Here is a 112,319-nt window from a genome sequence, read left to right on the forward strand (position 1 = left end):
GCCGCCGGCCCCATCCGATGGTCATATTCCCACTGGCGAGGCCGCACGGACGATGGGCCGGTTCCGGGCAGGCGGCAGGGTCGTCGCCCAACACGGCGTTTATCCCGTCACGCTACGTACGTGTTCGTATGCAATGGAAACCGGACTGGGGGCTTCGGGCGCGAATGGGGGTTACGATGTTTCTGCTGTTTGGCCTGTACATCGTCTTTGCCGGTGGGATTACGCTGTACACGAGCGGCGGCCCGTTCATCTTCATCGTCCTCTTCGGCGGCTTTTCGATCGTCCAGTACTACTTCAGCGACACGCTCACGCTGAAGAGCATGGGTGCGAAGACGGTCTCTGCCGAGGAGTACCCGGACCTCCACCGAATGATCGAGCGCCTCTCTCAGCAGGCGGACCTGCCCAAACCGAAAGTGGCCGTCGTCGACGAAAACGTCCCCAACGCGTTCGCGACGGGTCGCAACCAGAAGAACGCGGCCGTCGCCGTGACGACCGGCTTGCTCCGAACGCTCGATCAGGACGAACTGGAGGGCGTGCTCGCGCATGAACTCGCGCACGTGAAGAATCGCGATATGATGGTGATGACCTTCGCCTCCCTCCTGGGCACGATCGCGTTCATGTTCGTCCGCTGGGGTGCCTTCTTCGGGGGCGGTCGTCGCGGCGGTAATCGTGGTGGCGGTGGCATCGTCGTGGCCATCGTGCTCTCGCTGGTCGTCTGGATCCTGAGCTACATCCTCATGCGCGCGCTCTCGCGCTACCGCGAGTACTCGGCCGACCGGGGCGCGGCGGCGATCACGGGTAAGCCATCGGCTCTCGCCTCCGCGCTCGTCTCCATCTCCGACGGCGTCGCGGACATTCCGGACAGCGATCTTCGCGACGAGGCCGAGATGAACGCGTTTTTCATCATCCCGCTCAAGTCCGGCATCGTCGGGCGACTGTTTGCGACGCACCCACCAACAGAGAAGCGAATCGAACAGTTGCGATCACTCGAACGCGAGATGGAGAGTTTCTGAGCCGACCGCCCACGATGTGGATAACCCCGGGTGGGCCGCGGTTCGCGGCCGTTCGCCTGACCGGCCGACTCGCAGAATCCGCACTCACTGGGTCCCCGACTGAATCACGCGTCCACTACGCCCCAGTCTTCTCGACCTGATACCACTCGCCGTCCCAGCTGAAGACGTACTCGAACGCACACCGGATGGTCACGATCCCGAACCCGGGATAGACCAGCGGCGCGAGCAACGCACTCCAGGAGAGATCCGGGACGTGCCCCTTCCGACTATCGTAATACAGGACAGGAAGAATCGTCACGGCTACGGCTAGCAGGGGCAGTACCGCGTACTTGGTGTAGCCGTAGTACGCGAGGACGGCCACCTTCGAGACCAGCGCGACCATGAAGACGCTCGCGGTGAGACTCGTCGCGAGTCTGAGCGTCGAGGCCGCCCCGCGCAGCCCGCTCGGTTCGAACCCGCCGGTCAGTGCCTTCTGGAAGACCTCGATGTGGCCGAGTCGCCAGCGCTTTCGCTGGCCCCAGAGGTCGCGCATCGTGTGCGGTGCCTCCATCTCGTTCGTGAGGTTCCGCGCCTGGCGGACGTCGAGCCCCTGCCGGAAGCAGGTGTGGGCGAAATCGATGTCTTCGGTGACGACGTCGTTGAGTCCGCCGACGGCGTCGAAGGCCTCGCGGGTAAACGCCGACGACGAACTGCGACAGTAGGTGAAGCCGAGTGGCTCGACGAGTTTGTAACTCGCGTGAAACAGCAGCCGTTCACAGTAGGCGAGGGTCTCGACCGGCCCGTTCGCCCGTGGGACCCGCCGTGCCTGGAAGACGTCTCGATCCTCCTCGACGAGGGCGTACATCGCCGTCGGGACGAAGTCCGGGTCGACCCACTCGTCGGCGTCGAACGCACAGAAGTACTCGGCGTCGAGGCGGGAAACCGCGTCGTTGATCGCGCGCGCTTTCGACCCCGGCTGCCGATTGGTCAGGACCTGGACGTCAGAATGCGACGCGAGCTCTTCGGCGACGGCGATGGTCTCGTCGTCACCAGGTTCCGTGACGATCGCGACGGAGACGTTCCTGTAGTTCGATTTCAGGAGCGACTCGACACTCGTTCGGAGCACGTCGCCGTCTCCGTAGACGGGGACGATCGCCGTGATCGGCGGTCCTTCTGTCAGCCGTTCGTCCGGATCGGGACTGGTGAATACCTCGCGCGTGAGCAGGAGTCCCGAGAGCGTTGCCAGCACGGTGAACACGAGCACAGCTGGGACGGCACTGACGGTCACGATCTCGATGACGAGCCAGGGAAGCGTCGTGATCAGCGTCAACTGCTGGACGCCGTTGTAGACGCCGAATGCGAGACAGAGCCCAGTGCCGAAGAATGACCCGCTGAGCCCAGCAAGTCGGCGTACATCCACGGTCATTGTGATGTCTGACTAACTCTTTCGGTATAAATCCATCCGTTTACTCGCGAGGGATTTTTTCCACATCGATCATCTGGGTGATAACTAATCGCCGTATCCATCCCAGCGCCGGTCGCAATGGATCGACTGTCTGTGTGCCTGTCTGAGTACGTCGCTTCTGGTGTCTGTGAAGCGTCGGTGGGGTTGATCGCGGTCGGTCCCGAGCGGATCGAAACCGGTTATCATCCGGTCGTTTGCGCTCGCTTTGCTGCGTGAGCGGGCTGGTGGATGGGAGCGATGGGACGGGTGAACGGATCCGCGTATCCTTTTGAGTGTCCATCCCCCAGTTGACGTATGGGAGTACTCGACGGATTGCGAGCAGCACTGGGGCTTCGCGCCGAGGCGGACGCCCGTCGTGAGGCCGACCCGGAGGACCTCTTCGGCATGAGCACCGCCTACATGACGATGCAGGCTGATCTGGGCTACGAGTCGGTTGGCGAAGCGGCGCTGTGTTTCTCGGGGGTCGACGCGAGCAGTTTCCACGAGACCGTCGACGACGTCGAGGCGATCCTCGAAGCCGGTCAGGAAGAGACCGGTACCGAGTTCACCGTTACGGCTGACGGCCACGGCTACGAGTGGGTCGTCCTCGCCGACGACGACCCCGAAGATCTGGTGACGAGCATGCACTTCGCCGCGGACACCTTCGTCGAACAGGGGTACGGCTCCCGGCTGCTCGCCGCCGTCTTCGGCTACGAGGCCAACGAGGGTCGGACCGGCGACGTTGACTCGTCACAGCGGGCGTACTGGATCTACTCCTTCCGTCGTGGCTCGTTCTATCCATTTGCGCCCGCGGGCGATCGTGACCGTGATCACAGCGTCGAGTTCAAACTCGAATCCGTCCTCGGCGGCGAACTCGATGTGGAGGCCGACAAGGAGTACTGGTACCCGCTCTGGCCGAGCGAGAACGGGATCCACCCCTGGGAGTGACCCTCGCCGAGCGGGTTAGCCAACCATCGTGAGAGGGTGCGACCGATGAATACATGTTTTTGAACGGTGAATCATACCGATAGAGATGGTCACATCCGTCCGGTCTCGGCTCTTCTCCGAATTCGCGCTCGTTGTTCTCAGCGGGTTGGTCCTCGTCGCGTTTGGATCCGGGCTCGTGATCGAAACGAGCGTGACGGTCAACTCGCTCCCACCGGTGGTCTTCGGACTCTGTGGGGTGTACGGCCTCGCGATTGGCGGTTCGATGCATATCGACGCCCTTCACCACGCGTTCGATCGGGCCCAACCCTTGATCATAGGGCTGACAGTATTTTTCGGCAACCTTCTCCTGTTCGACGTCTTCGCCGACGGTATCCAGTTGCTGCCTGCGGCCTCACTCGCTATCGGACTCGGGGTACTCACCGGTACGCTCGGCGTCGCAACTCTCCGCTCCACGTAGGGAATCCTGTTCCTCCACTCACTGCCGCGCGGGAGCCGTCTCGTGTCTCGCCCTTCTCTTGGCTGTGTTTTCAGCGCCCCGCCTCCGGGCACTTTCACTTTCACTCTCCTGTTAACGAGGGTTTATGCCCCATCCGGCGCAAGCGAGATGTATGGCAACAGACGCAGACCTCGAGACGCTGCCGGGCGTCGGCCCGGCGACGGCGGACAAACTCACAGATGCCGGCTTCGACTCCTTCCAGAGTCTGGCGGTCGCCTCCCCGTCGGAACTGTCGAACACGGCGGACGTCGGCGAGTCGACGGCTGCGGACATCGTCTCGGCTGCCCGCGACGCGGCCGACGTCGGTGGCTTCGAGACCGGCTCTACCGTGCTCGAACGGCGCAACAAGATCGGCAAACTCTCCTGGCACATCGACGAGGTCGACGACCTCCTCGGGGGCGGGATCGAGACCCAGTCGATCACCGAAGTCTACGGCGAGTTCGGTGCCGGGAAGTCCCAGGTCACCCACCAGATGGCCGTCAACGTCCAGCTCCCCAAGGAAGTTGGTGGCCTCCACGGCTCGTGCATCTTCGTCGACTCCGAGGACACGTTCCGCCCGGAACGAATCGACGACATGGTTCGGGGCCTCCCCGACGAGGCCATCGAGGCCGCCCTCGAGGACCGCGAGATCGAGGGCTCGGCCGACGACGAAGCGGCGATCGAGGAACTCGTCGACGCCGTCCTCGAGAAGATCCACGTCGCGAAGGCCTTCAACTCCAACCACCAGATGCTGCTGGCCGAGAAAGCGAAGGAACTCGCCAGCGAACACGAAGACTCCGACTACCCCGTCCGACTGCTCTGTGTCGACTCACTGACCGCTCACTTCCGCGCCGAGTACGTCGGCCGTGGCGAACTCGCCGGCCGCCAGCAGAAACTCAACAAACACCTCCACGACATCGACAAGGTCGGCAACCTCTACAACTGCGCCGTCATCGTGACGAACCAGGTCGCCTCGAACCCAGACTCGTTCTTCGGCGACCCGACCCAGCCCATCGGTGGCAACATCCTCGGCCACAAGTCCACCTTCCGCATGTACCTCCGCAAGTCCAAAGGCACCAAGCGGATCGTCCGCCTCGTCGACGCACCCAACCTCGCCGACGGTGAAGCCGTCATGCGCGTCGAGGACGAAGGTCTCGTTCCGGAATAACAACGAACTTTTTGTGCTGCGGGTTCGCCTCCGGCGAACCGCTTGCACAAAAACTTCGATGAAAAAGGCCGGCGGCTCCGCCGCCGGAGAACCGCTCGCTTCGCTCGCGGATGCTTACCGCTCCACCGCCGTGAGCGCCACCTGTCTGTGCTCGACGACGCGTTCGATCGCTTCCTTCTTGTCTTCGGGATCTTCGAGGCCATCGAGCCATCGGCAGTCAGCGTAGAAGGTGACGAGCGCCGTGACCTCGTCGTCGGAGAGTCGACCGAGGTTCCCCCCGATCGAGGCGTAGACTGTTGGCGGTTCGACGCGTTCCGTAACCGCTTCGTACTGTTCATCGCCGATCATCTCCTCCAGATAGTCGTACGAGCGTAACTCGGCGGCAAGCGCTCCGCGCAGGCGGTCGGTTCGGTCGCGCTCACGCTTCCAGTACAGAATTCCGGACCCGACTGCGGTCGTGATCGAGCCGATGAGTGCCCCGAGCACGAAGCCGGTCGCGGTCGCCGCCATAATCGACGGACGGTTGATTGCCGGGTATGCCTGGGCCTTGCAGAAGGGTGTCTAGCCCATTTTTCGCCGTCTTCGTCGCCGGAGTCGACTTCGGCGCCGTTCTGGGTGCCTTTTCGGTCAGACCGCCCACTCGATGCGCATCGCTGAGCTATCGCCCTCGAATGTATCAGTGCCGTCGTCACGTTCCATCGCCGACGATCTCTCCGGGAGCATGCTCATACGCATCTCTGCTGGTGTCTGGCTGCTTCCACAACCGCCATCACTGCGCTCTGTTCCGCGGTTACGACGGGCGTTCATCGCTGTGCGGTGGCTGTTGCGTCCACGAGGCGCTGTCTCTCGAGTTTCGGGACGATCTCTCGGCTGTCGAACGCGAGTGTATACTCGTAGAGGTCGGTCCGCTTGATCCGAGGCTTGTCCTCGTATTTTGGCCCTTTCCCGAACTGTACGACCTCGCGATAGGTATCACGCTGTTCCTCGGTTGGCGGGACATCGTGGAGGTGTCGGGCGATATACAGTGCACCGACGGTGTCCTCGGGTGATGGTTTTCCGTTCGAGCCGGCGGCGACGAAATATGCGTTCCGATCACTGTTCCGAAGGTAGTCTGCGACGGCTTTGCCGTTGGTCAGTCCACCGACGTAAATATCGACGTCGTCCCCGCCGGCCAGTCGGAGATCGGTGACCGCGTTTCCACCGTTAGTCGACGTCATCGCCGTCGGTCGGCCAGCCACGTCGATATCCTGAACGAAACTCGGCGAGTTGAAGAAGTCGTATCCCGACTCGCCCTCGTAGTTTGGGCCGGACCCACCGCCGATCTTCGCCCGGGGATGACGCTTCTTGAAGTCGAGTTCGTTTCCCCGCTCTTCGGTGACGTAGACGTACTCTGCACCGTTGGCTAACAGCTCCGGTACAGTCGTCGAAAACTGGGCGACATCGACGACCACGTAGTTCCCAGGGGCTGGATCGTCGGGAATTTCCGCACGCGAGGGAATGATCGTCTCTAGTAGCTTCGACTCGAGTGGCGCATCGACACTGGCGCTCATAGCGATAGCTCTCGCGCTATGGATAATAGGATAACTAAGAGTGATATACAGCCGGATAGTCAGCTATACGCGACTATATATGCAACCTCTCCGTACTCAAGTGACCGGACGACTTTCTCTCTCTCTCTCTCTCTCTCTCTCTCTCTCTCTCTCTCTCTCTCGATTCGCCGTATGCCGTCGGTCGTTTACGGTTCGGAGGCTACTTCGACATTTGGGCGTAGTTAACAAGTAGCCCGACCTCCGGTGAACCCCACCCTTCCTACAGCACGACCGCAATGACAGCCACAACGGCCAGTGAACCGCCGACGAACCCGATGTCGACCGGTCGAACCTGGAGGTCAGCGAGTTGCAGTTCCGTACTCGCTGCATCGTTGAGGGAGTGAGAGAAGCCCCTGGTCTCCATCGCTTCGACAGTGACCCGACTTCGCTTGGCAACGTTGAATATCATCGGATAGAACGCCCGCATCGAGAGTTTGAGCAGATACAGATAGTGTCGCCAGCGGAAGCGTCCGGGTGAGTCAGGTGGGGCACTACGCAGTCGATACGAGTTGACGAGGTCGTGGTACTCCTCGAACAGCACCGGGAGCATCCGGTAGCCGTAGGTGATGAGGAACGTAAACTGCCGCGGCAGTCCGAGACTGCGCAACCCGCGAGCGAGTGTCTTCGGTCCCATGCTTGAGAAGACAGCCAGGCTTGAGACTGAGATGATCGTCAGCTTTAGCGTAAACGGGATCAGCGCGCGCACCGCCGCGACTGGATCGCCGGTAAACGCGGTCACGATCGCATACGACACGAGTGTCGAGGCCACGCTGAATGCCATCACCCCAACGAGAAAGAGGCTCACTCGTGAGAGGACTGCGAGTATTGAGACGAACGCCAGTAGCCCTAGCAAGACTTCGGTGTCGTAGAACAACCAGGGGATGAACAGGAAGATACCGTACCAGAGCAACAAGACGCGGGGATCGAGGCGGTGGAGGAACGATCCTTCGTTCTCGTAGGCCGTCCGCAAGAGATCGGTTTTGATCGCGTCGACCGACGTTGCTTCACGGAGCTTGTCGAGTACGCTCATCGGTTTCCCTCCGTGATCGGTGCTGGCGACGGATCGTCCACCCCGAGGCGGTCCGCGAACGCTGTAACCGTCAACGGTGCGGGCTCGAGGCCGAGTGCCTCGGCGAGACGGACGACCTGTGGCGGACGGAGGTTAGCCCGTTTGAGGACAGTGGACTCCGAGAAGACGCGTCCGGGTGGTCCGTCCGCGATGACGTTACCGTCGTCGAGGATGACGACCCGTGTTGCCCACGCTGCCGCGAGTTCGAGGTCGTGCGTCGCGATGACCACCGTTTCGACGCGCTTTCCGGCCCGATCGATCGTCCGACCGACCTCCTCGCGGCTCGCAAGGTCGAGACTGCCGGTCGGTTCGTCGAGCAGAATGATCGACGGATCGGTTGCCAGTCCGACTGCCAGCGAGGCGCGTCGTTGTTGCCCGACGCTGAGGAGGCGGCCGTCGCGATCTTGCAACTCCGTCAGTTCGAGAAACTCGATCACGTCGTCGACGCGGCTGTCCACGTCGGGATAGTTTCTGTCTTCGAGATAATGGGCCACGTCGGCCCGTACCGCGTCGTCGATGAACATCTCCTCTGGATCCTGGTGGACGTAAACGACCTCCGTTGCGAGCTGTTCCGGAAGGACCGACTCCGTGTCGAGTCCATCGACGGTCACTATGCCTGTGTCGGGCGTTTCGAGACCGGTGATCAACTGCAAGAGCGTCGACTTCCCGGCACCGTTTCTCCCGAGGAGGACGACTCGCTCGTCGGGATAGAGATCCAGCGAGACAGAGTCGAGTACCGTTCGAGTCCCGCTCCGGAGGGTCTGGTATGTGTGAGAGACGTCGGCGAACGAGATGACGGGCTCGGACCGCCGGTCGACCGTTGCCGTCTTCGCGACGGCACCGTCGGATCGATCCTCCGTCTCGGAGATTCGGTCGGCGAACTGGTCGATGCCATCTCTCAGCGTCACTGGGAGCTCCCCATCATCGTCGAAGACACGCTCGGCGAGCCGCGTCACCTGTGGTGGGTGAACATCCTGTGCTCGAAGGTCGTCGAGCCTATTTAGCGCCTCGTCGACGGGTAGTTTCCAGCTGATCGCCCCGTCCTCGACGAGGACGACGTGGTCGCAGTACTCGGCGATATACTCCGTCTGGTGCTCGATCGTGACGACCGTCTTTCCCTGGGCCCCGTTGAGCCGGGCGAGGTGGTCGTAGGTCTCGCGAGCGTTGCTTGGATCGAGCTGTGCGGCCGGTTCGTCGACGATGAGGATCTCCGGGTCGAGAGAAAGCGCCGCAGCAAGTGCCACGAGATGTTTCTGGCCGCCCGAAAGCTCCCAGACGAACCGGTCTTCGAGTCCGTCGAGGTCGAGCATGGCGAGCGTCCGGTGCGCTCGCTCACGGTAGTCTGCCTGCCCGTAGTTCAAGGGAGCGAACGCCACCTCCTCGAACACTGTCGGATTGACGAGTTGGTTGTCGAATTCCTGGAATACGTAGCCCACGTGCCGGGACAGTTCAGACACCGAACTCGTCCGCACGTCGAGCCCGGCGACCGTGACCTGTCCTTCGATCGATCCTTCGTAAAAATGTGGGATGATCCCATTGAACGACTTGCACAGTGTCGTCTTCCCGGACCCGTTGCCGCCGACGACTGCGACGAACTCGCCTGGTTCGATCTTCAGATTTGCTCCTGATAGGACAGTCTCGTCGCTCCCCGGGTATCGAAACGAGAGATCTTCCACGACGATCGTTCCGTCGTGAGTGGTTTCCGTCGCCGTCATGCGGATCGGGTCACCCGGTACCAGACGATGATCGCGATGACTGCGGAGACGACGATCGGCACCGCGATGAAGTGCTGGCCGTACACCGCGAGGAATTCGGGCTCCCAGACCACGTTGATCGCCCCGCCGACTTCACTTACGGCCCCTGCAACGAAAGCGAGTGGGAACGCGAGCAGTACCGCTAGTGATGCCTTGATCGAGACTCCACCGGCCATCGATGCGCCGCGTCTGCCCTGGAACGGCTCCATGCCGAGCAGCGGCTCGATTTTGCCGTGGAGCTTGGGGTAGAGATACAGCGCGGGAATCACGCCGAACCCGATGCCGGTGATTGCCATCTGGACGAGGAAGTCTACCCCTTCGAGGACGATGATGCTCTCGGGGAGACCGGCAACCGCTTCGAGCTCCTCGACACCGACGTACACCTTCCCGATGTCGATGATGGTCGCAAGGAATTCTTCGAGGGCCTCCGCGACGAACACGACGATCGCCAACTGGGTGGTGTTTTCGGGATCCTGCAGAAGCTTCGCGGCGAAGTAGTAGCAGACGGGGATCAAGAACAGTCCCTCCATCGCACCCAGTCCATCGAACTCTCCGAGCAGTATCTCGCCGAACACGATCTCACCGACCGGGACTGCCAGTGCAGCCCAGTAGGTCCTAAACAGGAGAATCAGGACGATCGGAATGAAGACGAACTCGCCGACCCCTATTTCGAGCGGACCGAGTGAGAATTCTGGGAGAATTTCCGTGACGGCGTTTTGTAGCCCCGTCAGCGACATGACGAGGATGAACGCCATCATATTGTGCTTGCCGATGGAAAACCGACTCCCCGTCGCTGAGGATGTACTCATGTGTCACTCGATAGTTCTCTGTGTGTTATTTCAAAACTTATAATAATAGTATATAACTGGTGTGAGGGGCGATGTTCCGTCAATAGGCCGATCTAGTGATATGTCGAATATATATCCATCATAGTTGGACTTAATCGTCGACTTCGGTCACACACAGATGATGGTATCAGTCGCCCGTGATGGATACAGAACCGTACAGTTATTACTCCAGGACGACGCACCCACCCGCTCGTTCGTCTCGACAGGCAACGACGTGCTCGTCGACGGATCATCGTCGCCGCCTCGGTTCGGCGATGGGAGCTGCGCTACGGTGGGGAGGGCGGGCGATGCCTGACCCGACACCGCGATTCGGTGCGGCCGTGGACATCCGATTCGAGACAAGTATCGACTCGTTTGTCGCCTTTCTCACCGAGCGGGGGCTGGATCACGTCGAACTCCGCGCCGGTTATCTAGACGCACGAGAGGATACCCCTGAACCGGCGGCCCTCCGGCGAGTCGCCGACGAGCACGGCGTGACGTTCTCCGTCCACGCCCCCCACATCGACCTCGCACCGGGGACCATCAACGACCCTCTCCGGTCTGGCGCGGTCGAAGCGATCAGGGACACGGTTGAGTTCGCCGCCGCCATCGACGCCGTCGGTGTCGTCGTCCACGGCGGCGCCGCACGGACGCGGTACCCGGCTCGTGTCCGTGAGTCCGTCCGGTCCCGAGCCGTCGAGACGATCCGAGCGTGTGCCCAACACGCCGCTGCAGTCGACATCCCGCTCTGTGTGGAAAATCAGCGCAGTAAGGCCGGTGTGAGACGATTCACTGCGACCCCGGATCGGCTGGCTACCTTCCTCGACGATGTCGGCGTCGGATCGGACACGCTCCGCATTACGCTCGACATCGGCCACGCGAAAGCCAGCGGTATCGAGTACGACCGATTCGTCGACCGATTCGACGACCGAATCCACCTCGTCCATCTCCACGATAACGATGGCAAGACGGATGCACACGATCCACTTCCATCGTTTCGGTCGGTCGCCGACGACATCGGCGCGCCGTACAACGTCCTCGAGATGAAGTCCCACGACGACATCGAGCGATCACTCGAGGGGCCCGCCGGTCGGACTGGTCTCGATTCGGCCCGTTGATCGTCCGCGCCGAACGCGAATACGGCGAGCACCCGATCGAAGAAAATGCGATAGCCCCGACCGCCGGTTAGTCTTCGATCGTCGTCTTCTCGCCGTCCGCGTCGCCGCGGTAGATCTCGGCGCCGTCCTGGGCGACCTTCTCGGCTAAGACCGCACACTTGATTCGCATCGGCGAGATGTCGACGCCGAGCATGTCGGTGACGTCGTCGCGTTCCATCGAGAGGAGTTCGTCGACGGTTTTCCCCTGGAGCGTGCTCGTGAGCATGCTCGCCGAGGCCTGGCTGATGGCACAGCCGTCGCCGCTGAACGCGACTTGTTCGATCGTGGCCCCGTCGTCGGTTTCGTCGAGGACGACGTCCATTCGGATCTCGTCGCCACACATCGGGTTCTCGCCGACGTGACTGAACGTTGGATCCTCGAGCTCCCCGTAGTTACGGGGGTTCTTGTAGTGATCGAGGATCTGCTGTCGGTACATATCCGAGCCAGTTCCCATTTGATAGCCGTTCGGCCGGTCCGGCAAAAAGGATTGCGCCGTCGGCGGGCAGTGCCGTCGTCGGTAGGGTTCTTGACACTGTTGCGCTGGCGAGGACCGATCCCGCCGGCGGGGCTGAGTTATCTGCTGGCGACTACTGGTCAGTCGGCCAGAATTCTTACCGTCGAGGATACTCAGGGTTGGGTACTGATGAATACGCGCGGCGTGCTGGTCGGTCTCTTTTTGCTCGGCCTCCTCACCAGCGGCGTCGTGGCGACGACCAACGTCGTCGATATCGACGGGGACGCCACGCCGATCGTCGCGGAACTCGAGCAGGGGACCGACCCGTTTGCCGCGGACACGGACGGCGACGGGCTGGACGACGGCGAGGAGGTCGACGAGTACGGGACTGACCCGCTCGTCGCCGATACGGATGGTGACGGACTGGCCGACGGGGTGGAGGTGACCACCCACGGGACGAATCCCCTCGTCGCTGACACGGATCGTGATGGGCTCACCGACGGTGCGGAGATCGACGAGTACGGAACGGCGCCGACGGATTCCGATTCGGACGACGACGGCCTCCGTGATGGGGCGGAGGTCGACGAGTACGGGACGGATCCGCTCGCCGCCGACACGGACGGTGACGGCCTCGACGACGGCGAGGAGGTCGACGAGTACGGCACGGACCCGCTCGCCGTCGATACCGACGACGATGGCCTCACGGACGAAGCCGAGATCGACGAGTACGGGACCGATCCGACCGTCGCCGATACGGACGACGACGGGCTCGAGGACGGTGCGGAGGTCGAGCGTGGGACGGATCCCCAGCGTCGGGACACCGATGGTGACGGCCTCTGGGACGGCATGGAGGTCCACGCGTCCGATCGACTTCCCGATGCGGATCCGCTCCGGTACGACGTCTACGTCGAGGTCGACGAGATGAGCGGGCAGTCGCTCGGCTGGCTCGAAGCCGGACGTGTGACGAACGAGTTCGCCGATGCGCCGATCGAGAACCCGGACGGGTCGACGGGTGTCGACCTCCACTTCGTGCGGAGCGACGACACGATCCCCCACGCGTCGTCGACCAGCTTCGACGACGACCTCCCGTCGATCAAGTCGACGTACTTCGACAACGAGGGCTACGGCTACCATTACCTCCTGATCGCCGACTCGATCGATTCGGACCAGGGTGGGTACGGTACCGTCGTCCTCGGACAGGCGCGACCCGGAACCATGCTCGTCGCCGACGACTCGCGGAGTGACGCCACTGGGTCGACGGTGATGCACGAACTCGGCCACTCGCTCGGCCTGACGAACCGCGACTTCGGCGGCGTCGACAGCCAAACGTACTCCTTCGCCGAGTACCCGAGCGTCATGAACTACAACGCGCCACTCGACCACTACGGCTTCTCCGACGGCTCGAACGGCCCGCTGGACCACGATGACTGGGCCACGATCGAACGGGACTGGTACACGCCGGGGACGTATCTGTTGGAATGAGTGCGAGTCGCTCTCTGTCGGCCCGCACCAGTCGCCCGCCGTCTATGAGGTGTCTCACTAGCTGCGTTCTCTCAGAATCAACTGGATCGACGAGACGATCGCTCGGCCGGTACTCCCGATTCGCTCAGTAGTCGGTGACTTCCCACTCGATTTCGTAGTCGTCGACACGGTCGGGCTCGTCACCCAGGAACATTGCGTCGAATTCCCAGGTTCGGCCATCGGCGAGTTCGCTCGTGTTGTCGAGGCCCTCTTCGAACTGGGTCCCCTCTTCGTCGAGGAAGTAGACGCTCACTTCGACATAACTGAGCGTATCACCGGAGACGTTTTCGAGCTGGCCGGTAACGCCCGCCTCGTAGGCGCCGCTGTTGTACCACTCGTGATCGACGAACTGGACTGGGCCGTCACCGTCTCCCGACCCGCTATCGTCGCCCGACTGTCGGTCGCTGGACTCGTTCTCAGTACACCCGGCGAGTGTCGCTGGGATCGATGCGCCTGCCAAAGCCAAGAAGGTTCGGCGTTGCATACCAGCTGAGTTGAGAGTAAGCCGAGATGAATATTCTGGCCGGGAAACCAGTTGTCGCTATAGTTCCGAGCATGTTCTTTGGTTCATATGACAGATATCTGTCTACGACGATAGTGGGTGCGCTCGTACTCGGCCATAGCTTATTGACTTCTTCCACTCTACAGAACCCTGGTGAAACGACGATGTTTGCTTAGCCGTTGTCTATCCCAACGCGGCTTCAACCCTACAAGGGTCCTGCTGAAACAATGGCCGATCCCGGGCCATATAACCCTCTCTCGGCGGATTTCACATCAGGGTTTTCGTCGACCCGCAATAGTGTGTCAACCCCTGGGGGTCGACGAAACTTCCCCTCACGATCGCGCTCTGTACATCCCTCTCCTTTCACGAACCCTCCTGATTCACCTCTCTATCCTCATTCCCTCGAACAATCCTGTCTCTGTCTTGCTCCTGCCGTAGACAACACCGCCGCCTCACGTTAGATAATTAATTACGCCACTTCTAGTTAGATATAAGTAACAATAACCCATACTGATGGCTGGAAGCCGATCAGTCTCCACATGCCAGAGGGCAGGCATCAGAAATGCCCCGGGTGATAGAGCACCCGAGACTGTGGCTTCCAATCGCGGCAGATCCGAAGCCATGAACGCGTACCCACCCGCGAGACATAAACCTCTCGCACGACGGTCGTATCGCCCGTTTTCGCCAGCTTCGCGTCCAGGGTCGGTGTCGGAGCCGTCACCGACGATGGGGGTCGTTGTGGGGTGTCCGACGTGACCGATCAGCCGTCGGGTCGCGGCGCTGGTGATCGTGGTGACGGTGACGCGTCGCCTCACGGCGGCCGCGGTCGCGACGATCGCGAGGATCGGCCTCGCGACGACCGGGAGGGCGACGCGGGAGCTTCGAGCCTGTCGCGGTGTCCGCAGTGTGGCACGCCAGTCGTGTCGTTCACGATCCGCGGGCCGATGGACGCGCGGGCCGCCCCGTGTGGCTGTCCGCTCGCCGTGGAAGACGTCAACGAGCTCTCCGGCTCGTCGTCTTCGTAGACGCCGCTCGATCCCAGTTTTCTGTACACTCGTCCGATCCACACTCGTCAGTCGAACGTCGTGAACGGGGACTCGATCGGATGCCATCGCTCGGAGGATACTGATCGGGAGGCCGGGTGGGACGGCTGCCTCGTGTGGGGGCGACGCGTTCGGAATCCGACGGTGTAGTGGAATGCCGCCTCGTCACCCGATACGACTGACTCCCTAATAATATTTGTGCTATATAGGGGCCGTTGAATTATCGTCTGCTAGGAGCGGTAGCGGGCGACAATCCCGCCTACAGGCGCTCGTGGTTCAAATTTTCGCTCGCAGAACGGTCGGCTTCTCAGCGGTGCCGGAGTTCGTTGGCGTCTCACCCAAACAGCGCCTGCGCGTCCTCGATCGCCTCGACGAGCGGGTCGATCTCGTCGACGGAGTTGTAGACGTAGAAGGAGGCCCGCGCCGTCGCCGCGACGCCGAGCGTATCGTGCAGCGGCTGGGTGCAGTGGTCGCCGGCGCGGATGGCGACGGCGTGGTCGTTGCAGATCGACGCCAGATCGTGGGCGTGGACGTTTGCCAGCGTAAAGCTCACGAGGCCCGCCCGATCCGGCCCGGGCTCGGGGCCGTAGATCGTCAGCCCGTCGATGGCCGAGAGGGCGTCGTAGGCCGCTTCCGCGAGGCGCTCCTCGTGGGCCTGGACGCGCTCCATCCCGATCTCCTCCAGGTAGTCGACCGCGGCGTGGAGCCCGACGGCCTCGGCGATCGGCGGCGTGCCGGGTTCGAACTTCCACGGCACTTCGCCCCAGCTCGAGTCGTCGTAGGTTACCTTCCGGATCATACCGCCGCCGTAGAGGTAGGGATCGAGTTCCGCGAGCAGGTCCTCCTTCCCGTAGAGACAGCCGATGCCCGTCGGGCCGGCCATCTTGTGCCCGGAGAAGGCGTAGAAGTCGGCGCCGATTTCCTCCACGTCGACGGGGCGGGTCGGCACGGCCTGCGCGCCGTCGATGAATGTCAGCGCGTCGTGCTCGTGGGCGAGGTCGACCAGCTCGTTCACGGGGTTGACCGTTCCCAGCGTGTTCGAGACGTGGACCGCCGAGAGCATCGCGGTGTCGTCCGTGATGCACTTGCGGGCGTGGTCCATGTCGAGGCGGCCGTCCTCGGTGACCTCGATGTACTTCACGTCGGCGCCGGTGCGCATCGCGATCTGCTGCCAGGTGACCAGCGAGGCGTGGTGTTCCATCTGCGTGAGGACGACCTCGTCGCCGGGGCCCAGTTCGCGCAGGCCCCACGCGTGGGCGATCAGGTTCTCGCTCTCGGTGGTGTTCTTCGTGAAGACGAGTTCCTTCCGGCCGCCGCTGGCGCCGACGAACTCGGCGACGCGGTCGTGGGCCTCCTCGTAGGCGACCGACGCCTGCTGGCTCAGATGGTGGATGCCCCGGTGGACGTTCGCGTTCGACTCGCGGTAGTAGTCGCTCATGGCGTCGACGACCGGGTCCGGGGTCTGGGCCGTCGCCGCGCTATCGAGGTAGACGAGCGGCGTGCCGTCGACCGACTGATCCAAGATCGGGTACTCGGCCCGGATGGCCTCGACGTCGAGCGGCTCGACGCGCTGGTGACTCATTACTCGTCGGTTGGGGCTGCAGGGAAAACACTCCTTCGGTCGCGGCGCGATTCGACGGCGTCGATGACGGCGACCGTCCGTCTCTACGTGCCCTCGCTAGTTGTGACGGTGTGTGGCTGGCTCACGCCGAGACTTCGAGGAGTCGTGCGCCGCAGTCGTCACAGGTGACGGCGTATACCTCGTAGGACCGGCAGCACGATTCGACGGTCTCCTCGTCGATCGAGATGCGCCCGTCGCAGGCCGGGCAGGTCTCGAGGAACGCTCTGAGGCCGCCGACGATCTGCCCGCGTTCGTGCAGCGGTCGGTCGGCCCAGGTCGGGAGGTGCTCGTCCAAGAGCCGAGCGCCGGCCAGATCGGCCACCAGTGCGGCTTCCGACTCCCAGTGGGCGACGGCGCCGCCCTCGTCACCGACGGCGACGATGCGGTCTTCGGACGGGTCGTCGTCCAGCGTGATCGTCTCGGGGTCGCGTTCGACGAAGGCGGCGACCTGTTCGACCCGGTCACCCTGGCGCACGTCGACGACGTGTCCCCGCCACCGGTCGCGGAAGCCGTCGGCGAGACAGAGGTCCTCTTCGTCTTCGCAGGGAACGGTGACGCCGCCGTCGACGAGGATGCGCTCCGGATCGAACTTCGCCGTTTGCTCGTCGTCCTGTGACACCGGTGCTGGTTCCTTGTCGAACCACGCCAGGACGCGATCCGGGAAGTACCGTTTGGTAAACGTCGGCGTGCCCGGGACGAGATAGCCGCGGACGTAGATGGTCAGCAGCGAGACGACGAGGACGGCGGTGGCGGCGAGCGCGCCCGTCGCCGCTCTGCCGACGATTCCCACGACGCCGCCGACGGCGATGGCGAACGCGAGGGCTAGGACGACGTTGACGATCGTACAGGGAATGCAGCGATTCGCGCCGGTGTACTCGGGCTGGCGGACGCGGTCGACCAGTCTGACGAGGGCCGTGCTCATAGCCGGATGCACACGACTAGTCGACAAAAACACACCGGTTTATTACCAATGCTATTTATATGCAGCACTAAATTTATGGCGGCTATAGCGTATTTCGGACAACCGATCTCCGTGAGACACCATCGCTGGGCCGGCTCTGACCGACCGGTCCCCGGCACACTGTCGCCCGCACGGACGACGCGCTCGTTCCGCGTTCGTCTCTACGCTCGGCGACACGCCAGGGACGATGCTGGCGCCGATCGACTGGCTCACGATCGGTCGAAAGGTTTAGTTTCGACGACCGCGGAACGGGGGACATGGACAAAGGACAGAACACGGGCGGGCTGATGTCCAGTGCCGGACTGGTCCGGTACTTTGACTCGGAGGACGAGAAGGGCATCCGTATCGACCCGAAGACCATCATCGTGTTCGGGCTCTTGCTCGGCGTCGTCGTTCAGGTGCTGTCGTTCATCGCCTGATCGGCGAGCGTCGTCGAGGGCTGCCGTCGTTGGCCTGTAGCACCTGCAGTGTGCGTTGTCTGCACACGTAGAGTCCCCCACGGGGACCGTAGATACTATCTTCACGCCTGACCACCGTCCGTCAGTCCACCTGCGTCCGCCTCTCCGCGCCAGCGTCCGCCACCTGCTTTCGCTGCCCGCGCCTGCGTCCGTCTGTCCACGTCTTCGATCGCGCGCTGACGCCGCGTTTTTATCCACCCCATCCGAAGTCCAGCCATGTCACTGACCGCTGGCGTCGTCGCCGTGCAGGGCGACGTCGAGGAACACGTGCGGGCCATCGAACGGGTGTGCGATCGCCGTGGTCGGTCCGTGTCGGTCCACGAGGTACGCGAACCGGGGGTGATTCCCGAGTGTGACGTGCTCGCGCTCCCGGGCGGGGAGTCGACGACCATCTCGCGGACGCTCCACCGGGCGGGGCTCGCTTCCGAAATCCGGGAACACGTCGCGTCCGGGCGGCCACTCTTCGCGACGTGTGCGGGCCTGATCGTCGTCTCGGCCGATGCCGGAGACGACCGCATCGACGAACTCGCCCTCCTCGACGTGACCGTCGAACGCAACGCCTTCGGCCGCCAGCGCGACAGTTTCGAGGCCAGCCTCGACGTCGCGGGACTCGACGAGCCGTTTCCCGCCGTCTTCATCCGCGCCCCGGCGATCGACACCGTCGGTGACGCCACGGTCCTCGCGACCGTCGATGGCCGCCCCGTCGCGGTCAGACAGGGGCCGATTCTCGCGACCGCCTTCCACCCGGAACTGACCCCCGACGATCGGTTACACGAACTCGCCCTCTTCGAGCCCGAGACGGCCGCCAGCTCGCCCGAGTGACTCCGCGGGGTCGCGCCAGTTCGAGCCGGCCCGTGGCGCTCGTCGCTATCCGAGTGACCTCGCGCCGCTCGCCGGTGTCGCAGGGGTTTTTCCCGGTCGGTCCCGTCGCATCCGTATGGACGCGAGTATCGACGGTGTTCGCCTCGCCGGGACGCCATCGGGACCGGTTCCGGTGGTCATCCTCGGCGTGGCGGGCGAGACCGAGGTGCTCCCTATCTTCGTAGGGGCCGAGGAGGCGACCAGCATCGCTCGCGGGCTCGAAGCGACGGATATCGGGCGCCCGCTCACGCACGATCTCTTGCTCGACGTGATGGAGGAACTGGGCGGTCGCGTCGAACGCGTCGTCGTGAGCGATCTCGAGGAACGCGGCGAGGACGGCGGGACGTTCATCGCCGATCTCCACCTGACCACGCCGCGCGAGACCGTCGTGATCGACGCCCGCCCCAGCGATTCGCTGGCGCTCGCCGCGCGGACGAACGTGCCGATCGAGATCTCGGAGTCGGTATTCGAACGGAGCAGCGAGGACCCAGCGCAGTACGACGAACTCACGGACATCCGTGAGCTCGGGGGTGAGGCGGCGTGAGTGTCGCCACCGGCGGGCCCGAAGTGGTGGGTGAGCTCCCATGAGTGACGACACCCCGGTATCGGCCGATGGGTCGAACTCGCCTGCGACGGAGCCGGACGCGCAGGTGCTCGCGGATCTGTTCGCCGTCATCGAGGATCGGAAAGCGACCCGACCGGAGGGGTCGTACACGGCGTCGCTGTTCGACCACGAGAAGGGCGAGAACGCCGTCCTCGAGAAGATCGGCGAGGAATCGACGGAGGTCGTCCTCGCCGCGAAGGACGACGACTCGGACGAACTGGCCGCCGAATCCGCCGACCTCGTCTATCACTTGCTCGTCTTGCTCTCGATGAAGGAGATGGACCTCACGGACCTGCTTTCGGCCCTCGAATCGCGGCGGTAGGAACGAAGGACGGTTCAGGTATCACACGCGCCGGTCGCTGACTCGTTCGGCTCGGTCACTTGCGCCGGCCACTCTCAGCCATCCTGTCTCCCTTTACGAACGCTCACCCGGTCAGTCTCACTCGTCTAGGTACGGCTCGCAGACGCGTTCGACGCCGTCTTCGAAGTCGATCGCGGGTTCCCAGCCGGTCTCCGCCCGGAACTTCGAGCTGTCGGCGCAGGTGTGAAAGACGTAGTTGTCGATCGGGACCGGCTCGTACTCGGGGTCGACGTCGGTGCCGAGCACCTCGTTGATCATGTCTATCATCTCGTTGAACGAGTAGGCCTCGCCTGTCCCGAGGTTGTATACGCCGTCCGCCTCGTGATCGGCGGCAAGTTCGAGCCCGTCGACGATATCCGAGACGTGGGTGAAGTCACGGGTCTGACTGCCGTCGGCCCAGAGGACGGGAGCGCGTCCGTTCGCGATCTCGTCCGTAAACTGCGAGACCGTGTTGGCGTACTCGCCTTTGTGTTCCTCGGCACCGCCGTAGCCCTGGTAGACCGAGAAGAAGCGCATGCCGGCGAGCGTGACGTCGTCGTGGAAGTTGCTGTAGTACTCGGCGTAGCGTTCGCGTCCGAGCATCGAGGCGTCGTAGCCCGTCGCGGCCTCGATGTCTAGATCTTCGGGCGATGGATCGCGTCGGGAGCCGTAGATCGATGACGTCGAGGCGTAGACGAACGTGTCACAGCCGTCGTCGAGTGCCTGTTCGACGACGTTGACGAACCCTTCGACGTTGACCCGGGCGCCCTGGCGCGGGTCGTCCTCTAACATCTGGCGACTCGAGAGGGCGGCGAGGTGGAAGACGGCGTCTACGTCGGTCGGCAGGTCGTCCTCCAGGACGTCTCGCTCGACGTATTCGACGCCGTCGTCGAGATTGTCAGCGGTTCCCAGATAGCCGTTGTCGAGGGCGACGACTGCGTTGTCCGCGGCGAGCGTGTTCGCGAGGTTCGACCCGATAAATCCCGCGCCGCCGGTGACGAGAATGCGAGCGTCCTGCATACCGCCTCCTTCGACTGTGGGTCTTTTACGCGTTACGAGGCGAACACTCATCAGGGCGGTCGTTGGACGCCACCGGTATGAGGCGCGACGCAACGACATTGGGGCGCCCTCTCCTCGATGATGGGTGCGTCACACCGGGGGCTCGACGGGTGATGCGACGTGGCTGATCGATGGCCACTGGCCGACTGGAGTGACCACTCCGGCTTCTCACTCCGTCCGCTCGTCACGCGGAACCGGTTGCGACTCCTGTTCGCGCTCGTCCTCCTCGTCGCGGCCGCGTCCCTCGTCGTCGCGTCGGCCGGGAATCTCTCGACGGCGACGCAGTCGGACGTCCCCCGCGCGCCGCCGACGGAGAATCACACGGTCGTCACCGAATCCGGTCGTGCCGGGACGATCACGGTCTACGAACCGAACGGCGACGTGCTGTACTACGACAACGAGCGGACCAAGTACTTCGACGTCGACCCGGTCCCGGGCGATCCGATGACCATCGAGTACACGGCGTCGGACACCATCCACACCGCGGGCCCGACCTGCCGGGAACCTCCCTGCACCCGGAACGTCTTCGAACGCGTGGATCTCGAGACCGGCGCGGTCGAGACCATCTACGAGCGCTACGACTACAAGGAGAACGCCGGCGAGTGGCACGACGCGGCCCGCATCAACGAGACCCACGTCGCGATCGCCGATATCGTCGCCGATCAGGTGTTCGTGGTGAACACCGAGACGGAACTGGTCGAGTGGCTCTGGGACGCCCAGGCCGACTTCCCCTTAGACGGGGGCGGCCCGTACCCGGGTGACTGGGCGCACATCAACGACGTCGAGTACGTCGACGCGCCGGGGGATCCGAACGACGGCCGCATCGTGGCCAGCCTGCGAAACCAGGATCAGGTCGTCTTCCTCGATCCCCAGGCGGGGCTCGTCGACGACTGGACGCTCGGCGCGGAGGACGACTACGACGTCCAGTACGAGCAGCACAACCCGGATTACATCCCCGAATCGCGCGGCGGGCCGGCGCTCGTCGTCGCCGACTCCGAGAACGGTCGCGTCCAGGAGTTCCAGCGTGAGGACGGCGAGTGGGTCCGCTCCTGGGAGTGGGCGGACGGGACGATCCAGTGGCCAAGGGACGCCGACCGACTCCCGAACGGAAACACCCTCATCGCCGACTCGCACGGCCAGCGGGTGATCGAGGTGAACCCGTCGGGCGAGATCGTCTGGGAGGTTCCCTCGACACTCCCCTACGAGGCCGAGCGTCTGGAAACCGGGTCGGAGAGCGCGGGCGGGCAGAGCGCGGCGGCGCTCGGCCTGGATTCACGGACGGCAACGGCTTCGGCCAACGGCGGGCACATCCTGTCGACACCGGCCCGGATGGCCGAGGACCTCGTCGAGTGGCTCTTGCCCCACCGGGTCTACAACGGACTGCTCTTCGCGACGCCGGCCTGGATGGGCGGGGCCGAGTTCGCGGTCGTGGCGATTGCCCTGCTCGTCGCGGTGGGCTGGATCGGTGCGGAGGTCAAGTGGAAACTTCACGACGCGGGCGTGCGATTCCGCTCGCCGATCTACCGGCGAGAGTGAGCACACCGCTCGTGAGGTGTCATGAGGGAGTACGCGATTCGATTCTGGCAGCCAAGCGACTCACACGAGCAGGTAGCCGCCGAGCAGGTAGAGGCCGGCGAGAACGGACTGGAACGTGAGCGACCCGAGCGCCGAGAGGGTGACGAAGGTTCGCCAGTCGATCCGGGACAGGCCGGCCGGGACGGTCAGCAGGCCGCGCACGAACAGGAGCGTGTTACTCATCGGAATCGCGAGCCGTCCCCACCGATCGAACCACCCGTCGAACCGTTCGAGCCGCGATTCGGTGAGCGGGACCCACCGCTTTCGCAGGACGTACTCGCGGCCCGCGCGACGGGCGACGACGAAGAGCGTTGCCTGTCCGATCGTCGTCCCGACGACCGCGATGGCAACGATCGTCACCGCGTCGTGGATCGTCGACCCGATCAGCGCCAACGCGGCCGGCACGACGAGCTCGGAGGGCATGAACCGGAGTAACATCGCGCCCTCCATGACGCAGAGACAGAAGAGCACGACCAGCGCCCCGTCGGACGTGAGAACCGACTCCAGCCACTGGGGCGTCCTGTCGGCTACGAGGACGATCGTGCTGTGCGTCGCCATCGACGCAGTTCACACCACCACCGAACGTAAGCGTTGTTCGGTAGCCGGTGCCTGTCGCTCGCCGTCGCGTGATTGCTACCGTCCGTCGATCGACACGCCCACGGGCGGAACTCCGTGCAGCCGGTCGTCCCCCGAACGTTGTTAGGCGCTGCGTTCCAACTGATCACGTATGGATCCGGCGCGGGCGGTCTTTCTCGCTATCGCGTTCGCGACCCACGCGTTCGTCGGATACACGCTGGTTCGAGCGTTCACGACGGCCGATCCTCGACTGGGATTGCTGTTCGGCCTGCTCCCTGACGCGGACTTTCTGTTTCCGGCCGCGCTCGAGTGGCCGTTCGTCCATCGTGGGATCAGCCACTCGCCGTTCGCCTGGCTGGTGTTCGTCGCGGCTGCACTCGCCGTTCGCGACCGGACGGTCGGACTCGCGGTCGGGTTCGCGTACGGCTCGCACCTGCTGCTGGACTCGCTGTCTCCGAAGGGCATCCAGTGGCTGTTCCCGCTTCGAACCACTTGGAGCCCCGGACTGCCGATCCACAACGTGATCGACACGCCGTTGCTCTGGATTGGCTGTCTCGTCCTGCTGGCCGTTCGGACCGACGCGCTCGATCCGCTCACCGAACGGCTTCCCTGATGCGCAGGCCGGACACGAAGTGCTCGTCGCGGGTGCGCAGCGCTGCTGTCACCGATTCGTCGACCGACTTCCGTCACCCTCCGACGTACGTGACGACGAGCGCGCCGGTAAAGGCGCCCGATCCGGCGAGCAGGAACGTCCGATTGACTCGCGGATTCTTCGAGGCGAACCACTCGAGCGTGACGTGGGCGCGCCAGAGCGGCGCGAACGGGCTGATCCCCATCGGCGTCACCACGTCGCCGGCGAGGTGTGCGAGGATGCCCGCGAATCCGACGAGGAAGCCGAACTCGAACGCCACTGGGACGCTCGGAGCGACGAGTGCCGTCCCGACACCGGCGATCAGCCCGACGAGGGCGGCGAACCAGACGGTGTGGGTCGGGCCACGGTGGGCGACGAACGGGAGCGGATCGTCGAAGTCGGGGAGGGTGGCGACGCCGATGGCGACGACGGCGCCGACGAGCGCGAGCCAGCGCGAGTACTGGCTGGCGACCACGGGAAGGACCGGCGCGTACAGCAGGGCGTTCAACCCGGCGTGTCCGTCGCGATACACGCAGGAACTGAGGTGTGCGTGTGCATTACGCTGTCGCCTGAACGACGTGGTGGCGTCAGATCGACGTGGTTGCGTCTGACCGACGTGGTGTCGTCTGAACGACCTGCCGTTACTCGAACGATGTGGCCGCCGAATCGCCGATGTGGGACGTCTCGGCCGGCGGTGTCGAGTCCTCAGCTAAGTGAGCGGACGCCGAACGCCGAGACCGAAATCCCGCCGACGACGATGGGCATCCAGTAGACCGCCCCCCGGAAGATGAGCACGGCGGCGGTCACGGTCGAGGCCGGGATGCCGGTCGTCGGGACGAGCAGGGCGACGAAGGCGAGGTCGATCCCGCCGAGGCCGCCGGGGAGGGGCGCCGCGCCGGCGACGTTCGCCAGCGGGATGACGAACAGCGCGACGTAGGCCGGGATGCTGTAGCCGAGGGCGGCGAACGCGACGACGAGCGCGGCCGTCTGGAAGAGCCAACCGGTGAGCGAGAGGCCGACGACGGCGCCGAGGCGCCAGCGACTCGTCGCGATACGTTCGATGTTGTCGAAGAAGTGATCGAGTCGCTCTCGCAGCTCCGTCTCGAAGGCCTCGGCGTCGACGCGGGAGCGGCCAAGTCGGCCGGCGATCGACGAGAGGGCGCCGGGGAGTCGCTCGCCGATCCGTTCTCGGTAGCGCCAGACGGCCCCGATCACGAGCACGACGCCGCCGATGAGCACCACCGCCGAGGTGACCGCTGTCTCGAGGCGCTGGCCGATGGCGGCGGTCGTCGCGTAGTAGCTGACGCCGACGAAGATGAGCGAGATCGACGGCACGACGTTCAGGACGTCGACGCTCGCGATGCCGACGAGCCCGGTCTCGTAGCGCGACTCGGTGATCTTCGAGATGATCAGCGCGGCGACGGGTTCGCCGCCGGCCTGGCCGAACGGCGTCACGTTGTTGGCGAAGACGGCGCCGGCGTAGACGAACAGCGCGGTCACGACCGGAATCCGGACGTCTAACACGCCGAGGACCGTCCGGAGCATCAGGCCCCAGGCGGCGAGCCAGCACAGCGCGAGCCCGAACGTCAGCGCGACGTAGGCCGGTCTGGCGGTACGGAGGGCGTCGACGACGCGGCCGGCGCCCACGACGAACAGCAAAATCGTGATGAGCGCAATCGCCCCGAGCCCCGCGAGGAGAAACGTCGCTCGGGTCCGACCGTTCATACGCCTACTCGTTCGTTCCCCGACTTGAAGCGTCCGATTATCGTCGCCATAGGCCGGGGCGACGATCGTGTACGGAGCGCCGAACGGTACCAACAACCGGAGGGTGCTGAAATCGACAGAGACCGACCACCGACAGGTACCGGCAAGTACCGTTCGCCGGAAGGGGCCGAGTACTGACATATGACGACTATTGACGGGTCCAGAGTGCCGACAGTTGCTATCGTCTTCGTGGTCCGTACCCGGCGCCGATTTAAGGGGCTGGCTGTGGTGGAAGCGACGGATGGTCGCCAGTCCCCAGCGGAACGTCCTCTTCGTGATCTTGGATACGGTCAGGAAGGATCACCTGGGCCCGTACGGCGCCGACAGCCAGCCGACTCCCACACTCACCCGGTTCGCCGAGGACGCGACCGTCTTCGAGTCGGCCGTCGCACCCGCACCGTGGACGCTTCCGGTCCACGCGTCGCTGTTCACCGGCCTGTACCCGAGTCAGCACGGCGCCACGCAGGAGCGGCCGTACCTCGACGACGCGACGACCCTGGCCGCGACGCTCTCGGCGGCCGGCTACGAGACGGGCTGTTTCACGTCGAACGCCTGGATATCGCCCTATACGGGACTTACTGACGGGTTCGACGCACAGCGATCGTTCTTCGAGGTGCTCCCGAGCGACGTCCTCTCGGGCCCGCTCGCTCGGACCTGGCGAACCATCGTCGAGTCGGACCCCCTCCGTGGCGTTGCCTCGCGCCTCGTCAGAGCCGGGGCGACGGCCCACGACTACCTGGCGAGCGGTGACGGCGCGGACTCGAAGACGCCGGCGGTGATCGACCGGACGCGTTCGTTCGTCAGGGCGGCCGAGCGGGAGCGGACGGCCAGCGACCCCGGCTGGTTCGCGTTCGTCAACCTGATGGACGCTCATTTGCCGTACTATCCCCCAGCGGAGTATCGCGAGCGGTTCGCTCCAGACACCGACCCCGACGCAGTCTGCCAGAGTTCCAAGACCTACAACGCCGGGGTGCGTGAGGTCGACGCCGAGGAGTGGGACGCGATCGGCGCCCTCTACGACGCCGAGATCGCCCACATGGACGCCGAACTCGGTCGGCTCTTCGCGTGGCTCCGCGATACTGGTCGGTGGGAGGAGACGACGGTCGTCGTCGCGTCCGATCACGGCGAGCTCCACGGCGAACACGGCCTCTACGGTCACGAGTTCGCCCTCTACGACGAACTCGTGAACGTCCCGCTCCTGGTGAAACACCCCGATCTCGACCAGGGCCGACGGGACGACCTCGTCGAACTCCTCGATCTGTACCACACGATCCTCGACGTGCTGGACGTCGACCCGGCGGCGGTCTGGGACGGACTGGCACGGGGTGCTGGTGAACCGGGCAGTGAATCCGCTTCCGGCCCGTCGCCACCCGCGCTCGTCGCCCGCGACACGACCAGATCCCTGCTCGCCGACGAGTACCGCTCGTTCGACGACGTGTCTCGCCCTGACCCCGGTCAGCGAGCCGTTCATGACGCTCCCGACGATTACGCCTTCGTCGAGTACGCCAGACCACTTATCGAGCGCCACCACCTAGAGGCGAAGGCGTCAGAGGCTGGACGCTCCCTCCCCGACGACCATCGATCGGGCGCGCGCCAGCGGGCGGCGCGCAGCACCGACGCCAAGTACGTTCGCGCCGATCGAATCCCCGACGAGGGGTACCGACTCGATATCGACCCGGCGGAAACGACGCCGGTCGATCCGGAGACGGACGAGGTGGTCGCCGCGGCCGAACGCGCGCTCGCCTGGTTCGAAACCGCGGTCGGCGGCACCTGGGACGACGCGTCCGGACCGACCGACCCGGCCGACGTCCTCTCGGACGTGGACGACCGAACCCGCGACCGGTTGCGCGAGCTCGGATATCTAGAGTGAGTGGTACGTCGGCAGCATGGGGCTGACCGTTCCGGCGCACGTTGACGTCTGCTGGCGATTCGCCGGGCGCGGGTGGTCCGATGCCGTGATTGTCCGATCCCAATACAATTACGTAGGTCCGCTCGAAAGCCCTCGATAATGGAAGACCAGCGGTTTCTCGAATCGGAGTGGGACTACTGTCTGGTACTCGACGCGTGTCGATACGACGTCTTCGCGGACGTCTACGACGAGTATCTGGACGGCTCGCTCGAGAAGCGCCGCAGCGTCGGGTCGTCGACACCCGAGTGGGCCTACCGAACGTTCACGGGCGAGCACGATCTCGCGTACTTCTCCGGCAATCCGTTCATCAACGATCTCGGTATCCCGCTGAACGAACTGAAGTGGGGGGCGAGCTGTGACTACGAGTGGACCGCGACCGACCACATCACCGACCTTTTCGACGTCTGGAAGACCGGGTGGGACGACGACCTCGGGACGGTTCCGCCGGCGGGTATCGAGGACGCGTTCCGCGAGAATCAAGCGGCCGTCGACCGCGCCGAGCGGACGGTGTTGCACTACATGCAACCGCACGCACCATACCTCTCACGGGGGAAGGGGGCGAAGCTCAAACAGATCCAGAAGGGGATCAAGAAACAGGAGGAAGCCGAGGCCGCGGCCGACGGCGGGAGCGACGGTGCGCTCTCTTCGCTCACGGGATCGATCCGGCCGAAGGTCGAGGCAACACTCGAAGGCAGCGAGCTCGCCCAGAAGGCGGGCCTCTGGCTCGAACTCGACAAGGGCGATCTCGTCAAGAACGGCACACGCGACGCCGCACTCGCGCTCTACGAGGAGAACCTCCGGATCGTGCTGGAGAGTATCGCCGACCTCGTCACCGAACTCGACGGCCGCGTGATCGTGACCGCCGATCACGGCGAAGCGTTCGGCGAAGAGGGCGTCTGGGAACACCACATCGAGACGCACATTCCAGCGCTCATGGAGGTGCCGTGGCTCGAAGTCGAGTGAGCGAGGGTCGTGGTCGATCGACCACGGCGACTCGCGAACCCGACTCGACACCGGCCACCTGGAGGCGCTCACGAGATGATCGACACACACCGTAGTCATGCTGGTCAGCCACTATTTCGAACTCGCCGAGCACGTCACCGGCGGGATCAGCGAGTCGGTCGCTCACCAGCGCAAGATGCTCGATCGCCTGGACGTCGCCTACACGACCCGACCGACGCTCGACGCCGACGTTATGCACTTCAACCTCATGGGGCCGCGATCAGTGTGGTACGCCAAACGCGCCCGGTCGAAAGGGATCCCGGTCGTCGCGAACACGCACGTCACCGCGGAAGACTTCGGCGACAGCTTCCGTTTTACGAACGCGCTCGCCAGGCCGCTGAAGCCGTATCTCCGCTGGGCGTACGGGCACGCGGACGCGCTCGTCTGTCCGTCGACGTACAACCAGGGCCTGATCGACACGTACGCGGACGTGCCGACGACCGTCGTCTCGAACGGCGTCGACACCGAGAAACTCGCGGGGTTCGAGTCGCTCGAGGCCGAGTACCGCGAGCGCTACGAGCTCTCGGAACCGACCGTCTTCCTCGTGGGCCACGTCATCAAGCGCAAGGGGCTGGAGACGTTCGTCGAACTGGCCCGGGCGCGTCCCGAGATCGACTTCGCGTGGTTCGGCCCGCTGGACCTCTCGCTGAAAGGTCGGGAGACGACGGCCCTGATCGAGAACGCCCCCGAAAACTGCACGTTCACCGGGTTCGTCGACGACATCCGCGGGGCGTTCGCGGCGGGCGACGTCTTCTGTTTTCCCACTCACGAGGAGAACGAGGGGATCGCCCTGCTGGAGGCGATGGCCGCCGGCAAGCCGGTCGTCGTCCGCGACATCGAGACCTTCTCCTGGCTGGCCGACGGCGAGGACAGCCTGAAGGTCTCGCCCGACCCTGGCGAGTCGGACGTCGAGGCGTTCGCCGCGGCGATCGACGAACTCACGGACGCCTCCCGCCGAGAGATGCTCGGCGAGGCCGGCGCAGCGCGCGTCGAGCCGTTCTCGCTCGCGTCGGTCGCGGACAACTATCGAGCACTCTACGACGAGGTGACCGCTGAATGAAGATCGGCTTCTTTACGGACAGCTACTTCCCCGAGATCGACGGCGTCACGTACACGATCAAGCTCTGGCGCGAGGAACTGGAACGGGCGGGCCACGAGGTCCACGTGATCTACCCGGACGGCGACTACGAACCGGGCGAGCGCGAGCACCCCGTTCGGTCGCTGCCCAACCCCTTCTACTCGGGGTATCGCGTCCCGCTCTACCGCCGGCTCTCGACGCTGCCGGAACTGGACATCGTCCACTGCCACGGCCCGGCCCCGGTGGGTCGGCTCGGCCGTCGGTACGCCAAGAAACACGACGTGCCGTCGATCTACACCCACCACACGCCGCTCGAGGAGTACTTCCACCAGAGTCTCAAGGTCGGCCCGCTCGCGACCGCTCTCGCGAAACTGTACGTTCCGATCGAGAACGCCTTCCTGCGCGGGTTCGACCTCGTCACTGCTTCGACCAAGCGGATCGATCGCAACGTCGAACACGTCCCGCTGCCCGTCGGCATCGACATGGACTTCTTCCAGCCCGCCGACGAGGACTGGTACCCCGATCGGACGGTGATCGGCTACAGCGGCCGACTCAGCATGGAGAAAAACGTCGAAGAGCTCCTCCGGGTTGCCCGCGAACGACCCGAGTACGACTTCGTCGTCGTTGGTGAAGGCCCTCGTCGGGAGCCCCTCGAACGCGAGGCGCCCGACAACGTCGAACTGCGGGACTTCCTGCCTCGCGAGGATCTGCCGACCTTCCTGTCGTCGCTCGACACCTTCGTCACCGCTTCGACTGGCGACACGCTCGGCCTCTCGACGCTCGAGGCGAACGCCTGCGGGACGCCGGTCGCGGCGGCGGACGTCGCCCCCTTCGACCAGACGATCGGGCCGGGCAACGGCGAGCGGTTCGAGCTCCGCGACCTGGATTCGATGGTCACGGCCATCGAGTCCTGTCTGGCGGCCGACCGCGACACGCGTGGGGCCGTCGAGCGCTACGCCATCGATCACACGCTCTCCCACCTCGAACACCTCTACGAGAGTGCCGGCTCCGCGACCGGCGAGACGCCGACGACGGCCACCGATCGCTGGTTTCCCGACGACTCACAGCGTTCGCTCGACTGAGTCGAAATAGCCGATCGGTACAGTCAGCATCGACAGCGCGCGGCGCCCGTTCGTCACGTCCCGGGTGTCCGCCACTTACCAGTCGTCGTCGGTGCCGTCCGTGCGAGTGAGCCGCTCGTACCGATTTTCGAACTCTTCGTCCGTGAGTTCGCCACGCGCGTACGCGGCCCGCAGTTCTTCGATGGCCCGATCCTCGTCGTCACTAGCCAGCACGGTGTACAGCAGGTACCCGACACCGAGCAGGACGAGTAGCGGGAGGAGTCCCGTGGCCATCCAGAGCAGCATTCCGGGGCCGCCGATGCCCATCCCGGCGTGGCCGAACCCGACCAGCGACGGGAGGAACACCGCGCCGAAGAAGAGCGGAAAGAGCACGAATACGGCGAGCAGGACGAGGCCGACTTTCAGGAGGTCGTCGCTATCCATGCAGTCGTGTTGACAGGCCAACTACGTAGTCGCTTCGCCCGGATTGTGTCGATTAGGCGATCGCAGCACCGATCGCACCCGCGATGGCGCTCTCGATGGCCATTACGAACCCGATCACGATGGCGAGAAAGACGATCGTCAGCCCTGCGACGCCGCCGATGACGGCGCCGACCGGGCCGAGTGCCAGTCCGCCGATCCCGACGGCGAGCGCGAGCACGACCCCCGCGATGATGGCGCCGAGGCCGCCCGCGAGCGTCCCGTGCCAGGCGCCGCTCGCCAGCCCGCCGCCAGCCAGATAACCCGCGACGAAGCCGCCGAGGAGCCCGGCGGTGAGCTGGCCGAAGACCGGCACCGCGAGGCCGACGATCGACGCGACGGTCATGACGAGAAAGCCGACGATCACGGCGTGCCAGTCTGTCATGCCCGATCGAAGGGAGTGTGGCGGCAAAAGCGCGTCGCCACCGGGACAGCTTGGCGTGCAGCACGTACACACTCGACAGGACTCGCGCCGGCCAACGGACGCGCTTTTAAGAACGCCGCCCGTAGCGACGGGCATGATTTTCGAGGACCTTCCGACGACGCCGACGTCGGAAGAGCTGATCGACAAAGCGTTTTCGCGCGCGTCACGGGCCGGGCGGGCCCAGCAGGGCCTGGAGGCCCAGCAGTCGATGCTGCAGACGGCGGGCAACATCGTCTCGGACAATCTGGAGAACGTGGTCACGGCGTGGCCGGACTTCGAGTACGACGTCTCGCCGTTCTACATGGAACTCGCGGAGGCGATCCTGGCGGAGGTGACGCTCGGTCCGGAGTCCGTGGCCGACGACGAGGACGATCGGAACGGCGTCGATGGCCTGCGCCAGGCGCTCTCGCGAGTCTCCTGGGCCGCCAGACAGACGGAGGAGATCCAGCGCGAGTACCAGTCGAAGCTGCGAAAGACCGACGTCGACACCGCACGCAAACACCGAAAACAGGCGTTCGCCCGTCTCGCGGACGTCGTCGAGCAGGTCGACGTCGACCTCCGGGCGATCAACGACGCGCGAAACGCGCTGCGGGACCTGCCCGAGATCAACCCCGACGAACCGACGATCGTCGTGGCGGGGTACCCAAACGTCGGCAAATCCTCGTTCGTCAACACCGTGACGCGCGCTCGCGGCGAGACGGCGAGTTACCCCTTCACCACCAAGGGTGTCGGACTGGGTCACCTCGAACGCGATCACATCCGGTACCAGCTCGTCGACACGCCCGGACTGCTCGACCGACCGCCGGCGGAGCGAAACGAGATCGAATCCCAGGCGGCGAGCGCCATCGAGCACCTCGCCGACTGCGTGCTCGTCTTCCTCGACCCCAGTGGCGGCGCCGGCTATCCGATCGAGGCCCAGCTCGAACTCCGTGACGCCATCGCCGCACAGTTCGAATCGATCGAGGTACCCGTCATCACCGTCGCGAACAAGGTCGATCGGTTCGACCCCGACGACGAGTCGCTCCCCGCCCTCGACGCGGACTTCCTGATGAGCGTCGAAACCGGCGAGAACGTCGAGGCCGTCCTCGAGGCCGCTATCGACGCGATCGACTACGAACCGGAACTGCCGTTCGAAGGGTGAGGGAGGGACAGCCGAACCGAGTCCTTCGCCTGCAATCGCGGTGACGACTGGAGCATACGAGTGGGGCTGGGGGGTGCGACGACGCTGGCGAATGCGAGTGAACACCACACTTTTGAGCCTTGCTCCCGTCACTAGGGGCGGTATGGACGAGCTACGGATCGGTCTGTCCTACGGCGACGTGCTGGTGGTCCCCCGGCGATCCGGCGTGGACAGTCGTTCGAACGTCGACCTCTCGACGCGCCTGACCGACGGGATCGAACTCGCGACGCCGCTCCTGTCGGCGCCGATGGACACCGTCACCGAGGCCGAGACGGCGATCGCGATGGACGAGGCCGGCGGCATGGGGACGATCCACCGCTTTCTGACGATCGAGGAGCAGGCCGCCGAGGTGCGCGAGGCAGTCGAAGCCGAGGCGACCGTGGGTGCCGCGGTCGGTATCGCCGGCGACCCGATCGAGCGCACGGATGCGGTCGTCGCCGCCGGCGCGGACTGCGTGATGGTCGACGTCGCACACGGACACCTGGAGCGCTGTCTCGACGCGGTGGCCGCCATCCGCGACGCGTTCCCCGATCTCGACCTGATCGCCGGCAACGTCGCGACGCCCGCCGGCGTCGCCGATCTGGCCGAGGCGGGTGCCGACTGCGTCAAAGTCGGCATCGGCCCCGGCTCGCACTGCACCACGCGTCGCGTCGCCGGTGCGGGCGTTCCCCAGCTCACCGCCGTCGACGACTGCGCCGAGGCGGCCGAGGAGTACGGGGTGCGGACCATCGCCGACGGCGGCATCCGCTGCTCCGGCGACGCCGTCAAGGCGTTGCTCGCCGGGGCCGACGCCGTGATGATGGGCAGTCTCTTCGCCGGGACGGCCGAAGCGCCGCCGGCGACCGTCGAGATCGACGGCACCCGGTACAAGCGTTCGCGGGGTATGGCGACGACCGCGGCGAACGAGGCCCGGACGGACACCGACGAACTTCCTGACGCGGACGAGGGCGTCGAGGGGCTCACGGAATACAGGGGCCCGCTGGTCGACGTGGCGGCCGAGTTCGCCGCTGGAATCCGCTCCGGGCTGAGCTACGCCGGCGGCCACACCATCGCGGACGCACGCGAGTCCGCCGAGTTCATCCGCGTCGCCCAGAGCGCCCGCGACCGGGAGGGTGCCCACGGCGACCACGACTGGGAGAACGTCGTCGTGGAGTGAGCCGACGCGCCCCGCCTCGGCATTGGCCAGGACAGCGACAAGGACACGGTGGTCACTCAGGCGCGCTCGAACGTGAATCGCGCGTCGGCGTCGTGAATCCGCACGAGCACGCGGTGTGAGCCGGCACCCGGGTCGCCCGGAATCGTCACGCGAAGTGTCGCCCCGGGGCGCCAACCGTCCTCGGCGGGTACCGACGCGTTCACCTTGGTCTGGTATTCGCCGTCCAGCAGCACGTCGAGCGAGGCGGGGTCCAGGGTCTCGTCACCGACGTTCTTGACGTAGACGACGACACCCCCGTCGCCGCCGGCCGCGTCGGGGTCGTAGGCGTCCGTCGCCGGATCGTTGATAATAGTCACCTCCGTCTCGAGCGAGGCGACGCGCCGGTCGCTCTCTCCACCGATCGAATCCGCAAGGTGGCCGGACTGTGTGACGATCGTCCCCACGGCGACGGCGGTCACCGAGACGATCGCGACGAACAGTATCAACTGGACGATCGATTCGCGCACTGGTATGCCTCGTCGGTCCCGATTCGCCGGGGAACGTGTATAGGCCTACCGGCCCGCGCAACGGAACCGAGCGAGCATCACCTTCGTCTCTGCCCCGATCGGTGTGGCTGTCGAGCTGGCTATCGAGCCAACGGATCGATGATCGCCGCGGCCGTTTCGTTCGTCGTCTCGTCTGGTGTCCCGGTCGTCGTCTGTGGGTCGGCCTCGGCGATGGCGATGTAGCGGACCTGGACAGAGACGTCGCTGGCCGCCTGTCCGGCGACGCGTTCGCGAATCGCCGCGGCGAGCGTCGGATCGACCTCTCCGGGTGGCGCGCCGACGGTGACGATTACCCTCGAAGGCTCGCGGACGGGGAGGCTCTCGTCGAGTTCGACGCTGAGGTCGAGCAACTGGGCGTTGTCGTCCTCGGCGAGGACGGCCTCCACCTCCTCCCTTGCATCCTGTTCGAACGTCGAGACCTGGTAGGAAGCGTAGGTGATGCCGCCGAGGAAGAGCGCGAAGATTCCGACGATGACGACGAGCCCGATCACCCGACGGCGGACCCGGCTCTCGGTTGGCCCCAGGTTCCACAGCCCCTCAGGCCGATAGCCGGCGTACCACAGCGTCACCAGCCCGGCGAGGTTGACCGAGAGGACGTTCACGAACACGAGCGTCGTCGCTCCAAGGGCCGCTGCCGGTTCGCCCCAGGCGATCGCGATGCCGGCGGCCGCGGCGGGCGGGATGAGGGCGGCGGCGATCATGACGCCGACTAGCGCCGTCGCCAACCCCGTCGAGATACTCACCATCCCGGCGATGCCGGCGCCGAGCGCGATCGCCAGTGCGAGCAGGTCCGGCGCGAGCCGCTCGTTGATCTCCCCGACTTCGGTGAGTTCGAGGCTTGACGGGACGATGTTGGTCACGTTGACGAGGAGTGCGAAGACCGTGGCGGCGGCGATCGCGAGGCCGACGCCCAGCGCCTGGTACACGAGACTCCTCCGGAAGAGCGTCTCGTCGTTCAGGACCGAGCCGACGCTGGCCCCGAGGGCGGGGCCGATCAGCGGCGCGATGACCATCGAGCCGACGACGACCGCCGGAGAGTCGAGGAAGAGGCCGGCGGTGGCGACGACGGCGCTGATGATCGTCATCGCGACGTAGATCGACCGCGTCGGCGTCAGGGACTGTGCCTCGCTCAGCAACTCCTGGCGCGCGATGCGGTCTTCGTCGACGTCGTCACTTTCGTAGGCTTCCTTGAGTCGGTCGAACCGCCGCGACACGACGGTCTCGGCCTCGAGGACGACGGTGTAGGCGTCCTCGGGAACACCCTGCTCGCCGAGTTCGTCGAGCACCGGCTCGACGGCCTGTTTCGGGAGCGGGAAATAGACCACGGCCGTGTAGCGCCGATTGCTCGTCTCCTCGGTCACGACGTAGTCGATCTCGCGGTCGTCGAGGACGCCGGTGATGGCCTCGCGAGAGCCCGTCGGCACGGTCAACTGGACGAGTCGCACGATCGTCCGGACAGACGAAGGGGACCCACATAAGTTGGGGTCCCCAACCGGGGTACCCGGGCGACGAGTGCTTCGATCCGGACCGGGCGTCCAACCGATCGGTTCGGTCCGCGTGCTGGCGTCGGTGATCGGTCGCGTCACTTATGCCTCGCCCCTGCCTGTCCTCCGGTATGTTCGAAGGTCGGCCGGATCGCGACGCCGAGGTGGTTCTCGTCGGGCGATCGAACGTCGGGAAGTCGACGCTCATGCGCGAACTCACCGGCCACGCGGTTGCAACGGGCGGCAAGCCGGGCGTGACGCGCCAGCCCAATCACTACGACTGGGCCGCGGAGGACTTCGTCCTCACCGACCTCCCCGGATTCGGCTTCATGAGTGGCGTCTCCGAGGAGCGACGCGAACAGATCAAGACCGACGTGGTGCGCTACGTCGAGGAGTACGCCGAACACGTTCTCGTCGGCGTGCTCGTCGTCGACGGCAAGAGCGTGATCGACATCATCGACCGTCACTCCGGGCCGGACTCGATCCCCTACGACGTCGAGATGTTCCACTTCCTCCGGGATCTCGGGATTCCGACCGTCGTCGCCGTCAACAAGATGGACAAGGTCGACGACCGCGACGAGCGCCTCGACGACCTTTGCGACCGACTCGGCCTGCACCCGCCATGGAAACAGTGGCAGGACACGATCGCGCCCATCTGTGCCAAACGCGGGTCGATCGACCCGCTCACCGAGGCCGTCCGAGCACACCTCCACGAGGCCCAGCGCGACGACCTGTTCAAATTCTTCTGAGGGCCACGCGGGAGGATCATGTCCGCTCGCGACGGCCGATCCAGTTCCGGTCCTGCGGTTACACTGGTGTTACTTCATTTCATTACTGTCTGGGAGAGCATATATTCGCTCCGTCCCTTTCGGTACTCGCATGATATCCTTCACGACCCGTTCGTCGCTGTTGGCGATGGCCAGGGACGATCCGACTCGACCCATCTCGTCTCGCTCCCCCGACCACGACGGAGCCACCGCGATCACGCCGGAGGTGGCCGCCTGATGTTCGAATCCACACCGATGGAGGTCGCGTTTCTGCTCGCTCGCATCCTCTTCGGCGGGACGCTTGCATTCACGGGGTTGAACCACTTCATGGACGTCGAGGGCATGGCCGGCTACGCCGAGTTCAAGGGCCTCCCGGCGCCGAAACTCTCGGTGCTCGGCAGCGGCGCCTTGCTCGTCCTCGGCGGCCTCTCACTGGTTGTCGGCGTCTTCCCGGCGGTCGGCGCCGCCGCCCTCGCTGTCTTCTTGCTCGTCGCCGCCGTGACGATGCACGACTTCTGGCGGATGGAGGGCGAAGACGCCCAGAACGAGATGACGAGTTTCCTGAAGAACGTCTACGGCGCCGGCGCCGCGCTCGCGTTCCTCGCCGTCGCTTCGGCCACCTGGCCGTACGCGCTGAATATCGGATTCTAACACCGCCGGTCGATCGTTCGACGAGGCAGGCGGACACCTACTACGATTTCGCGGTCGGTGTGTGGTTTTCGTCTTCGAGGCGATCGGTTCGCTCTCCCGGCCGCTGTCGCGCGGTCACGCCGACTCGACGAGTTCGGGGAGCGCCCGCAACGATTCGACCTCGTAGTCTGGGTCGACCGAAAGCGACAGCGCTCGATTGTGTTCGCGCCGGATGAATGCCGAGTCCAGGCCGGCGCGGTCGGCGGCGACCACGTCGCTCTCGCTGTCGCCGACGTACAGCGCCGTCTCAGCGCCGAGGTCCGCCATGGCGCGCTCAACGTAATGCGGGCGCGGTTTCTTCCGTGAGAGGCTCTCGATCGACATCGGGCGACCGTAGTAACACTCGAACAGCGACGCCAGTTCGAAGTGCGAGAGGACGAATTCGAGCGTCGAGTGGTGGTTGTTGCTGACGACGCCGCGCGGGTTCGGTACCGTTCGAACAGCCTCCACGTCGTCGTACACCGACCGTTCCCCGGCGCGAAACGCCTCGAGTTGCGAGTCCTCGTCGTGGCGCTCCCGGGCCCGCCAGAATGATTCCGGGTCGAGGCCGTAGCGAGCACAGCAGTCCTCGAGTTCGGCCTCGGTTGGTCCTGAGAGGATCGCGTCGACGTCGGCTGGATCCGGCTCCGCTACGCCGACCGCGGCGAACGCCGCCTCCGTCGCCGCGGTCTTGGTTTCGATTCCCGGGGGGTCGACGAGCACCCCGTCGTTGTCGAACAGGATCGCGTCGTAGACAGACACGAATTCGAGTGGATAGCCGGTCACCGTGACCGTTTCGATCCGGCCCACTTCGGTACGGGTTCCTCGTCCTCACCCGTCCTTACGCCTGTATCACGGCATCGTTCGTACGTCGTCTGTCCAGTACGGCTTCCACAGTGTCGACGTCCGCTGGGAATGTTCCGTAGACGATCCGATCGCAGTGAGGCTCGACCATCCGGGTCACGTCGTGGAGTCGGTCGACGCCCGTTCCGCCGACCGAAAGCTGAATCGAGACGTCGGTGTCCAGCTCGTCCAGTTCCGCACCGAACCCGCGGGCCAGCGTCTCGACCCAGTACGGCGTCTCGTAGTTTCCGCAGAGGGGTACGACGAACTCGTCGACGTGGGGTTCGAGCGCCGCGGGGTCGAGTCCGGTCCGCGAACGGCTCGCCCCGGGGTAGGGATCCGGAAACAGCGTGACGGACAGGTCACCGCCGACCCGGTCGGCAGCATCGGCGACGAAGTACGTGAGTACGCTCGCTCGCCAGCTCGCCCGGTCGTCGTGATCGCTCGCCGCGAACCGCTCGTCACAGCGCTCGCAGTGACAGAACTCGTGTCCGGGAAAACCGACCGTCGTCAAGCGGGCATCTCCGTTCGCGCCCACGGTCGCGATTCGGTCGAGCAATTGCCCGCGGTAGGCGTCGTCGGTCGGACAGACGGTCCCCCAGTGGTGGCCCTCGGCGGCCGGCGTCGCCCGGGTGCCGTCGGCGTCGACGGCGGCCCGTGTGGGCTCTCGTTCGATTGCAGCGGTGTCGCCCCAGCAGGCGACGACCGCGGTGGTTCCGGGGAGCGGTTCCGATCGCGTCCCGTCGACCTGGTCGACGAAATACGAGACGGACTCCGTCGGCGACTCACGAGCGAGATTGGCGTCGCCGGTCAGGACGGCGTGCATGTGCCCGCCTCCGTTTCCTGAGTACGTAACTGTGGGTGGACCGGCTCTGTCGAACGGTTCGGGTCCGGGTGAACCGTGTGCCATCTCACGCGCCATCTCGACTGTGGTCGCACGCCGTCTCGACTGTGGTATGGTGAGGCGTCTCAACACGATGGTAATATTTTTGATAACTCGACGAGACTCGTAATCGTGTTCCGCGATCGCTACGCGACGGCCGGGCTCTTCGTCCTCCTCGCGACGCTGTGGGGGCTCTCGTTCGTGGCGACGAGAGCGGCGGTCGCCGACGTGCCGCCGGTCCTCCTGGCGGCGCTGCGCTTCGACGTGGCGGGACTCCTCCTGCTCGGGTATGCGGCGTGGTCGACCCAGCACTGGGTCCCGAACTCACGCGCAGACTGGCTCAACGTCGGACTCGGCGGGTTGCTGTTCGTCGCCGCGCATCATGCGTTTCTCTTCGCTGGCCAGCAGTACGTGACCAGCGCAGTCGCGGCCGTCATCGTCAGTCTCGACCCGATTCTCGCCGCGGCGTTCGCCCGCCTCGCCCTCCCCGAGGAAGCTATCTCTCGCCTCGGTGCAGCGGGACTCGTCGTCGGGCTCGTCGGGGCGATCGTCGTCGCCGACCCCGATCCGGCCTCGCTCACGGCGGCGCGCAGCGTCGGCGGCTTCCTGGTCTTTCTCGCAGCCGCTGCGTTCGCCCTCGGGGCCGTCCTCACGCGCCGCACACGGACGACGATGCCCGTCCAGAGCATGCAGGCCTGGATGATGCTCGTCGGCGCGGCGATCTTACACGTCGTCGCGGTCGCCGTTCCCGGACAGGGGCTCGCCGCGGCCGTCTGGACCCAGTCGGCGCTCGTCGGACTCGCCTACCTCGCCGTGGTCGCGGCCGGCGTCGGCTACCTGATTTACTTCGCACTGCTGGACCGAGTCGGCCCCGTCGAGGTCAACCTCGTCGGGTACGCGGCGCCGGTCGCCGCGGCGATCGGTGGGTGGCTACTGCTCGACGAAGCGGTCACGCTCCGGACGATCGTCGGCTTCGGGGTCATCCTCGTCGGTTTCGCCCTGGTCAAACACCGGGCGCTCCGGGCCGAGCTGTCACGCGCTCGGTCGTAAAGCCACCCACCGCTGGCGTTCGACTCGAAGTCGGCCGCGAAGACGGCCGTCGCTCGACAGTTCGAGAACGGGCGGCTCGGGAAAATCCCTCGTCACACGGGGCTCGGTGGGGGTAACTGCTCGTCACGGCCGCCCGTGGGTCCGTTCGCGACCGACTGGTTTCGGTGTGTCGCTTCCGCCGCAGGAAGGATGACGCGATCGGTCCGAGACCGAGCGTCGTCAGTTCCAGGTTTCGTTCTCGCGAAACTCGGCCGCGATACGCTCGACGTCGGCCGGGTCGAGGATTCCCTGGTCGGTGACGAGGCCGGCGAGGCAGTCGGCTGGCGTCACGTCGAACGTCGGATTCGTCACGTCGATCCGTGCGTCGCCGTCGTAGACGGCCGTCCTGTCGCCGGACTCCAGGTTGACCGTCTCGCGCGTCGAGATCTTGTCGCTCGCGGCGACGACGTAGACGGGAACGTCCTCGCGGGCGGCGGCGAGCGCGGCGGGTCGCGTCCCCGTCTTGTTCACCACGCGGCCGTCCGGGAGGATCGTGTCGGCACCGACCAGGACGGTGTCGATCGCCTCCTCGGCGAGGACGTGCGCCACCGCGGCGTCGGGACAGAGCGTGACGGCGGTTGTGTCCGCCAGCGTCTCTGCCGTCGCGACACCTTCCCTCCCGGGCCGGGACTCGGCGACGAAGATCCGATCGGGATCGCTCGCGAGGATGGCGTCGTGGACGGTTCCGGACCACGAGAGCGTCAGGAGTCGCCCGGTCGCGAACTCGCTCGCACGGTCTGCCGCGTCCGCATCCGCGGTGACCGCTCGTTCGATTCCGTCGATGGCGGCCTCGAGTACCGAACTCGCGTCTGGCGTGTCAGTCTCCGCACCGGCTTCGCCATCAGTCGACGCCTCGGCAAGTACGCGGTTCACGCGGTTGCGGAGGACGGCCATGCTGGGGCGACTTTCGAGCAGTCGGTTGGCCACCGCCGCGAGTTCGTCCCATTCGCCGTCCGCGTCCACAGCCGATTCCGAGTCAGGTTCGGCGTCTGCAGTCGCCGTCCGCTCCCTGAGCAGGAGGCCGGCTCGGTCCCTGAGCACCTCCATTGCGCGGATCGAGAGCCAGGCGGCCCCGTGGTCGTCGTCCGCCGCGATCGAGCGGACCGTCGGCGCGACCCGTTCGTAGGTCGCCCAGAGCTTCGGCACGGTCTCGCGCTCGCTCGTTCCTGACGCATCAGCCGCGTCGTCACCCGCGAGCGCCGTCGGCGGGATCCACGCCGCCTCGGTGTGTTCGTCGCTCAGGTCGATCTCGCGCGACGCCGCGTCGAATAGGGACGGGTGGACGACCCACTCGCGATCGATCTCGGGATCCGAGACCGACACCGGTCGCCCGGCGCGAACCAGTGACACCTCGTCGGCGGTCAGTCCGGTCTCCTCGTCGATCGCGCGCCACACCTGCTCGTCCGGCTCCCCCTCGGCGAACCCGGAGACGCCGCCCCAGGCGCCCGGGTAGGTACCCACGGCGTCGCTCCGTTTGCAGACGAGGATTTCCCCGCGATTCCGGAGGAACGCCGTGACGACGTGGTCCGGTTCGTCGTTCGTGGACGATTCAGTCCCTTCGCTCGCACGTCTCTCAGTCATTAGTCAGGGGGTCAGTCACGAGAACCGTATCGCTTGGGAACTGTGTCTCCGGTACACTTGTCCTCAGAGGTGCCGTTCGGGCCCAACTCTTCTCTTCGTTCGAAATCGGGTCTGTGTTGACGATCACGAGTCCACTTCCGTTACGTAGCTATCGAGGCGCTCGCGCGCGTGCTCGTCTCGTTCTGCGATCGCCGCTCGCATGACGTCAGCGTCATCGTCGGGGACGATGCCAGCCAGTTCGAGGATCGATCGCTCTCCGGCGAGTCGCTCGACCGTGTCCGAGAATGACTCCTCGGATTGCTTCCGATCGTTGAGTCGCCGGTACGCCTTTTCAGTGAGTCTGATGGTCCGATACTCCGTCTCGTCCATACACACATATGTGTGCAGCAATCGCGTAACTGTTTTGCCGCCGTTCGATGGCAGCTTCGGTTCGTGCCGTACGTTTCGTGAGCCGATGCACCCTCCGGTGACGGTGGGCTTTTTACGCGGCTGGCCCTCGCATCGGGCATGGAACTACACCCGGTCCCGGACCTGCCCGAAATCGAACCGGGGGACGACCTCGCCGCGATGATCGCCGAGCGCGCCGCGATCGAGCCGGGCGACGTGGTCACCGTCGCGAGCACGGTCGTCTCGAAGGCACAGGGCCGGACGGCGGACCTCGCTGACTTTCCGGCGGGACCGCGGGCCGTCGAACTTGCCGAGCGGTTCGAGGCGCTGACGGGCGAGGAGAAGGATCCGCGACTCGCCCAGGCCGTCCTCGAAGAGAGTACCGAGATCATCGTCGAGACACCCTTCATGCTCACGGAGACGTGCTTCGGGCACACCTGCGTCAACGCGGGGATCGACCGCTCGAACGTCCCGGGACACGATCTACTCTTGCTCCCGAAGCGACCGGCCGACCGCGCCGCCGAGATCCGGGCCGGCTTGCTCGAACGCGCCGACCGACTCGACGCCGAAGCGGCCGACCGAATCGAAACTACGGGCAGCGACGGGGACGTCCCCGACGCCATCGACGAGGTCGGCGTCGTCGTCACCGACACCTGCGGCCGGCCGTTTCGCCACGGCCAGCGCGGCGTCGCCCTCGGCTGGACGGGCATGCCGGCCAGTCGGGACTGGCGCGGCGAGACGGATCGCGACGGGCGCGAACTCGGCGTCACCGTCCAGGCGATCGTCGACGAACTCGCCTCGGCGGCCAACCTCGTCACCGGGGAGGGCGACGACGGCACCCCCGCGGTGGTCGTGCGCGACTTCGACTTTGGCGACCACGCCGGTGGCGACTCCCTCTTCCGCTCGGTCGAAAAGGATCAGGTCCGCCAGGCGCTCCGGGAGTGGTCGTACGAATGACTGAAGACTCCTCCGGCTCCGCCGAAAACGGGGGTTCGTCGTCCGATGGGCCGAGGCTCGGATCCGTCGATCCCGCCGACATCTCGCGGGGGATCGAACTCACGCCCGAACACCCGGTCGACCGGCTCGCCTCGCTGGCCGAACGGGCGGAAGATGCCGAATTCGACGCTGCGTTCACCAGTTCGCACTACTTCAACCGGGACCCGTGGATCACCCTTTCCCGGATGGCCGACGCGACCGACGAGATCGCGCTCGGCCCTGGCGTCGTCAACCCCTACGAGACCCATCCGGCGACGCTCGCATCGGCCGTGGCCACGCTCGACGAAGTGAGCGGCGGCCGGGCGGTCTGTGGCCTGGGCGCGGGTGACCGGTCGACGCTCGCTGCCCTCGGAATCGACCGCGACAGGCCCCTTCGACGCGTCCTCGAGACGATGCACGTCGCTCGGGACCTCTGGACCGGCGAGACGGTCACCCACGATGGCGCGGTCACCGTCGAGGACGCGTCGCTCAACGTCGACCCTGTCGACGTCCCCGTCTTCGTCGGCGCGCAGGGTCCGAGGATGCTCGGGATGAGCGCCGCCCACGGCGACGGCGTGCTGATCAACGCTGCCCACCCGCGCGACCTCGCCTGGGCGAGCGACCAGCTCGACCAGGGGCGCGAGAAACGTGCGGCCGATCGCGACCCGCTTCGCACGCTCGCGTTCGCGAGTACTAGCGTCGCCGAGACCGAGGCGGCCGCGCGGGAAGCCGCCAGACCGCCGGTCGCGTTCATCGCCGGCGGGGCCGCGGAGCCGGTCCTCGATCGCCACGATATCGATCACGAGGCGGCGGCCGCCGTGAGCGACGCGCTCGAACGCGGAGCGCTCACCGACGCGTTCGAACACGTCACACCGGCGATGATCGACGCCTTCTGCGTCGCGGGAACCGTCGAGACGGTCACTGACCGCTACCGTGTCATCCTCGAACACGTCGACGGCATCGTCGTCGGATCGCCGCTCGGTCCGGATATCGACGCCGCGATCGAACGGGCGGCGACGGCGCTGTCGAACGCGGAGTCACCGAACTGAGAACAGCGTCGCGATCAACTGGGTGTCACGGCGTCGACGGCGGCTCCCGTGGCGAGGTAGCCGACGAACGCCATGGAACCGCCGACGAGGAGCGCCCCAACGAGGAAGAGCAGCGGTGCCAGCAACTCTCCGGTGGCGATTTCGCTGAAGAGTTCGACGAGTTTCGACAGCTGTTCGCCGACGTGCGTGGGTGGCGGAACGTCCGACATAGGGGCGCGTTTTGCCCGGCGGTATTTGGTGATATCGGTTGTCGTGCCGTGTGGCGGCGAAGCCGTTCGACTTACGGTCGCTGCGCTCGTGTTCCCTCCCGTGAAACGGTCGACGCTTGACGAGTTCGCGGAGTCTGCCGATACTGGCTCGGAGTCTTCCGAGACGGCTGCAGACGGGAGTGACGTCGCCCCGAGCGACTCGCCCGTCGACGTCGACCCAGATACCACCACCGACACTTCGAGGGGCGACGATTCGGCAGACGACGAGCGACAGGGAGCGGACGAGTCCGCGGACGACGAATCCGGGGCAGACACGAACCCACAGCCGAGTATCGACCCGCAGCCGGACGAACGAGGCCCGGTCACGACGTTCGCCGCGGGAGCGCCGGACTCGTGTGATGCCTGCGGCGATTCGGCCGACCGTCGCTGGCGAACGGACCGGGGCTACGTCTGCCCGTCGTGTATCGAGTGGTAGCTCACAGCTCGCGACCCGTCGACTCTCACACCGACGTCCGCACACACTGATCCGCACGCACACCAGCTGTACAGGCGGTTTGGGAACGTGAATGTGTGCCTCGGTACCGTCCTCCAGAACATTTAAGCTGTCAACACGCCATTGTCAAGGTGCAATGGCGAAAGGTACGGTTGCGTTCTTCAACGATACGGGCGGTTACGGATTCATCGAGACAGACGACGCCGACGAGGACGTGTTCTTCCACATGGAGGATATCGGCGGTCCCGACCTGGAGGAGGGGCAAGAACTGGAGTTCGAGATCGTCGAGGCCGAAAAGGGCCCGCGCGCACAGAACGTCGAGCGCCTGTAAGGCGGAGGCGGCGGACGGTTTCCGATCGTTACGTCCGACGAGCGGTGCGGCCGTCGATCCCTGATTCATCCGCAAATACACGTTTTCACCCGTCCACGTACTCACTCCCGCTCTCGATCGTGCCGGCCGTGACAGCGGTGTGTTCGGCACGCACGTTATATTGAGGGAACACAAAGCCTATTTTGTACGGGAACCCAATCGTTGGTAACGAATCCGCGTTTGCCGCCCACCGAGATTATCATGACTGGAATAGACAGCACCGGACTCGAGGAAGAGGAACCCGCACACGACTCGGGAGCGATCGAAGCCCTCCCCGTGGAGGAGGCCGCGAGCCTGTGTGCGGCCGTCGAACGAAACGTCGCCGAGGTCATCGTCGGGAACGAAGACGTCATTCGATCCGTCGTCACCACGATGCTGGCTCGCGGGCACGTCCTGATCGAGGATGTCCCCGGCGTCGGAAAGACCATGCTAACGCGGGCTATCGCGCGGTCGATCGACTGTGAATTCTCTCGCGTGCAATTCACGCCGGACCTGCTGCCCTCCGACATCACCGGGGTGAACGTGTTCAACCAGCAGACGCGTGACTTCGAGTTTCAGCCGGGCCCCGTCTTCGGCAACGTCGTCCTCGCCGACGAGATCAACCGGGCCCCGCCGAAGGCTCAGAGCGCACTGCTCGAGGCGATGGAGGAGTCACAGGTAACTGTCGATGGCGAGACCCGGCCGCTCCCGACGCCGTTTACGGTCATCGCGACCCAGAACGCCGTCGAACCCAACCAGACCTACGAACTCCCGCTCGCCGAACTCGACCGGTTCATGACGAAACTCTCGCTCGGGTATCCCGACCCCGAGGAGGAGACGACGCTGCTCGGTCGAGCGGCGGCTCACCACCCGATCGAGGAACTGGATCCGGTCGCGGACCGTCGTGACGTTCTTCGAGCGCGCGAGACGGTTGCGGAGACGACGGTCCAGGAACCGGTTCGCGAGTACGCCGCGCGACTCGCCGCTTACACCAGAGACCACGCCGAGATCGGGGTCAGCCCGCGGGGGACGATCGCGCTCGTTCGCGCCGCGATGGCCCACGCCGTCGCGGAGGGGCGCGGCTACGTCACCCCGGAGGACGTGCAACTGGTCGCACCGGAGACGCTCGCCCACCGGATCTCTTCCGGCGCTGCGGGTCACCGCGACACGCCCGGTGCCGAACTCGTTGCCGACGCGCTCTCGACCGTTCCAGTCGAATGAGACCGACACTGCGTGGCGCGACGGTGCTCGTGGCGGTCGCTGCTGGCGGCCTCGTCGCCGTCAACGGCGGTCGCGAGGCACTGAACGCCGTCATCGCGCCGCTGGTCGTCGCTGGCGTCGCGGCGATCGTCATCGTCGGCGTTAGCTCCCGACCGTCCCTACGCCGTCGCCCCGTCGCTCCCGGCTACGTCGGGGAGCGGCGTCGGGTGTCGTTCGAACTCACGGCTCGCCGCGGCACCGTCGTGACCGTGACCGACGAACTGGGGGCGGGCCTCGAGGCCGATGGGAACCGGCTGGAGCGCGTCCTCTCCGGAACGACCGAACTCTCCTACGACCTCTCGCTCCGATCGCGTGGCGTTCGATCGGTCGGCTCGCTCACGGTGGCCGTCCAGGACCCCTTCGGGTTGTTGACCCGCCGGTATCGATACGACGAGACCGAGCCGGTCGTCGTCTACCCGCCAGTCTACGAACTCAGACCGGCCGCCCGGAATCGACTTGCGGGCTACGTCTCGGACGCGACCGAGTTCGATCGGGCGGTCTTCGAACACCTCCGCGAGTACGAACGCGGCGACTCCCTGCGTGACGTCCACTGGAAGTCGGCTGCCAAGCGGCCCGATGGGGATCTGGTCGTCAAGGAGTTCGTCGCGGACGACGGTCTCGATCGGCTCACTATGGCGGGTACCGTCGCAGCTGGCGATGCCGACGACCTCGCTGCGGCGCTGGCGACGCTCGCCGATCATCTGTTCGAGATGGACGTCGGCGTCGTCCTGTGGCTGCCCGGCGACCGGCGAGTCGAGGCCACACCGGCGACGCGCGATGAGGCCTTCCTGGCTCTCGCCGAACTCCAGGCGGGTCAGGTCGCAGCGGACCATCGCGAAGACGCCGATATCGTCGTCGAGGCCACGGCCGAGGGCGTCGACCTGTCTCTTTCGGGGCGCCCCATCTCCTTCGCAGACCTGTGTGCGTACGAGACGAGTCCGCCCGACACCGGGACCACGGATGTAGAGGCCACGGCAGAATCGGCCGGGGGTCGACACGCGCCAGCTGGAGGGACAGCATGACGGGCCGAGGCAGCGCCACGAACTCGGCGAGCGAAGCACTGGCCGAGTCCCATCCGGATACCGTCCGCAACCGAATCAAGGCGGACTGGCTCGCGGGACTGTCACCGTTTCGCCTCCTCGCGCTCGGCTGTGCGCTCGTCCTGATCGGGGCGTACGTGAAGATCCTCCGGGACCTCACGTTGATCGTCGGCGGGACGGAGCAACTCACGACGATCGTTCTCGTCGCGCTCGGTGCTGGGCTGGTCGCGGCGCCACTTCTTTCCGAACGGGTGGCCGTACCGATCGGGGGTGTCGCGGCCGTCGCGGGACTCTTGCTCTACTTCAGCGTGGCTGGCATCGACCCTGGGATGCTTGTACCGATGCTAGACACCCTTCTCGCCGATTTTCTGACGCTGGCGGATGGGATGGAACTGATGCGAGTCATGGAAGCTCAGACGTTGGCGATCGCGTACGCACCAGCTCCGGCCTTCCTCACCTGGTATCTCGCGCTCCGGGGGCGGTACGGGGCTGCGGTCGTTCCGGCTGGCCTGGCCCTCGTGTTTCTGGTACTCACCGGGGACGCGATGATGACTCCCACGCTCGTCGGTGCCCTGGCCGGCACCGGCGTCGTCGCATTCGGCGAACTCGCTCGACGCGATGCCGGTTTCGAGTCGGTCGACGTCTTGACGGTCGTGCTGGTGACGATGATCGTCTGCTCGCTGTTCGTTCCCTTCGTTCCTGGCGGGTCGAACGGATCGAGTCTCATTCACGGAATCGGCGCCGGGACCCTCGAAGGGAGCATCGCCGGGTCGCCGGATCGGTCGGCGATCGGCGGGAGCGTCGAACTCTCCCCCGAGGTTCGGTTTACGATCGAAAGCGAGGTCCCGTCCTACTGGCGGACGGCCGTCTACAATCGGTTTACCGGCGACGAGTGGGTCCGGACCGGCGAGATGCGTCCGTACGAGGAACCGCTCGATCCACCGCCGGCGAGCGGGACGTCCCGTGTCACGCAGACGGTGACCGTCGAGAGCCCAGTGGAAGTGATGCCCACGGCTGCCGCCCCGCTCTCTGTCGAGGGCGATATGGCGGCCTACACGGAGGTGAGCGACCAGGGGCAACTGTACCCATCGGTCACCCTGCGGGAGGACGATCGGTACACGGTCGAGAGCGCGATCGTCGACCCATCGTCGCGGTCGCTAGCCCGCGCTGGCACCGACTACCCGGATTCGATCGAACGACGGTACCTCCAACAGCCGGACAGTCAGTCCGGCGCGTTCTCGGACCGTGTCGACGCCGTCGTCGAAGGGGCGAAGACGCCGTTCGAGAAGGCGCAGTTGATCGAATCCCACCTTCGCAACTCGAAGTCGTACTCGCTCTCCGTGGACCGGCCGGACGGCGACGCCGCGTCGGCGTTCCTCCTGGAGATGGACGAAGGGTACTGTGTCCACTTCGCCACGACGATGGTCATGATGCTCCGGGAGGAGGGCATTCCTGCCCGGTACGCGACGGGCTACACCGAAGGCCAGCAGGTCAGGTCGGATTCGTGGGTCGTCCGCGGCACCGATGCCCACGCCTGGCCCGAAGTGTACTTCCCAGAGGTCGGCTGGGTCACGTTCGAACCGACACCGGCTGGCGAGCGCGACGACGTTCACCAGGACCGTGTCGACCAGGCGCGTCAGAACGGCAATCCTAACGTCGACACCGACGAGAGCGAACCGGACGACCCCGACCCGGACGAGCAGGATCCTGGATCGGACGACCCGGACGAACAAGACCCTGGAGCTGACGACCCTGACGAGCAGGATCCGGCCAACGAGTCGCCTCCCTCCGAGCCCGACACTAACTCGTCCGACACGGGGACGACGACCGGAGGCGGCGGATCGGGCGGCGACTCGGGCGGCTCGATCCCGGTCCCCTCTCGCGACCAGCTCATCCTCGGCGGGCTGATCGCCGTCGGGCTGGCGGCCGCCGCCCACCGGACGGGTGTCGACCGGGCGCTTGTACGGACGGCCCGGCTCTACTGGCAACGACCGACCGGTGATCCGACGACGGATGCCGAGCGCGCATTTCGGCGCCTCGAGATCCTGCTGGGCCGCCGATATCGGTCCAGACGGCCGGCCGAATCGCCGCGCGCCTACCTCGCGGCACTCGACAGCGAGGCGGCGCTCGACGATCGCGTGTACGATGTCGCCATCGCTCGCGAACGGGCAACCTACGGATCGGGCGTCGACCCGGCGGCTGCCACCGATGCGCGGAAGGCCGTCGACGAACTCGTCCGCCGATACGGGCCGATCGGCGGCCGTGACGAGTGAGTCGACCGGGCTAGACGGAAAAAAGACCACCTGACGGCGTCTCGGTCCCGATAGTGTTTAATATGCCCCTTTCGTACGCCCTGATGTAATGTCGGAAGTCTGCTCGACGTGCGGGTTGCCTGACGAGCTCTGCGTCTGTGAGGACGTCGCCAAGGGCCAGCAGCAGCTCACAATCCGCATTGACGAGCGCAGGTACGGCAAAGAGGTAACGATCATCGAAGGGTTCGATCCGAAAGACGTCGATCTCGACAGTCTCTCGTCGGATCTCAAGTCGAAGTTCGCCTGTGGCGGGACCGTCGAGGACTCCCAGATCGAACTCCAGGGTAACCACACCGGTCGCATCGAAGAGTTCCTCCGCGATCGCGGCTTCAACGTCGCCTGAACCCCGATGATCTGACCTCGTTCTTCTCGCGTTTTGTCGGATGGCCGTGATCGATCCAGCGGCGCCACCAGTCAGCACGACCGATCGAGCGGTGTGTGTGTCGTCTCGATCTTGCCGACGCGCTGGTCTGAAGGTGCCGCAGAACGGTGAGTGGGTCGCCTCTCAGAACGGTGACTCGGTCGTCTCGGTCTCGTCCGCCCGTTCCAGATCGTACTGGTCGCGCCAGGCGGTCAGGCCACCGGCCAGACTCTCGACCGTCGCGTCGGTACAGCCCTCGTAGGAGCCGATGAGCCGGGCGGCCTGGATACTCGATTTGCCGTGCGGACAGACCGTCACGATGTGATCGGCGTCCGCGAGATCCTGTACTTGCTGTGGCAACTCCTGAAACGGGACGTTCTCGCTGCCGGGGATGTGCCCCTGGGCGAAACTGACCGGGTTGCGGATGTCGACGACGCGAACGTCGTCGTCCGTCTCGAGTATATCGGCGAGTTCGTCGGGCGTCGTCTCTCCGTCCATCGATGCCGGAACGTGGAGCCAGCGGGGAATAAGACCGGCGGGTTCGACCGACGCCCGTTCAGATGAATCCGTCTTCGCTCGCCAGCAACAGGGCGCTGATCGAGGCGTCGTTGGCCGGGGGCTCGCGCGCCCGCGAGATCGCCTCGTCGACGGGGATCGTCGTGACCGTGAGGAACTCGTTCGAGTCGAGTTCGCGCTCGCCGGGGACGAGGCCGTCGGCGTAGACGATCCCGCGGTCGTGTCGAAGGACGCCGGTCGCCACGGCGTACTCCTGGAGCAGGACCGTCGTCTCCGGCCGGAAACCGGTCTCCTCCTCGAGTTCTCGTGCCGCGGCTTGCGTGTAGGACTCGCCGTCCTCGACGATGCCGGCGGGCAACTCGAGGTGGGTCTCGCGGGTCGCCGGTCGGTACTGTTCGACGAAGCAGATCTCCTCGCCCGTGTTCGCGACGACCACGACGGCGGGCGGGAGGTCGGCCCAGTAGTAGCGCTTCTCGCTGCCGTCGGGCTGGGTGACGAGGTCGTAGCCGCCGTCGTACCAGCCGGTCTCGTACTCGATCGCCGACTCGCGCACCGGCCAGTCGTGGGCGTCGGAGTCGTCGGACGGAGCCGAATCGTTCATGCGCGTTCCGACGCGGGCGACGTGATAGAAGGTGGCGGTTTGGACCGTCGTTACGTTTCAGCAACCGGGTCGGTAACGGAAAGCCACTCGATTCGTCCTCCGGCTCGTTTGAGCCCCGTATCGTGTGTCCACAGCTCCGAGACGTCGTATCGCTCCATCGCCGCCAGTACCGTTGCGTCGCGTCCACCGACACCAGTTCCAGATAGCCGATCCAGGTAGTCCGTCGCTCGATAGATATCGTCCGTCGATAGTTCCGCAACGACGGTATCCGAAAGCGAGAGGAACCGTTCGATAGCGTTGGCATCGCTCTCGAGTTGCCGCTCTAAGTAGTGGATCACTTCCATCTGTAACACGGTCGTCGTAAATAACGACGCAGATTCTAGCGGTGGTCGAATTGCGGTCCGCACACGCTCGTGTTCGGGAAGCGTTTCGTCGAAGTAGTATATCCAGACGTTGGCGTCGAGGCAGGGCATACTCAGTGGTGATCGGGGAGATCGCTGGTCCAATCGTCTTTCAGATCCTCTGGTGTTATCGTGGGCGCGTCGTCACGCTTCGTCTCTTCGTTGACGATCCCTTCCATCGATTCGATGAAAGCTGTTCGTGATACGTGCGGTTGGACGACGACACGTCCGTCTTCGACAGTAATTCTGACCCGCTCGCCGGCGTCGAGATCCAGTCGTTCGCGTACCGATTGTGGAAGCGTCACTCGCCCCTTCTCGTCGATTTTCCGTTCTGTCCCGTCGACGCTCATGGTTCCCACTATGGTGGGAGTCTGCAAAAGCCTATCGTCGGCTTGTTCGATGTGCTAGCGGTCACTCCTCGAACAGTTCCCGGTAAATGCGTCCGAACGCCTGCCGGCGCAGCGTCGCGACGGCGGCGTCGGGCTCGTCCTGGAAGGTCGCGGCGACAGCCTGGTTGGTGGGGCCCGCGTGCCAGACGACGTTATCGACGGCCTCGTGCCCGTTGACCTGTACGTCGCCGTCGTACGCTGCCCGCCAGTCGTCGAACGTTTCGCGGTCGGCGACGGTGACTTCGAGGAGGCTGGCGAAGGTGGCGTCGCGGGCGGTCGTGACGACCTCGCTCGTCACGCGGTCGCGATACTCGTCCTGGCCGAACCCCATGACGCGGGCGGCCTCGCGGACGCTCGTCTGGGCTGCCGGGCCGACCGCGTCGAAGTACTCGCGCGCCTCGTCGATCGTCTCCGGTGCGAAGAGTCCTCTCCGTTCCATACTTGTCCGGTCGGCTGGACGGTAGTTACGCGTTTTCGTCTCCGTCCGTCGGTGTGGGACCGTCGGCGGCCTCCTCGTGACCGTCGCTGTCTTCGGTGCCGTCTCGTTCGTCGTCGGCGCCTGCGCGCATCTCCTCGGTCAGTTCGTGTGCTTCGGCGAGAACCGACTCGACGTCAGCCGATCGAGTGGTGGTGTCGGTCAGCGGATCCGCCCCCGTTCCGTGGCCGGCAGTCGTAGTCGTGTGGCTGCCGCGACCGGGCCCGCGCGTCTGGGCGGCCAACTCGTGCTCGAAGCCCGTCTGGGGGCGACTGCCGTCGTCGGTTTCGAATGCAGGCGTCTCGATCTCCGTGGCGTGGGGTGTGATCCTGTCGGCGAGTTCGTCGGGCGAGTCGTCGCGCCAGTCCGGCGCGTACTCGGCGAGCCATGCCTCGTGGTCGGAACGACCGAGCGACGCCGTCACGGCGAGGTGGTTCGCGAGGTGGACACCGTCGGCTTGTTCGGCGCCACAGACCGGGCAGGCGTATCCCATACCTGGTCGTACTGGCGCGAGGCAGAAAACGACGACGTTCCCGGGCCTCGATTCGATCCTGGCTCTCTCGTCGTTCGTGGCTGCCCCCCGCCGTCCGGCCGGTCACCCGTCGAGGTCGTGGAGCATCACGATGGCGTCCTCGCCGTCGGCGTAGTAGCCGTCGACGCGACGCAGCGGTTCGAATCCGGCCGAACGGTAGAGTTCGATCGCCGGCTCGTTCGACTCGCGGACCTCGAGTTTGAGGCTGTCCGCCCCGCTCGTGTACATCAACGTGAACACGCGACCGAGCAGAGCCGTCGCGACGCCGTTGCCGCGTCGCTCCGGGTGGACGGCGATGTCCTTCAGGTGGCCGAGGAGCCCGCCGTGGGTCGGGGTGACGTCGGCGATAGCGTAGCCGACGACGCGGTTTTCCGGGTCGACGGCGACCAAAAAGCCCGGCTCGCCGAGAAAGGCCTCGAACGCGTCCGCCGGCCACGGCTGCGGGAACGAGGCGGACTCGATCCGGACCACGGCGAGGACGTCCGCTCGCTCCGCGCGCCGGATGGTCACGCCGTCGGCCTCGGGACGCGAAATCGTCACGGCAGGGGATACGGACCGAGGGTACAAGAAACGTCGGCGACCGTTCGTCGAGGGGGCCACGTTTTGTCCCCGGCTCCCGCCCAACTGTTCTCGACCCGTTCGCAAACTTTTTGCCGGCGCTCGACGCTGTCGTGGACATGACGAGCGAATCCCGCCGTCGGTGTGTCGCCCAGAAGCCGCTGCAGTCGCGGACGGGATTCGCGTTCTTCTTTGCCCGGTGACGGGCACGGTGGATCGCCACGCGGCCACATCGGCGGTGTGGGGCGAAACCGTCCGATCGGACCGCGCGCACGGTGCGCGCCGGGAGTCGGAAGCGCTAACTGACAGACGAGCACGCTACTACACAAGCGAATGCAATTGCCACAGGCACAGCTCGCGGTCCTGGAGGCCGCGAGCGCAGACGATGCACAGTCCGTCGACGCCCTCGCGGCGGCGACCGATCTTCCCCCCGAAACCGTCACGGGGGCGCTGTTCGCCCTCGAGGAGGAGGGCCTGGTCGCCGTCTCCGAGCACGTCGACGAATCGATCTCCCTCACCGAGGAGGGAGAAACGTACACAACGGAGGGCCTGCCGGAAGTCCGGCTCTACGAGGCGGCCCTCGACGCCGGCGCCGACGACACACCTGCCCAGATGGGCCAGATCATCGGCGCGTCCGGACTCGAAGGCCCACAGGTCGACATCGCGCTCTCGAACTACGCCCGGAAGGGTTACGGCGCGATCGACAGCGGCGAACTCACCGCCGATTCGGACGCCGAGCCCGATTCAGATCCGGAGGGCGCCGCGCTGTCGGCGATCACCGGGGCGGACGGGGACGGTGGCGTCGCCGTCGACGACGTCGAGGTGGACGGCGACGTGGTGGACCAGCTCGAACGGCGGGACCTGATCGAACGCCAGGAGTCGACGACGCGGTCGGCCACGCTCACCGACGCCGGCGTGACCGAACTCATGGCCGGCGTCGAGACGGCCGAGACCGTGGGCCAGCTCACGCCGGAACTACTCACGAGCGGCGACTGGCGCGACGCCGAGTTCGCCGAGTACAACGTCGAAGCCGACGCCGAGGAGAGACACGGCGGCCGGATGCACGTCCTCCGGCGGACCGCCGAGCGCGTCAAGGAGGTCCTCGTCGGGATGGGTTTCCAGGAGATGGACGGCCCGCACGTCGACGCGGACTTCTGGATCAACGACTGCCTCTTCATGCCCCAGGACCACCCGGCGCGGACCCACTGGGATCGCTTCGCGCTCGAGGAGCCGAGTCACATCGACGACCTGCCCGACGATCTCGTCGAGCGAGTCGAACGCGCTCACCGCGAGGGTGTCGGTGAAGACGGCGAGGGGTACCACTCTCCCTGGGACGAGGACTTCGCCCGCGCGCTCGCGCTACGGGGCCACACGACATCGCTCTCGACGCGGCACCTCTCGGGCCACCAGATCGGTGAGATCGAGCCACCGGCGCGCTTCTTCAGCGTGGAGAAGGCCTACCGGAACGACACGCTCGACTCGACGCACTTGCTCGAGTTCTTCCAGATCGAGGGCTGGGTGATGGCCGACGAACTCTCCGTGCGCGACCTGATGGGGACGTTCGAGGAGTTCTACGCCCAGTTCGGGATCACGGACATCGAGTTCAAACCGCACTACAACCCCTACACGGAGCCGAGCTTCGAACTGTTCGGCACGCACCCGACGACGGGCGAACTGATCGAGATCGGCAACTCGGGCATCTTCCGCGAGGAGATGCTCGAACCGCTGGGCGTCGAGGCCGACGTGATGGCCTGGGGGCTCGCGCTCGAACGACTCGCCATGCTGGTCACCGGCGCCGAGGACATTCGTGACCTCCACGGCTCGCTGGCCGATCTCGAGTTCCTGCGGAACGCGGAGGTGATCTACTGATGCCAACCGTCGACATCGACCCCGATGAACTGCGAACGCTCGCCGACGTGACGGACGTCGCCGACGAGGAGCTCAAAGACGACCTCTTCGCGCTCGGCCTGGAGTACGAGGGCGAGACCGAAGACGGCGACTTCGAACTCGAGTTCGCGCCCGACCGCCTCGATCGCCTCTCCGTCGAGGGAATCGCCCGCTCGCTGCGCTACCAGTACGGCGAGGACCGCGGCGTCTACGTCCCGACGACGACCGAGGCTGACTGGACGATCCGGGTCGACGAGGCCGTCCCCGCCGAGCGGCCGTACGTCACCGGCGCGGTGATTCGCGGCGTCGATCTGGACGAGGAGTCGCTCGACTCGCTCATCCAGCTCCAGGAGAAGCTCCACGCGACGATGGGTCGCAACCGCGTGAAGGGCGCGATCGGGATCCACGACCTGACGATGCTCCGCGGCGCACCCGCAACCGAGGGCAACCCGACGATCCGCTACACCGGCGTCGCCCCCGACGGCGAGCGCTTCGTCCCGCTCGATTCGGATCGGGAACTGACGCCCGGTGAGGTTCTTGAGGACCACCCGACGGGTCGCGAGTACGCACCCGTCGTCGACGACTACGAGGCGATGCCCGCGATCTACGACGACCTCGGGCTGTTCTCGTTCCCGCCGGTGATCAACGGTCGCCGGACGGAGGTCTCGACGGACTCGCGCGACCTGTTCGTCGAACTGACCGGCACGGACCAGTGGACGATCGACCGGATGTGTGCGATCATCTGCTACGCGCTGGACGCTCGCGGTGCGACCATCGAAGACGTCACCGTCGAGTACGCCGATCCGTCGGTCGCCGCGGCGGCGATCGAGGAGAGCGACGGCCGCGACGAAGCCGGCGGATCCGACGAAGCGGGTGGCGCACACGGTGAGGCAGGGAGCGGACCCGACGAGGCTGCCGAGGCCGACACCGGAGCGCCCACCCTCGTCCGGCCCGACTTCTCGACGAAGACCAAGACCGTTTCCCACGATCGGATCGAGTCCATCCTCGGGATCGAACTCGACCCGGACGAGGTACAGGATCTGGCCGAACGGGCCGGTCTCGAGGCCGAAACGCGCGAGGAGACGGCTGTCGAGGTCGTGAGTACGATCGACGACGCCGACGTCGCGGACGAGACGGTTCGGGTCTACGACGTGACGATCCCGCCGTACCGCGTGGACGTGCTCCACCCGCTGGACGTGATCGACGACCTCGGCCGGGCCTACGGCTTCAACGAACTGGCGCCGAACTACCCCGAGATCGGCACCGTCGGCGGCCGTCACGAGCGGAGTCGGCGCGAGGAGGCCGTTCGCGAGACGCTCGTCGGTCTCGGGTTCGAGGACATGCTCGACTTCCACCTCATCGGGGAGGCGGACGCCTACGATCGCATGGGCGTCGAGCCGGGCACGGACGTCCTCGGCGGCAGCGACCCCGCCCGGATCAAGAACCCCTACAGCGAGGACTTCGGGATCGTCCGCCCCTGGGCGCTCCCTTCGCTCCTCCTGGTGCTCGAGAACAACACCCACCGGGCGTACCCGCAGGACCTGGCCGAGGTCGGCTTCGTCGCCGAGGTCGACGAGACGGCGCCGACCGGCGTCGCCGAGTCGCGCCACGTCGCGGGCGTCCTCGCGCGCCACGATGCCGCCTACGAGGACGCCAAGTCCCGCCTCCAGGCCCTGTGCCGCGCGTTCGACGTCGATCTGGAGACGCCACCGACCGATCACCCGTCGTTCGTCGATGGCCGGGCCGCAACCGTCGTCGCGGACGGCGACGCGGTGGGCGTGATCGGGGAACTGCACCCCGCGGTGCTCGTCGAGCACGACCTCGAGGTTCCCGTCGCCGCGTTCGAGTTCGATCTGGCCGGACTCGGAGCCGAGTGAGGGCCGATTCCGAGACGGGAACTCCGTCGTTTCGCTGCCGGTCGACCGCTCGCCGTTATCGTGTTCGCAGCGAGCCGACCGCGTTTCGGAGGTCTTGTACGAACGGTCGGATATCGTCTTTTTGCAGGTAGTCGAACCGGGGATGTGAGACGAGCGAGCGGGCGACGGAGCCGACCGCAGCCGGGAAGGAGGGGCGGTCGACCAGGTCGACGTCGTCGGCGAGGATCGAGTGCAGGTAGAGCAGTTCGCCGCGGAGGAGGTGGCCGGCCACCCCGACATCGTACGCCGGGGCGATCTCGCCACCGCCGTTGCACAGCTGCCAGTAGTAGTACGGGAAGTCGACGCCCGCCTGGACGGTGAACGGCAGCGACGACCAGAATCGCGGGTTGATCTCCATGAGTTTGAACTCGCCTGTCTCCTCGTCGCGCAGGAACTCCACCATCGCGAGGCCGTGCCAGTCGAGTTCGTCGAGCAGGGCGAGGCCGGCGGTTTCGAGAGCGGAGATGTCGACCGACTCGCGAAAGGCGCTCGGGCCGCCGGCGTAGCTGTAGCCGCGGCGCTGACGGTGCTGGAAGGTCGCGACGGGCTCGCCCTCGTCGTAGAGCGCGAAGAAACCGTACTCGTGGGGCGTGTGGACGTACTCCTGACAGATGGGTTCGTGGCCCATCTCGGCGGTGAGCGCCGCGACGTCTGGCTCGGTCCCTGGCGGCAGGTAGGTCGTCGTCGGCGGTGCCGTACAGTCGGCCGGATCGCAGTCGACGTAGGCGTCGGCCAGAATCGAGTAGCGCGGTTTGACGATCCACTCGCGACCGGGGTCGTCGACCTCGCCGACGAGGTGCGTCTCCGGTGCGTCGATTCCGGCGGTCTCGGCCGCCTCGAAGAGCGTACACCGGTCCTGGACGCGACGGAGTGTGTCGGGCGCCGGCCAGAGCGGTTCGATCTCGGCGGCGAACTGCTCGCGATAGCGCGAGAGGACGTACACGTCGGCCTCCCGGACGGGGACGATCGCGTGGACTGCGTCGCGACGGGCCAGGTCGAGCAATGCGTCCCGATACCCCAGCAGGTCGTCCTGCGGGGCCGGAACTGGTACCACCTCGTCGCAGTACGCCGAGTGGACGGCGGGCGCCGTCGGCGTCTCGGAGACGACCACGGTTCGGACGCCGCGCCGACCGAGCGACCGCAGGCACGCGACACTACTCGGTGCGTCGATGGCGGGGACGACCACCGACGCCGATTCGTCGTCGGCGCTCACGTCGGACTCCATTACAGAGAGAAAATCGACAAGCCGGCGTAGTTATGCGGCGACTGCCGGCCGCGCGATGGCCCTAGCAGGAGCCTACTGGCGAGCCGTCGGGTGATTCACTGTCGCCGACGGCGGCTCTCGTGGTGGTCGGCTCGTCCCGGTCCGGTCGGGGAGCCAGCGACGGGGCCTCCCGTGGCGGCTAGAATTCGTGGTCGAGCTGGTCCTCGTCGGCTTTCTGGATGATGATCTTGCCGTCGCGGACGCGCACGAACACGTCGTCTCCAATGTCCATGCCGGCGACGGCGAGTTCGTCCTCGTGCAAGTTGAGGTGTACGTTGTGATAGTTGCCGTCCTCGTCTTTGGCACCACTCGGACTCAGCTTCTTTTTCCGGACCATCGCGGGGTTCTACTGAGAGGTTCGCCGTAGGATATACTTAAGTGTTTTCTACGCAACGGCGTGGCGGTCCCGGTTTTTCCGCCGGTGAGGGGTCTCGTAACAGGGTGGTCCACGTCGGTGGGCGGATCGGCGTCGAGTCGACCCACATGGTGGTCGGTCGCCACGGGCGAGCCACGCCGGTCGCGTCCCGATCAGGTGGTACCGTACGCTGCTAACCGACTCGGACAGATTGATCGACCCACTGAAACACCGTGTACAGCCGACGGTGTCGTCCGGTTTCGGTCGGCAGCCGGTGATACCCAAGAGGGTGGTCGCGCCCGTCACTTAAACGTACCGCCGCTGTCGGCTGATTGTCGGGGATATCTTTATGTCATACTGTGCGCTGAGTTGGCATGGAGGCTGGAACCATGGTACGTGAAGATGGTAAGCGCAACTTCGCACTTCGCGAAGGAAGCGGTGACGAATCGAGCGTCTTCTCCGGAAATACACCGAGACAGGCCGCACTGAAGGCGGCCCGTCGGCTCGAACCGGGCTCGAGCGAATCGAGTGCGGACCGGGTCGAACTCAGACTCCGGGAGAAGGGAACCGACAAGGTACACATCTACGAGGGCTGGGCGTGGGAGGAGACCGCTCCCGACGACAAGCCCGACTGGATGCCCCAGGAGATCACGGAAGCGAACGTTTCGAAGCAGGGTATCGAACACATTGAGGAGTAATCGGACGGCGTACTGAGCCCCCTTCTACTGTGCCGACGGTTCCCGATGAGCGACGCTACCCGAGCGGCCGACCTGTCCGGAGCGGCTCGTCGTCAGTACTCACGCGGCCGTCGTCGACCATCTGACACGCGGGTGGACCGGGACCCTTCGATCCACGGTCTTTTCTCTGGGCATCCCCTAGGAGGGGCATGCACACCGTCACGCTCGGTCCGGAAGGAACGTACTCCCACCGGGCCGCTCGTACCGTGAGCGACTCGGTCGCGTTCCGGCCGTCGGTGACGGCGATCGTCGAGGCGGTCGCCGACGGGTCGTTCGACCGCGGCGTCGTCCCGATCGAGAACAGCATCGAGGGCAGCGTCACCGAGACGCTCGACGCGCTCGCAACGCGGGACGTCTCGATCGTTCGCGAGGTCGTCACCCCGATCACGCACGCGTTACTCGCCCAGGAAGACGATTTCGAGACCGTCGCGAGTCACTCCCAGGCACTCGCCCAGTGCCGGTCGTTTCTCGCGGCGGAGTATCCGGACGTCACCCGGGAATCCGTCGCCAGTACGGCGGCGGCCGTCGAACTGGCTCGGGAGGATCAGTCCGTTGCGGCCATCGCCCACCCGAGCACGGCCGAGGATGACCTTCGCGTGCTCGCGACCGAGATTCAGGACCGCCCGTCGAACGAGACGCGATTTTTCGTGCTCGGACCCGAGTCGGCTCGTTCGTCGGCCGGTGGGAAGACGACGATCGTCATCTATCCGGCGTCGAACCACCCGGGATTGCTCTATCAGCTTCTCGGCCCGTTCGAGGAACGTGGCGTCAACCTCACGCGAATCGAATCCCGGCCGAGCGGGAAGCAACTGGGCGACTACCGGTTTCACCTCGATCTGGAGGGTGGCCTGTACGAGCCGCGAATCGAGGCGGCCGTCGAGGCGGTCGAAGCCGTCCTCGACGACGGCTGGGTACGCTGGCTCGGCTCCTACGACGTGGAACACGCGGTCGAGTGACCGGCGGCAGACGTCGGGGTCGGCGGTCGCCCCTTCCAGTCGGTAGTCGGCCGTTGCGTTCGACGATCGTGGGGGGAACTTATCTCCGCTCGGCCCCTATGGCCGCGTATGCGCCGAAACCCGTTCGACGATCTCGAAGAGCTGTTCGACCGTCTCAGCAACCAGTTCGAGGATACGATGGTCGGCGAGAGCGGACTGGCCGTTCCCGGAACGGTCGGCGTGGACGTCGCCGACACGGGCGAGGAGTACGTCGTCACCGCCGACCTGCCCGGTTACGACACGGAAGACGTCGATCTCCGGCTGGTCGACGGCGCGCTCCAGCTCGAAGCCAGTCGGAGCGGGACGGAGACCACCGAGGACGGTGACTACATCCGCCGTGAGCGGACCCAGCGAACGGTCGACCGTCGTATCCGCATCCCGGAACCGGTCGACGAGGAGGGCGTCGAGGCCACGTACAACAACGGCGTGCTCACCGTGACACTCCCGAAACTCGCCGGGAGCGAGGGTGGCGGCCACGAGATCGACATCAGCTGACGACCCGAGCGAGCGCCTGTCACGAGCGTAGCCGCGGTACGGCCCGGATTCGGGTTCGCGTTTACCGACCCTGGGAGATTGTTCTCCAGCAGTCGGTGCGTGAGTGCCGGCCAAAACCCACAGCCCAGACCCACCCGCGAGGGCACCTGCATGGAAAGCTATAGGGTCGCCCGTCACTCGACGTGTAGATACTGATGAGCGACCAGGGATACGACCACGCGGCCGTCGAGGGGCGATGGCAGGACGCGTGGGACGATGCGGACGTGTATCGGACACCGGACGACGTCGACGATCCGACGTACGTCCTCGGAATGTACCCGTATCCCTCGGGCGAGCTCCACATGGGCCACGTGCGAAACTACACGATCACGGACGCCTACGCCCGCTACCGCCGGATGCGGGGCGACGACGTCCTCCACCCGATGGGGTGGGACGCCTTCGGTCTCCCGGCCGAGAACGCCGCGAAGGAGCGCGATACCAACCCGCAGGACTGGACGTTCGACTGCATCGATCGCATGCGCGACCAGATGGGGTCGATCGGGCTGGGTATCGACTGGGATCGCGAAGTCACCACCTGCGTTCCCGAGTATTATCGATGGAACCAGTGGCTCTTCTCCCGGTTTCACGACGAGGGCCTGGTCGACCGTCGGGATGCGGAGGTCAACTGGTGTCCTCACTGTGAGACCGTGCTGGCCGATGAGCAGGTCGAGGGCGAGGCCGAACTCTGCTGGCGGTGTGATACCCCGGTCGAGACGCGCGAACTGGAGCAGTGGTTCCTGCAGATCACCGAGTATGCCGACGAACTGTTGGAGGCGATCGACGACCTGGAGGGCTGGCCGAACTCGGTCCGCCAGATGCAGCGCAACTGGATCGGCCGACAGTACGGCACCGAGCTGGAGTTCGACATTTCCGACCGCGAGGCGCCACGCGCCTCGAACGAAGGCGGTGAGCGGAGCGAGCCGCGGGAGCACGGCTCCGTCGAGGCCTTCACGACCCGCGTCGACACGATCTACGGCGCGACGTTCTTCGCCCTGGCACCGGACCACCCGATCAGCGAGGACCTGGCCGAGACCGACGATGACGTCCGCCACTTCGTCGAACAGGAGGCCGACCCCGAGGGCGACGAGCCGAAAGGTGTCGCGACGGACCTGACCGCGACGAACCCCGCGACGGGCGAGGAGATCCCCGTCTTCGTCGCCGACTTCGTCCTCTCGGACGTCGGGACGGGCGCGCTGATGGGCGTCCCCGGCCACGACGACCGCGACCACGAATTCGCCGAAAAGATGGGCGTGGCTATCGAGCCCGTGATCGCGCCGGAGCCAGAAGGTCGCGACGGCGAGACGGTCGACGACGGATCTGTCCTCGACGCGCCCGACGTCTCGGAGGCAGCCTACACCGAGGACGGCGTCCTCGTCAACTCCGGCGAGTACAGCGGGTTGGACAGCGAGGCGGCTCGTGATCGGCTGACCGATGATATCGAGAGCGCCGAGCACACCACCCAGTACCAGCTGCGCGACTGGGGCATCTCCCGGCAGCGCTACTGGGGGACGCCGATCCCCGTCGTTCACTGTGATGACTGCGGCGCGGTCACGGTGCCCGACGAGGACCTCCCGGTCGAACTGCCCGAGTTCGTCAACACGACGGGGAACCCGCTCGACGCGGCCGACGAGTGGAAGCAGACGAATTGTCCCGACTGTGGCGGCCCGGCGACGCGCGAGACGGACACGATGGACACCTTCGTCGACTCCTCGTGGTACTTCCTGCGGTACGTCTCGCCGGATCTCGACGACGCCCCGTTCGACGTCGAACGAGCCAACGACTGGCTACCGGTCGACCAGTACGTCGGCGGCATCGAGCACGCCGTGATGCACCTGCTGTACTCGCGCTTTTTCACGAAGGTGCTCGCCGACCATGAGGGCCTCGAGTTCCGCGAGCCGTTCGAGGACCTGCTGGCCCACGGCATGGTCCAGCTCGAGGGCTCGAAGATGTCGAAGTCGAAAGGCAACGTCGTCTCACCCCAGCGCATCGTCTCCGAGTACGGCGCCGACACCGCCCGCCTCTTCATGATGCAGGCTGCCCAGCCCGACAAAGCCTTCGACTGGAGCGAGGAGGGCGTCCGCTCGACGTACGCGTTCCTGACTCGGTTGCGGGAGACGGTCGAATCGTTCGTCGCCGAGCCGCCGACCGGCGACGCGGACGCTGTTGCCAGCTACGTCGACGGCGAGATCGATGCCGCGGTGGCCATCGCCGGCGAGGAGTACGAGGACCTGCAGTTCAACCGCGCGCTACGCGAGACGCAGGATCTCGTCCGGACGCTGCACCAGTACGCCGAGTACACGGACCCCGACCCGGAGACGTTCGAACGCGGCCTCTCGGCGGTGTTGCGCCTGCTGGCGCCAGTCTCGCCACACCTCGCCGAGGAGCTGTGGGACGAACTGGGCCGCGACGGCTTCGTCGTCGACGCCGACTGGCCGACCGCGACGGTCGACCGTGCGGGCGTCGAGCGCCGCCGCCGGCTGGTCGAGAACACCCGCGAGGACGTCCGCGACATCGTCGAGGTCGCCGGAATTGCCGACCCCGAGCGGATCGACGTCGTCGTCGCCCCCGACTGGAAGTACGACGCCCTCGAGATCGCCATCGAGAGCGACGCGCCCAACTTGATCGGCGAGTTGATGAGTGAGGACCACATCCGCGAGCAGGGTGACGCCGCCGCGAGCTACGGCCAGGACTTACAGGCCGAGCGCGAGGCGCTGCAAGAGCCCCTCGCACCCGACGCCGAACGCGAGGCGCTCGAGTCGGCGGCGTGGCTGATCGAGCGCGAGTTCGACGCCCCCGTGACGGTAATCGACGCCGCGGAGGCCGACGAGGGAACGGTGAAAAACGCCGAACCCGGTCGACCCGGCATCGACATCGTGGAGTGAGCATCGACTGCGGGACGCTGTGTCCGTCTCGTTCGAAGCAGGGGTGTCGACGGACGGTTCTCCCGAACGCAGTGTCGCCACCGGAGAAAACTATAGGTGGCTGCCAGGTAATCTTTGGCCAGTCATGCACGTCAGGCAGTACGAGGACCGATCCGACGCCCGAGCGATCGCCCGAATCCAGGCGCGCGCCTGGACGGATGCGTACGCCGATCTCCTTCCCGCCGACGTGCTCGCCAGCCAGTCGCCCGATCCGGACGACGAGACGATCGCCGGGTGGCACCAGTTGCTCACGGCGAATCGACGGGGTGTCCTGCTCGCAGTCGACGAGACGGGCGACCGTCTCGGGTTCGCGGACGTCCGGTGGGGAGACAGCGAGACGAAGGCGTTCGTCGGCGAGAACGAGGCCGGCCTGAAGTCGATCTACGTCGATCCCGACAGTTGGGGACAGGGAGTGGGGACGGCGTTACTCGAACACGGCATCTCGCTCCTGCCCGCGTCCGTCGAGACGCTCAGACTGGAGATGCTGGAGGGCAACGAGATCGGCCACGAGTTCTACCGGGCAAAGGGGTTCGAGGTCACCGGCGACGCGTCACACGAGATCGGCGACGAGGCGTACCCGACCCTCGTCTACTCCCTCGAACTCGAAGCCAGCGAGGCGTGACGGTCACGAAGTGCGGAACCCGCCTTTTTGTCCGTCGTCGTCGGAGCACGGCCATGAGCCGCGGTGATGCTGTACGCGAGACGGACCGGTTCCCGGCGAGTGCCGACGGAACCGTCGGGCGGCTCCCACACCCGTTCACGCTTACGTGGCGCGACGGTCTCTTCCTTCACTGGCCGGTCGATCCCGACATTCTGCGTCCCCACGTCCCCCATCCGCTCACCCTCGACACCTGGGAGGGTCGGGCCTGGGTGAGCGTCGTTCCGTTCGTCGCGTCGAACGCCGGACTCAGATATACGCCGCGATTCCTGCGGTACACGACGGCGGAGCTGAACGTCAGGACGTACGTCTCTTATCGCGGCGAGCCGGGGCTGTACTTTTTCGGCGTCGACGTCGACAGTGCCGCGATCGCGTCCGTGGTCGGTCGCCTCACCCGATTGCCGGTCCGGTGTGCCCGGATGCACGTCTCGCGAACGGAGGGAACGGCGCCACACGGCGGGAATTCGGTTTCGTTCGCGAGCACGCGCGACGGGACGACGGCTCCCGCAACCCGGTCTGGCCCGGACGAGTCGGGTGATTCCGAGGCCAGGTTCGCCGTGACGTACGAACCCGACGACGCGATCACCTTCGCCGAACCCGGGACGCGCGCCGAGTGGTTGACCGATCGCCGGCGATTCTACGCACCCGGCGGCGCTCGGACGGCGGGTGCCACGCGGCACCCGAACGTCCTCGTCGGCGAGATCGCCCACGCGCCCTGGCCGCTCCAGTCGGCAGCCGTCACACTCCACGAGAACACTCTCTTTGCCGCCCACGGCCTTCCAGCCCCGGAGGCGGAACCGATCGCCCAGTACTGTCCCGAACTCCGGATGACGGCGTCGATTCCGCGTCGGGTCCGGGATTGGTGACCGTCTCGGTCGGTGGGTGCTGGGCGAGCAACGCTCTCCGGCGTCTAGATTTATTCACTCGGGGCCCGATAGCGAAGACGACATGGAGAAAGTCGACCTGCAGGAAGACGGCAGGGGGCCATCGATCTCTCCGGCCGACGTGTACAACCGCCTCTCGAAACCGCTCGGCACCGAGGACCTGGCGATCAACTACGCCGAACTCGAACCGGGCGGACAGCTGGGGCTGGACTACCACCGCCACCGCGACCAGGAGGAACTCTTCGTCGTCACGAGCGGGACGGTGACGTTCGAGACCGAAGCCGGCGACGTCGCCGTCGGTGAGAACGAGGCGATCCGTTTCGCACCCGACGAGTTCCAGCTCGCTCACAACGCAGACGACGAACGAGCGACGCTGCTCGCCCTCGGCGCGCCGCGAGGAAGTCGCGAGATTCAGTACCAGCGGAACTGTCCCACGTGCGGGGAAGAAACACTGCAAGAACTCGAACTCAATCGCGAGACGGGCGTGTTCGAGGGAATTTGTACCGAGTGCGGTGAGGTCGCGATCGAAGTCGAACCCTCGTGAGCGGACGGTAGGTCCGACGCGGCGGTGCGGCGCGTGTCGTACGGTGGAACTCAGTTGTCGGCGCCGACGAGATCGAACGGACTGCCGCCTTCGTGCTCGCTTGCCTCCTCGTAGACGACGTGGGCGGCGGCCACGTCCTGGATCGCGAGCCCGGTCGAGTCGAAGACCGTCACGCCCGTATCGCCGGTGCGACCCACCTCGTCGCCGACGACGATCTGGCCGATCTCGGCGTGAATGTCGTCGTCCGTGAGCGTGCCATCGTGGTACGGGACGTTGATCTCGCCCGAGTGGGTGCACTGCTCGTGGTCGTCGATGACGATCGTCGCGTCGAGGAGGAGATCGTCGGCGAGTTCGTGTTTGCCCTCGGCGTCGGCGCCCATCGCGTTGACATGGGTTTTCTCGCCGACGTCGTCGGGACCGACGATGGGGGTCTCGACGGGCGTCACCGTCGAGAGGACGTCACAGTGGCTGGCCTCCGAGATCGATCCGCCGCGGATGTCGAACTCGTCCGCGAAGGTATCGACGAAGCGCTCGACGCGTGCGTCGTCGAGGTCGCTGACGACGACCTCCTCGATGGGGCGGATCTCGCTGATCGCCTCGAGTTGCGTGTAGGCCTGGACGCCGGCGCCGACGATGCCCATCGAGGTGGCGTCCTCGACGGCGAGGTGGTCGGTCGCGACGGCTGCTGCTGCACCGGTGCGCTTCATGGTCAGTTCGGTGCCGTCCATGATGGCGAGCGGGTAGGCCGTCTCCGGGTCGGAGTAGATCATCGTCCCCATGACCGTCGGGAGTCCGTGGTCGTCGGGATTGTCCGGGTGGACGTTGACCCACTTCAGTCCGGCGGCGTCCCAGTCGTCCGTCGAGAGATACGCCGGCATCGACCGGAAGTCGCCGTTGTACTGGGGCAGGTCGACGTAGGACTTCGCCGGCATCAGCGCATCACCGCGTTCGTAGGCGGCGAAGGCAGCTTCCAGCGCGTCGATGACGGCCGGCATGCGCGCGTACTCGTCGACGTCTTCGTTCGAACAGAGCAACGTGTTCATGGCGGCAACTCTTGCGGGCGGACACTTAGTACGTACCGAATTCCTTCTTCAGGCGAGCGAAGCGGTTTTCTGAATCGGGTGGATCGTCCGTAGCCGTCCGGATCACCCTTGCAGCTGCGAGAGCGGCGCGAACTGCGTCCAGTCGACGATCGCGTCGGGATCGTGGTACCGCTGCTCGGTCGGGTGTGTCTCGTACAGTTCGGTACACCAGGCGATCCCGGGACCGCGCACGCGGCAACCGCTTGGCGGCGCGAGTCCCATGCCGACGTAGCAGTCCCGGAGCTGGCATCGGAGGTGATCGAGCAGGCGCCGTTGCAACCCTGCCGGCGTCCGAACCGGTCGATCGGGACGCGGGAGCTGGATCCGTGCACCGCGGATCCAGTCAGTATCGTCGACGACGCCGGTGTCCGGTCCAGGTGTCACTTCACCTCCCTCCCAGTGCACGTGCGGTGTTCCGGTGTCGACGATCGACCACCCGGGAGCGGTTGTCTTGTCGCGGGTGGTCTCTTCCTGATGGTTCGACCCCAGTATCGTGGCGAGCCGACGCGGGAGCAGATCGCTTCGTCTGTCGGGGTAGCGATCGAGTAGCTGGCGAAGTGCGCCGATCGCTTCGAGTTCGATCGTCGCGTCGACGAGGGTCGGCAGTCGCCCTCGTGTTCCGTCGAGCAGGAGGTCCTGTTCGATGTGCGTCCACTCGGCGTCGGGGTCCGCTGTCGGCGGTTCGACGACGTGGTCGGCCGGCTCCTCGAACTGGTTCGTGACCATCTCGAACAGCCGCTCGACCGTCTCCGGCGTGAGTGCGGCGAGAACGAGCGCGGTCGCAGTCAGCCGTTCCGGATAGGTGATCTGGTCGGCGCCGTACGCGTCGACCGCGGCGATCCCGTGCGTGCGAAAACAATAATATTTCGCGAATCTCACGCTTCGACGAGCGCGAATGGCTTGTTCGCCCGACAGCGTGGCCGCATTCCACTCTTCGTCGCCACAGTAGTGACTGTCCAGTGTCCCGGTTCGGTCGAGGGTTATCCGATGGTGTTCGTCGGCGTTGTCCAGTACGCTGACGATCAGTTGGTTTTCCGTTTCGGATTCGATCGTTGCCTTCATCGCTCGTCCGTTTCCACCGCCTGGTAGCATGTTTCAAAAGACCTTTCCATAATTGATTTGTGTCTGTTGTCGATGTATACGATTTTATGTATGATAACTATGCCGATGTCGGGAGTGAGACGGATGGCCTGTGCACGTTACTGTTGTTCTTGCCGGTTGAGAGCCGCGTGACGGCGGCTTTCGACGTTGCCCCGGCACACGTTGGCCGACGATCGGGATTCACGATCAGGTTAGGAACGCGCGTGCGCTGATCGGATATTTTATACTATCGGACGTTCATTATATATCTACACTCTCGCTATGACTCCGGAAGCGGACTATACGAAACGAGATGCGGCCGGCTTCTCTCAGTTCGAGAAGAACCGGTTCTTCAAGGGCAAGTTGATGACGCCCCGCGACATGGAGGCCGAACAGACCTACCACGCCGAGCGACTGCACACGCTCACTCGTCACGTGAATGGGTCGGGAATCGTCTGTGGGCTCGAGGTCCGTGACGTCTCGGAAACTGACGATGGGCTCGACGTCACCGTCGACGCCGGGTTCGCGATCGACGGCCGGGGGCGGCCGATCGTCGTCGAGCAGGTGACCACGAAGACGCTCCCGAGCCCGTCGACCGACGAGATACACCTCTTCATCCAGTTCAGCGAGGTGGCCGTGGAGACGGTTCCTGTCGCCGACACCGACGGGGCGATCGACAGCGACGCCGTGGCGAATCGAACCGTCGAGGTGTTCGAGTTCACACATCGGGAAACGCCGCCTGCGGAGACGTCGGTTCCGTCGGTCGACCTCTCCGTCGTCGACCCGGGCGACGATAGCGTCGAGACGGTCGCCAGACAATTGGCCGAACAGTATCACGAGACCCACCGCAGTGAGCCGGCGGACGATGCCGATCCGGCGGTGTTTCTCGGCTCGTTCGAGCGGACGCCAAGTGGGAACTGGGAGGCGATGGACGACCAGTTCGGTCGTTCGTTCGTGTACAGTCCCGAACTACTGTTCGCGCTCGTCGTTCATCACTTGACGGACGACGAGAACCCGCATCGAACACCGGTCAGACAGGAACCCGAAGAGCGCCCGGACGGCATCGAGGGAATCGCTCGACGGGTGGGCTCGCTCGAAGAGACCGTAACCGAACTGGAACACGAGCGGCGGACGCTCGTGACCTACGCCTTGCGAAAGACGGTCAAGGATCGTGTCCGGTTCTTTACGACGCTGAGTGACCGGCTCGAACCGCACACGGGTGAGGGGGCACGCATTGCACGCGACATCGCGGAACTCTCTCGTGAGGACCGCAAACCGACCGACGATCGCGAACAGTCCTACCGTGAACAGATCGATCGACTCCTCGACTTGTTGATCGAACTGGGCGAACCGCTCGAGGAAGTGACGACCGAAGAGAGCCTGGAGCGATACCTCAAGTCGGTGTCCCGGCTCCAGTCGGCACTCGAATCCGACGAGCCACTTCTCGAATTGATCGACGCCCACGATCAGGTTAGCGAGGCGGCGGATTCGATCCAAATCCTCGTCGACGTCGTCCCTGAAGACTGAATTTTCACCTCCTCCGATCCGACTCGTTCGACTTCGAATCGCTGTTGTTCGGTGTCTTTTGCCGGCTCATCTGACCGATACTCTGGGCGCGTCACCTCCCGTAATACAAATCCAGTTTGAATTGGGAACTTACACTTTTGCCGGCCACAATCTTATTATGTTCTGTCGGTATGCCGCCGCGTCTATCTTTCCACAATCAATATGGGTATGTGCCTAAACAATACAAAAATAAACACACTCAGAAAGATTTATATTAATTCGCTGTAAAAACCCAGTTACAGGGAGACAAATTTAGGAGGTCACCTGGAATGCCAGAATATCAATCCCCCGGCGTGTATGTCGAAGAGGTAAGTAGCGGAAGCAAGTCTGTCGAAGGTGTCAGCACGAGTACGGCTGGTTTCCTCGGTCAGACCCATCGCGGTCCCGTCGAACCACAACTCGTGACGAGTTACACCGAGTTCGAGCGACTCTACGGATCGAGTCCGAAGCACTCGAATCTCGATGTCGCCCTCGACGGCTACTTCAAGAACGGCGGTGGCCGATGTTACGTCGGCCGCGTCACTGCAGCCGACCCGAACGACGTCGCGACGACGACGCTGGTTGCCGACGATCAGTCGAACGTCCTGAACGTCGAAGCAAACGGCCCCGGCTCCTGGGGCAACTCGGTCGCCGTGATCGTTCGCGACGGGCAGCGGGGTGACCAGTTCGATATGGTCGTCCGGTACTGGTCGTGCGACCTCGAGGAGGTCAGTCAGCCGGACGCCGCGCGTCCGGAACCGGCCCCGGACGTCGAGGAGGTTTTCGACGGACTCTCGTCCGATCCGAAGTCGAGCCAGTTCTACGAGAAGCAACTCTCGAGTTCCGTTCTCGTAGACGTCGAGTACGTCGAGGACGGTCGCCCGGTTCCCGGCCTCACATGGTTGAACCGTGACACGCCGACAGCCGCGGCTGACGGTGGCCTCGTGGAGACTGCGGAGGAGGAAACTGTCGTCTACATCCCGGACAACCTGGACGAACTGAAGTACAACGATCTCAAAGGAATCGCCCGTCCCTTCGAGACCGAGGGAAACCCATCGAAAGACGACCTGATCGAGCAACTCGACGACATCCGGTCGGGCGAAGTCGACGTAGACGTCGAAGTCGTCACCGAGGAACCGACCAAGCCCGACGCCGAGGGTGAGGTGTCGCTCAACGACTACGAAGGCATCGACAAACCGGGGCTTCGAACCGGCCTCGCAGCCTTTACCGCACTCGACGACATCTCGATCGTTTGCGTTCCCGACGAGAACGATGTGCAGGGACTGACGGACTCGATCGTCGCACACTGTGAGAACATGGGCGATCGCTTTGCCGTCCTGCAGGCCGAGCAGAACCCCGGTCCGGTCTCCGAACTGGAGACGCCGGTCGATTCCTCGTACGCGGCGTACTACTACCCGTGGGTTTCCGTGCTCGATCCGGTGACCAACCGCGAGAAACTCGCCCCGCCGGGCGGCCACATCGCCGGTATCTACGCGCGAAGTGACGTCCAGCACGGCGTGCACAAGGCTCCGGCGAACGAGACCGTTCGCGGTGTCGTCGGCCTGCAACACGACGTCACCAAGGGTGAACAGGACGTCCTCAACCCGAAGGGTATCAACTGCATTCGGAGCTTCCAGGGCCGCGGTATCCGCGTCTGGGGCGCCCGGACGACCTCGAGCGACCCCGAGTGGAAGTACCTGAACGTCCGCCGACTGTTCCTCTTCATCGAGCAGTCCATCGACGAAGGGACGCAATGGTCGGTCTTCGAGCCGAACGACCAGGACCTGTGGGCCCGGATCCGCCAGTCCGTCGAGAACTTCCTGACCACCGTCTGGCGTGAGGGCGGCCTGCAGGGATCGACGGCCGACGAGGCCTTCTACGTCCGCTGTGGCGAGGAGACGATGACCGAAGACGACATCGACAACGGTCGGCTCATCGTCGAAATTGGCGTCGCTCCGGTCAAGCCGGCCGAGTTCGTCATCTTCCGCATCAGCCAGGACACCGGCGAGGCCTGAGCGCACCGACCACCAGACGACAGTTCACATTCACGATAATACATGCCAGAACACGGACCGCTGCCAAGCACGGAATTCACCGTCGAGCTCGACGGCGTCGACGTCCCTGGATTCCTCGAGGTACAGCTCCCGACGCAGGAGACCGACCAGCTCGACTACCGCGAGGGCGACGAGGCCAAGCACTCCCGGAAGCTCTTCGGCGATACGCGATACTCGCCGCTCGTTCTCGCTCGGGGCGCCGAGGAGGACAACAAGCGACTTGACGACTGGCGGAAGGCCGTCGAGGAGGGCAAGGGTGAGGATGCCAGAAAGAACATCGCGGTCGTCCTCAAGGACCAGGCCGGTACCTCCGTCATCCGATTCGAGTTCACGAACGCCTGGATCCGCAAGTACGACCCGCCGACGCTGAACGCCCAGGCCAGCGGTGGCCAGAACGCCATCGCAGTCGAGACGTACACCGTCGAGTTCGAGGAGATGAAGCGCAAGAACGTATGATGCGATCGAGTGAGCCGCTTCGGCCGTTCGCCATCTCCCGCTCGCGTTTCGATACGACGTGGCGAGTCGACGAGGAGGGGTACCTTCACACCGGGACGAACGGATCGTTCGTCGAATCGAGCCGACTTCGCGTGCTGACGGACCAGCTGGAGGCTCACCGATGACCGACCAAACACTGCAAACCGAGTTCGAATTCACCCTGCCGCGGGGGTACGTGGACGACGATGGGACGCTCCATCGCGAGGGCCGAATGCGACTCGCGACTGCCGCCGACGAGATTCAGCCACTGTCGGAACCACACGTGCAGTCGAACTCCTCGTATCTGACGATCGTCCTCCTATCTCGGGTCGTGACCGAACTGGGGACACTCGAAACCGTCGACGTCGACGTCATCGAGAACCTGTTCGTCGCCGATCTCGAGTACCTGCAGGCGATGTACGAGCGGGTCAACAACCGAGGCAGAAATGCCGTCACGACGGCCTGTCCGGACTGTGGCGAGACGTTCGACGTCGACGCGACGTCCGGCGTCACACTCGCCGACCCACCGGCGGGTTCGGCGGCCGACGAGGCGACGTCGAGTACAGACGACGCCGTCGGCGCGACCGACGACGCCGATCTGGATGCACCGGCGGAGGTCGAAGCGGGAAACGCGAACGAGTGACCGGCGTCGTCGATCCCGAGGACCTCTTTGCGGAGGTCGCTTTCGTGGCCTACCACTTCGGGTGGAGCCACGAAGAGGTCCTCTCGCTCCCACACTGGGAACGACGGCGGTGGTGTGCGGAGATCAGTGAGATCAACGAACGGATGAACGAACCGACGGAACCGGCTGAGCCCACTGACCCTGGGTCGTCCGAGTCGACGCAAGGATCGTTCATCGACGGAAACGGGGAGGGGGTCATCCTCCAGAACTCGTTCGACACGGAGTGAGTGAGACGCGGAGATACGGAGACGAACACTATGGCAGAGCAACCCTATACGGCAGACGACAATCCATACTCGCAGTACAATTTCGAGGTGCAGGTAGAAGGCGAGGCGGTCGCCGGTTTCGCCGAAGTCTCCGGTATCACGATGCAACTCGAGACCGTTCAGTATCGTGAAGGCGGTGTCAACGATCACGTCCACACGCTTCCGGGAACGTTTGCCCACGCCGATCTGGTCCTCCAGCGTGGCATGACTACCGACGTGGCCTTCTGGGAGTGGATTCAGGACGTCATGAGCGGGAACGTGACCCGGAAGAACGTGGTCGTCAAGTTGCAGAACGGGTTCAAGGGGGATCGCGTCTGGGGCTGGGAGTTCAAACGTGCCTATCCGACGATGTGGCGTGGGCCCGATCTTGTCAGCACCAATCAGGGAATGGCGATCGAGACGATCGAACTCGCCTACGAACGGTTTGCCCGGATGTCCGGACTGCCGGAGTAACCGGGAACTGCAACCGAGTGGCTGGCGTCCGAAGTCCTGGTCGTATTGGTAATCTCCTCACAGAAATTCGCGGACGTCCGAGTACCACATGTCGTGGACGTCGACGTGCCCGATTCGCCGAGCGATCTGGACGGCGAGGACGTGCCAGCACTCGTCGGTGGGGTCGTCGGGATCGATGTTGTATCTGGCGTCCTTACAGGTACAGGTGCCGTCCTCGACGACGTACTCGTCTGCGTGGCCGACGACGACGGTGAAGTCGCGGTAGCCCTTGACCCGTCGCTCGGCGACGGCCTCGATGGCGCGGACGCCCCGGTCGCCGTGGAGTCGCGAGATGCGCTCGACGAGCTCGGGGGTGAGTTCGCCGGCGTCGGCGAGGTCGGCCTGCCATCGCTCGACGGGTCCGTGCTCCGTCACACCCTGTCATCTGGGCCGGGGTGTAAAATCGGTTTGGGATGGCCGAACCGCGGCGTTTTTCGCCCGGGCGGCCCGAACCCGGGTATGCGCGTCTCGGAGGGCGGCGTCGAACTGACAGTCCCGGCCGAATCGACCGACGGTGTCGAAGGGCCGGTTTTCTACAATCCGCGCCAGGAACTGAACCGGGATCTGACTATCGCCGTCCTCGGTGCGTTCCGTGAGGAGCGCGAGTCGCGTGCGGCGACGTATCTCGACGCGATGACGGCCAGCGGCGTCCGCGGGATTCGGGCGGCGGCGAACGGGTGGACGGCGATGGGTGTCGACACCGACGAACGAGCCGTGTCGCTGGCGCGCGAGAACGCGGCGCGAAACGGTGTGGAGGAGACGTTCGACGTGGTCCAGGAGGACGCGAACGCGTTCATGTATGGCTGTGGACGGGACATGGACCGGGCGCTCGACGTGATCGATCTCGATCCGTACGGGACGCCGATGCCCTTTGCGGACGCCGCATTCGCGAACGCACGGAATCTGGTCTGCGTGACGGCGACCGACACCGCACCGCTGTGTGGGGCTCACCTTCAGAGCGGCATTCGCTCGTATTCGGCTGTCCCCCGGAACACGGACTACCACGCCGAGATGGGCGTTCGCGTCCTGCTCTCGGCGCTCGTCCGAACGGCGGCGCGGTACGATATCGGCGTTACACCCCTTTTCACGTACGCCAAGAGCCACTACGTGCGGACGTTTCTCGAACTCGACCACCGGGCGACCGCCGCGGACGCCACCCTGGACGCGCTCGGGTTCGTCTCTCACTGTGAGGACTGTCTCTACCGGGAGCACACACGCGGTCACTTCGCCGACCCGCTCGAGACCTGTCCGGCGTGTGGCGCCAGTCGGGTCCTGACGGCCGGCCCGATCTGGCTGGACGCGTCCCACGACCGGGCGTTCGTCGCGGCCGTTCGCGAACGGATTCCGTCGTCGTTCGGGACGGCTGAGCGGGCACGAGCGTTCTGTTCGACGCTCGAAGCCGAACTCGACGAGCCGACACACTACGATCAGCACCGCCTGTGCAAGGAGTGGACGCTCCCGGCGAACGCGATGGACGATTTCCTCGCGGCGCTTCGGGACGCCGGGTACGAGGCCTCGCCGGCACACTACAGTGGGACCGCGTTCAAGACCGACGCCGACGTCGACGAGATTCGAGCCGCGACGGAACCTGTGCTAGAGTCGTGACCACCGGCTGACCGTGGATCGGTCGAAACCGCCGGTGTGGCCGCCGCGTTTATATCGCTCCGCAGATGATACGAATGGAACGTGTACCGGGTAGTCGATGGATCGGACGGGCACTTCAGGTCGCAAGCGACGGGTGAGAACCCGTGACTGCCCGAACTGGCGCGTCGGTCGACGACACGACGATCCACGTCCTCCACGTGGACGACGACCCGCAGGCGACGGCGCTGTGCAAGCACCGACTCGAGGAGGTTTCCGACCGATGCGTCGTCGTCGAGTGTCAGGACTCCGCACGGGCACTTTCGCTGTTCGAGGCGGAGCCGATCGACTGTATTCTGAGTGACTTCAGTATGCCCGGACTCGACGGACTCGAACTGCTCGCGGAGATCCGTGCCCGTGACGAGCACTTGCCGTTTATCTTCTTCACCGGTCGCGGAAGCGAGGAGGTGGCGAGCGAGGCGATTTCGGCCGGCGTCACCGATTACGTCACGAAAGCCCACGACGCCGGCACCTACGAGATGCTTGCCAACCGGATCGAACACGCGGTCGAGAGTCATCGCGTTCGAACGGAACTCACTCGCAGTGAGCGTCGCTTCCGGCAGGTGACCGAATCGATCGACGAGGTGGTCTGGCTGGCCGATCCCGAACGCGAAGCCGTTCTGTACGCGAACCCGGCGTACGAGGACGTCTGGGAGCAACCGGTCGAACGCCTGTACGAGGACTGGCGGTCGTTGCTCGATCGGGTCCATCCGGACGACCGTCGACGGGTGGCCGACGCGATCGACGACCTCGGGGCCAGCGAGTACGAGGAGGTCTATCGTCTCGTCCAGTCGGATGGGACCGTTCGCTGGATCGAAGACCGGGCCGTGCCCGTCAGTGCCGATACCGGAGCCGTCGACCGCGTCGTCGGCGTCGCGAAGGACATCACCCGGTACAAGGAAGCCGTCGAGGAGCGCGACCTCGTTCTCGAACGGATCACGGACGGGTTCGTCTCGCTGGATACGGACTGGCGATTTACGTACGCGAACGATCGCGCGACCGAACTGCTCGCGTCGGATGATTCCCTCCGTGGCGACGTCCTCTGGGACGTCCTGCCAGGTATCCGAACGTCATCGTTCTTCGACGCGTTCGAAGCGGCAATGGACGACGGCGAGACGCGGACCGTCGAGGCCCACGTCGGCGCGCTCGACGCCTGGATACTGGCGCACGTCTATCCCGCCGACGAGGGCCTCTCCATTTTCTTCCGCGACGTGACGGAACGGCGCGAACGCGAACAACGGTTCGAGGCGATTTTCGACAACACGTTCCAGTTCACCGGGTTGATGGACCTGGACGGCCGGTTGCTCGAGGTGAACGAGTCGCTTCCGGGTGACGCCGATCCGGAGACGTTCGTTGGAAAGACGATGCCCGAGGCGTTCGACCTGCCGCCGGCGTCGCGGGAGACGTTCGAGACCGGCCTCGAACGCGCCCGAAACGGGTCGTTTTTCAGGGACGAACTTCCATACGTCGTCGACGGTGAGCGGCGAGTCGCGGACTTTTCGATCCGTCCGATCGAGGACGAGCGAGGGACGGTCGTCGAACTCATTCCCGAGGCGCGCGACATCACGGATCGGAAACGTCGGGAAGACCTCATGGAAGCGCTCGCCGACGTCAGCCACGACATGTTGCGAGCCCCGACGGCCCGCCGGATCCACGAGGTTGCCGTCGCCGCGGCGACGGCGGTCTTCGACCGGCCGGTGGCAGCCAGTTACACGCTTCAGCCCGCCGATCGTGCGCTCGAACCGACGGCCTGGTGGGTCGAGAAGGCAGGGAGTGTGGAGCCGGTCCCGATCACCGATCCGTCGAACGCGGTCTGGGAGACCGTCGCCGAACAGTCCTCGTCGTACCGGCCGAGCCCGTCGGATGGTGGGGCGATCGGCGCCGACTCCATCGAGAGCGAGGTACTCGTGAGTCTCGGGGATCACGGCGTGCTCGTCGTCGGTGACCGTCGAAACGGGGCGTTCACCGACGGGGACGTCGACCTCCTCTCGCTGCTCGGTACCATGGTTGCGGCCGCACTGGACCGCGTCAGTGGCCGGTCGGCGATCGAAGAACGCGACCGCGTCCTCGAACGCGTTTCCGACGACGTCGAACGGCTTTCCGTGCACACGACGGTCGCTCGGGAGACGATCGGCGCTATCGTCGAGACTGACTCACGACCGGCCCTCGAACGCTCGATCTGTGAGCGCCTCGCCGGACTCGATCCCGTCGAGGGCGCCTGGATCGCCCGGTTCGACCCGACGGACGGGATCGACCCGTCGATCTGGCGGGGAATTCCCGATCGCTTTTTCGAGGCCGGTTCGGGGTCGCTGATCGGGCGTCACCACGAGGTCCTCGAACAGGTGTGGGACACCGGCTCGACTCGGGCCGTCGAGAACGTGTTGGCGGAGACGGAGACGGCCGCCGAGCGACGTGAAGCGCTCGACGGGCGGATCCACTCGGCGCTTTTCGTGCCGCTGTCGACGACCGACGCGGTTCGCGGTGGGCTGGTCATCTACGGTCCGACGGTAGACTCGTTCGGCCCGGAGACGCAGTCGCTGTTTGCGGACGTCGGTGAGATACTTGGGCGCAGGATTCAGTCGCTCGAACGTTCACGTGCACTCCTCACCGGGACGGAACAACTCGTCGAACTGGATCTGTTCGATCCTGACTGCGTCTACTGTCGTCTCGCCGACGCGGTCGACAGTTCGATAGCCGTCGAGTTGACGGTCCCCCGCGGCGATCATCTCACGCAGTTTTGCTCGCTCGAGGGTGACGACGCTGGTGATCGCCTCGATGCGATCGCGGGCATGCAGATTGCGGGGACCGTCGAGGTGCTGACCGATGGCCCCGCCTCGACGCTCGTCCGGATCGACACGGCGACGACTGATCTCGTCGACCCGCTCCGCGATCGAACCGGGACGCTTCGATCGCTCTCGGCAACTCCCGAGCGGGTCAGGCTTCGCGTCGCGCTCCCTCACGGCACCGACGTTCGTCGTCTGGTCGAGGCCTATCGTCGGGTCTACGACTCGGTCGATCTGGTTAGCCGAACGGAAGCCACCCAGGGGGCGGGACAGTCGGTCGTTCGTGGCACAGAGACGATCGACGCCCTGACGGATCGACAACGCGAGGCGTTGTTGCTCGCCTACCACAGCGGCTACTTCGAATCGCCCCGGGAGCTGTCAGGGGCCGACCTCGCCGACCTCCTCGGGGTTTCGTCGCCGACGTTTCACAGTCACCTCCGCGCGGCAGAGTCACGGTTGTTCGCGTCGTTGCTTGGTGACTCGGCGCCTGACGAGGGTGACTCCACTGAAGACGCTCGCTAGCGGGCGGCGTTTCGGTCGTCGTTGGGCGCGACCGATTGTCCTCCGAAAAGCCGATTTTTCGGCTGTGTGAACGCTGTCTGGCGCTGTTTCGGGGAGCGACAACCGCGCGGAGCGGTCGGTCGGGGCTAACTATCTAGCCCCCGCGTTCCGGTCGGGGTAACCACTGAGCGACAGTCGATACGACAGGCGGGGGCGAAGAACTGACTGTGATGTCTCCAAACCAGTTCGCACCGGTTCACCCGGGCCAGGTGAGCGCAGTCCAGACCGTCACGATCCGGGCGGCCGTGGCTGGCGATGGTTGCCCTGCTTGGAGCGCTCCGCGTGGGTGGGGTGAGTACCCATGTCCGTAGAGCGAGCCCCGATCGATCTCGACGCTGCTGACGACTTCGCGATGGATCTGGCCGACTGGGTTCGCTCGCAGTCGACGAGTCAAACGGCCAGTCGCTTTCGATCCGACCTTCGTCGGTACCTCCGTCGTTACGTCGGAACCTGGCACGATCAGACGCTCTCCGTCGATCACGCGACCGGCGCTCGCGGGGTCGACTACGTCGTCGGCGACCAGATCGCCATCGTCCTAATCGAGTCGATAACGGAGGGCTCGAACCACTGGCTCTATCGCGAACTGGGGACGATCGGCCAGCAGTACGAGTACGTCGTCGTCATCGGAAACGATCTCACGGAGGAACACGTGGATATCTGGCGCAGTCTGGCTCGACGGATGACGAACCGGTCGTCGTCGACCTTCCGGTTTCTCGCTGCCGACGAACTGCTCGTCCAGTCGCAGGTCGCGACTTCACCGGTCAGGACTGTCAACGGCTTTCTCGGTGTCGGCGCTGCCGTCATCTCGTTCGCCGCGATCGCGGTGAACTCCGTAATGGCGTTCACCCCGACCGATCCGATGGCCGGTGCGTTCGCCGGCGCCGTTTTCGTCCTGTTCGGGACGGTCCTCGCCTTCTGTCTGTTCTTCGTCGTCTCGTAGGCGGCTCGTCCTGCTTTGTCCTGGGTACTCTCGGCACGTCGAGTTCCCTCGACAGCGCGCCCCATCGACGATGATTGCGCCCCGAAAAACGGGGCCGCCCCTATCGGTCGTCGAACCGGACCGGCAGCTACAAAGTCCCGGCTCTCGACAGTTCTGCCAGGCAGCGATGACAGACGACGCCACCGACCGCGACGACGAGAGCCGTGACGGCGCCCGGCGTGCCGACGGCGGTCGTACCCGCGATCGATCGGACGATCCGGCGGCCCTGAGAGAGGAGATCGAGCGTCTACGCGGTGATCTCGAGGCGCTCGAAGCCGGCGTCGACGACCGAACGGTCGAGCGCGAGACGCTGGAGGCCGACCTGAAGCGGTACGTCCGTCGTCGCGTTCGACGCGGTCACGCCCACGGCTGGGGCCCCTACCTCGTGTTGCTGTACGGGACGGCGATGACGATCGCCGCGTACTACTTCCTATCGTCGGGCTGGGCGATCCTGGCCATGTTCGTCGTCTGGACCTCGACGTTGGGGGTGTACTTCCTGATGGTCGTGTTCGGGCTGACGATCACGGCGTTCGGTCTCCCCGGTCGCCTTCGTGACCGTGTAGGGGAGTGGCGTTCCTGATCGGTCGGGAAAAATCAGCCGGACAGTCACGACGTCGATTCTGTGGGACGGTGTCGCTCGTTCTGGCCGAAGATGTGATCGAACGGGTGCTGGCAGCCGTTAGAACGTCTCGAGGTACCGATCGAGTTCCCACTGCGAGACGTCGACGAGGTAGTCTTCGAACTCCTGGCGCTTGGCCTCGGCGAACTTCTCGCTGACGTGTTCGCCGAGTGCGGACTGGACGACGTCGTCGGCTTCGAAGGCGTCGATCGCCTCGCCGAGATTCGAGGGGAGCGTATCGATTCCGTGTTCGGCTCGCTTGGCTTCGTCGAACTCGTAGATATTGTCTCTGACCGGGTCGCGGGCGTCGAGGCCGCGTTCGATGCCGTCGAGACCGGCCTGGATGATCGCTGCCAGTGCGAGGTACGGATTGCACGATGGGTCCGGCGACCGAAGCTCGATGCGTGAGGCGGCCGGGACCCTGGCGGCGGGTTTCCGGATGAGCGCCGAGCGGTTGCGGTCGGACCAGGCGACGTACACTGGGGCCTCGTAGCCCGGAACGAGTCGCTTGTAGCTGTTGACCGTCGGGTTGGCGACGGCCGTGATCGCGGGCGCGTGTTCGAGCACTCCCTCCAGGAAGGCGTGGGCCGTCTCGGAGAGGTCGAACTCGTCGTCGCCGTCGTGGAAGGCGTTCTCGCCGTCTTCGGTGAACAGCGAGACGTGCATGTGCATGCCGGAGCCGTTGACCTTCGCGATGGGCTTTGGCATGAAGGTCGCGTGGAGGTCGTGTTGAGCGGCGATGGCACGGACGACGGTGCGGAAGGTGGCGACGTTGTCAGCCGTCGAGATGGCGTCGTCGTACTCGAAGTTGATCTCGTGTTGTCCCCTGGCAACCTCGTGGTGGCTGGCTTCGATCTCGAAGCCCATGCTCTCCAGCCCGTAGATGATGTCCCGACGGACGTCGCTCGCCAAGTCTTTCGGCGCGACGTCGAAGTAGCCGCCAGCGTCGTTGGTCTGCGTCGTCGCACGTCCCTCTTCGTCCTCCTCGAAGAGGAAGAATTCGGGTTCGGGTGCGGCGTTGACGGTGTAACCCATCTCGTTCGCCCGGTCGATCGCTTGCTTGAGCACCGTCCGGGGATCGCCCGCGAACGGCTCGCCGCTCGTCGTATCGACGACGTCACAGATCATCCGGGCGGCGGCGCCGTGTTCGTTCGTCCGCCACGGCAGAATCGCGAACGTGTTCGGGTCCGGGATGAGGCGCATGTCCGACTCCTGGATGCGGACGAACCCCTCGATCGAGGAGCCGTCGAAGTAGATCCCTTCGCGGAACGCTTTTTCCGCCTGGCGGGCCGGAACCGAGACGTTTTTCACCACACCGAGGATATCAGTAAACTGTAACCGGAGAAAGTCGATATCTTCGTCTTCGATCGTTTCGAGCACCGTTTCCTCCGTGCTTGTGAGATTGCCGGTTGTCATCCGAAGTCCGTTTTACTCGTCTATCCCCACCACTAAAACCCTGCTGTTCCGCGCAAACTTCCGATGTACCTCCTGTAATCGTACATTCGTAAATTTATAGTGGGCTCGATGAGTAGGTCGATTCGATGACGTACGAAAATCTCGACTCGAAGTTGGTGAACTCACTTCTGGGCGACGGCCGGGCGAGCCTGCGAAGCCTTGCCGAGGAACTCGACGTCTCGGTGACGACGATCTCGAACCATCTGGCCGATCTCGAGGATGGCGGCGTGATCGACGGCTACACGCCACGCGTCGATTACGGCGCGCTCGGCTACGACGTCACCGCGATTATTCAGCTCAAGGTCGAAGGCGACGCTCTCCCCGAGATCACCGATCGACTCCGTGGCCACCGTCAGATGACCTCGGTCTACGAGGTGACCGGCGACTACGACGTGACGGCTGTCGGGAAGTTCAAAGACACCGATGGGATGAACGAACAGATCAAGGCGTTGTTGACCGACCCGGACATCAACGAGTCGAACACGAGCGTCGTACTCAACGCCGTCACCGAGAACGAACAGTTCGAACTCGAACTGGAAGCGGAGGAGTGAGCGGCTGGCGGTTGCGGAGACCTCGACGACCCAGCCGGGGAACCACAGATCCGCTCGTCCGTGTCGGTTTCAGGCGACCAGAGCCCGCGTCGGTTTCGCCGCCATTTATAGTCTAGCCCGGTCCATCGATCAGTATGAAGCGAATCATCAGTACGGACGACGCACCGGCAGCGGTCGGGGCGTACAGTCAGGCGACGACGAACGGCTCGATTCTCTTTACGGCCGGCCAGATTCCGATGACGCCCGAGGGCGACCTCCTCGACGACGAACCGATCGGCGTCCAGACCGAGCAGGCGCTCGACAACCTCGTCGCGATCTTAGAAGAGAAGGGCGCGACGCCCGCGGACGTGCTCAAGACGACGGTCTTCCTCGGCGACATCGACGACTTCGAGGCGATGAACGAGACCTACGCGACCTACTTCGACGACGAGCCGCCGGCCCGTAGCGCCGTCGAGGTGGCGAACCTGCCGAAAGGTGTCGGCGTCGAGATCGAGGCCATCGCGAACCTCGAGTAGTCGTGGACCCGCGCGCGAAATCCGCCTCGCTGTGGGGACTCGTCGGCGGACTGGCCTTCCTGGTGCTCGCCCAGGGCGCGGTCGCACTCGACGTGCTGGCGGTCCCGCTGGGCGGCGTCGTCACGATCGGACTCGCCGTCGCCGTCGTTACCGCGGCGGTGACGTACCGATACGAACGCCGACTCCTCTCGTGGGCGCACGAGCACGGTCGCTGATCGACCGCAGCGTGTGACCTCGTGCGTGTCCCCGAACAGGGTTCCGTCGACCGACCTCGCAAGACTTATTCGAACCCCTCGGCAATCTTCGACCGAGCCAGGATGGCCGAACGGTAAGGCGCACGCCTGGAAAGCGTGTTCCCTTTCGGGATTCAGGGTTCAAATCCCTGTCCTGGCGTTTTCACGTCATAATGTCCGCGAGCGGCGCGTAGCGCCGCGAGCAACCCGTGACGTGAAAACGGAAGACGCCGGGATTTGAGCACGCGAGCCGCAGCCCCGGAACGGCCGAACGGAGCGCGGTTCGGAACGAAGTGAGAACCGCGTTGCGAACGGTGAAACCGTGAGCAGAGTGAGGCCACATGCCCGGAACGTCTCGCATCTGTTCAAATCCCTGTCCTGGCGTCGCGAGGAACGAACGAAGTGAGTTCCTCGGTAGTGCCGAACGGCGAAGCCGTGAGGCGTTTTTCGCGTCATAGACCCGTGAGCGACGCGTAGCGTCGCGGACAACCCGTGACGCGAAAAACGCTGGAAGTGGGGGATTTGAACACGCGAGTCGCACGCGGTCGAACGAAGTGCGACCGATCGTCTCGCATCTGTTCACATCCCGTCCTGGCGTCGCGAGGGTCGAGCGTGGGCGAGATCCTCGATTCCGCGAAGGGGAGCGGAGCGACCCGTGAACTGCGCGGTCCGGAACGAACGAAGCGAGAGGCGAGCGAGCCCGAGTCCGCTGTGACCGATCGTTGCTCGATGCTCTTGGTCGGTTGATGATCCGGCACGCTTTCTCCCAACATGTGTCTCGAATCCAGCGTTTAATATTGGTGCGCTCGAAGCGGGAACGCATGGCCACGCCGAAGCCCGCACCCACCGTCGAAGAGGCGTTACACACCACGCTCGATCTGGAATTCGAGGACGCGGTCGCACACGTCCAGCTCGAACACGAGTACCAGGGGTTCGAGACCGTCGCGCTCACGCGCCTGGACGAGTACATCGAAGGGGTCCTCGGTGAGGCGATCCGGAAGACGGCCCTGATCGTCGTCTGCCACGCCGAAATCGCGAGGGATGCGCTCGAAATCGATCCGCAACTCGCGGGCCTGCTACCGTGTACGACCGTCGTCTACGAGGACGATGGCGCCGTCCACGCCTATCACGCCTCGACGACGAAGGCGATCCGCGATCTCGGCTGTGCACCGGGCGATTGCGGGCCGGCGGTCGAGGCGCTCGTCGAACAGACGGGTGACGTGATGGGTGACGTCTGGGCGAACATCGAGGCCCACGCCGCAAACGCCGACTCGTCGTAATTTCGTTTCGCTGTCGCGGCTGGGGTACGCCTGTGGTGGACGTGGTGTTCTTACCGGACGATTTCGACCGGTCGATCCGTCGAGAGCCACCGGCCCTGTCGATCGGGGTCGCGCAGTTCGAGTCGTCCGTCCGCACTGACCACGAATTCGACGGGTTCACGCTCGCTGTCTCGTGTCGCTTCCATAGCCGGTCGGTCCCGGCGGACGCACAAGGGTACGGACGCCTTACTGACTGTTCGCCCGCCGAAGGCACCGGTTTACTGGTGCGACTGACGGTGCCAACGACGCGTTATCGCTGTCACTCCCTAATTCCCGGCCGTCGACGGCCGAAGCGATTTCGGTGCTGGCCGCCCGAGCGGGACGTATGTGTGGCCGGTACTCGCTGTTCGTCCCGCCGCCGGACGTCGAAGACCGATTCGACGCGCGGTTCGAACGCTCGTTCACCCCGACGTACAACGCCGCGCCGGGTCAGTCCGTCCCGGTCGTCACGGACGAAGCACCGGAGACGATCCGGCAGCTCGAGTGGGGATTTACGCCGCCGTGGGCCGACGCCGATGGCGACCGGCTGATCAACGCGCGTGCCGAGACCCTCGCGGAGACGCGGAGCTTTCGTTCGGCGTACGTGAAACGGAATAGCGACGGTGAGTTCGACGAGGGGGCACCGTCAGATCGCGAAACGCCTGCAGCAGGGCGCTGTCTCGTCCTGGCCGACGGCTTCTACGAGTGGGTTCCGACCGAGAACGGGAAACAGCCCTACCGGATCACATTCGAGGACGATCGACCATTTGCGATGGCGGGGCTGTGGGAGCGACGCGAGCCGTCGTCTGGCGCCTCACAGGCCGGTCTCGACGCGTTCGGCGGCGGCATCGAGCGCGCCGACGACGACGATGGGCTGTCGGAGACGGTGACGATCGTGACGATGGACCCGAACGAACTGGTGGGGGAGCTACACGATCGAATGCCGGCGATTCTCGAACCGGCCGCCGAACGTCGCTGGTTGCGCGAGCCGGATCCGGTCCCCGACCTGCGGCCGCACCCGTCCGACTCGATGACGGCGTATCCCGTCTCGACGGCCGTAAACGATCCGTCGTTCGACGATTCGTCGGTGGTCGAGTCGATAGACGGCGAGGCGAGCCCGGGCTAGAGTCCTTCACGACCGCCCTGGGAGAGAAGGACGACCATCGAGAGACCGGAGACGATCAGCAGGATGATCGAAGGAATCACGGCGTACTGGTAGAAGGCCTGCTCCTGGGCCTCCCAGATGAGCGTGACGAGATTTTCGAACCCGAGCGGCTGGAGCAGCAGGGTCACCGGGAGCTCCTTCATCGCCGTCAGGAACACCAGCGCGGCGCCGGCGACGATGCCAGGCCTGACGAGTGGAAGGGTGATCCTGCGAAAGGCGGCCAGCGGCGAGGAGCCGAGCGTCTGGGCGGCCTCGGTGAGTTTCGGGTCGACCTGGAGCGTGTTCGTCCGGATGGTGCCGACCGCCTGGGGCATGAAGCGGACGACGTAGGCGAACACGAGCAGCGGAATCGTCTTGTAGATCGTCGGAACGAGGTCGAATCGCGTCCCGAGGGCGCCATCGTAGGCGGTGGCCGCCGAAACCAGCGCGAGCGCGAGCACGATTCCCGGCACGGCGAAGCCGACGTACGTCGCTCGATCGAAGAGGTCTGAAAGCCGCGAGTCGTGACGGGCCGCGAAGTAGGCGACGGGCAGGGCCGCCAGCACGGCGACGATGGCCGCAGCGGCGGCGACCTTCACCGAGTTGATGACGTGGAATCCCTGGAGTGCGAGTGCGTCGCTGGCGTTCGGGTCGGCGTTCACGACCCAGAGGCCGAGGATCCACAACGGGACGAGTAGTGCCGTTGCCGACACCGCTGCAGGCAACAGGGTGGCCGGCCAGCGCCACGTGCCGAGCGACACGGCCGGATCCGCGGCGTCACCGCGACCTGCGCCATCGCCGCCCGTCCGCCCTCCAGAACGGACGCGATACTCCAGAGCCAGGACCACGAGGACGATGGCGAGCAACTGCAGCGAGAGGACGGCGGCGTACTCCGACTGGTAGCTCTGGAATTCGACGTAGATCTGGCGGGTGAATACCCGCAAGCGCATGATCGCAGGCGTCCCGAAGTCGGAGACGGCGTACAGCGCCGCCAGCAGGGCGCCTGCGGCGATTGCCGGGCGAATCTGGGGGAACGTCACCCGGCGAAATGCCTCCCATCGCCCGTGATCTAAGGTGCGCGCGGCGTCCAACAGCGTCCGGTCGAACGAGAGCAGGCCCGCTCGCGTCGTCAGGTAGACGTACGGATAGGTGTAGAGCGTGATGACGACGATCGATCCCGGCAGGCCGTAGATCTCCGGAATCCGCTCGACGCCCAGCGGCGCGAGGATCGACTGGAACTCCCCGCGCGGGCCGAACGCCGAGACGAACGAGAACGCGCCGATGTAACTCGGGATCACGAGCGGCAAGGCGACGACGACTGTCCAGAATCGCCGGAACGGCAGGTCCGTCTGGACTGTCAGCCACGCCAGTGGAACGCCCAGCAGGATCGATAGCGTCGTTACGCCGATTGTCAGCAGGATACTGTTGGTGAGCACCTCGGCCGTCAGCGGCCGGGTGAAGTCCGACCAGACCTGCTCTGGGTTGACCGTGAGCACCTCGAAGAGTAACCAGCTGATCGGCACCAGCATGCTCGCGGCGATCGCCCCCGACAGCAGTGTCAACCCGATCGGCAGCCCCTCACCCTCGCTGCGATCCGTGCGTACGTGTGGAATGTTCATAGATCGAGTGTTCAGTGCGTCTCGTCGGCGTGACTCGGTCGCCGACCGCTCGACGGTTTCCGTCGGCAGTTCGTGTGATCCGATTCGGCTGCGTCCACTTCCCGCCGTCGGTTCGTGGCCGATAACACCCACCAGACTCGCCGACGCCAGTTACTCGATCGGAGGCGTTCCAACGAATATAAGGTTTAGGTTTGCCTAATATCCGACATGGAGCTGTCACGGCGGGACGCGGTGGCCGCGCTGGCCGCAGTCGGGGCCGGCGCCGTGGCCGTCGGCACACATCTCAGCGGGACCGATCCCGAGGAAGACGACGTGCTTCGACGAACGATGGTCGCCGCCGGCGAGGTGGTCTATCCTGGCGAAGTGAGCGGCGTCGCGGCGTTCGTCGAGACGTTCCTCGCCGGTCGCCTCGACGACGAGTCTCACGCCGCCGGCGTTCGAGAGGCCGTCGAGACCCTCGACGGGTACGCGGCGACGCGTCACGACGCGTCGTTCGCTGACCTGTCGGTCGAGCAGCGCGACGATCTGCTTCGGGCGGCGGGCGTGGCGACCGCGGCGGAGAATCCCGACGGCACCGAGGTCGAGCGAATTCAGTACTACGTGATCAACGAGTTGCTGCTCGCGCTGTATGCTTCGCCGGCGGGCGGCGAGCTGGTCGGTATCGAGAACCCGCCGGGCCACCCCGGCGGTACCGGGAGTTACCAGCGGGGGCCGACGCCGTGAGCGACTGGTCGCCCGCCGAAACGGCCGAACCGACTGCCGGGGCGAGCGATCGCACCCCGGTCGCGGACGCCGACGTTTGCGTCGTCGGCGCTGGCCCCGCCGGCGCGCTGGTCGCCGACCGGCTGGCAGCGGCCGGGAAGGAGGTGGTCGTCCTGGAGGCCGGTCCCCGGTTCGATCCGGCGGACCGCCGTGCGCGCCAGGAGCGATTTCTCCGGCCGTCGGCCGGTCGCCAAGCCGTCTGGGATGGGGACCCCGAACGCGACGCCTACGGCGCCTCCGGGGAAGCCCATTACCCGCTGAACCGGGCCCGCGTCAAGGGGGTCGGCGGCACGACGCTGCACTGGCAGGGGATGGTGATGCGCCTCCACGAGGACGACTTCGCCTCACAGAGCACCCGCGGCGTCGGCGTCGACTGGCCCTTCGACTACGACGCCCTCCAGCCGTACTACGCCGCCGCCGAGCGCGAACTCGGCGTGGCCGGCGCCAGCGACAACCCTCACGCCCCGCCGCGAGAGGATCCCCACCCGCTGCCTGCCTTCCCGCCCTCCTACAGCGACTCGCTGTTCGCCGAGGCCTGCGAGGCGCTGGAAATCGATACCCATTCGGTGCCCAACGCTCGCAATTCCGAGCGATACGACGATCGGAGCGCCTGCGTCGGCTACGGAACCTGTCAGCCAGTCTGTCCCTCCGGGGCGAAGTACGACGCGACCGTCCACGTCGAACGCGCCGAGGAACGTGGCGCGACCGTGATCGATCAGGCGCCCGTCCAGCGACTGGACCACGACGCCGACCGACTCACCGCCGCCGTCTACGCGACGCCCGACGGAGAGACTCACCGGCAGGAGGCCGACGCGTTCGTTCTCGCCGCGGGCGGCGTCGAGACGCCCCGGCTCCTCTTGCTTTCGGATTCGCCGCACTATCCCGACGGTCTCGCCAACTCCAGCGGTCGCGTCGGTCAGTTCTTCATGGACCACCTGTTCGCCGGCACCTGGGGTGTCCTCGACGAACCGACGCGCCAGCACCACGTCGGCTTTCTCACGAGCGAGTCCCACCAGTTCTACGACGACGCGGACGACGAGGTGGGGCCGTTCAAACTCGAATTCTTCAATTACGCCGGTCCTACGCCGGTCGGGCTCGCGCTCACCGGCGACGACTGGGGTGACGACCTGCTGGAGCGCATCCGAGGGGAGTACGGTCGCCACGTCGCCGTCGGTGCGCTCGTCGAGACGCTCCCGCGGGCGGACAGTTACGTCGCGCTCGACCCCGAACGGACCGACGACCACGGCAATCCGGCCCCGCACGTCCACTGGTCCGTCGGCGAGCGCGCTCGCAACACGCTCGCCCGCGCGAACGAGGTGCAGGAGGCAATCCTCGAAGAACTCGGTGCGGAGATCACCTATCAGGAGGGCCCCGACCGCACCATCCCCGCGAACCACCACATGGGGACCACCCGGATGGGAACCGATCCCACCGAGAGCGTCGTCGGCCCCGACCTGCGAACCCACGACCTCGACAACTGCTGGATCGCCTCCAGCAGCGTCTTCCCTACTGGCGGCGCGCTGAACCCCACCCTGACCATCGCCGCACTCGCCCTCAAGTGTGCCGACCACGTCGAGGCGTCGCTCTGACGCACAGCGATGATTTAGGCAAACCTAAAAATATAAGGCCGGCCGGACGAGAGTACCGGCAATGAGTACCCTCGACGCGGGCTCGACGGACGGCGGCACCGACGAAGAACCGACCGACGACGGCGGATCGGCGGCGGTAGACACCGATCCCGGAACAGCCGAGGAGGCGGGAAGCACCGAGACGGCCGATACAGGTGCTGGAGCCGAGATGGACGATACAGGGACTGGAGCCGCGACGGACGACGCGTTCACCTTCGCGGACGTGAGCGTCGTGATGGGAACCTACAACGAGGAGGCGGCCATCGGCACCGTCATCGACGACATCGCTGCGGTGACCGACGGCGAGGCCGAGGTCGTCTGCGTCGACGGTTCCAGTGACCGGACCCCCGAGATCGCTCGCGAGCGCGGTGCCACGGTGATCGAACAGGAGCCCCAGGGCTACGGCGTCGCCGTCCGGGAGGCGATCCTGACACCCGATCGACCGATCGTCGTCACGACCGACTGTGACGACACCTACCCGATGGAGCAACTGCCCGAGTTCCTCGCGCTAATCAACGAGGGCTACGACGTCGTCAGCGGTGACCGCCTCTACCACGGCGCCGAGGCGATGCCCGCGTTCAACCGCTTCGGCAACCACGCCTTCGCCGCCGTCGCGAGCGTCCTGATGGGGACTCGGGTCCACGACACGACGACGGGGATGCGCGCTTACCGCCGCGAGGTCGTCGAGGACATCGAGTGGACCGAGAACACTGGCCTCTCCGCGGAACTGCTGATCCGGCCGCTGATGCGGGGGTACGCCATCCGTGAACACCCGATCGCCTACGGCGAGCGCGCCGGCGAGACCAAACTCGATCCGCTCCAGGGTGGCGCCGCCATCGCGAAATCCATCGTGAAGGTCGCCCTCGAAGAGCGGTTCCGGTAACCGGTCGCGCCGACGCCTCCGTTCTCGCCGTTCCTCGTCCCAGCGACCGTCCCCTGTTCCTCGGCGACGACTGCAACGACCCGGGCGAGGCTGCAGAACCGTCCTCGCTCGTTTATTCCCGCCCGTCCAACTCTGTCTCGAAGGAGACACCGTCGAGGGACAGGTCCGGTTCTCCAGGGACGTACGTACCCTCGTCCGCACACCGCGTGACGAGCGTGCACACGGTTCGCTCCGCCGGCCAGAGCACCTCGACGCCCTCGTCAGTACTCCGGACGGGGACCTCCTGGCGGTAGGTGAGCGACGACCCGACCGTCTCGTGCATCGTCACCGAGAGGGCCAGGTCGTCGACATCGTCGAGCGCGACCGACCCGTTCTCGACCGGCTCAGCCGATTCTGCACCGTCTTCGGCGGACTCTGTCGACCCCGCCCTGTCATTGGCGGGCTTGTCCAACCCCGCCCCATCGTCACCCGTCTCGTTGGAGCCAGTTCCGTCGTCGACGGTTACCAGTTCGGCGCGACCGTCCGTGACTCGCCACTCGACCGTGACCGCGTCGCCGGGCTCGTGAACCCGGTGGGTGGCCGTCTCGCCGTCGGTCGTTTCGAGACGCACGATCGCGCTCTCGACGGTGGTGAGGGTGCCGACGCGGGTTTCGCCGTCGAAGCTCGTTCCCTCTCGGAGCGTTACCTCTTGGAGCGTCGGCACGTATTCGTCGTCGGGATCGGGCGACCACTCGCCGTGGGCGGCGTAGCGGTAGTAGGTACGATCGGGATAGGCGTCGAGCACCGCGAAGTCCCGTTCGACGCCGCCGTCCAGGGCGTACACCACCTCGCCGTCGAGCCCGGGGTCGTTGCGCAGCGCCTGGAACGGGTGGCCGAGCCACTCCCCGTATTCCGGAGGGAGGAACACGAGCGCGTTCTCGAGGTCCGCCTCTTCGAACGGTTCGTAGGCCGTCTCGAACTTCTCGGTGTGGGCGGCGTGGCGTTCGACCGGCGTCGAGACGACCGCGGCGTTGGCGCCGCCGATCGCGAGCGCGCTCACGAGTGCGACGGCGATAGCTACCCGGCGCGCTCCATTCGTGGAGGTGCGCGCGGTCAGCCACGCGTGGACGCGTCCGCGCCGGAGGGTCCGCCAGGCCGCGACGAGCGCGACCCCTGCGAACACCGCGAGGACAGGGAGCGTGTCGAAGTAGTAGTACGGTCCGAACTGCGAGAGGAGGCCGTCGGTGGGGTCGGTCATCGTCGCGAGCGCGTTACGGTTGCCCCAGAACGCCAAATTCCCGAGAACGACCGCCGGCAGGACACCGGCGAGGAGAATGCCAGCGGTCCGGCCGTGATCGGCGTCGTCGGTCCCTCCGATCGACACGGCGTCGCCCGGAATCCACCGACGAACGGCGAGTCCGAGCCCGCAGATGGCCAGGAGTGTGCCGACCGGACCCGCGGTCATCCAGCGGGCCGCGTAGTACCGGAGGACGTACCCGTTCGATTCGAGTGCGAGCGCCGGCGTGTAGTCGATGCTGTGGTCCAGCAACTCCCGACGGCCGAAGCCGGGGCCGTCCATGGGGGCGAAGGCCTGATAGGGGAACACGAGCGGCGACCCGGTGACGCGGGCGTTGTACGCGAGCGTCAGTGCGACGAACGAAAGCCCGAGCACGCCCGTGAGTGCGTTACGCCGAATCGGGTCAGGTACCGGACGGCGGACGGCGCCGACGCCCTCGCGACGGACGGTCCCCACGACCTGCCAGAGCGCGTGGGCGATGAACGGTGTGGCGAACAACACCGCCGTGTACGGCCGGGCGAAGAACGCCAGCCCGACGGCGACGCCCGCCGCCGCGGCGCTCGGGAGGTGGCCGTTGCGGACGCCGCGGAGGTAGGCGACGGCGAACAACAGGTTCAGGAACGTGGTCGGCGCGTAGGGGATGAAGACCGAGGAAGTGAGCAGCGCGAGCGGTGATGCGGCGAAGACGGCTGCGGCGACGACGCCGACCGACCGATCGAAGATCGTCGATCCAAGGACGTAGACCAGCGCCGCGTTTCCCGCCGCCACGACCGCGAGCGTCACTCGCGGCTCCCCGAAGAGGGCCATCGAGACGGCGAACATCCCCGACGGAACCGGACTGTACTTCGGGTAGAGGCGGCCGCCGTCCTGGACGAAGAACCAGGGGCGGACGGCGTCGGCGAGCGCGCCCGCGTGAAGTTCCACCTGCCCCTCCAGGAGCATCGCCGCCTGCATCAGGTAGACGGCCTCGTCGTCGTTGGTCGAGTGGTACGGAAAGAGTCGCGTGGCGAGGACGAACACCGCCAGCCCCGCGAGGAGTGAGACGGCGAGTGCGAGCAAGCGATAGCGATCTGCCGATGTCAGTTCACCCGCAACGAGACGGCGGCCAAACCGGCGGCCCCGACGGACGGACCGGCGGCCGCGGTCGAGAAGTGGACGGGATGGGGAACGGGGCGGGGACACGAATTGTGTTGGGTGACGCTCGCTCAGACGGGGACGCCGGCGTCGCGCATGAGCTCGATCGTCCCTTCGACGTCAGAGAGTTGCGTCGGGTCGACGTCGGGAGTGTTCAGTTCGTCGGCGCTCGGAAGCTCGCCGATGGGGTCGACCCCCTCGATGACGGGGTACTCGTACGTTCTGCCGGCGAAGTACGCCTGGGCCTCTCCAGAGAGGAGGTGGCGGATGAAATTCTCGGCGAGTTCGGGATTGCTGGACTGGTCGATGACCGTTGCACCGGCGACGTCGAAGGTCGCGCCCGCGTCGCCGTCGGTGAACGCCGTCGACACTGGCGCGTCGGGATTCCCGGCCAGATGGCGCTGGATGTAGTAGTGATTGGCGAACCCGGCGTCGATCTCGCCGCTGGCGACAGCCCTGGTGACCTCGGACTCGTAGCTGTACTCCTGGACGCCCGATTCGAGGACGCCTTCGAGCCACGCCTTCGTCGCCTCGTCGCCCTCGATGATCCGCATAGACGTGACGAAGCCCTGGAACGAACCGTAGGAGGGTGCCCAGCCTAGCTGGCCGTCGAAGTCGCCCGCGAAGGCGTCGATCGAGTCCGGAATCTCGCTCTCGTCGTAGGCGTCGGTGTTGTAGGGGATCGTTCGTGCTCGTCCGGAGGTCCCGACCCACTCGTCGGTGGCAAACGTCTCGTTGGCGACCATCTCGGTCACGTCACTCGAGAGCGATTGGGTGCGTCCCTCGTCCGCGAGCGTCCCGAGCGCCCCGGAGTTGACGGTGAAGAAGACGTCGGCAGGCGTCGCCGACCCTTCCTCGAGGATCAGGTTGACGAGGTCGGCCGAGCCGCCGGGATTCTCCTGGACCGTGAAGTCGTCGTACCGGGATTCGAGGTGGGAGAGTAACTCACCGACGAGCGCCTGCCCGCGGGCGTTGTAGAGGACGAGCTCCCCCGCAAGCTCCGGCAGGTCGTCCATCGGCGTGCCGCCGGGTTCGGGAAAGCCGCGCCCGGAACCGATCTGTCCGAAGAAGTCGTCGTCGCCATCCTCGTCGTCGTTTCCGCCGATGAGTCCCGTGCAGCCGGCCAGCCCGACCGATCCGAGGACTGCCGAACTGGCGAGGAAGGTGCGCCGTCCGCCAAATTTCCGTTGTTTCGTCATGGTTTTAGGTTTGCCTAAATAAACTTATACCCGTCGATCGACCGTCGCGGTCCGGCGTGCTTCGAGCGCGTCGAGGCAGTCGAGCCAGTCGAGCATGTACTCGCCGACGTGGGTCAGGAAGTCACCGTTCGTGAACTCGTCCCAGTCGCCGCAGGCGAGTTCGCGCCCCATTGCCTCGAACACCTCGGCGTAGGAGTCGGCGTCGTCACCGACGTCGTCGATTAGCTCCCAGAGGTGTTCGTTGAGTTCGAGGCCGGGGACCTCGTTGTTCAGGTCGTCGAACGTGCTGCGTGGGGCCTTGTTGTGCTCACACAGCGGCGCTCCGTTGTAGATTCGCCTTCCGAGAACGTCGCACGCCCGTTTGAGGAAGACCCCGGACCAGATATCGTCGAACCGACCGACGTCCCACGCGTTGTCGTCCATCGGCAGCTGGTAGAAGGCGGGGATCACCTCGCGGCGGAACGCGAGGTTCATCGAACAGACCGTGAGGTAGTTGTCGCGCGCGGCGACGAAGTCCTCACCGAAGTCGTCACGGGTCGTTCGCGTCTCGGCTTGCCCCTCCAGATCGCCGTCCATCAGAATCCTGACGGCGTCCAAGTCCGGGACGTTCGTCCACAGTCCCTGGGAGGCGACGACCTCGCCGGAGTCGATCTCCGTCGTTCCGGTCTCGATCGTCTCGTCCATCGCGGCGTAGGGGTAGCCGCGGGGGTACAGACCGTGTTCGTCGGCATTCTGGTAGAGGACGTTGACCCACTGTTCGTCGGAGGCGACCTCCTCGATCTCGCCCGCGAACGCGAGGTTGTCCATGTGGGTACCGAAGAAATCCACGTCGTCGTGGGGGAGCGTGTCGTCGTCGATGAAAAAGCCATACTCGAACTCCTCGTTTGCCCACATGTACAGGAGGCCGAAGCTCGTTTCCGCGTGACTCGCCGCAGGGACGACGTGACTGAACTCCGTGATGTCGTGGTCGGCGTACCACTCCTCGCGACGGGTGCCGTCGAAGACCTCGCCGGAGACCTCGAGATCGTCGAGCATCGCCTCCATCTCGTCGGCGTCGCAGAAATCCTCCGTGACGAGGAGGAAGTGGAGTCGCGAGAGATCGAACCCGTAGGTGTGTGCGTTCTCGACGTAAGATCGTAAACAGTCGTACTCTCGGATCGTCGGGACGATGACGCAGGTATCCGTCTCCATTACTCGCATTGTTTTAGGCAGGCCTAAAAAGCGTGCCGGTCTCCGTCGGGCGCGGCCGTTCCGGTCCGGACGTCGCCGATCGAGAGGCCAAGGACGGCTGCTGCGGCCCCACCACCGACTACTGTGATCCCGTTTTTCAGCGCGTGGTCGAGGACGGCCGCGGCCAGCGCCGTCCCCGCACCGATCGGTGTAAGCCCGACGACGAGTGCGGTGAACGCGGCCTCGTAGAGGCCGACGCCGCCCTGGGTGAGCGGCAAGACCTTCGCCAGGTTTCCGACACTGACTGCCAGTGTTCCGACGACCAGTAACGAACCGCCCCCGAGGCCACTGTCGAGGGCGACGAGCACCAGGATCGCGGTGGCCACGTCGACCAGCCAGATCAGCAGACTCGTCGATCCCACGATCAGCAGCGACCGCGGGTTCCCCGCGACCCGTCCCACGTCGAGGCCAACCTGGCGCACCCACGCGAGAACCGGTGCCAGGCGCGCGGAGCGTTCAGCAGTCGTCCGCAGTCGGGTCGAAATCCGTCGCCCGAACGGCGTCCACGCCGCCGTTATCACGACGAGGCAGGCTCCGACCGTCGCGGTGCTCACGGCCGCGGCGGCGAGCAGGACTGGCTGTGACTCCCCGGTGCCGGCGAAGGTGCTCGCCGGTTCGACCGTGCCGCCGAGGACTAGCCACCCGACCGCGGCCCCGGCGAGGACCGTGATCGTCGCCAGGTCGAAGAGCCGTTCGACGGCCAGCGAGGCGACGCCCGTGCTGTAGGGAACGTCTTCCTTTCTGTTCACGACGTACGCACGAACGGCGTCGCCCGCCCGTGCCGGGAACACGAGGTTCGCCGATTGACTGACGAAGACGGCGGCCGTGAGCACTGTCGTCCCCGCCCGGTGGCCCATCGGCAACAGCACGTCGCCGTATCGGCGTCCACGGAGCGGCCACGAGGCGGCGTACAGGGCGCCGGCGGTTGCCAGAATTGCAGGATCGGCGAGCGAGATCGTGGCGAGGAGTTCGCCGCCATCGACGTTCCGCGCGGCGAGCACCAGTCCGATACCGACGAGTATCGTGCCGAGAAGCGGTCCGTAGCGGCGTGTCGCAGCCGAAAGCGACCACTCGGCGTCCGATCGAGCGGTCTCTCCGTTTGATCCGGGCGGACCGTCATCCATACCGACGCTGGCGCGTCCAAATATTTAAGCCCACCTAAAACGCTACCGTACCGGTTTCCGATCACGTCTCAGCGCGGTTTGGCAACCTGCACGCGCACCTCACAACACGTCACTGGTTGCCCGTCCGGGCCGTTACCAGGTTTCTGCGAGGAGTTCCCGGGTGGCTGCTCTAACGGCCTCGTCGCTCGATCGCGCCGGCTCCCACCCGAGTGCGGCGAGTTTCTCGATCGAGAGGGCCATTTTGGGGACGTCACCGGTCCAGCCGCGATCGCCGCCCGTGTACTCGAAGGCGGGATCGAGTCCCATCTCGTCGGCGACGATCGACGCGATGCGGTCGACGGACGTGGTCGTTCGCGTCCCGAGATTGAACGTGTTCATTTCCTCGTCGGCGTGAGCGACCACGTGGCACATGGCGTCGAGGCAGTCCTCGACGTGGAGGTAGGACTTCTCTTGGCGGCCGTCACCGAGGATCGTGAGCGACTCCGGATCGGCGCGCAACTTCTCGATGAAGTCCGGAATCACCGCACCGCGCAGTCGCGGGCCGACGACGTTCGCGAACCGAAAATTCCAGACTGTCAGGTCGTGACTGTGGGTGCGCGCCGAGAGCAGTCCCTCGTCGGCCAGTTTACTCGCCCCGTAGGCGCTGATCGGTTCGAGGGGCGCGTAGTCTTCGGGCGTCGGCCGTGACGCTTCGCCGTAGACCGTCGACGACGAGGTGTAGGCGATCTCTGTCACGTCGGCGTCGGCCATCGCCTCGAGCAGGTTGCGCGTCATCCGCGTGTTGTCGGCGAACTGGTCGTGCGGGCGGTCGGTGTCGACGTGCTTGGACGAGGCAAGGTGGAACACCAGATCGACGTCCTCGAGGACGCCCTCGAGCGCGTCGACGCTCGTAAGATCGGCCTCGACGAATCGGGCCGCATTCGGGACGCGATCACGGTCACCGTTCGAGCAGTCGTCGACGATCGTGACGGCCGTTCCTTCGTTCAGCAGTCGCTCCGCGAGATGCGTTCCGATGAATCCGGCACCGCCCGTCACGAGTACGCGTCGATCCGCGAGAGTCATGGCCCAGAATTTTCCGACGGAACAATAATCCTGTTGTCTCCGCCGGTGTCGTCACTCGTCTCGGATGACTTCGCCTACGGCTCGTCCCGCCATCCTTCGCCTGTCGGAATCGTGGGTACTCCCTCGGATTCGTTTTCGGCTTCGACGTCCGTCTCCCTCGTTCCGTTGCCGGAGACCGTTTCCGCTTCCGGTTCGGCGGCGACGTAGTTCGCGCCGTCTCGGACCTCGAGTTCTTCGAGGTCGATCTTCCCATCGGGGATCCGATAGGCGGCATTCCGTTGTTTCGTCGCCGCGTCGCTATTGACGGTTTTGTCGACCTCGTAGACGGTGTAGGTGCAGTCGTCCTGCGTGAATTCGACGACCGCGTACCCGTGGCTGTGCCAGTCGACGAACTCCATGTGCGGGTTGTTCGACCGGACGAGATCGGCGACGGCATCGTCGTCGAGGTCGCCGGGGAAGTCGACGACATCTGCCGCGTTGACGCTCGTAATTGAGGGAGTCATGAGTTCGACACCGACCGGGTCGGAGTCGACCCACCACCACTCGTTGTACGTCGTCCGCTGATAGCCGGCTATCGAACAGTGGAGATCACCCGAGAGGGTGACGAAATTCCGGACGTCGGCGTCAGCGATCGTCGTCATCAGCGTTTCGCGCTCGGCCTGGAAGCCGTCCCACGAGTCGTGGATGAACTCGGTCTGCCAATAACCTTTGCCGGCCGTGATCGGCATCGTCAGCACCTCGTTGGCCCAAACCGTCCAGCGGGCGTCGTCAGTCGTCACCGTTTCGAGGAACCACTCGCGCTGTTCTTCGCCGAGCATCGTTCTGTCCGGGGCGTCTTCGTTGTCGCACGTGACACGTCGCTCACCACACGGTGGTCCGTCGCGGTAGAGCCGTTCGTCCGTCCGAACGAGCGTCGCGAGGTCGCCGAATTCGATCGATCGCCAGAGCTGCAGCTGCTCGTGGAGTTCCGTGGCGTCTGGATCGTACTCGACTCGAGACGGCATGTACTCGATCCAGGCCTGAATGCCGTTCGCGGCGACGTCGATCGTAAACGTGGGATCGTCGCCGCGGTCTTTCTCCGGCAGCCGCGGCGCATCCTGTTGCTCGTCCCACCACCAGTTGTTCCCGATCTCGTGATCGTCCCAGCCGGCGATCAGCGTGTGCTGTTCGAGTCCGCGCTGGAGCAGTGGATCTCCGCGATATACGGTGTAAAGGTGTCGGAAGTCCTCGAGGGTCTCGGCGAGCGGTTTCCCGCTCGGTAACTCGATATCTCGACCATCGTACACGTCCGTCGTCGGCGACGTGTACTGGCCGTCTGCTGATTCGTAAATGAAGTCGCCCATGTGGACCAGGAAGTCGACGTCCTCCTCGGCAAGGTGAGCGTACGCGCCGTAGTAACCGTTCTGATAGTCCTGGCAGGTGAGCACGGCGAGCGACAGCGACTCGAGGTTCGCTCCCGTTCCCGGAAGCGTCCGGCAGCGGCCCGTCCGACTCGCAACGCCGTCGTAGAGGAACCGGTAGTAATACCGCTCGTTGGACTCGAGTTCGCCGTCGAGATCGAGATTGACGGTGTAATCGTGCTCGGGAGAGATCGAGTCGGCGGCGACGATGCCGTCGGAGACGACGTTCTCGAACGCCTCGTCGGCCGCGACTTCGAACGCCAGCGGCTGTGACTGCTCGTACGCCGCGGGATCGATGCGCGTCCAGAGGATGACGCCGGTCGACGTCGGGCCACCGCTGGCGACCGACTGCGGAAACGTCCCGTCCGGATCGGTCGCCGGATCGAACTCGAACGGGTCCAGGTTCGCCGCGGGTTGTGCGGTTACCCGCTGGGCGATGGATCGTTCGCCGAGGATCACTGCGATTCCCCCTGCGATACCGGTCGCCGATACTCGCTCGAGAAAACCGCGTCTGTTCGACGTCGCTGCGTGCTGGGCTGCGTTGTTTCGATCTGGCATCGAATCAGCAACCAACTTGGCTGATAAAATACTATTATATTTTGAATTTATATGTATACTTACTACAATGTAAATTACAATAGGGCCCGATTTGTGGGCCGATTCTCCGAGCAGCGGACTCGATCCTCGAACCGACACCGGTATTCCAGCCGAGGTCGGAGAGCCCCGTCTCCGTCGATTGTACCGCTGGAGCCCGGCAATTCGATCTGGTTCGGATAATCGGAGCACCGCTCATGATATAAAAAAGCCGGTCCTGATTCGGTTCGTCGACCCTGTCTGTACGATAGGCAATCACACACGATCGGCCGAACCTCCGTACGCATGGCGATTACTCGAGTGATCCTCGGCGGCAGTTCGAGTCGGCGATTGTGGAGGACAAGAACGTTTTTATAGAAGGACAAACATAGATTCGCTTGACTATGAGCCAGCGAATGCAACAGGGACAGCCGATGATCGTCATGAGCGAGGACTCCCAGCGCGTCAAGGACGAGAACGCGCAGGAGTACAACATCAGTGCCGCGCGAGCGGTCGCCGAGTCGGTCAAGTCCACACTCGGGCCGAAGGGAATGGACAAGATGCTCGTCGACTCGATGGGATCGGTCACCATCACGAACGACGGCGTCACCATCCTCCAGGAGATGGACATCGACAACCCGACGGCCGAGATGATCATCGAGGTCGCCGAGACGCAGGAGGACGAGGCCGGTGACGGCACCACGACCGCCGTCGCCATCGCGGGCGAACTCCTCAAGAACGCCGAGGACCTCATCGAACAGGACATTCACCCGACGGCCATCATCAAGGGCTTCCACATGGCCGCCGAACAGGCTCGCGAGGAAGTCGACGATATCGCCACGGTCGTCGACACCGAGGACGAGGACCTCCTGCGCTCGGTCGCCGAAACGTCGATGACCGGCAAGGGCGCCGAACTCAACAAGGAACACCTCTCGTCGCTCATCGTCGACGCCGTCCGCGCCGTCACCGTCGAGACCGACGAGGGCGAGAACGTCGTCGACCTCGAGTTCCTCAACATCGAGACACAGACTGGCCGCTCCGCCGGTGAATCCGACCTCCTCGAGGGCGGCATCGTCGACAAGGACCCCGTCCACGACGATATGCCGACCGAGGCCACCGACGCCGACATCCTCCTGCTCAACGATCCGATCGAGATCGAGGAGGCCGACGTCGACACCGAAGTCTCGGTCACCGACCCCGACCAGCTCCAGCAGTTCCTGGACCGCGAGGAGAAACAGCTTCGCGAGAAGGTCGAGCACATCGTCGATCTCGGCGCCGACGTCGTCTTCTGCCAGAAGGGCATCGACGACCTCGCCCAGCACTACCTCGCGAAGGAGGGCGTCCTGGCCGTGCGCCGCGCCAAGAAGTCCGACCTCGAGTTCCTGCAGGAGGTCGTCGACGCCGCCGTCGTCTCCGATCTGGAGAGCGCGACCGCAGACGACCTCGGCTTCGGTGACGTCACCCGCGACGCGGCGGACGAGCTGTTCTACGTCGAGGGCGACGACGCCCACGGCGTCACCCTCCTCCTGCGCGGCTCCACCGACCACGTCGTCGACGAACTCGAACGCGGTATCAACGACGCGCTGGACGTCGTCGCCCAGACCGTCTCCGACGGCCGCGTCCTCGCCGGCGGCGGCGCCATCGAGGTCGAACTCGCCTCGCGTCTGCGCGACTACGCCGACTCCGTCTCCGGACGCGAACAGCTCGCCGTCGAGGCCTTCGCCGACTCGCTCGAACTCGTCCCGCGCGTGCTCGCCGAGAACGCCGGCCTCGACTCCATCGACACGCTCGTCGACCTGCGCTCCGCACACGACGAAGGCGACGTCCAGGCCGGCCTCAACGCCTGGACCGGCGACGTCGAGAACACCGCCGACGCCGGCATCGTCGAACCGGCCCACGCCAAGGAGCAGGCCGTGACCTCCGCCTCCGAGGCCGCGAACCTCGTCCTCAAGATCGACGACATCATCTCTGCCGGCGACCTCTCCACCGACAAAGGTGACGACGAAGCGGGCGGTCCCGGCGGCGCCCCCGGCGGCGGCATGGGCGGCGGCATGGGCGGCATGATGTAAAACGAACTTTTGCTCTGCGGGCCGGCAAAGCCGGCCCGCGGCAAAACTTCGATGAAAAGCACTCCTCCCCCACCTGTTCGCGGCTTCGCCGCTCGCTTTTACGCGGCGCGTGGCGCCGCGCAACCGGTGGGGTCGTCGGCCCGCTCACTCCCTTCGGTCGCTCGCGGTTCTCACACTATTGTAGTCCAGCCTTTCCCCGTGCTCGCGTGCCCTGCGGACACGCTCGCGGCCGCCGCGGGAGGTGATCGGTCGGAGGCACTGTTGTTCGTGGAACGGTGACCGTCTCGATTTCCGGCACTGTCGGCCGATACCGTGGATCGTTTACGGTTCGAAACTGAACTGGAGGGTCAGTGAGCGCTTACGACGAGGAGGAGACGCCGTTCGACGCCTATCGCGAGCGCGTCGATCGGCCGTTGACGCGGTTGTTCATGGAGTACGGGACCGACCGTCTCGGCTGGTTTTCGATCGGAATGGTCGCGAACTTCGTCGCGCGGATGGCCAGTCTGGTCGCGCCGTTAGTGCTCGGGACGGCGATCGACGCAGTCTTTCCACCGCCGGAACGGGCTGGCGAGTTCTCGCTGCCGGTCGTACCCGACGCATTGTTGCCGGCCCAGCAGATGCCCCAGTTCTGGTTCTCGGTGACGGCCATCGCGCTGGCGTTCGTGGTGACCGCCATCTTCACTTGGATCTACGGTGTGACGGCCAATCTCTTCGCCCACGGCGTGATGCACACTGTCCGGGTCGACAGCTTCGAGAAGATGCAACGGCTGGACCAGACGTTCTTCGACGACAAGCAGACGGGCGAGGTCATGGCGGTGCTCAACAACGACACCCAGAACCTGGAGATGTTTCTGGACAACGCCCTGATGAACTCGTTGCGCCTGCTCGTGATGGTCGCTGGCATCGCGGGCGTGCTGTTCTACCTCAACTGGCAACTCGCGCTCATCACGCTGGTCGCCGTGCCGCTGATGGTCGGCTTCACACTCTGGTTCATGCGCGTGGCCGAACCGCGGTACGTCCGCCAGCGGTCGGCCGTCGCCCGGCTCAACACCCGTCTCGAGAACTCGATCGCCGGGATGGAGCTGACGAAGACGACGGCGAACGAGTCCTACGAAACCGAACGCGTGCGCAAGGCCTCGAAGAACCTCTTCGACCGGACGATCGACGTCCTCAAACTCACCTACCTCTACCGGCCGGGGATGGAGCTGCTGGCCGGCGTCTCCTTCGCCGTCACGTTCCTCGTCGGCGGGCTCTGGCTCACGACCGGAACGGCGCCCGGCCCGCTCTCCGGGAGCCTCTCCGTGGGCGATTTCGTCGTCTTCCTGATGCTGACCCAGCGCATCGTCGCGCCGCTGGCAGAGGTCTCGAACATCGTCGACCAGTACGAGAACGCCAAGGCCTCGAGCGAGCGCATCTTCGGCCTGATGGACATCCCGGTCGCGATTCAGGACGACGAAGATCCGGTGGCCCTCACTGACCCCGACGGACGCGTCGAGTACGACGGGGTCTCCTTCGCCTACGACGATATCATGACGGACGAGGACCACGAGGCCGAGACCGTGATCGACGACGTCTCCTTTATCGCCGACCCTGGCGAGATGGTCGCGCTCGTCGGCCCGACGGGCGCCGGCAAATCGACGATGCTCAAACTCCTCATGCGACTCTACGACGTCGACGAGGGCCAGATCCGCGTCGACGGTCACGACCTGCGGGACGTCGCACTCGAGGATCTCCGCGAGGCGACCGGCTACGTCGGCCAGGAGACGTTCCTCTTCGACGGGACGATCGCCGACAACATCCGCTACGGTAGCCAGGACGCCCCGATGGACGAGGTGCGCGAGGCAGCGAAAGCCGCCGAAGCCCACGAGTTCATCCAGGAACTCGACGAGGGATACGACACGCGCGTGGGTGAGCGGGGCGTGAAGCTCTCCGGCGGGCAGCGCCAGCGAATCGCCATCGCCCGAACCGTCCTGCAGGACCCGCCGATCCTCGTCCTGGACGAGGCGACAAGCGCCGTGGACACCGAGACCGAACTCGCCATCCAGCGCTCGATCGAGCGCCTCACCGAGGACCGCACCACGCTCGCCATCGCCCATCGCCTGTCGACGATCCGCGACGCGGACACGATCCTCGTCCTCGAAGACGGAGCGGTCGTCGAGCGTGGCGACCACGAGGAACTGCTCGACGAGGGTGGCCGGTATGCCGCCCTCTGGAACGTGCAGGCCGGCCAGATCGACGAACCCGCGGAACTCTCGGGCGACTGACGGTCGTCGAAACGGGCCTTTTTGCTCCGTCGCGCGAAACGGCGTGACGTGCCCGAAGACCCCACGTCGATCATTCGGCGCTACTACGACGCGCTCGACGCCCACGAGTACGGCGAACTCGAAGCCATCCTCGCGCCGTCGTTCGTTCAGCACCGCCCGGACCGCACGTTCGAGGGTCGCGACGAATTCGTCCGGTTCATGCGCGAGGACCGACCGATGACCGACACGCGTCACGACCTGATCGAGGTGTTCGGCGCCAACGATCGCGTAACTGTCCGTGGCCGTCTACTCGACGGTGACGACGATTCCGTCTTCGAATTCGCAGACGTCTTTCAGCTCGAAACCGATCGAATCGCCCGTCTCGACACCTATACCCGCTGAGAAACGTATCGGTGGTCACGCGGAACAATTGTTCGGGCCCAGCTCGAGTTCCGTCCGTTCTTCGGGGTCCAGTTCACGGACGCCACGATTGATCTCGATGATGTCCTCGTAGTTGGCCGGTTCCTCACCGGGGTCGGCCAGCCGTTCGACGAAGCTCTCCTCGTCGAGCTGGAGGACGTCGATCCCAGTCCGGGCGTCGCGGACGGTCGTGGTTATCAGCTCGCCAGGGGAACCCACTTCGAATTCGCCATCTCCGGTGACCGTGACGTGGCCGGGCAGGACGGTCAGGGATTCGGGTTCGGACAGCAACGTCCGGTGGATCGACTCGTAGAGCATCCGGGCGCCCTCGTCGCCGTTCGCGGCTTCACCGCTCGCCTTTCCTGAGCCGCTATGGGCCTCGCTGTCGTCTTCGGAGAACTCCAGTTCGGTACGCCCGACCGAGTTCACGTGCAGCGTGTCCGCAGTCAGGACAGCTTCGCCGCCGACCAGCATAGAGATCATCTCGCTCGTGTGGCCCGGCGTGTACAGCGCCTTCATCGAGAGTTCGCCAACTTCGATCGTCTCGTTCCGGCCGAGTCCCTCGAAATCGACCTCGACGCCGCGCTCTGCGGCTCTCTCCCCCAGATAGTACGGCACGTCGAGTTCGTCGGCCAGCCGGCGGCCGCCGGAGACGTGGTCGGCGTGGACGTGCGTGTCGAGCACGGCCGAGATCGTCAGGTCGCTCCCGGCGGCCGCGGCTTTCACCTCGTCGATGTCCTCCGTCGGGTCGACGGCCACGGCCTCGCCCGTCTCCGCGCAACCGACTACGTAGGAAAGACAGCCCTTGGCCCGGCGCTGGAGCTGGACCGTGCGGGCGGACTCGCCGACGTCGATCTCGACGGTATCGTAGACGCCGCTCCAGGCCTTCATCCCGCCGTCGACGGCGTTCACTTCCCGGTCGTCCAGTTCTTCGGCGAGCTGGGTGGCCAGGTTGCCCGAGGAGAGTCCCTTCGCGCAGATCGTGACGACGCGGTCGTCGCCGACGAGTTCTTCGATCTCGTCAAGCTGGCCGTCGTCCAGGTCCTCGTGGATCCCGAACGGGTAGTTGACGGCACCGCGGACGTGCCAGGACCCGTAACTCTCCTCGGGGCGGGTGTCGAGCAACGTGAACTCCTCCCCGTCGTCCAGCAACTGCTTGAGCCGGTCGGGAGCGATCGTGGTGACCATGTGGTCTGCGGACCACGCCGAGCGACGTAAGTCGTTGTCCGTCTATTGCGGCTCAGTCGCCAGGTATGCGGATCGAGCATCGGTTCCGTTCGTCGGTTGGCCTGCACCTCGGTCAGATTCCGAGCGTCGCTCCGTAGGTGCCTCGACTTCGATTTCGATCGCACTGGAGCAGGAGGCTCTTCGGCCGATCGAGGCGGTTATTGCCTGGCGAACCGACTCAGAAGGTACTTGGCCCGGGGAGGGAGTATCTCGAGAGGAGACGATGGTCCGCGAACTCTTCGGGATCCGATCGCGAATCAAACGCCACCGCGTTCTCACCTTCTTACTCGTCGTCTACGGCTGGTCCTGGGGATGGGACGCGGTCTATCTCGCGTTCGGCTGGTGGGAGACGCTGCCGGTCTACATCAACACGTTCCCAAGACAGTGGGGTCTCCCGATCGGCGCCGTGGTTGTCGTCTGGGCGAGCGACGTTCCGCTTCGGGGGTGGCTCGGCCGCGTCCTCCAGTGGCGGTTCCACCCGGGTCTGTCTCTCGGCGCGCTCGCCCTTCCCGTGCTCGTAACCAACGTCCAACCGGTACTCGCCGCGATAGGCGGCGGCACGCTTCGCTACTCGCCGCCTGCTCCGTTGTCCCTGCTACTGGGCTTTTTCCTGCTCAACGTGCTCCTCTTCGGCGGTGTCGAGGAGTTCGGCTGGCGCGGATTCCTCCAGCGGCAGTTTCAGGGCCGATTGTCTGTGTTTTCGGCGGGACTCGCCGTCGGCGTGCTGTGGTGGGCGTGGCACCTCCCGCTCTTTCTCGGTCACCCGAACTTCACCGCCGACCCGCTGTTTCTCCTCCAGTACACGACGTTCGTCCTCGGTGCGTCGACCGTCCTCGGTGCGCTCGTCAACGCCACAGACGGCGGCGTGCTCCCGGCGGTAGGGATGCACGCTTCGATCAACGTCGGGGCCGTCCTGGGTGGATCGGGTGGCGTCCTCGACGGAATGGTGTCGCTCGGGTTCGTCGTCGGCTCGGGCGCGTGGTGGCTGGTAACCGCCGCTCTGGTGGCGCTCTACGGGCGTTCGATGATACCCGGATCCACGCTCGAGCCATTGTCGGAGCCGTCTGGTCGCCCGGGACCGAGCCGTCAGTCACCTCCTCGATCGGTACAGAATCGTCGCTGACCCGACCGAACGAGTGCCTCGCTTTTCACGCTCGGTGGATAACGCGGTCCGCTCGCGTGACCCTCGTCGTCCGCCCTTCGATTTCTGTATCAGCTTTTCATCGAACGGTTCCCGGTCGTGCGAACCGTGCAGTAGACTCGCTCACCACGTCCGTGTCGGGAGGAGGTCGATCGCAGGCACGACCCGATTCTCACCGTCGACGGGGACGATGACGCGTAGTTCCTCGTTGTAATCTGCCAGCAGTTCCCGACAGGACCCACAGGGCGGGATCACCCGTGCGTCGTCCGTATCGTGAGCGGGCATCGGGTACGCGACGGCGGCGCTGGTTTCGATCTCGTGGTGACTGTACCCATCGGCGATCGCGGCGCCGACGGCGACCGGTTCGCCACACATCGACGCACGGCCGATGCTCGCCGGCAGACTCACACCCTCGTAGATCGAGCCGTCCGTCGTCCGCACGCCGGCGGCGACGATGTGTGCGCCGTCGAAGAAGTCCGGATCGAACGTGCGTTCGTTCGTTTCCGTGATCCGGTCGATGAGGGCTTCGTCTTTCGCCGAGAGTGGTTCAGTCTCCATACCGGTTCGATCCATAACGACGCAATAGGCTTTCTGCACTGTCGTTCCGATGGATAGGCGTGTTCCAGCCGTATCGAACACCGGAAATTATAGTGAATTTTGTTACATTTGCCGATTCGGGCGAGATACGCAGCGCGACTGTCGCACGGGATGTGGCCTTTTTTGCGACGATGGTGATCGCTCGGTGCATGAGACGTGGTCACCGGAGGGACCACCGAAGCCGCTGTTTGAGAGGGAGGTGAATTCGCTCGAACGAGAGGAATACCGCTCCGATATGTTGTCACTCGTCGGCGCCGTACGACTCAAGTAGCGTCAGGAGTTCTTGTTCGAGTTTACCGCCAGTAAACTGGACGAACCCCGTTTCAGCCTCGTAGTCGATTATTCGGACCTCCTCCAGTTTTGGGAGGTGCGCATGGGTCAGCGCGATCCGGACGCGTTGATGATGTTCGTCGGATGCCCGCTCTGCGTCTTCGTCCCGAACCCTGTCTGCAACACGGTCTACAAGCGCATCGTATTCCAGTGTCTGATCGGATGCGCTAGTCAGTGAGTTGAGGATAGCCCGTCTATGTTCGTTCGCTACTACCGCCAGAAGCCTATCGGGGGAGACCGGTCTCGCTCGTTTCACCGAACTGTCGAGACCGTCGATCTGCTGGAGACCATGTACACCTCGCTCCGCATTTCCGTCCATACTCACAAAAACGGAGCCACTGCTGCCTGGGTCTATTCCATGGTGCACAAAGGGGCCAGCCGATCCACTTACTCCTCGGACTCGGGAGTGAGGAGTGAATGCCGAACGAACGCCCCGATGGCACGACGCAGACGCTCCGTCACTGCTTGATCTGAAATTCCGAGTTCGTCTGCGAGCTCTTCGGTCGTACACCCTCGTGGAATGTCGTAGTATCCCAGTCGAACGGCGAGCGAAAGCGCTTCGCGTTGTGGATCGCTCAAGCCGTACCACGGACCAGACTCTGGGCCCGCAGGGTTGTATACGCGAACGAACTCCAGTGAGATGTGAGCGTCCTCACAGCAGGTTTGACACTCGCTCAACTCTTCTCGGTGGGGGAACCGAATCTCGAAATCCCACTTTTTGGACGTTCCGGTCGCACCCAGTATCTGTCCATCGTTGCCCAAGATGCATTTAAAGAGATGGTCCTGGCTCGCATCCCAATCGAGCCTGAATAGGGTTCTGTCTTCGAACACGTCCACCTCCGTGACGCTATTGACGGTCGGGTAGCGCTCGACGGCTTCGAGAAAGCCGTTTTCGACCGGTTCGTAGACCCAGAAGAGCGGCACGGTAACGTCTCCACTCGGGACGAGCGTTTCGAGTTCGATGGCCGACGTTTCATCGAGATCGAGAATTTGCCCGAGCTCGAAGTCATCGGGTGGTATTCGAACCTCCGCTATCACACTCATGCTCGGTGGTGCGGCTAGATTACTCCGGGTGGTACAAAAGGAAATGACATGGTGCACCATGCTGTCCGGATTTCTAACCGTTTTACTCCCCGGGAGAACGCACTATGCTGGCCACTCGCCCTGTTTGTCTGGGTCCGTGCCATGGTCCACCACCCTCATCGATTATCTGCCTGTCGGACGAACGCTCCCGCATGGCGACCGTCATGGAGTTTACGAGTCCGACAGCGGAGTTTCCACTGGGAACTGTATTCGAGAACTTGCCGGGAGTGACGGTCGAACTGGAGCGACTGATTCCACACGAGACGCTGATCATTCCGTACTTCTGGGTCCGTGGTGCCGAAGCGGAAGACATCGAGGCCGAGTTCGAATCACACGCTGGGGTGAGCAACATTCGCCTGGTTGATAGCGTCGAGGCCGAGTATCTCATGCGTGCGGAGTGGGAGCAAGAGTACTTCGGCGTGCTGAGTGCGCTTGCTAAGGCTAACGTCGTCTTGCTCACTGGGATCGGAACGAAAGACGAATGGCGATTCGAGGTGCGCGGAGAAAGTCAGGAGCCGATCGCCGAGTTTCGGGATCTCTGTCAGAAAAACGATATTCCGATCGAGATCACCGCTGTCCACGCCATGCTTCCGATCCAGGGAGAAGGATACGAACTGACCGAAGCCCAGCGGGAGGCACTGGTATTGGCCTACGAGCGTGGCTACTTCGACACCCCACGCGAGGCATCACTCGAAGAAATCGCAGTCGAACTTGATATCACTCAACAATCGCTTTCGTCCCGCCTTCGTCGCGGACACCGACGCCTCGTTGGAGCGACTCTCGTCAGTTCGTCGTGAGCTTCCTGGTGGCTCTTTATTTAAACCCACTGTATAATCAGTAGGTGCGTTAAACCGATTCAGCCCACTAAAATAGGTCAATATGGGCACGATGGTGGCTGGGGTTGGAGTAGAAGCGGTCGAGTATTATCAGGAACCTGTGACCGTCCGTACGCAGTTTGACCAGGCGAAAACACCCGCAAGCGTGGCTGTTATCGCAACGTTGGCGGACGTGATGGACGTTGATCCGGTCGAACTAGACACGCTACATGCGACTGTTGACTCAGAGGCGTTGGATACACTCGTCTGCGTTCGAAACGGGACGGGTGGAGATGTCCACGTTACATTCTCCCACGAGGGTCACGAAATAACCGTACATAGCTACGGCGTGGTTACCGTCACACCAACGCCCGAACTAGCAGCGGAGGAATGCGAGAGGAAGTGGGAAGACGATGTCTGAGGAAACTCCGCCCACGTCGAAGGCGGAATTGAACGCGGCGCTACAAACGCTCCTTATCGGGGCCTATAAGAATGGAATCGACGTGAAAGGCGGATTCGAGTGCCGGAATGGAGTCGAACATCCTGACTGGGACGTGATCATCACCGAAGTCGCAAAGAACGACCAGTCGGAGTGAGATCCTGCGGGGGAGACCGGACCAGTAGTAGGGTATAGAACCGTGAGTGAGGAGTGCAGTAACAGTGACCGGGTCGAAAGAGTACTCTCAGTGCAACAATGAGGAGTATACTGTGCGTTACTGAGAGCTGGCTCGAGGCCTGTAGACCCACTATCCGTGGAGGTGCGATACTCGACCCGAGGGCGCTTACGGTACGATAACTGGCCGTTGTCGCCCGTCTCCCACCCGTACTCCCGGAATACACTGGCCGTCCCACCGTCCGATGCTTCCTCGAATGCCGTCCATCCGCGCTCGGTTTCTTCGAACACGTTCCCGAGTCGGCGGACGAAATTCTGGCACCGCTCCTCGGCACCATCTTCCTACTCAACTCAAAGCTGAGTTAAAACCAGGAGACGGCGTCCGCGGACCGCGAGGGGTGGGGAGAATTAGACGCCGACCGATGCCGGGGAAGTGCTCTTCGGTCTGCTGGATGAGTGATGCTGACATCGACCGACTTTCCGGCCGAGGTCCCGATTCGTTTCGACGTGAACACCTTAGCACGGTGCTATCCGAAACTTCGTGAGAGGCCTCGAAATCTGTCTTTCTTGTAGTTTCCTGTTTTGTATCCGGGTAGGATCATCCGTGTGTCCGGTGTCCTTCGGTGAACGTCGTCCCGTCTCCCGCCAACACTGGTATGATTCCTTCCGTAATACTCAATATGTATTACCTCGTAGCCCCGGTATGCCGCGCGTCACCACCAAGGGTCAGGTCACCATTCCCAAGGAGATTCGGGACGCACTCGGGATCGAATCGGGCGACGAAATCACCTTCGAGCCCGTCGACTCGGGGTACAAGATCCAGAAGAAGGCGCCGACGACGGAGGACGGCACGGATCCCTTCGAGAAGTACCGGGGGAGCGCGGAGAGCGACGAATCCATGCCGGAGCGGATGCGCCGACTCCGGGGTGAATTCCCACGAGCCGTGGGCGACGACGAACGCGAACCGTCGGAGGATGCGTCGTGATCACCGCCGTCGACACGAACGCGCTTCTCGCGCTGTTGTACGACGACGAACACGCCGGTACGAGCGAAACTGAACTCCGACGAGCGTACCGAGACGGCCGAGTCGTCACGACGCCGATCGTGTACGCCGAACTCGCCGGAGATGGCCACTTCGATACCGCGTCCGACCTCGATCGGTTTCTCTCCGATCTCAGTATTCAACTCGTCGAGCCGTCACGGGCGGCGTCGTACCGGGCGGGTGATCGATTCCGGGAGTACACGACTCGTCGGCCCGACGGACTTCAATGCCCGGCTTGTGGGGCGGAACAGATCGTCCAGTGTGAATCGTGTCGGGAGGAACTCACACCGCGCCGGCACATCGCCGCGGACTTCGTCATCGGTGGTCACGCAGCAGCGGACGCCGATGCGCTGATTAGCTTCGATACTGCGTTCTACCGGACCTACTTTCCGGAACTAACCGTCCATCCCGCCTGACTTCGTTTCGGGTCTTCACACGGCCGCGGGCACCGCCCTCGCCGTGATCACAGCTGAGCCGTTCGCATTTCCGCGTTTTTCGCGCCTTCGATGCTCCGACCCCGTCTCCTCAGTCGCCTCCTTCTCCCGCTCCGCGGCTCCCGGCGGTCGCCGCTCCGCCTCGAGGATTTCGCTTCGCTCACGGGTCGTACCTCCCCGTTCGCACCACCGAGGTTCTCACGTCCGTTCGAACCTCGCACTCGCTCAATCCTCGCCCAGCGCGCTCTCGCCGACCGTATCGTGCCCCTCGATGACCTCCTGGCCGCCCATGTAGGGGCGCAGGGCCTCGGGAACGGTGATCGTGCCGTCGTCGTTCTGGTAGTACTCCATGATGGCGACCATCACGCGCGGGACGGCGACGCCGGAGCCGTTCAAGGTGTGGACGTACTCGGCCGACTCGTGGCGTTCGGGGCGGTACTGGATGCCCGCGCGGCGGGCCTGGAAGTCTTCGAAGTTCGAGACCGACGAGACCTCGAGCCAGCGCCCGCCCTCCGCGGGACCGTCGTCCATGTCGTCGCCCGGCGCCCAAACCTCGATGTCGTACTTCTTCGCCTGGGTGAAGCCGAGGTCGCCGGTGCACATCTCGAGGATGCGATAGGGTAGTTCGAGCCGGTGGAGGACCTCCTCGGCCTCCGCAACGAGGCCCTCGAAGCGGTCGTAACTCTCCTCCGGGCGGACGAAATTGACGAGTTCGACCTTGTTGAACTGGTGGACGCGGACGTAGCCGCGAGTTTCGGTACCGTGTTCGCCGGCCTCGCGTCGGAAGTTCGGGGAGTAGGCGGCGTACTTCAGCG

Annotated in this window: 116 protein-coding genes, 1 tRNA gene and 1 pseudogene (1 of these 118 cut by a window edge); 69 read left to right on the plus strand and 49 right to left on the minus strand. The window is 65.1% G+C overall.

What is annotated here, in order from left to right; translation table 11 throughout:
- The first annotated feature begins 128 nt into the window (after positions 1–128).
- Positions 129–1,013: a zinc metalloprotease HtpX gene (htpX, locus tag C479_RS10500; RefSeq protein WP_007702027.1), complete on the plus strand. Its 885-nt coding sequence runs from the start codon at positions 129–131 to the stop codon at positions 1,011–1,013.
- 115 nt (positions 1,014–1,128) lie between these two features.
- Here htpX and C479_RS10505 read toward each other — a convergent pair whose 3' ends face one another.
- A complete protein-coding gene (locus C479_RS10505; RefSeq protein ID WP_007702030.1) occupies positions 1,129–2,418 on the minus strand; it encodes a glycosyltransferase in 1,290 nt (429 codons plus the stop codon).
- 333 nt (positions 2,419–2,751) lie between these two features.
- On the opposite strand from C479_RS10505, the gene pspAB reads away from it, so the two are divergent.
- The 3 genes from pspAB (at position 2,752) to radA (ending at position 5,027) form a co-directional block, all read left to right on the plus strand.
- Positions 2,752–3,384, plus strand: a complete 633-nt coding sequence (pspAB, locus tag C479_RS10510) for a PspA-associated protein PspAB (protein ID WP_007702032.1) — start codon at positions 2,752–2,754, stop codon at positions 3,382–3,384.
- A gap of 85 nt (positions 3,385–3,469) precedes the next feature.
- Positions 3,470–3,841, plus strand: coding sequence for a hypothetical protein (locus C479_RS10515; RefSeq protein WP_007702035.1), 372 nt, complete (start codon positions 3,470–3,472; stop codon positions 3,839–3,841).
- Positions 3,842–3,992: 151 nt separating this feature from the next.
- On the plus strand, positions 3,993–5,027 hold the full coding sequence (gene radA, locus C479_RS10520) for a DNA repair and recombination protein RadA (protein WP_007702038.1): 1,035 nt from the start codon (positions 3,993–3,995) through the stop codon (positions 5,025–5,027).
- A gap of 114 nt (positions 5,028–5,141) precedes the next feature.
- On the opposite strand, the gene C479_RS10525 is transcribed toward radA, so the two are convergent.
- From C479_RS10525 to C479_RS10545, 5 genes are all read right to left on the minus strand, one after another.
- Positions 5,142–5,537 (minus strand): hypothetical protein, encoded by a 396-nt coding sequence (locus C479_RS10525; RefSeq protein ID WP_007702041.1) that lies wholly within the window; start codon positions 5,535–5,537, stop codon positions 5,142–5,144.
- 293 nt (positions 5,538–5,830) lie between these two features.
- The gene (locus C479_RS10530) at positions 5,831–6,577 is read right to left on the minus strand and encodes a 2-phosphosulfolactate phosphatase (RefSeq protein ID WP_007702043.1); all 747 of its coding nucleotides are present in this window, start codon (positions 6,575–6,577) and stop codon (positions 5,831–5,833) included.
- Positions 6,578–6,836: 259 nt separating this feature from the next.
- Complete coding sequence (locus C479_RS10535; RefSeq protein ID WP_007702045.1) at positions 6,837–7,646, minus strand: energy-coupling factor transporter transmembrane component T family protein; 810 nt, start codon at positions 7,644–7,646, stop codon at positions 6,837–6,839.
- A complete protein-coding gene (locus C479_RS10540) occupies positions 7,643–9,400 on the minus strand; it encodes an ABC transporter ATP-binding protein (protein ID WP_007702047.1) in 1,758 nt (585 codons plus the stop codon). Before C479_RS10540 ends, C479_RS10535 begins: the two co-directional genes overlap by 4 nt.
- The gene (locus C479_RS10545; protein ID WP_083893857.1) at positions 9,397–10,248 is read right to left on the minus strand and encodes a hypothetical protein; all 852 of its coding nucleotides are present in this window, start codon (positions 10,246–10,248) and stop codon (positions 9,397–9,399) included. Before C479_RS10545 ends, C479_RS10540 begins: the two co-directional genes overlap by 4 nt.
- A gap of 326 nt (positions 10,249–10,574) precedes the next feature.
- Between C479_RS10545 and C479_RS10550 the strand changes: the two genes are divergently transcribed.
- A complete protein-coding gene (locus C479_RS10550; protein WP_007702051.1) occupies positions 10,575–11,384 on the plus strand; it encodes a sugar phosphate isomerase/epimerase family protein in 810 nt (269 codons plus the stop codon).
- Between the two features lie 67 nt (positions 11,385–11,451).
- On the opposite strand, the gene sufU is transcribed toward C479_RS10550, so the two are convergent.
- Positions 11,452–11,877, minus strand: coding sequence for a Fe-S cluster assembly sulfur transfer protein SufU (gene sufU, locus C479_RS10555; protein ID WP_007702058.1), 426 nt, complete (start codon positions 11,875–11,877; stop codon positions 11,452–11,454).
- A 189-nt stretch (positions 11,878–12,066) separates the two neighbouring features.
- On the opposite strand from sufU, the gene C479_RS10560 reads away from it, so the two are divergent.
- Positions 12,067–13,359, plus strand: a complete 1,293-nt coding sequence (locus C479_RS10560) for a hypothetical protein (RefSeq protein WP_007702061.1) — start codon at positions 12,067–12,069, stop codon at positions 13,357–13,359.
- A 124-nt stretch (positions 13,360–13,483) separates the two neighbouring features.
- Here the strand turns inward: C479_RS10560 and C479_RS10565 are convergent, their stop codons facing one another.
- Positions 13,484–13,882, minus strand: a complete 399-nt coding sequence (locus tag C479_RS10565) for an FxLYD domain-containing protein (RefSeq protein ID WP_007702064.1) — start codon at positions 13,880–13,882, stop codon at positions 13,484–13,486.
- Positions 13,883–14,652: 770 nt separating this feature from the next.
- Between C479_RS10565 and C479_RS10570 the strand changes: the two genes are divergently transcribed.
- Complete coding sequence (locus tag C479_RS10570; protein WP_083893861.1) at positions 14,653–14,925, plus strand: hypothetical protein; 273 nt, start codon at positions 14,653–14,655, stop codon at positions 14,923–14,925.
- Positions 14,926–15,277: 352 nt separating this feature from the next.
- Here C479_RS10570 and C479_RS10575 read toward each other — a convergent pair whose 3' ends face one another.
- Positions 15,278–16,525, minus strand: a complete 1,248-nt coding sequence (locus C479_RS10575; RefSeq protein ID WP_007702068.1) for an aminotransferase class V-fold PLP-dependent enzyme — start codon at positions 16,523–16,525, stop codon at positions 15,278–15,280.
- A 121-nt stretch (positions 16,526–16,646) separates the two neighbouring features.
- On the minus strand, positions 16,647–17,486 hold the full coding sequence (locus C479_RS10580; protein ID WP_007702070.1) for a hypothetical protein: 840 nt from the start codon (positions 17,484–17,486) through the stop codon (positions 16,647–16,649).
- A gap of 296 nt (positions 17,487–17,782) precedes the next feature.
- Between C479_RS10580 and C479_RS10585 the strand changes: the two genes are divergently transcribed.
- From C479_RS10585 to hisE, 4 genes are all read left to right on the plus strand, one after another.
- Positions 17,783–17,944 carry a preprotein translocase subunit Sec61beta gene (locus C479_RS10585; RefSeq protein ID WP_007702073.1) on the plus strand — a complete coding sequence of 54 codons (162 nt, stop codon included), beginning with the start codon at positions 17,783–17,785 and terminating at the stop codon, positions 17,942–17,944.
- Positions 17,945–18,199: 255 nt separating this feature from the next.
- Positions 18,200–18,805, plus strand: a complete 606-nt coding sequence (pdxT, locus tag C479_RS10590) for a pyridoxal 5'-phosphate synthase glutaminase subunit PdxT (protein ID WP_007702075.1) — start codon at positions 18,200–18,202, stop codon at positions 18,803–18,805.
- A gap of 115 nt (positions 18,806–18,920) precedes the next feature.
- Positions 18,921–19,388, plus strand: a complete 468-nt coding sequence (locus C479_RS10595; protein WP_007702077.1) for a bifunctional nuclease family protein — start codon at positions 18,921–18,923, stop codon at positions 19,386–19,388.
- A gap of 40 nt (positions 19,389–19,428) precedes the next feature.
- Positions 19,429–19,770: a phosphoribosyl-ATP diphosphatase gene (gene hisE / locus C479_RS10600; protein WP_007702080.1), complete on the plus strand. Its 342-nt coding sequence runs from the start codon at positions 19,429–19,431 to the stop codon at positions 19,768–19,770.
- A 117-nt stretch (positions 19,771–19,887) separates the two neighbouring features.
- Here hisE and C479_RS10605 read toward each other — a convergent pair whose 3' ends face one another.
- Positions 19,888–20,808, minus strand: coding sequence for an NAD-dependent epimerase/dehydratase family protein (locus C479_RS10605; RefSeq protein ID WP_007702083.1), 921 nt, complete (start codon positions 20,806–20,808; stop codon positions 19,888–19,890).
- Between the two features lie 159 nt (positions 20,809–20,967).
- On the opposite strand from C479_RS10605, the gene C479_RS10610 reads away from it, so the two are divergent.
- Positions 20,968–22,383 carry an aryl-sulfate sulfotransferase gene (locus C479_RS10610; protein ID WP_007702086.1) on the plus strand — a complete coding sequence of 472 codons (1,416 nt, stop codon included), beginning with the start codon at positions 20,968–20,970 and terminating at the stop codon, positions 22,381–22,383.
- Positions 22,384–22,443: 60 nt separating this feature from the next.
- Here the strand turns inward: C479_RS10610 and C479_RS10615 are convergent, their stop codons facing one another.
- Complete coding sequence (locus C479_RS10615; protein ID WP_007702089.1) at positions 22,444–22,980, minus strand: DedA family protein; 537 nt, start codon at positions 22,978–22,980, stop codon at positions 22,444–22,446.
- A 169-nt stretch (positions 22,981–23,149) separates the two neighbouring features.
- Here C479_RS10615 and C479_RS10620 point away from each other — a divergent pair, with 169 nt between their 5' ends.
- Complete coding sequence (locus tag C479_RS10620) at positions 23,150–23,611, plus strand: metal-dependent hydrolase (protein WP_007702091.1); 462 nt, start codon at positions 23,150–23,152, stop codon at positions 23,609–23,611.
- A 73-nt stretch (positions 23,612–23,684) separates the two neighbouring features.
- Here the strand turns inward: C479_RS10620 and C479_RS10625 are convergent, their stop codons facing one another.
- Together C479_RS10625 and C479_RS10630 are read right to left on the minus strand one after the other, a co-directional pair.
- Positions 23,685–24,161, minus strand: a complete 477-nt coding sequence (locus C479_RS10625; protein WP_007702094.1) for a metal-dependent hydrolase — start codon at positions 24,159–24,161, stop codon at positions 23,685–23,687.
- Positions 24,162–24,334: 173 nt separating this feature from the next.
- Positions 24,335–25,354: a lysylphosphatidylglycerol synthase transmembrane domain-containing protein gene (locus tag C479_RS10630; RefSeq protein ID WP_007702097.1), complete on the minus strand. Its 1,020-nt coding sequence runs from the start codon at positions 25,352–25,354 to the stop codon at positions 24,335–24,337.
- Between the two features lie 280 nt (positions 25,355–25,634).
- Here C479_RS10630 and C479_RS10635 point away from each other — a divergent pair, with 280 nt between their 5' ends.
- From C479_RS10635 to C479_RS10650, 4 genes are all read left to right on the plus strand, one after another.
- Positions 25,635–27,263: a sulfatase gene (locus C479_RS10635; protein WP_007702099.1), complete on the plus strand. Its 1,629-nt coding sequence runs from the start codon at positions 25,635–25,637 to the stop codon at positions 27,261–27,263.
- 138 nt (positions 27,264–27,401) lie between these two features.
- Positions 27,402–28,265 (plus strand): hypothetical protein, encoded by an 864-nt coding sequence (locus C479_RS10640; RefSeq protein ID WP_007702101.1) that lies wholly within the window; start codon positions 27,402–27,404, stop codon positions 28,263–28,265.
- Positions 28,266–28,362: 97 nt separating this feature from the next.
- On the plus strand, positions 28,363–29,364 hold the full coding sequence (locus C479_RS10645) for a glycosyltransferase family 4 protein (protein ID WP_007702103.1): 1,002 nt from the start codon (positions 28,363–28,365) through the stop codon (positions 29,362–29,364).
- Positions 29,361–30,464: a glycosyltransferase gene (locus C479_RS10650; protein ID WP_007702105.1), complete on the plus strand. Its 1,104-nt coding sequence runs from the start codon at positions 29,361–29,363 to the stop codon at positions 30,462–30,464. The genes C479_RS10645 and C479_RS10650 overlap by 4 nt, the downstream gene beginning before the upstream one ends.
- Positions 30,465–30,539: 75 nt before the next feature.
- Here C479_RS10650 and C479_RS10655 read toward each other — a convergent pair whose 3' ends face one another.
- Together C479_RS10655 and C479_RS10660 are read right to left on the minus strand one after the other, a co-directional pair.
- Complete coding sequence (locus C479_RS10655) at positions 30,540–30,887, minus strand: SHOCT domain-containing protein (RefSeq protein ID WP_007702108.1); 348 nt, start codon at positions 30,885–30,887, stop codon at positions 30,540–30,542.
- A gap of 52 nt (positions 30,888–30,939) precedes the next feature.
- Positions 30,940–31,308, minus strand: coding sequence for a DUF5518 domain-containing protein (locus tag C479_RS10660; protein WP_007702110.1), 369 nt, complete (start codon positions 31,306–31,308; stop codon positions 30,940–30,942).
- Between the two features lie 133 nt (positions 31,309–31,441).
- Here C479_RS10660 and C479_RS10665 point away from each other — a divergent pair, with 133 nt between their 5' ends.
- Together C479_RS10665 and C479_RS10670 are read left to right on the plus strand one after the other, a co-directional pair.
- A complete protein-coding gene (locus C479_RS10665) occupies positions 31,442–32,488 on the plus strand; it encodes an NOG1 family protein (RefSeq protein WP_007702113.1) in 1,047 nt (348 codons plus the stop codon).
- Between the two features lie 142 nt (positions 32,489–32,630).
- Positions 32,631–33,683 carry a guanosine monophosphate reductase gene (locus C479_RS10670; RefSeq protein ID WP_007702115.1) on the plus strand — a complete coding sequence of 351 codons (1,053 nt, stop codon included), beginning with the start codon at positions 32,631–32,633 and terminating at the stop codon, positions 33,681–33,683.
- Between the two features lie 56 nt (positions 33,684–33,739).
- Here C479_RS10670 and C479_RS10675 read toward each other — a convergent pair whose 3' ends face one another.
- Together C479_RS10675 and C479_RS10680 are read right to left on the minus strand one after the other, a co-directional pair.
- Complete coding sequence (locus C479_RS10675; protein WP_007702118.1) at positions 33,740–34,189, minus strand: flagellin; 450 nt, start codon at positions 34,187–34,189, stop codon at positions 33,740–33,742.
- A gap of 119 nt (positions 34,190–34,308) precedes the next feature.
- Positions 34,309–35,673 (minus strand): TIGR00341 family protein, encoded by a 1,365-nt coding sequence (locus C479_RS10680; protein ID WP_007702121.1) that lies wholly within the window; start codon positions 35,671–35,673, stop codon positions 34,309–34,311.
- Between the two features lie 170 nt (positions 35,674–35,843).
- On the opposite strand from C479_RS10680, the gene engB reads away from it, so the two are divergent.
- From engB to C479_RS10690, 3 genes are all read left to right on the plus strand, one after another.
- Positions 35,844–36,461 (plus strand): GTP-binding protein EngB, encoded by a 618-nt coding sequence (gene engB / locus C479_RS10685; RefSeq protein WP_007702124.1) that lies wholly within the window; start codon positions 35,844–35,846, stop codon positions 36,459–36,461.
- A 130-nt stretch (positions 36,462–36,591) separates the two neighbouring features.
- Positions 36,592–36,717, plus strand: coding sequence for a hypothetical protein (locus C479_RS16925; protein ID WP_275039664.1), 126 nt, complete (start codon positions 36,592–36,594; stop codon positions 36,715–36,717).
- On the plus strand, positions 36,717–37,130 hold the full coding sequence (locus C479_RS10690) for a DoxX family protein (RefSeq protein ID WP_049907245.1): 414 nt from the start codon (positions 36,717–36,719) through the stop codon (positions 37,128–37,130). The genes C479_RS16925 and C479_RS10690 overlap by 1 nt, the downstream gene beginning before the upstream one ends.
- A gap of 114 nt (positions 37,131–37,244) precedes the next feature.
- Here the strand turns inward: C479_RS10690 and C479_RS10695 are convergent, their stop codons facing one another.
- On the minus strand, positions 37,245–37,910 hold the full coding sequence (locus C479_RS10695; protein ID WP_049907265.1) for an HAD family hydrolase: 666 nt from the start codon (positions 37,908–37,910) through the stop codon (positions 37,245–37,247).
- Positions 37,911–37,989: 79 nt separating this feature from the next.
- Positions 37,990–38,817, minus strand: coding sequence for a hypothetical protein (locus C479_RS10700; protein ID WP_007702139.1), 828 nt, complete (start codon positions 38,815–38,817; stop codon positions 37,990–37,992).
- Between the two features lie 189 nt (positions 38,818–39,006).
- Here C479_RS10700 and C479_RS10705 point away from each other — a divergent pair, with 189 nt between their 5' ends.
- Positions 39,007–39,924, plus strand: a complete 918-nt coding sequence (locus C479_RS10705; protein WP_007702141.1) for a DMT family transporter — start codon at positions 39,007–39,009, stop codon at positions 39,922–39,924.
- A 219-nt stretch (positions 39,925–40,143) separates the two neighbouring features.
- Here C479_RS10705 and C479_RS10710 read toward each other — a convergent pair whose 3' ends face one another.
- Positions 40,144–41,544: an NUDIX domain-containing protein gene (locus C479_RS10710; protein WP_007702143.1), complete on the minus strand. Its 1,401-nt coding sequence runs from the start codon at positions 41,542–41,544 to the stop codon at positions 40,144–40,146.
- A gap of 123 nt (positions 41,545–41,667) precedes the next feature.
- Positions 41,668–41,913, minus strand: coding sequence for an antitoxin VapB family protein (locus tag C479_RS10715; protein WP_007702145.1), 246 nt, complete (start codon positions 41,911–41,913; stop codon positions 41,668–41,670).
- A 138-nt stretch (positions 41,914–42,051) separates the two neighbouring features.
- Between C479_RS10715 and C479_RS10720 the strand changes: the two genes are divergently transcribed.
- Both C479_RS10720 and C479_RS10725 read left to right on the plus strand, forming a co-directional pair.
- On the plus strand, positions 42,052–42,888 hold the full coding sequence (locus C479_RS10720) for a coenzyme F420-0:L-glutamate ligase (protein ID WP_007702146.1): 837 nt from the start codon (positions 42,052–42,054) through the stop codon (positions 42,886–42,888).
- A complete protein-coding gene (locus tag C479_RS10725) occupies positions 42,885–43,955 on the plus strand; it encodes a 5,10-methylenetetrahydromethanopterin reductase (protein ID WP_007702148.1) in 1,071 nt (356 codons plus the stop codon). The genes C479_RS10720 and C479_RS10725 overlap by 4 nt, the downstream gene beginning before the upstream one ends.
- A 14-nt stretch (positions 43,956–43,969) precedes the next feature.
- Here the strand turns inward: C479_RS10725 and C479_RS10730 are convergent, their stop codons facing one another.
- On the minus strand, positions 43,970–44,164 hold the full coding sequence (locus tag C479_RS10730) for a hypothetical protein (RefSeq protein ID WP_007702149.1): 195 nt from the start codon (positions 44,162–44,164) through the stop codon (positions 43,970–43,972).
- Between the two features lie 100 nt (positions 44,165–44,264).
- Here C479_RS10730 and C479_RS10735 point away from each other — a divergent pair, with 100 nt between their 5' ends.
- The 6 genes from C479_RS10735 to yciH all read left to right on the plus strand — a co-directional run bounded on the left by C479_RS10735 (position 44,265) and on the right by yciH (position 49,961).
- The gene (locus C479_RS10735) at positions 44,265–44,639 is read left to right on the plus strand and encodes a DUF7573 domain-containing protein (RefSeq protein ID WP_152415878.1); all 375 of its coding nucleotides are present in this window, start codon (positions 44,265–44,267) and stop codon (positions 44,637–44,639) included.
- 154 nt (positions 44,640–44,793) lie between these two features.
- Positions 44,794–44,988 (plus strand): cold-shock protein, encoded by a 195-nt coding sequence (locus C479_RS10740; protein WP_007702151.1) that lies wholly within the window; start codon positions 44,794–44,796, stop codon positions 44,986–44,988.
- A gap of 240 nt (positions 44,989–45,228) precedes the next feature.
- Positions 45,229–46,227, plus strand: coding sequence for an AAA family ATPase (locus C479_RS10745; protein ID WP_007702153.1), 999 nt, complete (start codon positions 45,229–45,231; stop codon positions 46,225–46,227).
- Complete coding sequence (locus tag C479_RS10750; RefSeq protein ID WP_007702157.1) at positions 46,224–47,288, plus strand: DUF58 domain-containing protein; 1,065 nt, start codon at positions 46,224–46,226, stop codon at positions 47,286–47,288. The genes C479_RS10745 and C479_RS10750 overlap by 4 nt, the downstream gene beginning before the upstream one ends.
- The gene (locus C479_RS10755; RefSeq protein WP_007702159.1) at positions 47,285–49,579 is read left to right on the plus strand and encodes a transglutaminase TgpA family protein; all 2,295 of its coding nucleotides are present in this window, start codon (positions 47,285–47,287) and stop codon (positions 49,577–49,579) included. The genes C479_RS10750 and C479_RS10755 overlap by 4 nt, the downstream gene beginning before the upstream one ends.
- A gap of 88 nt (positions 49,580–49,667) precedes the next feature.
- Positions 49,668–49,961 carry a stress response translation initiation inhibitor YciH gene (gene yciH, locus C479_RS10760; RefSeq protein ID WP_007702161.1) on the plus strand — a complete coding sequence of 98 codons (294 nt, stop codon included), beginning with the start codon at positions 49,668–49,670 and terminating at the stop codon, positions 49,959–49,961.
- 162 nt (positions 49,962–50,123) lie between these two features.
- On the opposite strand, the gene C479_RS10765 is transcribed toward yciH, so the two are convergent.
- The 7 genes from C479_RS10765 to rimI form a co-directional block, all read right to left on the minus strand.
- Complete coding sequence (locus C479_RS10765; protein WP_007702163.1) at positions 50,124–50,477, minus strand: rhodanese-like domain-containing protein; 354 nt, start codon at positions 50,475–50,477, stop codon at positions 50,124–50,126.
- Between the two features lie 58 nt (positions 50,478–50,535).
- Positions 50,536–51,096 (minus strand): NUDIX hydrolase, encoded by a 561-nt coding sequence (locus tag C479_RS10770; protein WP_007702165.1) that lies wholly within the window; start codon positions 51,094–51,096, stop codon positions 50,536–50,538.
- A 50-nt stretch (positions 51,097–51,146) separates the two neighbouring features.
- Positions 51,147–51,569 carry a type II toxin-antitoxin system VapC family toxin gene (locus tag C479_RS10775; RefSeq protein WP_007702167.1) on the minus strand — a complete coding sequence of 141 codons (423 nt, stop codon included), beginning with the start codon at positions 51,567–51,569 and terminating at the stop codon, positions 51,147–51,149.
- A gap of 2 nt (positions 51,570–51,571) precedes the next feature.
- Positions 51,572–51,847, minus strand: a complete 276-nt coding sequence (locus C479_RS10780) for an AbrB/MazE/SpoVT family DNA-binding domain-containing protein (protein ID WP_007702169.1) — start codon at positions 51,845–51,847, stop codon at positions 51,572–51,574.
- Between the two features lie 61 nt (positions 51,848–51,908).
- The gene (locus C479_RS10785; protein WP_007702173.1) at positions 51,909–52,325 is read right to left on the minus strand and encodes a DUF5809 family protein; all 417 of its coding nucleotides are present in this window, start codon (positions 52,323–52,325) and stop codon (positions 51,909–51,911) included.
- Between the two features lie 25 nt (positions 52,326–52,350).
- Positions 52,351–52,854, minus strand: coding sequence for a DUF5810 domain-containing protein (locus C479_RS10790; protein ID WP_007702176.1), 504 nt, complete (start codon positions 52,852–52,854; stop codon positions 52,351–52,353).
- A gap of 102 nt (positions 52,855–52,956) precedes the next feature.
- Positions 52,957–53,433, minus strand: a complete 477-nt coding sequence (gene rimI, locus C479_RS10795; RefSeq protein WP_007702179.1) for a ribosomal protein S18-alanine N-acetyltransferase — start codon at positions 53,431–53,433, stop codon at positions 52,957–52,959.
- 351 nt (positions 53,434–53,784) lie between these two features.
- Between rimI and pheS the strand changes: the two genes are divergently transcribed.
- Together pheS and C479_RS10805 are read left to right on the plus strand one after the other, a co-directional pair.
- On the plus strand, positions 53,785–55,320 hold the full coding sequence (gene pheS, locus C479_RS10800; RefSeq protein WP_007702182.1) for a phenylalanine--tRNA ligase subunit alpha: 1,536 nt from the start codon (positions 53,785–53,787) through the stop codon (positions 55,318–55,320).
- A complete protein-coding gene (locus C479_RS10805; RefSeq protein WP_007702184.1) occupies positions 55,320–57,215 on the plus strand; it encodes a phenylalanine--tRNA ligase beta subunit-related protein in 1,896 nt (631 codons plus the stop codon). Before pheS ends, C479_RS10805 begins: the two co-directional genes overlap by 1 nt.
- Before the next feature lie 55 nt (positions 57,216–57,270).
- Here the strand turns inward: C479_RS10805 and C479_RS10810 are convergent, their stop codons facing one another.
- Both C479_RS10810 and C479_RS10815 read right to left on the minus strand, forming a co-directional pair.
- The gene (locus C479_RS10810) at positions 57,271–58,479 is read right to left on the minus strand and encodes a carboxylate--amine ligase (RefSeq protein WP_007702187.1); all 1,209 of its coding nucleotides are present in this window, start codon (positions 58,477–58,479) and stop codon (positions 57,271–57,273) included.
- A gap of 178 nt (positions 58,480–58,657) precedes the next feature.
- Positions 58,658–58,855: a hypothetical protein gene (locus C479_RS10815; RefSeq protein WP_007702190.1), complete on the minus strand. Its 198-nt coding sequence runs from the start codon at positions 58,853–58,855 to the stop codon at positions 58,658–58,660.
- Between the two features lie 407 nt (positions 58,856–59,262).
- On the opposite strand from C479_RS10815, the gene C479_RS10820 reads away from it, so the two are divergent.
- From C479_RS10820 to C479_RS10850, 7 genes are all read left to right on the plus strand, one after another.
- Positions 59,263–59,571: a non-histone chromosomal MC1 family protein gene (locus C479_RS10820; protein ID WP_007702193.1), complete on the plus strand. Its 309-nt coding sequence runs from the start codon at positions 59,263–59,265 to the stop codon at positions 59,569–59,571.
- A 188-nt stretch (positions 59,572–59,759) separates the two neighbouring features.
- A complete protein-coding gene (pheA, locus tag C479_RS10825) occupies positions 59,760–60,566 on the plus strand; it encodes a prephenate dehydratase (protein WP_007702195.1) in 807 nt (268 codons plus the stop codon).
- A 108-nt stretch (positions 60,567–60,674) separates the two neighbouring features.
- Entirely contained in the window at positions 60,675–61,100 is a 426-nt protein-coding gene (locus C479_RS10830) for an Hsp20/alpha crystallin family protein (RefSeq protein WP_007702198.1), read from the plus strand.
- Between the two features lie 194 nt (positions 61,101–61,294).
- Positions 61,295–64,021 carry a leucine--tRNA ligase gene (gene leuS, locus C479_RS10835; protein WP_007702200.1) on the plus strand — a complete coding sequence of 909 codons (2,727 nt, stop codon included), beginning with the start codon at positions 61,295–61,297 and terminating at the stop codon, positions 64,019–64,021.
- Between the two features lie 124 nt (positions 64,022–64,145).
- On the plus strand, positions 64,146–64,682 hold the full coding sequence (locus tag C479_RS10840) for a GNAT family N-acetyltransferase (protein WP_007702203.1): 537 nt from the start codon (positions 64,146–64,148) through the stop codon (positions 64,680–64,682).
- A 53-nt stretch (positions 64,683–64,735) separates the two neighbouring features.
- Positions 64,736–65,584 (plus strand): YqjF family protein, encoded by an 849-nt coding sequence (locus C479_RS10845; protein WP_007702204.1) that lies wholly within the window; start codon positions 64,736–64,738, stop codon positions 65,582–65,584.
- A gap of 82 nt (positions 65,585–65,666) precedes the next feature.
- Positions 65,667–66,146 carry a cupin domain-containing protein gene (locus tag C479_RS10850; RefSeq protein ID WP_007702206.1) on the plus strand — a complete coding sequence of 160 codons (480 nt, stop codon included), beginning with the start codon at positions 65,667–65,669 and terminating at the stop codon, positions 66,144–66,146.
- 50 nt (positions 66,147–66,196) lie between these two features.
- Here the strand turns inward: C479_RS10850 and C479_RS10855 are convergent, their stop codons facing one another.
- The gene (locus C479_RS10855) at positions 66,197–67,189 is read right to left on the minus strand and encodes an alanine dehydrogenase (protein WP_007702209.1); all 993 of its coding nucleotides are present in this window, start codon (positions 67,187–67,189) and stop codon (positions 66,197–66,199) included.
- Positions 67,190–67,291: 102 nt separating this feature from the next.
- The gene (locus tag C479_RS10860) at positions 67,292–68,290 is read right to left on the minus strand and encodes a hypothetical protein (RefSeq protein WP_007702211.1); all 999 of its coding nucleotides are present in this window, start codon (positions 68,288–68,290) and stop codon (positions 67,292–67,294) included.
- A gap of 300 nt (positions 68,291–68,590) precedes the next feature.
- Between C479_RS10860 and C479_RS10865 the strand changes: the two genes are divergently transcribed.
- The 7 genes from C479_RS10865 (at position 68,591) to C479_RS10890 (ending at position 73,782) form a co-directional block, all read left to right on the plus strand.
- Complete coding sequence (locus C479_RS10865; protein ID WP_007702213.1) at positions 68,591–69,835, plus strand: hypothetical protein; 1,245 nt, start codon at positions 68,591–68,593, stop codon at positions 69,833–69,835.
- A gap of 308 nt (positions 69,836–70,143) precedes the next feature.
- Positions 70,144–71,868, plus strand: a complete 1,725-nt coding sequence (locus C479_RS10870) for a phage tail sheath family protein (RefSeq protein ID WP_049907246.1) — start codon at positions 70,144–70,146, stop codon at positions 71,866–71,868.
- Between the two features lie 42 nt (positions 71,869–71,910).
- Entirely contained in the window at positions 71,911–72,363 is a 453-nt protein-coding gene (locus tag C479_RS10875; protein ID WP_007702220.1) for a phage tail protein, read from the plus strand.
- Entirely contained in the window at positions 72,360–72,527 is a 168-nt protein-coding gene (locus C479_RS16260; protein ID WP_161607171.1) for a hypothetical protein, read from the plus strand. The genes C479_RS10875 and C479_RS16260 overlap by 4 nt, the downstream gene beginning before the upstream one ends.
- Complete coding sequence (locus tag C479_RS10880) at positions 72,524–73,024, plus strand: hypothetical protein (RefSeq protein WP_007702230.1); 501 nt, start codon at positions 72,524–72,526, stop codon at positions 73,022–73,024. Before C479_RS16260 ends, C479_RS10880 begins: the two co-directional genes overlap by 4 nt.
- Positions 73,021–73,290: a DUF6760 family protein gene (locus C479_RS10885; protein WP_007702233.1), complete on the plus strand. Its 270-nt coding sequence runs from the start codon at positions 73,021–73,023 to the stop codon at positions 73,288–73,290. Before C479_RS10880 ends, C479_RS10885 begins: the two co-directional genes overlap by 4 nt.
- 30 nt (positions 73,291–73,320) lie before the next feature.
- Complete coding sequence (locus C479_RS10890) at positions 73,321–73,782, plus strand: phage tail protein (RefSeq protein WP_007702236.1); 462 nt, start codon at positions 73,321–73,323, stop codon at positions 73,780–73,782.
- A gap of 57 nt (positions 73,783–73,839) precedes the next feature.
- Here the strand turns inward: C479_RS10890 and C479_RS10895 are convergent, their stop codons facing one another.
- Positions 73,840–74,196: a hypothetical protein gene (locus tag C479_RS10895; RefSeq protein WP_007702238.1), complete on the minus strand. Its 357-nt coding sequence runs from the start codon at positions 74,194–74,196 to the stop codon at positions 73,840–73,842.
- An 84-nt stretch (positions 74,197–74,280) separates the two neighbouring features.
- Here C479_RS10895 and C479_RS10900 point away from each other — a divergent pair, with 84 nt between their 5' ends.
- The 4 genes and pseudogenes from C479_RS10900 to C479_RS10915 all read left to right on the plus strand — a co-directional run.
- Positions 74,281–75,426 carry a tRNA (guanine(26)-N(2))-dimethyltransferase gene (locus tag C479_RS10900; protein ID WP_007702240.1) on the plus strand — a complete coding sequence of 382 codons (1,146 nt, stop codon included), beginning with the start codon at positions 74,281–74,283 and terminating at the stop codon, positions 75,424–75,426.
- A 143-nt stretch (positions 75,427–75,569) separates the two neighbouring features.
- The gene (locus C479_RS10905) at positions 75,570–78,767 is read left to right on the plus strand and encodes a PAS domain-containing protein (RefSeq protein WP_007702242.1); all 3,198 of its coding nucleotides are present in this window, start codon (positions 75,570–75,572) and stop codon (positions 78,765–78,767) included.
- A 340-nt stretch (positions 78,768–79,107) separates the two neighbouring features.
- Positions 79,108–79,746 carry a hypothetical protein gene (locus C479_RS10910; protein ID WP_007702243.1) on the plus strand — a complete coding sequence of 213 codons (639 nt, stop codon included), beginning with the start codon at positions 79,108–79,110 and terminating at the stop codon, positions 79,744–79,746.
- Between the two features lie 112 nt (positions 79,747–79,858).
- Positions 79,859–80,365: pseudogene (locus tag C479_RS10915) on the plus strand (hypothetical protein); the annotation flags it as partial.
- 99 nt (positions 80,366–80,464) lie between these two features.
- Here the strand turns inward: C479_RS10915 and glnA are convergent.
- On the minus strand, positions 80,465–81,820 hold the full coding sequence (gene glnA, locus C479_RS10920) for a type I glutamate--ammonia ligase (protein ID WP_007702247.1): 1,356 nt from the start codon (positions 81,818–81,820) through the stop codon (positions 80,465–80,467).
- Between the two features lie 125 nt (positions 81,821–81,945).
- On the opposite strand from glnA, the gene lrp reads away from it, so the two are divergent.
- The 5 genes from lrp to C479_RS10945 all read left to right on the plus strand — a co-directional run bounded on the left by lrp (position 81,946) and on the right by C479_RS10945 (position 84,438).
- Positions 81,946–82,410, plus strand: coding sequence for an HTH-type transcriptional regulator Lrp (lrp, locus tag C479_RS10925; protein WP_007702250.1), 465 nt, complete (start codon positions 81,946–81,948; stop codon positions 82,408–82,410).
- A gap of 134 nt (positions 82,411–82,544) precedes the next feature.
- Entirely contained in the window at positions 82,545–82,925 is a 381-nt protein-coding gene (locus C479_RS10930; RefSeq protein ID WP_007702251.1) for a Rid family detoxifying hydrolase, read from the plus strand.
- A 2-nt stretch (positions 82,926–82,927) separates the two neighbouring features.
- Positions 82,928–83,140 carry a hypothetical protein gene (locus tag C479_RS10935; RefSeq protein WP_007702253.1) on the plus strand — a complete coding sequence of 71 codons (213 nt, stop codon included), beginning with the start codon at positions 82,928–82,930 and terminating at the stop codon, positions 83,138–83,140.
- 96 nt (positions 83,141–83,236) lie between these two features.
- Positions 83,237–83,318, plus strand: a tRNA-Ser gene (locus C479_RS10940).
- Between the two features lie 661 nt (positions 83,319–83,979).
- The gene (locus C479_RS10945) at positions 83,980–84,438 is read left to right on the plus strand and encodes a DUF302 domain-containing protein (RefSeq protein WP_007702257.1); all 459 of its coding nucleotides are present in this window, start codon (positions 83,980–83,982) and stop codon (positions 84,436–84,438) included.
- 50 nt (positions 84,439–84,488) lie between these two features.
- On the opposite strand, the gene C479_RS16930 is transcribed toward C479_RS10945, so the two are convergent.
- Positions 84,489–84,623: a hypothetical protein gene (locus C479_RS16930; protein WP_275039665.1), complete on the minus strand. Its 135-nt coding sequence runs from the start codon at positions 84,621–84,623 to the stop codon at positions 84,489–84,491.
- 179 nt (positions 84,624–84,802) lie between these two features.
- Between C479_RS16930 and C479_RS10950 the strand changes: the two genes are divergently transcribed.
- A complete protein-coding gene (locus C479_RS10950; RefSeq protein WP_007702258.1) occupies positions 84,803–85,582 on the plus strand; it encodes an SOS response-associated peptidase in 780 nt (259 codons plus the stop codon).
- Here C479_RS10950 and C479_RS10955 read toward each other — a convergent pair.
- Entirely contained in the window at positions 85,579–87,219 is a 1,641-nt protein-coding gene (locus C479_RS10955) for an ABC transporter permease (protein ID WP_049907267.1), read from the minus strand. The two genes, C479_RS10950 and C479_RS10955, sit on opposite strands and share 4 nt — an antisense overlap.
- Positions 87,220–87,426: 207 nt before the next feature.
- On the opposite strand from C479_RS10955, the gene C479_RS10960 reads away from it, so the two are divergent.
- The 3 genes from C479_RS10960 to C479_RS10970 all read left to right on the plus strand — a co-directional run bounded on the left by C479_RS10960 (position 87,427) and on the right by C479_RS10970 (position 90,492).
- Positions 87,427–87,942: a gluconate 2-dehydrogenase subunit 3 family protein gene (locus tag C479_RS10960; protein WP_007702262.1), complete on the plus strand. Its 516-nt coding sequence runs from the start codon at positions 87,427–87,429 to the stop codon at positions 87,940–87,942.
- Positions 87,939–89,570 carry a GMC family oxidoreductase gene (locus C479_RS10965; RefSeq protein WP_007702263.1) on the plus strand — a complete coding sequence of 544 codons (1,632 nt, stop codon included), beginning with the start codon at positions 87,939–87,941 and terminating at the stop codon, positions 89,568–89,570. Before C479_RS10960 ends, C479_RS10965 begins: the two co-directional genes overlap by 4 nt.
- Before the next feature lie 208 nt (positions 89,571–89,778).
- On the plus strand, positions 89,779–90,492 hold the full coding sequence (locus C479_RS10970) for a dolichyl-phosphate hexose transferase (RefSeq protein WP_049907268.1): 714 nt from the start codon (positions 89,779–89,781) through the stop codon (positions 90,490–90,492).
- 112 nt (positions 90,493–90,604) lie between these two features.
- On the opposite strand, the gene C479_RS10975 is transcribed toward C479_RS10970, so the two are convergent.
- The 6 genes from C479_RS10975 to C479_RS11000 all read right to left on the minus strand — a co-directional run bounded on the left by C479_RS10975 (position 90,605) and on the right by C479_RS11000 (position 99,475).
- The gene (locus tag C479_RS10975) at positions 90,605–92,827 is read right to left on the minus strand and encodes a DUF7846 domain-containing protein (protein WP_007702267.1); all 2,223 of its coding nucleotides are present in this window, start codon (positions 92,825–92,827) and stop codon (positions 90,605–90,607) included.
- 146 nt (positions 92,828–92,973) lie between these two features.
- Positions 92,974–94,101: an extracellular solute-binding protein gene (locus C479_RS10980; protein WP_007702269.1), complete on the minus strand. Its 1,128-nt coding sequence runs from the start codon at positions 94,099–94,101 to the stop codon at positions 92,974–92,976.
- 24 nt (positions 94,102–94,125) lie between these two features.
- The gene (locus C479_RS10985) at positions 94,126–95,292 is read right to left on the minus strand and encodes an alpha-1,4-glucan-protein synthase (RefSeq protein WP_007702272.1); all 1,167 of its coding nucleotides are present in this window, start codon (positions 95,290–95,292) and stop codon (positions 94,126–94,128) included.
- Between the two features lie 23 nt (positions 95,293–95,315).
- Positions 95,316–96,455, minus strand: a complete 1,140-nt coding sequence (locus C479_RS10990; protein WP_007702276.1) for a lysylphosphatidylglycerol synthase transmembrane domain-containing protein — start codon at positions 96,453–96,455, stop codon at positions 95,316–95,318.
- 132 nt (positions 96,456–96,587) lie between these two features.
- Entirely contained in the window at positions 96,588–97,517 is a 930-nt protein-coding gene (locus tag C479_RS10995; protein ID WP_007702277.1) for an NAD-dependent epimerase/dehydratase family protein, read from the minus strand.
- A 74-nt stretch (positions 97,518–97,591) separates the two neighbouring features.
- A complete protein-coding gene (locus C479_RS11000; RefSeq protein ID WP_007702278.1) occupies positions 97,592–99,475 on the minus strand; it encodes an alkaline phosphatase D family protein in 1,884 nt (627 codons plus the stop codon).
- A 419-nt stretch (positions 99,476–99,894) separates the two neighbouring features.
- Between C479_RS11000 and thsB the strand changes: the two genes are divergently transcribed.
- From thsB to C479_RS11015, 3 genes are all read left to right on the plus strand, one after another.
- A complete protein-coding gene (gene thsB / locus C479_RS11005) occupies positions 99,895–101,559 on the plus strand; it encodes a thermosome subunit beta (protein ID WP_049907247.1) in 1,665 nt (554 codons plus the stop codon).
- Positions 101,560–101,909: 350 nt separating this feature from the next.
- Positions 101,910–103,823, plus strand: a complete 1,914-nt coding sequence (locus tag C479_RS11010; protein ID WP_007702280.1) for an ABC transporter ATP-binding protein — start codon at positions 101,910–101,912, stop codon at positions 103,821–103,823.
- A 48-nt stretch (positions 103,824–103,871) separates the two neighbouring features.
- Positions 103,872–104,204 (plus strand): nuclear transport factor 2 family protein, encoded by a 333-nt coding sequence (locus tag C479_RS11015; protein ID WP_007702281.1) that lies wholly within the window; start codon positions 103,872–103,874, stop codon positions 104,202–104,204.
- Positions 104,205–104,219: 15 nt separating this feature from the next.
- Here C479_RS11015 and C479_RS11020 read toward each other — a convergent pair whose 3' ends face one another.
- Positions 104,220–105,410: an MBL fold metallo-hydrolase gene (locus C479_RS11020; RefSeq protein WP_007702282.1), complete on the minus strand. Its 1,191-nt coding sequence runs from the start codon at positions 105,408–105,410 to the stop codon at positions 104,220–104,222.
- A 262-nt stretch (positions 105,411–105,672) separates the two neighbouring features.
- Here C479_RS11020 and C479_RS11025 point away from each other — a divergent pair, with 262 nt between their 5' ends.
- Positions 105,673–106,572 carry a CPBP family intramembrane glutamic endopeptidase gene (locus C479_RS11025; RefSeq protein ID WP_007702283.1) on the plus strand — a complete coding sequence of 300 codons (900 nt, stop codon included), beginning with the start codon at positions 105,673–105,675 and terminating at the stop codon, positions 106,570–106,572.
- Positions 106,573–106,713: 141 nt separating this feature from the next.
- Here C479_RS11025 and C479_RS11030 read toward each other — a convergent pair whose 3' ends face one another.
- The 3 genes from C479_RS11030 to C479_RS11040 all read right to left on the minus strand — a co-directional run bounded on the left by C479_RS11030 (position 106,714) and on the right by C479_RS11040 (position 108,561).
- On the minus strand, positions 106,714–107,148 hold the full coding sequence (locus C479_RS11030) for a cytidine deaminase (RefSeq protein ID WP_007702286.1): 435 nt from the start codon (positions 107,146–107,148) through the stop codon (positions 106,714–106,716).
- A 280-nt stretch (positions 107,149–107,428) separates the two neighbouring features.
- Positions 107,429–107,836, minus strand: a complete 408-nt coding sequence (locus C479_RS16830; protein WP_007702288.1) for a DUF7344 domain-containing protein — start codon at positions 107,834–107,836, stop codon at positions 107,429–107,431.
- Positions 107,837–107,904: 68 nt separating this feature from the next.
- Positions 107,905–108,561 (minus strand): helix-turn-helix domain-containing protein, encoded by a 657-nt coding sequence (locus tag C479_RS11040; RefSeq protein ID WP_007702291.1) that lies wholly within the window; start codon positions 108,559–108,561, stop codon positions 107,905–107,907.
- 191 nt (positions 108,562–108,752) lie between these two features.
- On the opposite strand from C479_RS11040, the gene C479_RS11045 reads away from it, so the two are divergent.
- The 5 genes from C479_RS11045 to C479_RS11065 all read left to right on the plus strand — a co-directional run bounded on the left by C479_RS11045 (position 108,753) and on the right by C479_RS11065 (position 111,486).
- On the plus strand, positions 108,753–109,397 hold the full coding sequence (locus C479_RS11045) for a helix-turn-helix domain-containing protein (protein WP_007702294.1): 645 nt from the start codon (positions 108,753–108,755) through the stop codon (positions 109,395–109,397).
- 91 nt (positions 109,398–109,488) lie between these two features.
- Positions 109,489–109,836 (plus strand): HalOD1 output domain-containing protein, encoded by a 348-nt coding sequence (locus C479_RS11050; protein WP_241430185.1) that lies wholly within the window; start codon positions 109,489–109,491, stop codon positions 109,834–109,836.
- A complete protein-coding gene (locus tag C479_RS11055; RefSeq protein ID WP_007702315.1) occupies positions 109,829–110,011 on the plus strand; it encodes a hypothetical protein in 183 nt (60 codons plus the stop codon). The genes C479_RS11050 and C479_RS11055 overlap by 8 nt, the downstream gene beginning before the upstream one ends.
- A gap of 720 nt (positions 110,012–110,731) precedes the next feature.
- Positions 110,732–111,013, plus strand: coding sequence for an AbrB/MazE/SpoVT family DNA-binding domain-containing protein (locus C479_RS11060; protein WP_007702317.1), 282 nt, complete (start codon positions 110,732–110,734; stop codon positions 111,011–111,013).
- Positions 111,010–111,486 carry a PIN domain-containing protein gene (locus C479_RS11065; RefSeq protein ID WP_007702326.1) on the plus strand — a complete coding sequence of 159 codons (477 nt, stop codon included), beginning with the start codon at positions 111,010–111,012 and terminating at the stop codon, positions 111,484–111,486. Before C479_RS11060 ends, C479_RS11065 begins: the two co-directional genes overlap by 4 nt.
- A gap of 243 nt (positions 111,487–111,729) precedes the next feature.
- Here C479_RS11065 and serS read toward each other — a convergent pair whose 3' ends face one another.
- Positions 111,730–112,319, minus strand: partial view of a serine--tRNA ligase gene (gene serS, locus C479_RS11070; RefSeq protein WP_049907248.1) — the 3' portion only. Its footprint extends 781 nt past the window's final position; the window shows 590 of its 1,371 coding nt (coding positions 782–1,371); the start codon falls outside the window, past its right edge; its stop codon occupies positions 111,730–111,732.

The sequence above is a fragment of the Halovivax asiaticus JCM 14624 genome (genome assembly GCF_000337515.1).
In the GTDB taxonomy this organism is placed as follows: domain Archaea; phylum Halobacteriota; class Halobacteria; order Halobacteriales; family Natrialbaceae; genus Halovivax; species Halovivax asiaticus.

Excerpts from the sequence above, each read along its gene's own strand:
- htpX (WP_007702027.1), top strand. The coding sequence starts at position 129 with ATGCAATGGAAACCGGACTGGGGGCTTCGGGCGCGAATGGGGGTTACG.
- C479_RS10505 (WP_007702030.1), bottom strand. The coding sequence starts at position 2,418 with ATGACCGTGGATGTACGCCGACTTGCTGGGCTCAGCGGGTCATTCTTC.
- pspAB (WP_007702032.1), top strand. The coding sequence starts at position 2,752 with ATGGGAGTACTCGACGGATTGCGAGCAGCACTGGGGCTTCGCGCCGAG.
- C479_RS10515 (WP_007702035.1), top strand. The coding sequence starts at position 3,470 with ATGGTCACATCCGTCCGGTCTCGGCTCTTCTCCGAATTCGCGCTCGTT.
- radA (WP_007702038.1), top strand. The coding sequence starts at position 3,993 with ATGGCAACAGACGCAGACCTCGAGACGCTGCCGGGCGTCGGCCCGGCG.
- C479_RS10525 (WP_007702041.1), bottom strand. The coding sequence starts at position 5,537 with ATGGCGGCGACCGCGACCGGCTTCGTGCTCGGGGCACTCATCGGCTCG.
- C479_RS10530 (WP_007702043.1), bottom strand. The coding sequence starts at position 6,577 with ATGAGCGCCAGTGTCGATGCGCCACTCGAGTCGAAGCTACTAGAGACG.
- C479_RS10535 (WP_007702045.1), bottom strand. The coding sequence starts at position 7,646 with ATGAGCGTACTCGACAAGCTCCGTGAAGCAACGTCGGTCGACGCGATC.
- C479_RS10540 (WP_007702047.1), bottom strand. The coding sequence starts at position 9,400 with ATGACGGCGACGGAAACCACTCACGACGGAACGATCGTCGTGGAAGAT.
- C479_RS10545 (WP_083893857.1), bottom strand. The coding sequence starts at position 10,248 with ATGAGTACATCCTCAGCGACGGGGAGTCGGTTTTCCATCGGCAAGCAC.
- C479_RS10550 (WP_007702051.1), top strand. The coding sequence starts at position 10,575 with ATGCCTGACCCGACACCGCGATTCGGTGCGGCCGTGGACATCCGATTC.
- sufU (WP_007702058.1), bottom strand. The coding sequence starts at position 11,877 with ATGGGAACTGGCTCGGATATGTACCGACAGCAGATCCTCGATCACTAC.
- C479_RS10560 (WP_007702061.1), top strand. The coding sequence starts at position 12,067 with ATGAATACGCGCGGCGTGCTGGTCGGTCTCTTTTTGCTCGGCCTCCTC.
- C479_RS10565 (WP_007702064.1), bottom strand. The coding sequence starts at position 13,882 with ATGCAACGCCGAACCTTCTTGGCTTTGGCAGGCGCATCGATCCCAGCG.
- C479_RS10575 (WP_007702068.1), bottom strand. The coding sequence starts at position 16,525 with ATGAGTCACCAGCGCGTCGAGCCGCTCGACGTCGAGGCCATCCGGGCC.
- C479_RS10580 (WP_007702070.1), bottom strand. The coding sequence starts at position 17,486 with ATGAGCACGGCCCTCGTCAGACTGGTCGACCGCGTCCGCCAGCCCGAG.
- C479_RS10585 (WP_007702073.1), top strand. The coding sequence starts at position 17,783 with ATGGACAAAGGACAGAACACGGGCGGGCTGATGTCCAGTGCCGGACTG.
- pdxT (WP_007702075.1), top strand. The coding sequence starts at position 18,200 with ATGTCACTGACCGCTGGCGTCGTCGCCGTGCAGGGCGACGTCGAGGAA.
- C479_RS10595 (WP_007702077.1), top strand. The coding sequence starts at position 18,921 with ATGGACGCGAGTATCGACGGTGTTCGCCTCGCCGGGACGCCATCGGGA.
- hisE (WP_007702080.1), top strand. The coding sequence starts at position 19,429 with ATGAGTGACGACACCCCGGTATCGGCCGATGGGTCGAACTCGCCTGCG.
- C479_RS10605 (WP_007702083.1), bottom strand. The coding sequence starts at position 20,808 with ATGCAGGACGCTCGCATTCTCGTCACCGGCGGCGCGGGATTTATCGGG.
- C479_RS10615 (WP_007702089.1), bottom strand. The coding sequence starts at position 22,980 with ATGGCGACGCACAGCACGATCGTCCTCGTAGCCGACAGGACGCCCCAG.
- C479_RS10620 (WP_007702091.1), top strand. The coding sequence starts at position 23,150 with ATGGATCCGGCGCGGGCGGTCTTTCTCGCTATCGCGTTCGCGACCCAC.
- C479_RS10630 (WP_007702097.1), bottom strand. The coding sequence starts at position 25,354 with ATGAACGGTCGGACCCGAGCGACGTTTCTCCTCGCGGGGCTCGGGGCG.
- C479_RS10635 (WP_007702099.1), top strand. The coding sequence starts at position 25,635 with ATGGTCGCCAGTCCCCAGCGGAACGTCCTCTTCGTGATCTTGGATACG.
- C479_RS10640 (WP_007702101.1), top strand. The coding sequence starts at position 27,402 with ATGGAAGACCAGCGGTTTCTCGAATCGGAGTGGGACTACTGTCTGGTA.
- C479_RS10645 (WP_007702103.1), top strand. The coding sequence starts at position 28,363 with ATGCTGGTCAGCCACTATTTCGAACTCGCCGAGCACGTCACCGGCGGG.
- C479_RS10650 (WP_007702105.1), top strand. The coding sequence starts at position 29,361 with ATGAAGATCGGCTTCTTTACGGACAGCTACTTCCCCGAGATCGACGGC.
- C479_RS10655 (WP_007702108.1), bottom strand. The coding sequence starts at position 30,887 with ATGGATAGCGACGACCTCCTGAAAGTCGGCCTCGTCCTGCTCGCCGTA.
- C479_RS10660 (WP_007702110.1), bottom strand. The coding sequence starts at position 31,308 with ATGACAGACTGGCACGCCGTGATCGTCGGCTTTCTCGTCATGACCGTC.
- C479_RS10665 (WP_007702113.1), top strand. The coding sequence starts at position 31,442 with ATGATTTTCGAGGACCTTCCGACGACGCCGACGTCGGAAGAGCTGATC.
- C479_RS10670 (WP_007702115.1), top strand. The coding sequence starts at position 32,631 with ATGGACGAGCTACGGATCGGTCTGTCCTACGGCGACGTGCTGGTGGTC.
- engB (WP_007702124.1), top strand. The coding sequence starts at position 35,844 with ATGTTCGAAGGTCGGCCGGATCGCGACGCCGAGGTGGTTCTCGTCGGG.
- C479_RS16925 (WP_275039664.1), top strand. The coding sequence starts at position 36,592 with ATGATATCCTTCACGACCCGTTCGTCGCTGTTGGCGATGGCCAGGGAC.
- C479_RS10690 (WP_049907245.1), top strand. The coding sequence starts at position 36,717 with ATGTTCGAATCCACACCGATGGAGGTCGCGTTTCTGCTCGCTCGCATC.
- C479_RS10700 (WP_007702139.1), bottom strand. The coding sequence starts at position 38,817 with ATGCACGCCGTCCTGACCGGCGACGCCAATCTCGCTCGTGAGTCGCCG.
- C479_RS10710 (WP_007702143.1), bottom strand. The coding sequence starts at position 41,544 with ATGACTGAGAGACGTGCGAGCGAAGGGACTGAATCGTCCACGAACGAC.
- C479_RS10715 (WP_007702145.1), bottom strand. The coding sequence starts at position 41,913 with ATGGACGAGACGGAGTATCGGACCATCAGACTCACTGAAAAGGCGTAC.
- C479_RS10720 (WP_007702146.1), top strand. The coding sequence starts at position 42,052 with ATGGAACTACACCCGGTCCCGGACCTGCCCGAAATCGAACCGGGGGAC.
- C479_RS10725 (WP_007702148.1), top strand. The coding sequence starts at position 42,885 with ATGACTGAAGACTCCTCCGGCTCCGCCGAAAACGGGGGTTCGTCGTCC.
- C479_RS10730 (WP_007702149.1), bottom strand. The coding sequence starts at position 44,164 with ATGTCGGACGTTCCGCCACCCACGCACGTCGGCGAACAGCTGTCGAAA.
- C479_RS10740 (WP_007702151.1), top strand. The coding sequence starts at position 44,794 with ATGGCGAAAGGTACGGTTGCGTTCTTCAACGATACGGGCGGTTACGGA.
- C479_RS10745 (WP_007702153.1), top strand. The coding sequence starts at position 45,229 with ATGACTGGAATAGACAGCACCGGACTCGAGGAAGAGGAACCCGCACAC.
- C479_RS10750 (WP_007702157.1), top strand. The coding sequence starts at position 46,224 with ATGAGACCGACACTGCGTGGCGCGACGGTGCTCGTGGCGGTCGCTGCT.
- C479_RS10755 (WP_007702159.1), top strand. The coding sequence starts at position 47,285 with ATGACGGGCCGAGGCAGCGCCACGAACTCGGCGAGCGAAGCACTGGCC.
- yciH (WP_007702161.1), top strand. The coding sequence starts at position 49,668 with ATGTCGGAAGTCTGCTCGACGTGCGGGTTGCCTGACGAGCTCTGCGTC.
- C479_RS10765 (WP_007702163.1), bottom strand. The coding sequence starts at position 50,477 with ATGGACGGAGAGACGACGCCCGACGAACTCGCCGATATACTCGAGACG.
- C479_RS10770 (WP_007702165.1), bottom strand. The coding sequence starts at position 51,096 with ATGAACGATTCGGCTCCGTCCGACGACTCCGACGCCCACGACTGGCCG.
- C479_RS10775 (WP_007702167.1), bottom strand. The coding sequence starts at position 51,569 with ATGCCCTGCCTCGACGCCAACGTCTGGATATACTACTTCGACGAAACG.
- C479_RS10780 (WP_007702169.1), bottom strand. The coding sequence starts at position 51,847 with ATGAGCGTCGACGGGACAGAACGGAAAATCGACGAGAAGGGGCGAGTG.
- C479_RS10785 (WP_007702173.1), bottom strand. The coding sequence starts at position 52,325 with ATGGAACGGAGAGGACTCTTCGCACCGGAGACGATCGACGAGGCGCGC.
- C479_RS10790 (WP_007702176.1), bottom strand. The coding sequence starts at position 52,854 with ATGGGATACGCCTGCCCGGTCTGTGGCGCCGAACAAGCCGACGGTGTC.
- pheS (WP_007702182.1), top strand. The coding sequence starts at position 53,785 with ATGCAATTGCCACAGGCACAGCTCGCGGTCCTGGAGGCCGCGAGCGCA.
- C479_RS10805 (WP_007702184.1), top strand. The coding sequence starts at position 55,320 with ATGCCAACCGTCGACATCGACCCCGATGAACTGCGAACGCTCGCCGAC.
- C479_RS10810 (WP_007702187.1), bottom strand. The coding sequence starts at position 58,479 with ATGGAGTCCGACGTGAGCGCCGACGACGAATCGGCGTCGGTGGTCGTC.
- C479_RS10815 (WP_007702190.1), bottom strand. The coding sequence starts at position 58,855 with ATGGTCCGGAAAAAGAAGCTGAGTCCGAGTGGTGCCAAAGACGAGGAC.
- C479_RS10820 (WP_007702193.1), top strand. The coding sequence starts at position 59,263 with ATGGTACGTGAAGATGGTAAGCGCAACTTCGCACTTCGCGAAGGAAGC.
- pheA (WP_007702195.1), top strand. The coding sequence starts at position 59,760 with ATGCACACCGTCACGCTCGGTCCGGAAGGAACGTACTCCCACCGGGCC.
- C479_RS10830 (WP_007702198.1), top strand. The coding sequence starts at position 60,675 with ATGCGCCGAAACCCGTTCGACGATCTCGAAGAGCTGTTCGACCGTCTC.
- leuS (WP_007702200.1), top strand. The coding sequence starts at position 61,295 with ATGAGCGACCAGGGATACGACCACGCGGCCGTCGAGGGGCGATGGCAG.
- C479_RS10840 (WP_007702203.1), top strand. The coding sequence starts at position 64,146 with ATGCACGTCAGGCAGTACGAGGACCGATCCGACGCCCGAGCGATCGCC.
- C479_RS10845 (WP_007702204.1), top strand. The coding sequence starts at position 64,736 with ATGAGCCGCGGTGATGCTGTACGCGAGACGGACCGGTTCCCGGCGAGT.
- C479_RS10850 (WP_007702206.1), top strand. The coding sequence starts at position 65,667 with ATGGAGAAAGTCGACCTGCAGGAAGACGGCAGGGGGCCATCGATCTCT.
- C479_RS10855 (WP_007702209.1), bottom strand. The coding sequence starts at position 67,189 with ATGAACACGTTGCTCTGTTCGAACGAAGACGTCGACGAGTACGCGCGC.
- C479_RS10860 (WP_007702211.1), bottom strand. The coding sequence starts at position 68,290 with ATGAAGGCAACGATCGAATCCGAAACGGAAAACCAACTGATCGTCAGC.
- C479_RS10865 (WP_007702213.1), top strand. The coding sequence starts at position 68,591 with ATGACTCCGGAAGCGGACTATACGAAACGAGATGCGGCCGGCTTCTCT.
- C479_RS10870 (WP_049907246.1), top strand. The coding sequence starts at position 70,144 with ATGCCAGAATATCAATCCCCCGGCGTGTATGTCGAAGAGGTAAGTAGC.
- C479_RS10875 (WP_007702220.1), top strand. The coding sequence starts at position 71,911 with ATGCCAGAACACGGACCGCTGCCAAGCACGGAATTCACCGTCGAGCTC.
- C479_RS16260 (WP_161607171.1), top strand. The coding sequence starts at position 72,360 with ATGATGCGATCGAGTGAGCCGCTTCGGCCGTTCGCCATCTCCCGCTCG.
- C479_RS10880 (WP_007702230.1), top strand. The coding sequence starts at position 72,524 with ATGACCGACCAAACACTGCAAACCGAGTTCGAATTCACCCTGCCGCGG.
- C479_RS10890 (WP_007702236.1), top strand. The coding sequence starts at position 73,321 with ATGGCAGAGCAACCCTATACGGCAGACGACAATCCATACTCGCAGTAC.
- C479_RS10900 (WP_007702240.1), top strand. The coding sequence starts at position 74,281 with ATGCGCGTCTCGGAGGGCGGCGTCGAACTGACAGTCCCGGCCGAATCG.
- C479_RS10910 (WP_007702243.1), top strand. The coding sequence starts at position 79,108 with ATGTCCGTAGAGCGAGCCCCGATCGATCTCGACGCTGCTGACGACTTC.
- glnA (WP_007702247.1), bottom strand. The coding sequence starts at position 81,820 with ATGACAACCGGCAATCTCACAAGCACGGAGGAAACGGTGCTCGAAACG.
- lrp (WP_007702250.1), top strand. The coding sequence starts at position 81,946 with ATGACGTACGAAAATCTCGACTCGAAGTTGGTGAACTCACTTCTGGGC.
- C479_RS10930 (WP_007702251.1), top strand. The coding sequence starts at position 82,545 with ATGAAGCGAATCATCAGTACGGACGACGCACCGGCAGCGGTCGGGGCG.
- C479_RS10945 (WP_007702257.1), top strand. The coding sequence starts at position 83,980 with ATGGCCACGCCGAAGCCCGCACCCACCGTCGAAGAGGCGTTACACACC.
- C479_RS16930 (WP_275039665.1), bottom strand. The coding sequence starts at position 84,623 with ATGGAAGCGACACGAGACAGCGAGCGTGAACCCGTCGAATTCGTGGTC.
- C479_RS10950 (WP_007702258.1), top strand. The coding sequence starts at position 84,803 with ATGTGTGGCCGGTACTCGCTGTTCGTCCCGCCGCCGGACGTCGAAGAC.
- C479_RS10955 (WP_049907267.1), bottom strand. The coding sequence starts at position 87,219 with ATGAACATTCCACACGTACGCACGGATCGCAGCGAGGGTGAGGGGCTG.
- C479_RS10960 (WP_007702262.1), top strand. The coding sequence starts at position 87,427 with ATGGAGCTGTCACGGCGGGACGCGGTGGCCGCGCTGGCCGCAGTCGGG.
- C479_RS10970 (WP_049907268.1), top strand. The coding sequence starts at position 89,779 with ATGGACGATACAGGGACTGGAGCCGCGACGGACGACGCGTTCACCTTC.
- C479_RS10980 (WP_007702269.1), bottom strand. The coding sequence starts at position 94,101 with ATGACGAAACAACGGAAATTTGGCGGACGGCGCACCTTCCTCGCCAGT.
- C479_RS10985 (WP_007702272.1), bottom strand. The coding sequence starts at position 95,292 with ATGGAGACGGATACCTGCGTCATCGTCCCGACGATCCGAGAGTACGAC.
- C479_RS10990 (WP_007702276.1), bottom strand. The coding sequence starts at position 96,455 with ATGGATGACGGTCCGCCCGGATCAAACGGAGAGACCGCTCGATCGGAC.
- C479_RS10995 (WP_007702277.1), bottom strand. The coding sequence starts at position 97,517 with ATGACTCTCGCGGATCGACGCGTACTCGTGACGGGCGGTGCCGGATTC.
- C479_RS11000 (WP_007702278.1), bottom strand. The coding sequence starts at position 99,475 with ATGCCAGATCGAAACAACGCAGCCCAGCACGCAGCGACGTCGAACAGA.
- thsB (WP_049907247.1), top strand. The coding sequence starts at position 99,895 with ATGAGCCAGCGAATGCAACAGGGACAGCCGATGATCGTCATGAGCGAG.
- C479_RS11020 (WP_007702282.1), bottom strand. The coding sequence starts at position 105,410 with ATGGTCACCACGATCGCTCCCGACCGGCTCAAGCAGTTGCTGGACGAC.
- C479_RS11025 (WP_007702283.1), top strand. The coding sequence starts at position 105,673 with ATGGTCCGCGAACTCTTCGGGATCCGATCGCGAATCAAACGCCACCGC.
- C479_RS11030 (WP_007702286.1), bottom strand. The coding sequence starts at position 107,148 with ATGGAGACTGAACCACTCTCGGCGAAAGACGAAGCCCTCATCGACCGG.
- C479_RS16830 (WP_007702288.1), bottom strand. The coding sequence starts at position 107,836 with ATGGACGGAAATGCGGAGCGAGGTGTACATGGTCTCCAGCAGATCGAC.
- C479_RS11040 (WP_007702291.1), bottom strand. The coding sequence starts at position 108,561 with ATGAGTGTGATAGCGGAGGTTCGAATACCACCCGATGACTTCGAGCTC.
- C479_RS11045 (WP_007702294.1), top strand. The coding sequence starts at position 108,753 with ATGGCGACCGTCATGGAGTTTACGAGTCCGACAGCGGAGTTTCCACTG.
- C479_RS11050 (WP_241430185.1), top strand. The coding sequence starts at position 109,489 with ATGGTGGCTGGGGTTGGAGTAGAAGCGGTCGAGTATTATCAGGAACCT.
- C479_RS11055 (WP_007702315.1), top strand. The coding sequence starts at position 109,829 with ATGTCTGAGGAAACTCCGCCCACGTCGAAGGCGGAATTGAACGCGGCG.
- C479_RS11060 (WP_007702317.1), top strand. The coding sequence starts at position 110,732 with ATGCCGCGCGTCACCACCAAGGGTCAGGTCACCATTCCCAAGGAGATT.